The 114,538-nt window shown below is 65.8% G+C and carries 101 protein-coding genes and 1 riboswitch (1 of these 102 running past the window's edge); of the genes, 66 read left to right on the top strand and 35 right to left on the bottom strand.

Annotated features, from left to right (window positions below):
* Together LQK81_RS10340 and LQK81_RS10335 are read left to right on the top strand one after the other, a co-directional pair.
* On the top strand, positions 1–139 hold the final stretch of the coding sequence (locus LQK81_RS10340) for a tripartite tricarboxylate transporter permease (RefSeq protein ID WP_230806025.1). The gene continues 1,379 nt to the left of window position 1, outside the view; only the last 139 of its 1,518 coding nucleotides appear in the window; its start codon lies off the left edge, out of view; the stop codon is at positions 137–139.
* Positions 140–215: 76 nt separating this feature from the next.
* A complete protein-coding gene (locus tag LQK81_RS10335; protein WP_230806554.1) occupies positions 216–476 on the top strand; it encodes a hypothetical protein in 261 nt (86 codons plus the stop codon).
* A gap of 175 nt (positions 477–651) precedes the next feature.
* Here the strand turns inward: LQK81_RS10335 and LQK81_RS10330 are convergent, their stop codons facing one another.
* The gene (locus tag LQK81_RS10330) at positions 652–1,740 is read right to left on the bottom strand and encodes a DUF475 domain-containing protein (RefSeq protein WP_230806023.1); all 1,089 of its coding nucleotides are present in this window, start codon (positions 1,738–1,740) and stop codon (positions 652–654) included.
* 392 nt (positions 1,741–2,132) lie between these two features.
* On the opposite strand from LQK81_RS10330, the gene LQK81_RS10325 reads away from it, so the two are divergent.
* The 11 genes from LQK81_RS10325 to ppa all read left to right on the top strand — a co-directional run bounded on the left by LQK81_RS10325 (position 2,133) and on the right by ppa (position 14,402).
* Complete coding sequence (locus tag LQK81_RS10325) at positions 2,133–4,196, top strand: M3 family metallopeptidase (protein ID WP_230806021.1); 2,064 nt, start codon at positions 2,133–2,135, stop codon at positions 4,194–4,196.
* Positions 4,197–4,373: 177 nt separating this feature from the next.
* Positions 4,374–5,936, top strand: a complete 1,563-nt coding sequence (locus LQK81_RS10320; protein ID WP_230806019.1) for an alkaline phosphatase D family protein — start codon at positions 4,374–4,376, stop codon at positions 5,934–5,936.
* 121 nt (positions 5,937–6,057) lie between these two features.
* Complete coding sequence (gene typA, locus LQK81_RS10315) at positions 6,058–7,887, top strand: translational GTPase TypA (protein WP_230806017.1); 1,830 nt, start codon at positions 6,058–6,060, stop codon at positions 7,885–7,887.
* 218 nt (positions 7,888–8,105) lie between these two features.
* Positions 8,106–8,612: a GNAT family N-acetyltransferase gene (locus tag LQK81_RS10310; protein ID WP_230806015.1), complete on the top strand. Its 507-nt coding sequence runs from the start codon at positions 8,106–8,108 to the stop codon at positions 8,610–8,612.
* Positions 8,613–8,742: 130 nt separating this feature from the next.
* On the top strand, positions 8,743–9,126 hold the full coding sequence (locus tag LQK81_RS10305; protein ID WP_230806013.1) for a c-type cytochrome: 384 nt from the start codon (positions 8,743–8,745) through the stop codon (positions 9,124–9,126).
* A 133-nt stretch (positions 9,127–9,259) separates the two neighbouring features.
* A complete protein-coding gene (locus tag LQK81_RS10300; RefSeq protein WP_230806011.1) occupies positions 9,260–10,093 on the top strand; it encodes a cytochrome c oxidase subunit II in 834 nt (277 codons plus the stop codon).
* A gap of 40 nt (positions 10,094–10,133) precedes the next feature.
* Positions 10,134–11,906 (top strand): cytochrome c oxidase subunit I, encoded by a 1,773-nt coding sequence (gene ctaD, locus LQK81_RS10295; RefSeq protein WP_230806009.1) that lies wholly within the window; start codon positions 10,134–10,136, stop codon positions 11,904–11,906.
* A complete protein-coding gene (locus tag LQK81_RS10290; RefSeq protein ID WP_230806006.1) occupies positions 11,903–12,625 on the top strand; it encodes a cytochrome c oxidase subunit 3 in 723 nt (240 codons plus the stop codon). The genes ctaD and LQK81_RS10290 overlap by 4 nt, the downstream gene beginning before the upstream one ends.
* Before the next feature lie 12 nt (positions 12,626–12,637).
* On the top strand, positions 12,638–13,360 hold the full coding sequence (locus LQK81_RS10285; RefSeq protein ID WP_230806004.1) for a heme-copper oxidase subunit III family protein: 723 nt from the start codon (positions 12,638–12,640) through the stop codon (positions 13,358–13,360).
* Positions 13,361–13,369: 9 nt separating this feature from the next.
* A complete protein-coding gene (locus tag LQK81_RS10280; protein ID WP_230806002.1) occupies positions 13,370–13,747 on the top strand; it encodes a cytochrome C oxidase subunit IV family protein in 378 nt (125 codons plus the stop codon).
* Positions 13,748–13,865: 118 nt separating this feature from the next.
* Complete coding sequence (gene ppa, locus LQK81_RS10275; RefSeq protein ID WP_230806000.1) at positions 13,866–14,402, top strand: inorganic diphosphatase; 537 nt, start codon at positions 13,866–13,868, stop codon at positions 14,400–14,402.
* Positions 14,403–14,412: 10 nt separating this feature from the next.
* Here ppa and LQK81_RS10270 read toward each other — a convergent pair whose 3' ends face one another.
* Both LQK81_RS10270 and LQK81_RS10265 read right to left on the bottom strand, forming a co-directional pair.
* Positions 14,413–14,700, bottom strand: coding sequence for a DUF167 family protein (locus tag LQK81_RS10270; RefSeq protein ID WP_230805998.1), 288 nt, complete (start codon positions 14,698–14,700; stop codon positions 14,413–14,415).
* 4 nt (positions 14,701–14,704) lie between these two features.
* A complete protein-coding gene (locus LQK81_RS10265) occupies positions 14,705–15,001 on the bottom strand; it encodes a YggT family protein (protein WP_230805996.1) in 297 nt (98 codons plus the stop codon).
* 139 nt (positions 15,002–15,140) lie between these two features.
* Here LQK81_RS10265 and LQK81_RS10260 point away from each other — a divergent pair, with 139 nt between their 5' ends.
* A complete protein-coding gene (locus tag LQK81_RS10260) occupies positions 15,141–16,391 on the top strand; it encodes an MFS transporter (protein ID WP_230805995.1) in 1,251 nt (416 codons plus the stop codon).
* 25 nt (positions 16,392–16,416) lie between these two features.
* On the opposite strand, the gene LQK81_RS10255 is transcribed toward LQK81_RS10260, so the two are convergent.
* The 6 genes from LQK81_RS10255 to hemC form a co-directional block, all read right to left on the bottom strand.
* Positions 16,417–17,139, bottom strand: a complete 723-nt coding sequence (locus LQK81_RS10255; protein ID WP_230805994.1) for a glutamine amidotransferase — start codon at positions 17,137–17,139, stop codon at positions 16,417–16,419.
* Between the two features lie 131 nt (positions 17,140–17,270).
* Positions 17,271–17,744 carry a tellurite resistance TerB family protein gene (locus LQK81_RS10250; protein WP_230805993.1) on the bottom strand — a complete coding sequence of 158 codons (474 nt, stop codon included), beginning with the start codon at positions 17,742–17,744 and terminating at the stop codon, positions 17,271–17,273.
* A 54-nt stretch (positions 17,745–17,798) separates the two neighbouring features.
* Positions 17,799–19,412, bottom strand: coding sequence for a heme biosynthesis protein HemY (locus LQK81_RS10245; protein WP_230805992.1), 1,614 nt, complete (start codon positions 19,410–19,412; stop codon positions 17,799–17,801).
* A 14-nt stretch (positions 19,413–19,426) separates the two neighbouring features.
* A complete protein-coding gene (locus LQK81_RS10240; protein ID WP_230805991.1) occupies positions 19,427–20,836 on the bottom strand; it encodes a COG4223 family protein in 1,410 nt (469 codons plus the stop codon).
* A 98-nt stretch (positions 20,837–20,934) separates the two neighbouring features.
* Positions 20,935–21,663 carry a uroporphyrinogen-III synthase gene (locus LQK81_RS10235; protein WP_230805990.1) on the bottom strand — a complete coding sequence of 243 codons (729 nt, stop codon included), beginning with the start codon at positions 21,661–21,663 and terminating at the stop codon, positions 20,935–20,937.
* The gene (hemC, locus tag LQK81_RS10230; protein ID WP_230805989.1) at positions 21,663–22,592 is read right to left on the bottom strand and encodes a hydroxymethylbilane synthase; all 930 of its coding nucleotides are present in this window, start codon (positions 22,590–22,592) and stop codon (positions 21,663–21,665) included. The genes LQK81_RS10235 and hemC overlap by 1 nt, the downstream gene beginning before the upstream one ends.
* 73 nt (positions 22,593–22,665) lie before the next feature.
* Between hemC and tsaD the strand changes: the two genes are divergently transcribed.
* The 10 genes from tsaD (at position 22,666) to LQK81_RS10180 (ending at position 32,908) form a co-directional block, all read left to right on the top strand.
* Positions 22,666–23,760, top strand: coding sequence for a tRNA (adenosine(37)-N6)-threonylcarbamoyltransferase complex transferase subunit TsaD (tsaD, locus tag LQK81_RS10225; protein ID WP_230805988.1), 1,095 nt, complete (start codon positions 22,666–22,668; stop codon positions 23,758–23,760).
* Entirely contained in the window at positions 23,757–24,749 is a 993-nt protein-coding gene (locus LQK81_RS10220) for an NAD(P)H-dependent glycerol-3-phosphate dehydrogenase (protein ID WP_230805987.1), read from the top strand. Before tsaD ends, LQK81_RS10220 begins: the two co-directional genes overlap by 4 nt.
* A 15-nt stretch (positions 24,750–24,764) precedes the next feature.
* Positions 24,765–25,058: a YciI-like protein gene (locus tag LQK81_RS10215; protein WP_230805986.1), complete on the top strand. Its 294-nt coding sequence runs from the start codon at positions 24,765–24,767 to the stop codon at positions 25,056–25,058.
* Between the two features lie 5 nt (positions 25,059–25,063).
* Positions 25,064–25,495, top strand: coding sequence for an EVE domain-containing protein (locus tag LQK81_RS10210; RefSeq protein WP_230805985.1), 432 nt, complete (start codon positions 25,064–25,066; stop codon positions 25,493–25,495).
* 13 nt (positions 25,496–25,508) lie between these two features.
* Positions 25,509–26,156 carry a class I SAM-dependent methyltransferase gene (locus LQK81_RS10205; protein WP_230805984.1) on the top strand — a complete coding sequence of 216 codons (648 nt, stop codon included), beginning with the start codon at positions 25,509–25,511 and terminating at the stop codon, positions 26,154–26,156.
* 388 nt (positions 26,157–26,544) lie between these two features.
* The gene (locus LQK81_RS10200) at positions 26,545–29,751 is read left to right on the top strand and encodes a helicase-related protein (RefSeq protein ID WP_230806528.1); all 3,207 of its coding nucleotides are present in this window, start codon (positions 26,545–26,547) and stop codon (positions 29,749–29,751) included.
* Positions 29,752–29,755: 4 nt separating this feature from the next.
* Positions 29,756–30,190: an RNA-binding S4 domain-containing protein gene (locus LQK81_RS10195; RefSeq protein WP_230805983.1), complete on the top strand. Its 435-nt coding sequence runs from the start codon at positions 29,756–29,758 to the stop codon at positions 30,188–30,190.
* 193 nt (positions 30,191–30,383) lie between these two features.
* Positions 30,384–30,722, top strand: coding sequence for a ferredoxin FdxA (gene fdxA / locus LQK81_RS10190; RefSeq protein WP_230805982.1), 339 nt, complete (start codon positions 30,384–30,386; stop codon positions 30,720–30,722).
* A 374-nt stretch (positions 30,723–31,096) separates the two neighbouring features.
* Positions 31,097–31,666 carry a CarD family transcriptional regulator gene (locus LQK81_RS10185; protein WP_112595444.1) on the top strand — a complete coding sequence of 190 codons (570 nt, stop codon included), beginning with the start codon at positions 31,097–31,099 and terminating at the stop codon, positions 31,664–31,666.
* A 387-nt stretch (positions 31,667–32,053) separates the two neighbouring features.
* Positions 32,054–32,908 carry an RNA polymerase factor sigma-32 gene (locus tag LQK81_RS10180; protein ID WP_230805981.1) on the top strand — a complete coding sequence of 285 codons (855 nt, stop codon included), beginning with the start codon at positions 32,054–32,056 and terminating at the stop codon, positions 32,906–32,908.
* A gap of 94 nt (positions 32,909–33,002) precedes the next feature.
* Here the strand turns inward: LQK81_RS10180 and LQK81_RS10175 are convergent, their stop codons facing one another.
* The 5 genes from LQK81_RS10175 to thiB all read right to left on the bottom strand — a co-directional run bounded on the left by LQK81_RS10175 (position 33,003) and on the right by thiB (position 40,372).
* Positions 33,003–35,072: a mechanosensitive ion channel family protein gene (locus LQK81_RS10175; protein ID WP_230805979.1), complete on the bottom strand. Its 2,070-nt coding sequence runs from the start codon at positions 35,070–35,072 to the stop codon at positions 33,003–33,005.
* A 144-nt stretch (positions 35,073–35,216) separates the two neighbouring features.
* Positions 35,217–36,725: a M48 family metalloprotease gene (locus tag LQK81_RS10170; protein WP_230805977.1), complete on the bottom strand. Its 1,509-nt coding sequence runs from the start codon at positions 36,723–36,725 to the stop codon at positions 35,217–35,219.
* Between the two features lie 284 nt (positions 36,726–37,009).
* Positions 37,010–37,750: a thiamine ABC transporter ATP-binding protein gene (locus tag LQK81_RS10165; RefSeq protein WP_230805975.1), complete on the bottom strand. Its 741-nt coding sequence runs from the start codon at positions 37,748–37,750 to the stop codon at positions 37,010–37,012.
* A complete protein-coding gene (gene thiP, locus LQK81_RS10160) occupies positions 37,743–39,356 on the bottom strand; it encodes a thiamine/thiamine pyrophosphate ABC transporter permease (protein ID WP_230805973.1) in 1,614 nt (537 codons plus the stop codon). Before thiP ends, LQK81_RS10165 begins: the two co-directional genes overlap by 8 nt.
* Positions 39,357–39,409: 53 nt before the next feature.
* A complete protein-coding gene (gene thiB / locus LQK81_RS10155; RefSeq protein WP_442967115.1) occupies positions 39,410–40,372 on the bottom strand; it encodes a thiamine ABC transporter substrate binding subunit in 963 nt (320 codons plus the stop codon).
* Positions 40,373–40,470: 98 nt separating this feature from the next.
* Positions 40,471–40,584: riboswitch (TPP riboswitch) on the bottom strand.
* 94 nt (positions 40,585–40,678) lie between these two features.
* Between thiB and LQK81_RS10150 the strand changes: the two genes are divergently transcribed.
* Positions 40,679–41,350 carry a thiamine diphosphokinase gene (locus LQK81_RS10150; protein WP_230805969.1) on the top strand — a complete coding sequence of 224 codons (672 nt, stop codon included), beginning with the start codon at positions 40,679–40,681 and terminating at the stop codon, positions 41,348–41,350.
* Positions 41,351–41,353: 3 nt separating this feature from the next.
* Complete coding sequence (locus LQK81_RS10145; protein ID WP_230805967.1) at positions 41,354–43,180, top strand: ABC-F family ATP-binding cassette domain-containing protein; 1,827 nt, start codon at positions 41,354–41,356, stop codon at positions 43,178–43,180.
* A gap of 116 nt (positions 43,181–43,296) precedes the next feature.
* Here LQK81_RS10145 and LQK81_RS10140 read toward each other — a convergent pair whose 3' ends face one another.
* Positions 43,297–44,022, bottom strand: a complete 726-nt coding sequence (locus LQK81_RS10140; RefSeq protein ID WP_230805965.1) for a hypothetical protein — start codon at positions 44,020–44,022, stop codon at positions 43,297–43,299.
* A gap of 309 nt (positions 44,023–44,331) precedes the next feature.
* Between LQK81_RS10140 and sdhC the strand changes: the two genes are divergently transcribed.
* The 17 genes from sdhC (at position 44,332) to lpdA (ending at position 61,596) form a co-directional block, all read left to right on the top strand.
* Complete coding sequence (gene sdhC, locus LQK81_RS10135; protein WP_230805963.1) at positions 44,332–44,724, top strand: succinate dehydrogenase, cytochrome b556 subunit; 393 nt, start codon at positions 44,332–44,334, stop codon at positions 44,722–44,724.
* A 12-nt stretch (positions 44,725–44,736) separates the two neighbouring features.
* Positions 44,737–45,117 (top strand): succinate dehydrogenase, hydrophobic membrane anchor protein, encoded by a 381-nt coding sequence (gene sdhD / locus LQK81_RS10130; protein WP_230805961.1) that lies wholly within the window; start codon positions 44,737–44,739, stop codon positions 45,115–45,117.
* A 6-nt stretch (positions 45,118–45,123) separates the two neighbouring features.
* Positions 45,124–46,965, top strand: a complete 1,842-nt coding sequence (gene sdhA / locus LQK81_RS10125; protein ID WP_230805959.1) for a succinate dehydrogenase flavoprotein subunit — start codon at positions 45,124–45,126, stop codon at positions 46,963–46,965.
* An 18-nt stretch (positions 46,966–46,983) separates the two neighbouring features.
* Positions 46,984–47,763: a succinate dehydrogenase iron-sulfur subunit gene (locus tag LQK81_RS10120; protein ID WP_230805958.1), complete on the top strand. Its 780-nt coding sequence runs from the start codon at positions 46,984–46,986 to the stop codon at positions 47,761–47,763.
* A gap of 198 nt (positions 47,764–47,961) precedes the next feature.
* Complete coding sequence (locus tag LQK81_RS10115) at positions 47,962–48,507, top strand: protease inhibitor Inh/omp19 family protein (RefSeq protein ID WP_230805956.1); 546 nt, start codon at positions 47,962–47,964, stop codon at positions 48,505–48,507.
* Between the two features lie 42 nt (positions 48,508–48,549).
* Complete coding sequence (gene zapE / locus LQK81_RS10110; RefSeq protein ID WP_230805954.1) at positions 48,550–49,731, top strand: cell division protein ZapE; 1,182 nt, start codon at positions 48,550–48,552, stop codon at positions 49,729–49,731.
* A 181-nt stretch (positions 49,732–49,912) separates the two neighbouring features.
* Positions 49,913–50,875, top strand: coding sequence for a malate dehydrogenase (gene mdh, locus LQK81_RS10105; protein ID WP_230805952.1), 963 nt, complete (start codon positions 49,913–49,915; stop codon positions 50,873–50,875).
* A 30-nt stretch (positions 50,876–50,905) separates the two neighbouring features.
* Complete coding sequence (gene sucC, locus LQK81_RS10100) at positions 50,906–52,099, top strand: ADP-forming succinate--CoA ligase subunit beta (protein ID WP_230805951.1); 1,194 nt, start codon at positions 50,906–50,908, stop codon at positions 52,097–52,099.
* A gap of 16 nt (positions 52,100–52,115) precedes the next feature.
* Positions 52,116–53,018: a succinate--CoA ligase subunit alpha gene (gene sucD, locus LQK81_RS10095; RefSeq protein WP_230805949.1), complete on the top strand. Its 903-nt coding sequence runs from the start codon at positions 52,116–52,118 to the stop codon at positions 53,016–53,018.
* Positions 53,019–53,171: 153 nt separating this feature from the next.
* Positions 53,172–56,168 carry a 2-oxoglutarate dehydrogenase E1 component gene (locus tag LQK81_RS10090; RefSeq protein WP_230805947.1) on the top strand — a complete coding sequence of 999 codons (2,997 nt, stop codon included), beginning with the start codon at positions 53,172–53,174 and terminating at the stop codon, positions 56,166–56,168.
* Positions 56,169–56,183: 15 nt separating this feature from the next.
* Complete coding sequence (locus tag LQK81_RS10085; protein WP_230805946.1) at positions 56,184–56,483, top strand: YciI family protein; 300 nt, start codon at positions 56,184–56,186, stop codon at positions 56,481–56,483.
* A gap of 53 nt (positions 56,484–56,536) precedes the next feature.
* Positions 56,537–57,790 carry a 2-oxoglutarate dehydrogenase complex dihydrolipoyllysine-residue succinyltransferase gene (odhB, locus tag LQK81_RS10080; RefSeq protein ID WP_230805944.1) on the top strand — a complete coding sequence of 418 codons (1,254 nt, stop codon included), beginning with the start codon at positions 56,537–56,539 and terminating at the stop codon, positions 57,788–57,790.
* 12 nt (positions 57,791–57,802) lie between these two features.
* Positions 57,803–58,216, top strand: a complete 414-nt coding sequence (locus tag LQK81_RS10075) for an MAPEG family protein (protein ID WP_230805942.1) — start codon at positions 57,803–57,805, stop codon at positions 58,214–58,216.
* A gap of 42 nt (positions 58,217–58,258) precedes the next feature.
* Positions 58,259–58,900, top strand: coding sequence for a LysE family translocator (locus tag LQK81_RS10070; protein WP_230805939.1), 642 nt, complete (start codon positions 58,259–58,261; stop codon positions 58,898–58,900).
* 27 nt (positions 58,901–58,927) lie between these two features.
* The gene (locus tag LQK81_RS10065) at positions 58,928–59,413 is read left to right on the top strand and encodes a hypothetical protein (protein WP_230805937.1); all 486 of its coding nucleotides are present in this window, start codon (positions 58,928–58,930) and stop codon (positions 59,411–59,413) included.
* A complete protein-coding gene (locus LQK81_RS10060; RefSeq protein ID WP_230805936.1) occupies positions 59,410–60,162 on the top strand; it encodes an SDR family oxidoreductase in 753 nt (250 codons plus the stop codon). The genes LQK81_RS10065 and LQK81_RS10060 overlap by 4 nt, the downstream gene beginning before the upstream one ends.
* A gap of 27 nt (positions 60,163–60,189) precedes the next feature.
* Positions 60,190–61,596 carry a dihydrolipoyl dehydrogenase gene (gene lpdA / locus LQK81_RS10055; RefSeq protein WP_230805934.1) on the top strand — a complete coding sequence of 469 codons (1,407 nt, stop codon included), beginning with the start codon at positions 60,190–60,192 and terminating at the stop codon, positions 61,594–61,596.
* A gap of 101 nt (positions 61,597–61,697) precedes the next feature.
* Here the strand turns inward: lpdA and LQK81_RS10050 are convergent, their stop codons facing one another.
* Both LQK81_RS10050 and LQK81_RS10045 read right to left on the bottom strand, forming a co-directional pair.
* Positions 61,698–62,780, bottom strand: coding sequence for a TraB/GumN family protein (locus LQK81_RS10050; protein ID WP_230805932.1), 1,083 nt, complete (start codon positions 62,778–62,780; stop codon positions 61,698–61,700).
* A 144-nt stretch (positions 62,781–62,924) separates the two neighbouring features.
* Positions 62,925–63,860 carry a tyrosine recombinase XerC gene (locus tag LQK81_RS10045; RefSeq protein ID WP_230805930.1) on the bottom strand — a complete coding sequence of 312 codons (936 nt, stop codon included), beginning with the start codon at positions 63,858–63,860 and terminating at the stop codon, positions 62,925–62,927.
* A gap of 134 nt (positions 63,861–63,994) precedes the next feature.
* Here LQK81_RS10045 and LQK81_RS10040 point away from each other — a divergent pair, with 134 nt between their 5' ends.
* The 10 genes from LQK81_RS10040 to LQK81_RS09995 all read left to right on the top strand — a co-directional run bounded on the left by LQK81_RS10040 (position 63,995) and on the right by LQK81_RS09995 (position 75,868).
* A complete protein-coding gene (locus LQK81_RS10040) occupies positions 63,995–64,897 on the top strand; it encodes a GNAT family N-acetyltransferase (protein ID WP_230805928.1) in 903 nt (300 codons plus the stop codon).
* Positions 64,898–64,952: 55 nt separating this feature from the next.
* The gene (locus tag LQK81_RS10035; protein WP_230805925.1) at positions 64,953–66,086 is read left to right on the top strand and encodes an AAA family ATPase; all 1,134 of its coding nucleotides are present in this window, start codon (positions 64,953–64,955) and stop codon (positions 66,084–66,086) included.
* Positions 66,087–66,156: 70 nt separating this feature from the next.
* Entirely contained in the window at positions 66,157–68,361 is a 2,205-nt protein-coding gene (locus tag LQK81_RS10030; RefSeq protein WP_230805923.1) for a primosomal protein N', read from the top strand.
* 198 nt (positions 68,362–68,559) lie between these two features.
* Positions 68,560–68,943 carry an AGROH133_08824 family phage infection protein gene (locus tag LQK81_RS10025; RefSeq protein ID WP_230805921.1) on the top strand — a complete coding sequence of 128 codons (384 nt, stop codon included), beginning with the start codon at positions 68,560–68,562 and terminating at the stop codon, positions 68,941–68,943.
* Positions 68,944–69,205: 262 nt separating this feature from the next.
* Complete coding sequence (locus tag LQK81_RS10020) at positions 69,206–69,772, top strand: F0F1 ATP synthase subunit delta (RefSeq protein ID WP_230805920.1); 567 nt, start codon at positions 69,206–69,208, stop codon at positions 69,770–69,772.
* Entirely contained in the window at positions 69,772–71,301 is a 1,530-nt protein-coding gene (gene atpA, locus LQK81_RS10015) for a F0F1 ATP synthase subunit alpha (protein ID WP_230805918.1), read from the top strand. The genes LQK81_RS10020 and atpA overlap by 1 nt, the downstream gene beginning before the upstream one ends.
* Before the next feature lie 28 nt (positions 71,302–71,329).
* Positions 71,330–72,202, top strand: a complete 873-nt coding sequence (locus LQK81_RS10010; protein ID WP_230805915.1) for a F0F1 ATP synthase subunit gamma — start codon at positions 71,330–71,332, stop codon at positions 72,200–72,202.
* Positions 72,203–72,228: 26 nt separating this feature from the next.
* Positions 72,229–73,755, top strand: coding sequence for a F0F1 ATP synthase subunit beta (gene atpD, locus LQK81_RS10005; protein ID WP_230805913.1), 1,527 nt, complete (start codon positions 72,229–72,231; stop codon positions 73,753–73,755).
* A 74-nt stretch (positions 73,756–73,829) separates the two neighbouring features.
* On the top strand, positions 73,830–74,237 hold the full coding sequence (locus LQK81_RS10000) for a F0F1 ATP synthase subunit epsilon (RefSeq protein WP_230805911.1): 408 nt from the start codon (positions 73,830–73,832) through the stop codon (positions 74,235–74,237).
* Between the two features lie 203 nt (positions 74,238–74,440).
* Positions 74,441–75,868, top strand: a complete 1,428-nt coding sequence (locus tag LQK81_RS09995; protein WP_230805909.1) for a mannose-1-phosphate guanylyltransferase/mannose-6-phosphate isomerase — start codon at positions 74,441–74,443, stop codon at positions 75,866–75,868.
* Between the two features lie 20 nt (positions 75,869–75,888).
* Here the strand turns inward: LQK81_RS09995 and LQK81_RS09990 are convergent, their stop codons facing one another.
* From LQK81_RS09990 to LQK81_RS09980, 3 genes are all read right to left on the bottom strand, one after another.
* Complete coding sequence (locus LQK81_RS09990; protein WP_230805907.1) at positions 75,889–76,647, bottom strand: metallophosphoesterase family protein; 759 nt, start codon at positions 76,645–76,647, stop codon at positions 75,889–75,891.
* A 56-nt stretch (positions 76,648–76,703) separates the two neighbouring features.
* Complete coding sequence (locus LQK81_RS09985; protein WP_230805905.1) at positions 76,704–77,504, bottom strand: DUF6030 family protein; 801 nt, start codon at positions 77,502–77,504, stop codon at positions 76,704–76,706.
* Between the two features lie 175 nt (positions 77,505–77,679).
* A complete protein-coding gene (locus LQK81_RS09980) occupies positions 77,680–78,594 on the bottom strand; it encodes a LysR substrate-binding domain-containing protein (protein ID WP_230805903.1) in 915 nt (304 codons plus the stop codon).
* A 111-nt stretch (positions 78,595–78,705) separates the two neighbouring features.
* Between LQK81_RS09980 and LQK81_RS09975 the strand changes: the two genes are divergently transcribed.
* From LQK81_RS09975 to LQK81_RS09965, 3 genes are all read left to right on the top strand, one after another.
* A complete protein-coding gene (locus tag LQK81_RS09975) occupies positions 78,706–79,848 on the top strand; it encodes an iron-containing alcohol dehydrogenase (RefSeq protein ID WP_230805901.1) in 1,143 nt (380 codons plus the stop codon).
* Positions 79,849–79,863: 15 nt separating this feature from the next.
* Positions 79,864–81,363, top strand: coding sequence for an aldehyde dehydrogenase family protein (locus tag LQK81_RS09970; protein WP_230805899.1), 1,500 nt, complete (start codon positions 79,864–79,866; stop codon positions 81,361–81,363).
* 187 nt (positions 81,364–81,550) lie between these two features.
* The gene (locus LQK81_RS09965; RefSeq protein ID WP_230805897.1) at positions 81,551–82,672 is read left to right on the top strand and encodes a mandelate racemase/muconate lactonizing enzyme family protein; all 1,122 of its coding nucleotides are present in this window, start codon (positions 81,551–81,553) and stop codon (positions 82,670–82,672) included.
* Positions 82,673–82,896: 224 nt separating this feature from the next.
* Here LQK81_RS09965 and LQK81_RS09960 read toward each other — a convergent pair whose 3' ends face one another.
* From LQK81_RS09960 to LQK81_RS09925, 8 genes are all read right to left on the bottom strand, one after another.
* The gene (locus tag LQK81_RS09960; RefSeq protein WP_230805895.1) at positions 82,897–84,621 is read right to left on the bottom strand and encodes an ABC transporter substrate-binding protein; all 1,725 of its coding nucleotides are present in this window, start codon (positions 84,619–84,621) and stop codon (positions 82,897–82,899) included.
* A gap of 70 nt (positions 84,622–84,691) precedes the next feature.
* Complete coding sequence (locus LQK81_RS09955) at positions 84,692–85,111, bottom strand: DUF2160 domain-containing protein (RefSeq protein ID WP_230805893.1); 420 nt, start codon at positions 85,109–85,111, stop codon at positions 84,692–84,694.
* Positions 85,111–85,926, bottom strand: a complete 816-nt coding sequence (locus LQK81_RS09950; RefSeq protein ID WP_230806527.1) for a carbohydrate ABC transporter permease — start codon at positions 85,924–85,926, stop codon at positions 85,111–85,113. Before LQK81_RS09950 ends, LQK81_RS09955 begins: the two co-directional genes overlap by 1 nt.
* A 91-nt stretch (positions 85,927–86,017) precedes the next feature.
* Positions 86,018–86,884 (bottom strand): carbohydrate ABC transporter permease, encoded by an 867-nt coding sequence (locus LQK81_RS09945; protein WP_230805891.1) that lies wholly within the window; start codon positions 86,882–86,884, stop codon positions 86,018–86,020.
* A gap of 3 nt (positions 86,885–86,887) precedes the next feature.
* Positions 86,888–87,958, bottom strand: coding sequence for an ABC transporter ATP-binding protein (locus LQK81_RS09940; protein WP_230805889.1), 1,071 nt, complete (start codon positions 87,956–87,958; stop codon positions 86,888–86,890).
* 10 nt (positions 87,959–87,968) lie between these two features.
* Positions 87,969–89,045, bottom strand: a complete 1,077-nt coding sequence (locus LQK81_RS09935) for an ABC transporter ATP-binding protein (RefSeq protein WP_230805887.1) — start codon at positions 89,043–89,045, stop codon at positions 87,969–87,971.
* 39 nt (positions 89,046–89,084) lie between these two features.
* Positions 89,085–90,602 (bottom strand): glycerol-3-phosphate dehydrogenase, encoded by a 1,518-nt coding sequence (gene glpD, locus LQK81_RS09930; protein ID WP_230805885.1) that lies wholly within the window; start codon positions 90,600–90,602, stop codon positions 89,085–89,087.
* A 105-nt stretch (positions 90,603–90,707) separates the two neighbouring features.
* Positions 90,708–91,475: a DeoR/GlpR family DNA-binding transcription regulator gene (locus tag LQK81_RS09925; RefSeq protein ID WP_230805883.1), complete on the bottom strand. Its 768-nt coding sequence runs from the start codon at positions 91,473–91,475 to the stop codon at positions 90,708–90,710.
* A 140-nt stretch (positions 91,476–91,615) separates the two neighbouring features.
* Here LQK81_RS09925 and LQK81_RS09920 point away from each other — a divergent pair, with 140 nt between their 5' ends.
* Both LQK81_RS09920 and LQK81_RS09915 read left to right on the top strand, forming a co-directional pair.
* The gene (locus LQK81_RS09920) at positions 91,616–92,386 is read left to right on the top strand and encodes an SDR family NAD(P)-dependent oxidoreductase (RefSeq protein WP_230805881.1); all 771 of its coding nucleotides are present in this window, start codon (positions 91,616–91,618) and stop codon (positions 92,384–92,386) included.
* Between the two features lie 146 nt (positions 92,387–92,532).
* Positions 92,533–92,889, top strand: a complete 357-nt coding sequence (locus LQK81_RS09915; RefSeq protein ID WP_230805879.1) for an ArsR/SmtB family transcription factor — start codon at positions 92,533–92,535, stop codon at positions 92,887–92,889.
* Positions 92,890–92,944: 55 nt separating this feature from the next.
* Here the strand turns inward: LQK81_RS09915 and acuI are convergent, their stop codons facing one another.
* Positions 92,945–93,940 (bottom strand): acrylyl-CoA reductase (NADPH), encoded by a 996-nt coding sequence (gene acuI, locus LQK81_RS09910; protein ID WP_230805877.1) that lies wholly within the window; start codon positions 93,938–93,940, stop codon positions 92,945–92,947.
* 100 nt (positions 93,941–94,040) lie between these two features.
* Here acuI and LQK81_RS09905 point away from each other — a divergent pair, with 100 nt between their 5' ends.
* The 6 genes from LQK81_RS09905 to LQK81_RS09880 all read left to right on the top strand — a co-directional run bounded on the left by LQK81_RS09905 (position 94,041) and on the right by LQK81_RS09880 (position 101,457).
* On the top strand, positions 94,041–94,934 hold the full coding sequence (locus LQK81_RS09905; RefSeq protein ID WP_230805876.1) for a LysR family transcriptional regulator: 894 nt from the start codon (positions 94,041–94,043) through the stop codon (positions 94,932–94,934).
* 173 nt (positions 94,935–95,107) lie between these two features.
* Positions 95,108–95,584 carry a formate dehydrogenase subunit gamma gene (locus LQK81_RS09900; RefSeq protein WP_230805874.1) on the top strand — a complete coding sequence of 159 codons (477 nt, stop codon included), beginning with the start codon at positions 95,108–95,110 and terminating at the stop codon, positions 95,582–95,584.
* A complete protein-coding gene (locus LQK81_RS09895) occupies positions 95,581–97,347 on the top strand; it encodes an NADH-ubiquinone oxidoreductase-F iron-sulfur binding region domain-containing protein (RefSeq protein ID WP_230805872.1) in 1,767 nt (588 codons plus the stop codon). The genes LQK81_RS09900 and LQK81_RS09895 overlap by 4 nt, the downstream gene beginning before the upstream one ends.
* Positions 97,348–97,409: 62 nt before the next feature.
* Positions 97,410–100,289 carry a formate dehydrogenase subunit alpha gene (gene fdhF / locus LQK81_RS09890; protein ID WP_230805870.1) on the top strand — a complete coding sequence of 960 codons (2,880 nt, stop codon included), beginning with the start codon at positions 97,410–97,412 and terminating at the stop codon, positions 100,287–100,289.
* 59 nt (positions 100,290–100,348) lie between these two features.
* On the top strand, positions 100,349–101,191 hold the full coding sequence (fdhD, locus tag LQK81_RS09885; protein WP_230805868.1) for a formate dehydrogenase accessory sulfurtransferase FdhD: 843 nt from the start codon (positions 100,349–100,351) through the stop codon (positions 101,189–101,191).
* 11 nt (positions 101,192–101,202) lie between these two features.
* Positions 101,203–101,457 carry a formate dehydrogenase subunit delta gene (locus LQK81_RS09880; RefSeq protein ID WP_230805866.1) on the top strand — a complete coding sequence of 85 codons (255 nt, stop codon included), beginning with the start codon at positions 101,203–101,205 and terminating at the stop codon, positions 101,455–101,457.
* Between the two features lie 20 nt (positions 101,458–101,477).
* Here the strand turns inward: LQK81_RS09880 and LQK81_RS09875 are convergent, their stop codons facing one another.
* Positions 101,478–102,032: a methyltransferase family protein gene (locus LQK81_RS09875; protein WP_230805863.1), complete on the bottom strand. Its 555-nt coding sequence runs from the start codon at positions 102,030–102,032 to the stop codon at positions 101,478–101,480.
* A gap of 304 nt (positions 102,033–102,336) precedes the next feature.
* On the opposite strand from LQK81_RS09875, the gene LQK81_RS09870 reads away from it, so the two are divergent.
* Positions 102,337–103,212 (top strand): alpha/beta fold hydrolase, encoded by an 876-nt coding sequence (locus tag LQK81_RS09870; RefSeq protein WP_230805861.1) that lies wholly within the window; start codon positions 102,337–102,339, stop codon positions 103,210–103,212.
* Between the two features lie 93 nt (positions 103,213–103,305).
* Here LQK81_RS09870 and LQK81_RS09865 read toward each other — a convergent pair whose 3' ends face one another.
* From LQK81_RS09865 to rocF, 3 genes are all read right to left on the bottom strand, one after another.
* Entirely contained in the window at positions 103,306–103,782 is a 477-nt protein-coding gene (locus LQK81_RS09865; RefSeq protein WP_230805859.1) for a chemotaxis protein CheW, read from the bottom strand.
* 104 nt (positions 103,783–103,886) lie between these two features.
* Positions 103,887–105,092: an ornithine--oxo-acid transaminase gene (gene rocD, locus LQK81_RS09860; protein ID WP_230805857.1), complete on the bottom strand. Its 1,206-nt coding sequence runs from the start codon at positions 105,090–105,092 to the stop codon at positions 103,887–103,889.
* A gap of 56 nt (positions 105,093–105,148) precedes the next feature.
* Positions 105,149–106,084, bottom strand: a complete 936-nt coding sequence (gene rocF, locus LQK81_RS09855) for an arginase (protein WP_230805855.1) — start codon at positions 106,082–106,084, stop codon at positions 105,149–105,151.
* Positions 106,085–106,228: 144 nt separating this feature from the next.
* Here rocF and LQK81_RS09850 point away from each other — a divergent pair, with 144 nt between their 5' ends.
* On the top strand, positions 106,229–106,669 hold the full coding sequence (locus LQK81_RS09850) for an Lrp/AsnC family transcriptional regulator (protein WP_230805853.1): 441 nt from the start codon (positions 106,229–106,231) through the stop codon (positions 106,667–106,669).
* A 42-nt stretch (positions 106,670–106,711) separates the two neighbouring features.
* Here the strand turns inward: LQK81_RS09850 and LQK81_RS09845 are convergent, their stop codons facing one another.
* Together LQK81_RS09845 and LQK81_RS09840 are read right to left on the bottom strand one after the other, a co-directional pair.
* Positions 106,712–112,462, bottom strand: coding sequence for a translocation/assembly module TamB domain-containing protein (locus LQK81_RS09845; protein ID WP_230805851.1), 5,751 nt, complete (start codon positions 112,460–112,462; stop codon positions 106,712–106,714).
* A gap of 72 nt (positions 112,463–112,534) precedes the next feature.
* Positions 112,535–114,457: an autotransporter assembly complex protein TamA gene (locus LQK81_RS09840; protein ID WP_230805849.1), complete on the bottom strand. Its 1,923-nt coding sequence runs from the start codon at positions 114,455–114,457 to the stop codon at positions 112,535–112,537.
* Positions 114,458–114,538 lie beyond the last annotated feature (81 nt).

Genomic DNA, 114,538 nt, shown 5'->3' with positions numbered 1-114,538 from the left:
AGACCTGACGACGCTGGTCGCCTCCCCGGTGGCCGTCGTCCTGCTCCTGATCGCCGCTGCGGCCCTCGTCATCCCGCTGATCCTGCGGGCGCGGGGCCGCGGACAGGTGCTGTCGCAGCTGGCGGCGAACGAGGACTGAGCCGCTCGCCTGATCGGCAAAAACAGGAATCTGCACAAGAAGCAGGCCGCAATCGATTGCGGCCTGCTTTCGTTGCATGGCTGCCCTGCTGATCTATCCATTGAATGCAAGGCAGTTTGGTATCATCTATTGTGCATCGCAACAGGGCATAGGCCCTAGAGAAGAGAGCAAGACCATGAACCAGAATCGCAATGGTGTTCGCCACGGTTTCCTGGGCCGCGCATTCGCGGTTCTCGGCGCGGCAAGTGCAGCCGCAGCAGCGGTCGAAGGCAACCGTCGTCCGAAGGATCGCGACCTGCGGACCCTCGGCATCGACCCGGCCAGCTTCCCGAAGTAAGCATCGTCCGCAAAGGACGGGAGGGTCCGGCCGGTCTTAACGGCGGATCCTGTGCCCCGCGAGGCACATGGCAGTGACAGCAGTATTCAGCAAAAGGCCCGGCGATCCGAGATCGCCGGGCCTTTTCTTGTCTCGGTGAAGGAGCAGCGGCGCCGGGATGGCGCCGCCGTCCGGGTCAGACGTTTTCTACCGGCTGGGCGCCGTGTGCCTCGGCCAGTTCCCGCCGGTTATAGCGGATCGAGGACCAGAGCGAGATGCCGATGAGGCCGGCGCCGCCGAGGCCGGTGATGACCTCCGGAATATGCACCAGCGTCTGGCAGTACATGATCACCGACAGGATCAGGATCGCGTAGAAGGCGCCGTGCTCCAGGTAGCGGTATTCGGCGAGCGTGCCCTTGTCGACCAGCATGATCGTCATCGAACGCACATACATGGCGCCGATGCCGAGGCCGATGGCGATGATGAAGAGGTTCTGCGTCAGTGCAAACGCGCCGATCACGCCGTCGAACGAGAAGCTCGCATCGAGCACCTCGAGGTAGATGAAGGCGCCGAGGCCACCCTTTGCGGCCGCGCTCATCGTCTGCTGCGATGCATCCAGGAGGCCACCCACGACTTCGACGGCCAGGAAGGTCAGCAGACCGTAGATGGCCGAATAGACGAAGCTGTCCGCCGCCTCGCCTTCGAGGAAGGTCGAGAAGACGAGGATCAGGATCAGGACGAAGGCGATCTCCACGCCCTTGATCGTCGCATAGCGGGCCATGCGCTTCTCGATGAAGGCGATCCAGTGCACGTCCTTCTCATGGTCGAAGAAGTAGGTGAGGCCGACCATCATCAGGAAGGTGCCGCCGAAGGCTGCGATCGGCAGATGCGCCTCGTGCATGATCCGGGCGTATTCCTCCGGCTGTCTGGCCGCCAGCACGATCGCCTCGATCGGGCCGATCTGGGCCGCGATCACGACGATCAGAAGGGGGAAGACGATACGCATACCGAAGACGGCGATGAGGATGCCCCAGGTCAGGAACCGGTGTTGCCACTCCGGCGTCATGTCCTTGAGCTTGTTGGCGTTGACGATGGCGTTGTCGAAGGACAGCGAGATCTCCAGCACCGCAAGCACGGTGCAGATGAAGAAGACCGTCGCCATTCCGCCGATCGTACCGGTGGTCTGCCATCCGAGCCAGGCGCCGAGAAGGAGGCCGAGCGCGGTGACAATGAAGGCCCAGGTGAAATAGGACAGTGAACTTTTCGGCTGTACGCGCGTGGTCATGCCCGCACCTCGCTTTCGAGGACGGAATTTACACGGTTGCAGATGGGAAAAAGGCGCGTGCCAGAAAGGGCATGCGCATCAGGCATGTTCAGGATTTTCATGTTCTTGAATCCGCCGGCTTAATTGCTGGCGGTACCGACATCACGAGAGCGCCGTAAAAACTCTCGCCAGAGGGGCCCGGCACCAAAGTTTGGTGCTGCGGCGGGATGTCCGGGGCCGCAGCAATTCGTTTTCCCCGAAGCGGGCCGTTTCGTCAAGCTTTTTCGCGCAGCGGCCGGCCCAGAGGCACATCGGTCCGACGGTGAAAGAAATGGATGCCGGCGGCGTACACAAGCCGGCATTCTGTCCCTATATTCCGGGGATCAGACCTGCCACACGAGGAACACTTCACAATGAGCGCACCTTCCAAGATCAGCCCCGCCCTCACTCATTGGAGCGGGATCAACGGCCTGCCGCGCTTCGACCTCGTCTCCGACGACAGTTTTGCCGAAGCGTTCGATGCGGCCTTCGCCCTGCACGAGGCGGAGATCGATGCGATCGCGAGCAACGCCGAGGCGCCGACCTTCGACAACACCGTCACGGCGCTCGAGATCGCCGGCGATGAGCTATCGCGCGTCTCGGCGCTGTTCTGGAGCCGCGCCGGCGCCAATACCAACGAGATCATCCAGGCGCTGGAGCGCGAGATCGCGCCGAAGATGTCGCGGCACTATTCGAAGATCGGCAACAATGCCGAACTCTTCGCCCGAATCGATGCGCTGTGGGAGGGGCGCGACGGGCTCGGGCTTTCGCTCGAGCAGACGCGCGTGCTGGAGCGGCACTGGAAGGGTTTCGTCAAGTCCGGCGCCAAGCTCGCAAAGCCCGAGCAGGAACGGCTGTCGGCCATCAACGAACAGCTCGCCGGGCTCGGCGCGCAATTCGGCCAGAACGTGCTTGCCGACGAGAAGGACTGGTCGCTGCTGCTTTCCGCGGAAGCCGACCTCGAGGGGCTGCCGGACTTCCTCAAGGATGCGATGGCGGCGGCGGCCCGCGACCGGGGTGCGGAGGGCGGATACGCGGTAACGCTGTCGCGCTCGATCATCGAGCCGTTCCTGACGTTTTCCGCCCGGCGCGAACTGCGCGAGCAGGCGTTCCGCGCCTGGACGGCACGCGGCATCACCGGCGGAGCTACCGACAACCGCGCGATCGTGCGCGAGACGCTGGCCTTGCGGGCGGAGAAGGCGGCACTTCTGGGCTACGAGAACTATGCCGCGCTCAAGCTCGACAACACGATGGCGAAGACGCCCGATGCCGTGAACGGGCTTCTCACCCAGGTCTGGGAGAAGGCTGTGGCGCGCGCGACGGAGGAAGAGCAGGAACTTGCCCGCCTCGTCGCCGCCGAAGGGCGCAATCATCCCGTCATGCCGTGGGACTGGCGGTACTATGCGGAAAAGCTGCGTGCCGAAAAATTCGACTTCTCCGAGGCCGAGCTGAAGCCCTATCTGCAGCTGGAAAAGGTGATCGAGGCGTGCTTCGACGTCGCCGGGCGGCTGTTCGGCATCTATGCCGTTCCGCTTGCGGGTGTGCCGGCCTATCACCCGGACGTACGCGTCTTCGAGATCCGCGACCGCGACAACAGGCTCGTCGCCATGTTCCTCGGCGACTATTTCGCCCGGTCCTCCAAGCGCTCCGGCGCCTGGATGAGCTCCTACCAGAGCCAGCACAAGCTACCGCTGAAGAACGGCACTACCGGCGAGATCCCGATCATCTACAACGTCTGCAATTTCGCCAAGCCGGCCGAGGGCAAGCCGGCGCTGCTGTCGCTCGACGACGCGCGCACGCTGTTCCACGAATTCGGCCATGCCCTCCACGGCATGCTGTCGGACGTGACCTATCCGTCGGTCTCGGGCACCGGCGTCTCGCGCGACTTCGTCGAGCTGCCCTCGCAGCTCTACGAGCACTGGCTGACGGTGCCGGAGATTTTGAGAACCTACGCCGTGCACTACGAGACCGGCGAGCCGATGCCGCAGGCGCTCCTGGACAAGGTGCTGGCGGCGCGCACCTTCAACGCCGGCTTCGCCACCGTGGAGTTCACCTCTTCGGCCCTGGTCGACATGGCCTTCCATACGCAGGGTGCGATCGAGGATCCGATGGCGGTTCAGGGCGAGGTGCTGGGAGAGATCGGCATGCCGGCATCGATCGTCATGCGCCATGCGACGCCGCACTTCCAGCATGTCTTTTCCGGGGACGGCTATTCGGCCGGCTACTATTCCTACATGTGGTCGGAGGTCCTCGATGCCGACGCGTTTGCCGCCTTCACCGAGACCGGCGACGCCTTCGACCCCGGCATGGCGGCGAAGCTGAAGGCCAACATCTATTCCGTCGGCGGCGCCATCGACCCCGAGGACGCCTACAAGGCCTTCCGCGGCAAGCTGCCGTCGATCGACGCGATGCTGGAGAAGAAGGGCCTGGCGGCCTGACCCCGGCTGCGTGACGTGCCCACCCTTCCCTTGAGAGGGGTGGGCATCCCCACGTCATCCTCCCGTCACCGAACTGTATCGCCGACGTCATCGATCCGTAACGTCGATGACACGTGACCGCCCGATGGTCGGCCGCGCGGATCGGACAGCGATTCGCGCGGTATCGACGAGGGATTCATGGCGACGGCGGCCGACCTCCTGACACGGCGCTCCTTTCTGTTGACGGCGAGCGCCGCCGGCCTTGCGGCCTCCTCGGCGCTGGCCGTCCCGCACTATGCCCGGCGTCACGGCAGCCCGGTCTTCACCCATGGCGTCCAGTCGGGCGACGTCGACACCTCGTCGGGCATGATCTGGGCGCGAACCGATCGGCCGGCGGAGATCGCGGTCGAGTATTCCACCACCGAGAGTTTCACCAATGCCACGCGCGGCCCGGTCCTGAAGGCGGGACAGGAGACAGACTTCGCTGCAAAGCATCTGCTGACGGAGCTCCTGCCGGACCAGGACATCTTCTACCGGCTGACGGCGACGGATCCCTCTTCCGCGCATCTGGTCTCCGAACCGATCGTGGGCCGGTTCCGGACCGCGCCGCTGCGGCGGCGCTCGGTCCGGTTCGTCTGGTCCGGCGATACGGCCGGGCAGGGCTGGGGCATCGACGACATCGGCATGAAGACCTACTCGACCATGCTGCTGCACGAGCCGGATTTCTTCATCCATTCCGGCGACACGATCTATGCCGACAATCCCATCCCCGACGAGATCCGGCTTCGCGACGGCACGATCTGGAAGAACCGCATCGTCAGCGACGAGAAGCGCGAGGTGGCGCGCACACTTTCGGAATATCGCGGGCAGTGGAAATACAACATGCTCGACCGGCACCTGCTGGACTTCAACGCGCAATGCCCGACATTCTTCCAGTGGGACGATCACGAGGTGCTGAACAACTGGTCGGCCTCCAAGGATCTCCGGGACGATCCGCGCTATCCGGAAAAGGATATCGCCGTCTATGCCGGGCGCGCCAAGCGCGCCTTCCAGGAGATGACGCCGATCCGCTATTGCGCCGACGAGCCCGGGCGGATCTTCCGCAAGATCGCCTATGGTCCGCTGCTCGACGTGTTCTTCGTCGACCTGCGCTCCTATCGCGATGCCAACCGCGGCAGATCCGACCATCATCTGTTCGGCCGGCGACAGGCGGACTGGCTGAAGCGCGAACTTGCCGCGTCGAAGGCCACGTGGAAGGTGATCGCCTGCGACATGCCGCTCGGCGTGATGATCTGGGACGACTACGGCCTGAAGGTCGGCTACGAGGGGGTCGCCGACGGGCTGAACGGACCGCCTGCGGGACGCGAGCGCGACATCGCCGACCTGCTCTCGTTCATGCGCGACAACGCGATCCGCAACGTCGTCTGGCTCACCGCCGACATCCACTATACCGCCGCCCATCACTACGATCCGGCGCGCGCGGCGTTCAGGGAATTCGAGCCGTTCTGGGAGTTCGTCTCCGGACCGCTGCATTCGGGCACCTACGGGCCGCATCCGCTCGACATGACGTTCGGGCCGGAGGTGCGCTTCATGAAGGCGTCGGGCGGCGGGGTCGACAGCAATCTGCCGCCCTCGGCCGGCCTGCAGTTCTTCGGGCTCGTCGACATTGAGGGCTCCAGCCAGCAGATGACCGTGCGGCTGATGGACCGGGAGGATAGGGAACTGTGGAACGTCACACTCGATCCGGCGGTGACGGCCTGAACGCCGGCGTACAGAGTTTCGGCCTGCCTCTTTCGCAATTGCGTAAAACCATGTATGGAGCGCGCCAAATGCACGCGGTGCCTCCTTGTTCGTGCGCGCCCAGAACCTCAGAGATCAGAACATGTCCATTCGCAATATCGCGATCATCGCGCACGTCGACCATGGCAAGACCACGCTCGTCGACGAGCTCCTGAAGCAGTCCGGTTCCTTCCGTGAAAACCAGCGCGTCGCCGAGCGCGTGATGGACTCCAACGACATCGAAAAAGAACGCGGCATCACCATCCTCGCCAAGGCGACTTCGGTCGAGTGGAAGGGGACGCGCATCAACATCGTCGACACGCCCGGCCACGCCGACTTCGGCGGCGAGGTCGAGCGCATCCTGTCGATGGTGGACGGCGCGATCGTTCTCGTCGACAGTTCCGAAGGCCCGATGCCGCAGACGAAGTTCGTCGTCGGCAAGGCGCTCAAGGTCGGCCTGAAGCCGATCGTCGCGATCAACAAGATCGACCGTCCGGACGGCCGTCACGAGGAAGTGCTGAACGAGGTGTTCGACCTGTTCGCCAATCTCGACGCCACCGACGAGCAGCTCGACTTCCCGATCCTCTATGGTTCGGGCCGTAACGGCTGGATGAACGTCAACCCGGAAGGCCCGCAGGACGAAGGCATGGCGCCGCTGCTCGATCTCGTGCTCAAGCACGTGCCGGAGCCGACGGTTGCCGAAGGTCCGTTCCGCATGATAGGCACGATTCTGGAAGCCAACCCCTTCCTCGGCCGCATCATCACCGGCCGCATCCATTCGGGCTCGATCAAGCCGAACCAGACCGTCAAGGTCATCGGCCAGGACGGCCAGCTCATCGAGAACGGCCGTATCTCGAAAATCCTCGCCTTCCGCGGCATCGAGCGCACGGCGATCGAAGAGGCCCATGCGGGCGACATCGTCGCCATCGCCGGCCTGACCAAGGGCACGGTCGCCGACACGTTCTGCGATCCGTCGGTCACTGAAGCTCTCAAGGCCCAGCCGATCGATCCGCCGACCGTCACCATGTCCTTCATCGTCAACGACAGCCCGCTCGCCGGCACCGAAGGCGACAAGGTGACGAGCCGCGTCATCCGCGACCGTCTGTTCAAGGAAGCCGAAGGCAACGTCGCGCTGAAGATCGAGGAGTCGGGCGACAAGGATTCGTTCTTTGTCTCCGGCCGCGGCGAACTCCAGCTTGCCGTCCTCATTGAGACCATGCGCCGCGAGGGCTTCGAGCTTGCCGTTTCGCGTCCGCGCGTCGTCATGCACAAGGACGAGGCGACCGGCCAGATGCTCGAGCCGATCGAGGAAGTCGTCATCGACGTCGACGAGGAGCATTCCGGCGTCGTCGTGCAGAAGATGTCGGAGCGCAAGGCCGAGATGGTCGAACTGCGCCCGTCCGGCGGCAACCGCGTCCGCCTCGTCTTCTTCGCGCCGACCCGCGGCCTGATCGGCTACCAGTCGGAACTGCTGACCGATACGCGTGGCACGGCGATCATGAACCGCCTGTTCCACGACTACCAGCCCTACAAGGGCGAGATCGGCGGGCGCGTCAACGGTGTGCTGCTCTCCAACGAAGCCGGCGAAGCGGTCGCCTATGCGCTCTTCAACCTGGAAGACCGCGGCCCGATGGTCATCGACGCGGGCGAGAAGGTCTATATGGGTATGATCGTCGGCATCCACACGCGCGACAACGACCTCGAGGTGAACGTCCTGAAGGGCAAGAAGCTCACCAACATCCGCGCCGCCGGCAAGGATGAGGCCGTGCGCCTGACGCCGCCGATCAAGATGACGCTGGAGCGCGCGCTTTCCTGGATCCAGGACGACGAACTCGTCGAGGTGACGCCGAAGTCGATCCGCCTGCGCAAGCTCTATCTCGATCCGAACGATCGCAAGCGCTTCGAGAAGCAGCGTACGGCGGGTGCTGCCTGATTCGCGCCGAAGGCGTAAAAACATCCCCGAATTGATCATGGCCCCGGCAGAAATGCCGGGGCCTTTTTCATGTGTGTGCCGCCCTATTACGGCTTGTGGCGTTTCTTAAAAAAGCGTTAACTTTCCTCAAGGCCGCAGGCAAACTTGCCTGTGGGCAAGGGGATCTCGGGAAGGAGCCGGGATTCTCGCGGAGTCGGTGCGGGTTTAGAGTCATTTCGATGAAAACACTATCGATCGATGTGCGACGTGCCGAGCCGCAGGACGCGGCGGCCATCTCCGAGGCCCACAGGGCGTCGTGGCTGCATGCCTATGCGGGCATCATCCCCCACAAGCCGCTGGTGCAGATGGTTCAGCGGCGCGATGCGGCGTGGTGGCGCAAGGCGACCCGCGGCCCGGCAACGCTGCTCGTGCTCGACGTCGCCGGCGTGATCGCCGGCTATGCCACGCTCGGCCTGAACCGGGCGCGCGCCCTGCCGCAGGACGGCGAGATCTACGAGATCTATCTTCGGCCGGAGTATCAGGGTCTCGGTCTCGGCCGGATGCTGTTCGGCGAAAGCAAGCGGCTGCTGAAATCGCTCGGCTGCGAGGGCATGGTAGTCTGGTGCCTGGAGGAGAGCGATATGGCCGAACGGTTCTTCCGCGCCGCCGGCGGGACCGATATCGCCGAGGGCATGGAGGATTTCGGCGAGAAGGAACTGAAGAAGATCGGCTTCATCTTCCGCTAGGCCGTTTCTGCACCGCCGCGCCGCGCGGATTGACTTCCGCCATCCGGGCCATACCTGAACAGGCGATCGCATCGCCGTTCTCCCCAAGGGGGCGAGCGTGCGACGGTCCAGCCTGGAGGAGAGGCTTGCCATGCGAACCAAGGTGATTGCTCTCGCGTTCCTTTCCATCGCCTGTCACCCTGCCGCCCACGCCCAGGAGGGCGACGCCGCGGCCGGCGAAACGGTCTTCAAGAAATGTGCCGTCTGTCATGTCGTGGATACGGATACGAACAAGGTCGGTCCGTCGCTGCACGGGATCTTCGGACGCACGGCCGGTACCCATCCCGACTACAGGTACTCGAACGCGATGACGGAGGCCGGCAAAGGCGGCCTCGTCTGGGACGATGCCACGCTACGCGACTACCTGCACAATCCCAAGGCGAAGGTGAAGGGCACGAAGATGGTGTTTCCCGGCCTGAAGGACGACGCCGACATCACCAATCTGCTCGCCTATCTGAAGCAGCACGCGACGTAGCGGGCCGGGGGCGGCCCGGGCGGGGTGCCGAAGCCATCCGGTCCGGCAATTGCCTGCCATTTTCTTTCGTGAGATAGTTCTAACGCAGATTGCAGATTGATGCCCACGGCCGGGACCGGCAGGAGGGACGGATATGGCAGTCGTACTGGTGCTGGTGGCGATCGCGCTCGGGTCGGTGCTCTTTCATCTCCTGAGCCCTTGGTGGTGGACGCCGATCGCCTCCAACTGGAGCTACATCGACCACACCCTCGTCATCACGTTCTGGATCACCGGCGCGGTCTTCGTCGCCGTGGTGTTGTTCATTGCCTATTGCGTCTGGCGCTTCCGCTACCAACCGGGGCGGCGGGCGGCATACGAACCGGAGAACCGCAGGCTGGAGAGCGGGCTTGCCGTCGGCACCGCGGTCGGCGTCTTCGCCATGCTGGCGCCCGGCCTGTTCGTCTGGCACCAGTTCATCACCGTTCCGCCGGAGGCCTCGGAGATCGAAGTCGTGGGTCAGCAGTGGCTGTGGAGCTTCCGGCTGCCGGGGGCGGACGGCAGGCTCGGGCGGGCTGAGACGCGGGACGTGACACCCGACAATGCGCTCGGGATCGACAAGGCCGATGCCGACGCGCTGGACGATATCGTCATCGAGGGCGGCGAACTGCATCTGCCGATCGGCAAGCCGGTGAAGGTGCTGCTGCGCTCCGTCGACGTGCTGCACGATTTCTACGTCCCTGAGTTCCGCGCCAAGATGGACATGATCCCCGGCATGGTCACCTATTTCTGGCTGACGCCGACGCGCACCGGCACCTTCGACATCCTCTGTGCCGAACTGTGCGGCGTCGGCCATCCGATGATGCGGGGCACGGTCGTCGTGGACACCGAGGCCGACTACGAGACCTGGCTCGCCGGACAGGCGACATTCGAGAAATTGCAGGCCGCCACGCCGGCCGCGACAACGGTGGCGGAGGTGCCTGCGAAATAGAGCGCCGGATCCGGGAGGGATCGGGAGAAGGAGGAGAACGATGGTGGAGGCATCTGGGGCAGGCGAGGTCATTCCGCCCGCTGCGGTGGAGGACGTCGAGCTCTATCATCCGCACAGCTGGTGGACGCGCTACGTCTTCAGCCAGGATGCGAAGGTCATCGCCATCCAGTATTCCTGCACGGCGATCGCCATCGGGATGGTGGCGCTGGTGCTGTCCTGGCTCATGCGGATCCAGCTCGCCTTTCCGGGCGCGCTTACCTTCCTCGATGCCGAGCGCTACTACCAGTTCATCACCATGCACGGCATGATCATGGTGATCTACCTGCTCACCGCGCTCTTCCTCGGCGGTTTCGGCAACTACTTGATCCCGCTGATGGTCGGCGCGCGCGACATGGTGTTTCCCTACGCCAACATGCTGAGCTTCTGGCTGTATCTCGTGGCGGTGCTGGTGCTGGTGGCGAGCTTCTTCACCTCCGGCGGCCCAACGGGGGCGGGCTGGACGCTCTATCCGCCGCAGGCGATCCTGTCCAATACGCCGGGCGGGCAGGACTGGGGCATCGTCCTGATGCTGGTCTCGCTCGTCATCTTCATCATCGGGTTCACCATGGGCGGCCTCAACTATGCCGTCACCGTCCTGCAGGGGCGGACCCGCGGGATGACGCTGATGCGCATGCCGCTCACGGTTTGGGGCATCTTCACTGCGACCGTGATGGCGCTGCTTGCCTTTCCGGCGCTGTTCGTCGCCTGCGTCATGATGCTGTTCGACCGGCTGGCTGGCACCAGCTTCTTCATGCCGGCCATCGTCGAGATGGGCGAGCAACTCAAGCATGGCGGCGGCAGTCCGATCCTGTTCCAGCACCTGTTCTGGTTCTTCGGCCATCCGGAGGTCTACATCGTCGCCCTACCGGCCTTCGGCATCGTGTCCGATCTGATCAGCACGCATGCGCGCAAGAACATCTTCGGCTACCGCATGATGGTCTGGGCGATCGTCATCATCGGCGCGCTTTCGTTCGTCGTCTGGGCGCACCACATGTATGTCAGCGGCATGAACCCCTATTTCGGCTTCTTCTTCGCCACGACGACGCTGATCATCGCGGTGCCGACGGCGTTGAAGGTCTACAACTGGACGCTGACGCTCTGGCGCGGCAACATCCACCTGACCCTGCCGATGCTGTTTGCGCTCGCCTTCATCGTCACCTTCGTCAATGGCGGGCTGACCGGGCTGTTCCTCGGCAACGTCGTTGTCGACGTGCCCCTGTCCGACACGATGTTCGTCGTCGCCCATTTCCACATGGTGATGGGGGTGGCGCCGATCCTCGTGATCTTCGGCGCGATCTATCACTGGTATCCGAAGATCACCGGGCGGATGCTCAACGAAGGAATGGGCCAGGTGCATTTCTGGATCACCTTCCTCGGCGCCTACCTGATCTTCTTTCCGATGCACTATGTCGGGCTCGTCGGCGTTCCGCGACGCTACAACGAGATCGGCGAGACCAGTTTCGTGCCGGCATCGGTGCACGACCTGAACGTCTTCATCACCGTCATGGCGCTCGTGGTCGGCGCAGCGCAGATCCTGTTCCTGTTCAACCTCGCCTGGAGCCTGCGGCACGGTCGCGAGGCCGGCGGCAATCCCTGGCGGGCGACGACGCTCGAATGGCAGACGCCGCAGACCCCGCCGGCGCACGGCAACTGGGGCAAGGACCTGCCCGTCGTCTATCGCTGGGCCTATGACTACAGCGTGCCGGGCGCGCCGGAGGACTTCATCCCGCAGAACCAGCCGGGTCTCTTTCCGACGCGGGAGGCCGGCGCATGAGCGCGATGCTCCTGTTCCTCTGCGTGATCGCGGCGATCGCCATCTGGTGGTCGGCCGGGCAGGGGCTGATGTCGAAACCCTGGCTGGAGGTCGGGGTTGCCGCAGCCGGCAGGCCGCAAGACGGGGTCGATCCCGACCGGCCGAAACTGCCGGCCCAAAAGATCGGGCTCGGCGTGTTCCTCGTGGTCGTCGGCGCGCTGTTCACGCTTTTCATCAGCGCCTACCTGATGCGCGTGAACACGCAGGACTGGTGGGCAACGCCGGTTCCGCGGCTGCTTTACATCAATACGGGCATCCTCTTCGCCAGCAGCCTCTGCCTGCACTGGGCGAAGGTCGAGGCCTTCCGTGGCCGGCGCGACCCGTTGAGGACGGCGATGCTGGCCGGACTTGCGAGCGCGCTTGCGTTCGTCACGGGACAGGTCTTCGCCTGGCGGCAGCTGGCGGCGGCGGGCTACACGCTGACCGACGATGCCTCCACCAGCTTCTTCTATGTGATCACCGGCATGCACGGCCTGCACATTCTCGGCGGCATGGTCGCGCTCGTGCGGACGGCGCGTCTCGTGCGGGCCGAACCGGTCGTCTCGCCACGGCTGCGGCTCAGCGTCGAGCTCTGCGCCACCTACTGGCATTTCATGCTCGCCGTCTGGCTCGTGCTGCTGGCGCTGTTTGCGGGATGGGCCGGCAGCATCGTCGCCTTCTGCCGGCAACTGGTCACATAGGGAGACGGGGTCATGGCGCAGGTCGTTCAGACACATTCCGAAAAGCCGCACCTGCCGCCGGATGGCCGGCAGGGCTTCGTGTCGGACTGGGCCTCGGACCAGCAGGTGTTCAAGAACGTCTCCTGGGGGAAGGCCATGATGTGGATCTTCCTGCTCAGCGACACCTTCATCTTCGGCTGCTTCCTGATCGCCTACATGACGGCGCGGATGTCGACGGTGGTGCCCTGGCCCAATCCCAGCGAGGTCTTCGCGCTGACGATCGCAGGGCACGAGATCCCGCTGATCCTGATCGCCATCATGACCTTCGTGCTGATCACCTCGAGCGGCACGATGGCGATGGCCGTCAACTACGGCTACCGGCGCGATCGCCGCATGACGGCGCTGCTGATGCTGGTGACGGCGATCTTCGGCGCGACGTTCGTCGGCATGCAGGCCTTCGAATGGACCAAGCTGATCCACGAGGGCGTGCGGCCGTGGGAGAACCCGTGGGGTGCCGCGCAATTCGGCTCGACCTTCTTCATGATCACCGGCTTTCACGGTACCCACGTGACGATCGGGGTGATCTTCCTGCTCATCATCGCCCGGAAGGTCTGGCGCGGCGACTTCGACACCGAACGGCGCGGTTTCTTCACCAGCCGGAAGGGGCGCTACGAGATTGTCGAGATCACCGGTCTCTACTGGCACTTCGTCGACCTCGTCTGGGTCTTCATCTTCGCGTTCTTTTATCTGTGGTGAGGCAGCGTCATGGCACAGGCAACCGTCGAGACCTCAGGGCACGGAGCCGTCCCGGCATCGGGAGAGGCCGAGCACCAGCAGCATCCGATCAGGCTCTACCTCGTCGTGTGGGGGCTGCTCTTCGTGCTCAGCATCTGCTCGTACATGGTCGATTATTTCGGCGTGCAGGGGCTGTGGCGCTGGTCGCTCATCATCGTCTTCATGCTCCTGAAGGCGGGGCTCATCGTGGCGTTCTTCATGCACATGGCCTGGGAGCGACTGGCCCTGATCTATGCGATCCTGCTGCCGCCGCTCGCCGTCCTGGTCTTCGTCGCCCTGATGGTGCCCGAGGCGCATCATACGCTGCTGACGCGGCTTGCCTTCTTCGGTGCGACCCCCGGCAACTGAGCCCGCTTGAAGGGCGGAACCGGCGGTCGGCCCGTTCTCCGCTACCAATGGCTTGTTGCGTTGCAGCGCGTTTCGCTTTACGAAGCCGCGGAATTCCACTGCACTTAACGGAGCGATCATGCGCATCGATGCAATCTCCATCGGCAAGAACCCGCCGGAAGACGTCAACGTCATCGTCGAGGTTCCCGTCGGCGGTCACCCGATCAAGTACGAGATGGACAAGGAGGCCGGCGCGCTGGTCGTCGACCGCTTCCTTTATACGCCGATGACCTATCCGGGCAACTACGGCTTCGTGCCGCATACGCTGTCCGAAGATGGCGACCCGATCGACGTGCTGATCGCCAACACCCGTCCCCTCGTTCCGGGCTGCGTCATCAATGTCCGCCCGATCGGCGTCATGGTCATGGAAGACGACGGCGGCAAGGATGAGAAGATTCTCGCCGTGCCGGTGCCGAAGCTGACGCGCCGCTACGACAAGGTCGAGAACTACACGGACCTGCCCGAAATCACGCTGAAGCAGATCGAGCACTTCTTCGAGCACTACAAGGATCTGGAGCCCGGCAAGTGGGTGAAGATCGCGGGCTGGCAGGACGTGAACGTCGCCAAGAAGCTCATCGTAGAGGCGATCGAGCGCTACAAGGCGGACAAAAAGTAAACCGTCCCGCCTACAGGCCGAGCTTTCTCAGGATATCCTCCGGGTCGCCCTCGATCCGGAGGATTTTCTTTCTCTGCGTCTCGCCGCTTGCGAGGGTGACGGCCGATTTGGCGACGCCGGCGGCCTTCGCCACAACATCCACCAAGGCCTTGTTCGCCCGTCCCTTCTCCGGCACCGCGCGGACGCGGACCTTGAGATGGCGCTCTCCTTGCGCATCCGTGTCGATCCCGTCGCGGCCGCCGTTCGGGGTCAGGCGGACCGTCACCGTCACGTGACCGTCGTGCCGGCGAAAGGGCATGTCCTCAGAGGCCGAGGAGCGCCGGCGCCAGCACGCTGCGGATGATCTGCTCGAGGAAGAAGAGGATGATCAGGACCACGATCGGCGACAGGTCGACGCCGCCGAAATCCGGCAGGAAACGGCGGATCGGCCGATAGACCGGCTCGGTCAGGTTGTAGAGCGCGCGGCCGATCGAGGCGATGACCTGGTTGTTGGTGTTGATCACGTTGAACGCATAAAGCCAGGAAAAGATGGCCGATGCGATGATGATGAACCACGCGATGCTGATGATGAACAGCAGGGTGTTGATGATCGCGATCATGGTTGTCTCGTTGTCTCCGGTTGCTTGCGACCACATGTAGCCATTGGCCGTCCCGCCAGCAAGTGGCCCCTGTTCCTGCTACCGCAAACATGTTTAATGCGCGTCATGCGTCCTATCGTCGTATGAAAGTTCAAGCTGCATGTCCACGCCCACCGAGGGCCACCGGTTCGCCGCCTTCAGGCACCCCTCCTACGCCCGCTTTTTCGTCTCCCGTTTTCTGAACTCGTTCTCGACGCAGATCGTCAGCGTGGCAGTCGGCTGGCAGATGTATGACCTGACCGGCGACCCTTTCATGCTTGGCCTGATCGGGCTGATGCAGTTCATGCCCTCGCTCGCGCTCATCCTCGTCACCGGTTCGGTGGCCGACCGGTACAACCGGCGCATGGTCATGGCGATCTGCCTTGGGGTCTGCACGCTCTGTGCCGCAGTGCTGCTCGGGCTGACCGAGCTTGGTCGGTTCACGCCGCTTTCGGTCTTCGCCGTGCTCGTCGTCTTCGGCGTCGCGCGCGCCTTTCTCGGCCCGGCCATGCAGTCGCTGGCGCCCAACCTGGTGCCGGAAAAAGATCTCTCCAATGCGATCGCGTGGAACTCGACGGCGCAGCAGACGGCGACGATCGTCGGGCCGGTGACCGGAGGCCTGCTGTACGGGTTGGGCGTCGCCGTGCCCTATGCCGTCAGCATCGTCCTGTTCGTGGCCGCGTCCGTGGCCGTCATCTCGATCCCCAAGCCGCCGCAGCGCATCGCCAGTGCCGCAAAGAACTGGGAGAGCCTGGTCGCCGGATTCCGCTATATCCGGGCGGAGAAGGTGGTGCTGGGGGCGATCTCGCTCGATCTGTTCGCCGTCCTGCTCGGCGGGGCCATCGCGCTGATGCCGGTGTTTGCCCGCGATATCCTGGCACTCGGCCCCTGGGGGCTGGGCCTGCTGCGGTCGGCGCCCGGCGTCGGGTCCGTGGCCATGGCCTTCTGGCTCGCCGCGCATCCGATCCGCCATCGCGCGGGCGTCCTGATGCTGATCGGCGTCGGCCTCTTCGGGCTGGGCACCGTCATCTTCGGCCTGTCGCAATGGGCCTGGCTATCGATCGCCGCGCTGGTGATCATGGGGGCGTCGGACATGATCTCGGTCTATGTCCGCAACTCGCTCGTCATGCTCTGGACGCCGGACGAACTGCGTGGTCGCGTAACGGCGGTGAACATGGTCTTCGTCGGCGCCTCGAACGAGCTCGGCGAGTTCCGGGCAGGTACGATGGCTGCGATGATCGGCGCGGTGCCGGCCGTGGTGATCGGAGGTATCGGCACGATCGTCGTGTCCGCCCTCTGGGCCCTCTGGTTTCCGAAGTTGCGGAGAATCGATTCGCTCGCCGTCCCGGACAGACGTCGCCTGCCAGGGTAACCAGCACGAAAGGCGCCCGCCGCCCTCAGTTCTCGTGGAAGATACGGTCCAAAAAGCCCATCATCCACTGGCGCAGCGCGGCATCGTGCACCAGCCTGCCGTCGAGATGGGCGCTGCCGACCTGCGCGCCCGGCAGCTCGAAGCGCTGGGCCCCGTGCACGACCCAGCGGTGCATCATCGCCAGCGTCAGCTCGCCGTGGAACTGGATGCCCCAGGCATTGTCGCCGTAGCGGTAGGCCTGGTTTTCGTAATGCTCGCCGGTGGCCAGCAGCGTGGCGCCGGCGGGAATCGTGAAGCCCTCGCGGTGGAACTGGTAGACCATCGAGGGCCAGGTCATCAGGTCCCGCCCCGCATCCGTCGGCTGCAGCGGGTACCAGCCGATCTCGGTCATGCCGTCGACATGCGGGCCGACCTCCCCGCCGAGGTGGCGCACCAGCATCTGCGCGCCGAGGCAGATGCCGAGGAAGGGGCGATCTTCGGAGAGCGGCACCTGCAGCCAGTCGATCTCGCGCCTGATGTAGTCGAGATGGTCGTCATTCGCGCTCGTCGGGCCGCCGAAGACGATGGCGCCGGCATGCCCGTCGAGCGTTTCGGGCAGGGGTTCGTCGAGCACGGGGCGTCGAATGTCCAGCGCGTATCCCGCCTGCTGGAGGATCTGGCCGACGCGGCCGGCACTGGACGTTTCCTGATGGAGGACGATGAGGATCGGGCGGTCTTTCGGACCGGGCCTGCGTGGTATCTGAAGCATCTCGTCGGCTATCCTGGCACGCTTCCCTCCGGGTTCGACATCTTCCCGGCAAGGCGCGCAATGCAATCCAAAATGTCAGAGGTGGTCATGCCTGTCCACCCGATTGCGTGCCGGCGGAGGGGTCGATGCCTTCAGTCGGCCGCGTCTTCCGTGGCGCCGCGGCGGCCGGCAACCTCCTGCCGCTTCATGATCCGCTCCCGACCGGAAACGCCGAGGAGGTCGGCGATCCGCCAGATCGCGTGGTCCTCGAGCTCGCTGCGATCGCCGTCGGCATAGACGATCTCCCAGAGCAGGCCGACGAGATCGACCTTCTGTTCGTCCGAGAGCTGCCGCTTCAGTTCGGAGGTGAACTGGAAGAAGTCGATCGCCTCGCTGGCGGCAGCCGTGCCGGTGTCGACGAGCGCCTTGAATTGGGCTTCATCGAGGCCGTAGAGCTCCTGGAAGCGTTCCCTGAGCGCGGAGCGTTCCGCATCCAGGATGTGGCCGTCGGACTCCATGACCTGGATGCATAGCGCCATGACGGCCACGCGCGGATCCCCGGCCTCGTAGTTCTGTCTTCCCGTGCCTGAAAGACCGGAGAGGAAACGCTGCAATTTTTCGAACATATTGCCCCTGGAATGTCGCTGTGAGATGGACCGGCACCAAGACAGGTCCCGGTCCTAGAAGAAACGGAAGCCGCCGTTTGCGGTGCCGGCCTCCCTGTTTGCTTCGGCCTTGACGCCCGGATCGTCCGGCAGGCCGCCGAAGAAGGGTTTCGGCTCGTCTGCGGCAGGTGTGGCCCGGGCCGCGGTCGCGGGCGGCGGTCCCGCCTTCTCCACGGGCTGTGCCCCGACATCTGGCTTCAGCGCGATTTCTCCCGCAGGCTCCGGCTTTTTCGCAGGCGGACTTGCGACGGCCCGGTCGGCGATCGCCACGGGCGGCAGCGTGCGGATGGCCTCCTCGGCAGGGTTGACCGCGCCGTTTTCGATCGGCCCCTGCCATTCGCTGACCGGCGTCTTCCACTCGAAGGCGTCGAGCTTGCCGGTGACCGGCGAGACGGGAAGCCATTCCGGCGACGTCACGCCGTCGGCGGTCCAGGCGGGATCGCGCGGCGCCTTCAGCGCCTGGTTCATCCAGTGGCGGATCCGGCCCTGGTCGCCGGTATCGGCGTCCTCGATGTCGGCAAGCAGCAGGAAGGTACGCTCGCTCGGCGCCAGCCTTGCGGCAGCCTCGGCCTTGGGACGCGCCACGGCGAACTGGCGCGCGTCGAGCGCCGCCTGGGCGACGGCGAAGAGCGTCTCGGCATTGTTCGGATGCAGCGCTTCCAGCTTCTCTGCGCGCTTGAGCCGGTCGAGCGCGGAATCGCCGGTGCGGGAGTGGACGAAAAGGCGGGCGACATCGGGGTGCGGGCCGGCCTTCCACAATCGCTCGAGAATGTTGGACGCCTTGCGCAGATTGTCCTCGCGCAGATAGGCCTTTGCCGCGATCAGGCCCGCCGGAACGAAGGTCTCGTCGATCTTCAGGGCCGCGAGCGCATCGTCGCGGGCGGCCTTCGGGTCGGTCTGGCTTTCCAGCCTCGCGCGTGCACGGGCAGTCAGCAGGACGACCTTGCGCCGGTCGAGCTGCTTTCGCTCTTCGGGGGAGGCGGGCCTGTGGTGGTCGACGAGTTTCAGCGCCTCGTCCCATTCGCCGGTCCGCGAGTGTTGTTCCAGAACCGCATCGGCGGCCCAAGGCAGCTGCGGCGCGGTTTCGGCGGCGCGCTCGGCATACTGCCGCGCGGCCTCCGAGGCGCCGAGACGGCGTGCCTCGAGGTAGAGCCCGCGCAGGCCGAGTTCGCGTGTCTCCGGATCGTCGGCCATCAGCTCGAACTTGCGGCGGGCCTCGTCGTGGTTGCCTTCGATCAGTGCGGCCTGGGCTTCGAGAAGGTGCACCAGCGGCTCCTGGTCCGCCCTGATCAGGCCCTTGGCGCGCGACAGCATCTTGCGGGCGGAGGCGGCATCGCCGGCGCCGGCGGCAATCAGCCCGGTCGACAGGGCCTGGTAGCCGCGATCACGCTTGCGGGCACGGAAATGACGCTGGAGCGCATGGGGCGAGGTCAAGACGACGCGCAGAAGCCACCAGACGAAGATCACTGCCGCCATCAGCGAAACGGTGATCGTGGCGGCAACCATCAGGCTCATGGCGATGCGCTGGCCTTGCCAGATGATCGACAGTTCGCCGGGCCGGTCGGCCAGCCAGGCAAAGCCGAGACCGAGGGCGAGCACGAGGAGAACGAAGCAGAGCAGTCTTGTCATGATCGGTGCGCCCCTCAGCCCTGGTTGCCGTTCTTCGCCATGGCGCCGGAGACGATGGCGCCGACGCCGTCCTCCACCGCGATCCTGCGGTCGAGTTCCGCCCTGAAGGGCGCGCCTGCGTTGCGCGCGGTTTCCGGCAGCGCCTGCCATTCGATCTGGGCGCCCTTGAGGTCGCCGTTCTGCAGCTTGTTTTCGATGCGCGCCACGATCGCCTCGGGACTGTCGCCCTCGACGCTGCCGACCGGCCGCACGGTGATGACGGACGAGGCGCTGGCCAGCAGGCGGTCGACGATGCCTTGCTCGCCGGTCGGCCGGTGCACGGCTTCGATCATCTGGTCGGCGACCGGCTGGAACTGCCGCACCAGGTCGGCGCGCGAAGGTACGCCGGTCGGCGCCTGCTCGCGCAAGGGGGCGATGGAGGGATCGTCCGGCGAGACGCTGGCATAGGCCTCCAGTTCGGCGAGATAGGGGCCGCCGCGCTCGATCGCCGTCTTCAGTGCGGTTGCGGCCACGGCCCGCGCCATGGCGACGTCGTCGCGCGGCTCGGCAAGCTTCTGCTCGGCCGCGTCGATCCGCTCGGACAGTTGCGCGGACTGGTCGGATACGGCGCGTTCGGCAGCGGCAGCGCGGTCGCCCAGCGCTGCGAGGTCCGTCGAAAGCTTGCCGACCGTGGCCTGAAGGGTCGCGATCGACTGCTGGGCCGCCTCGTCCATGCCGCCGGCGACGGGGTTTGCGGCAGCCTGTTCAAGGGCTGCAAGGCGGCTTTCGACCGGCTGCAGATCGGCTGCGGGCGAAGATGCGGCTGCCCGGAGGGCGTTCACCTGCGACTTCAACGCTTCCAGTTCCGCGCTGAGCGGGGCAAGTTCGCCGCCGGCCCTTGCGCCCGGGCCGAGTGCGGGCAGGTAGCCGCCATATTGCAGGGCGCCGGCGCCCGCCAGGGCCACGAGGCCGCCGACGATGGCGGCCGCAAACGCGCCCGACTTGCTCGGCGGCTGTACGGCATGCGGCGGGGGTGCGGCTTCGAACTGCTGCTCATGGCGGGGTTCTGTCGGAGGCTCCTCGAAGGTGGGCGCTGCCGCATCGGGACCAGTGTCGGCGGCCGGTTCCGGAGCAGACTCGTCCGTGGCAGAGAAGGGTTCCCGGCCGGTCGTTTCCTGTTCGGCGGTCGTTTTCCCGGTGATGACGTCCCCGGCGGCCCCCTGTTCAGGGAGGGCTTGCTCGGGCGTTACCTTGTCCGGGGACTTCTGTTCGGGGATCCGGGCCTCGGTCCGGGTCGCGTCGGTTCCGGCCGACGCCATGGCCACGTCCGGTGCACCGGGGGCGGCAGGCGAGGTCTTCGCTTCCGCGGTCGCCGGCGCTGCCTCCAGGTCGATCGTCACGGGCGTCGCGCTTTTCTTTCGGCGTGGCGGCTTTTCCGGGTCCATGACGGCCTCCTTGCTTTCCAATGCGATACGGTAAACCTAGTAAGGGAAGCCCGGCAGGGAAAGCCCTTCCTTCGATTTAGGTGCCCGGAAGGCGACCTTCAGAGCAGGTCGAGAAGACCTTCCTCCGTCGGCGTGGTGGAGACGACGACGGATTTGGCGAAGCGCTCGGGCACCATGGACGCCACATTGCGGCTGATACAGAGAAAGATCGTGTTTTCGAAGCTGTCCAGATATTCGGTGACCAGCGGCAGCTCGAAGAAGTGACGGGCCGATTCGCGCGAGTAGAACAGAACGGCATCCGGTTTCTCGTCGACGACCAGCGGCTTCAGCACGGCGCGTTTCGGTGGCGTCGGCTCCATGCGGTAGCATTCCACTGTCTCGTATACCACCCCGGCCGCATCGAGGCGGGCTTCGAACTGCTGCGACCGGGGCGTGCCGGCCAGGTAGAGGAGCGGTTCGGCCGGCACGCCGAAGTCCTGCCTGTGGCGGACGATCAGGTCGGCGAGGCTGTTGCCGTCGCTTCCCTCGGCAGCCAGCACGGTGCGAAAGCCCGCATCCGCCGCCGCGCGCGCCGTGGCGCGGCCGACGGCGAAGACGGTGGTGAGCAGATGACGGTCAAGCTCGCCGCCGATCGCGCGGAGGACGTTCGCGGCCTCCGCGCTGGTGATTGCGATGGCCGAGTGCCGCCGCGCGAGGCCCGCCGTCGCCGCATCCGTGTCATGGACGGGGACGACGAGGGACAGGATCGCGGGCGTGTGATGGAGGGCCTTGAGCTTTGCTGCGGTTTTTTCCGCCGATGCCTGGGGGCGGACGACCAGAACCCTCATCAGGTCCACCCGTCGAAGAAGCTGGTGCCGGCAGCCGCGCGCACCGTGTGGCCGGCTTTGGCGCCCAGTTCGGCCGCGTCGGAGGCCGCCCCCTCGATCGTCGTTTCGTGACAGAGCGAGCCGTCGGGGGTGAGGATCATGCCGCGGAAGCGGATGCGGCCGCCGTCGGAGACGGCATAGCCGGCAATCGGCGTGCGACAGGAGCCGTCCAGCACGGCCAGGAAACTGCGTTCGCAGGTGACCGCCTCGCTGGTCGAGGGATCGTTGATCGGGGCAAGCAGATCGGCGATGCGGCGGTCGCCGACGCGGGCCTCGACGCAGATCGCGCCCTGCGCCGGGGCGGGGAGAAGGATCTCCGGATCGAGGATCTGCGTCGCCACATGTTCCTTGGCGATCCGCTTCAGGCCGGCATAGGCCAAAAGCGTCGCATCGGCTTCACCGTCGGCGAGCTTGCGCAGTCGCGTATCCACCTGCCCGCGGAAGATGATGACCTTGATATCCGGGCGAAGCCTTCGCAACTGCGCCTGCCGCCGCAGCGAGGCGGAGCCGATCGTTGCACCCGGCGGCAATTCGAGGAACGTCGGCGCCGTCCGCCCGATGAAGGCGTCGCGCGGGTCTTCGCGTGGAAGGAAAGCTTCGAGTTCAAGGCCGTCCGGCAGGCGGGTCGGCATGTCCTTCGACGAATGCACGGCGAAGTCGAGGTCGCCGGAATAGAGCTGCGCCTCGATTTCCTCGGTGAAGAGGCCCTTGCCGCCGATCTCCGACAGGGCGCGATCGGTGATGCGGTCGCCCTTGGTGGAGAGGACCACGATCTCGAACATGTCTTCGGGCAGGCCATGTGCCGCCATCAGGCGCGCACGGGTTTCGTGCGTCTGAGCCAGCGCCAGCGGGCTGCCACGGGTCCCGATCCTGAAAGGTTTTGTTTGCATCCACCGTGATCCGTTGTTACCGGAAGCTCTCGTAACCGGCTTTTGCCACCATCGCAATCAACCAGCGTGCTTCATGTCGTCCCACCTGACCATCCTCGGCATCGAAACGAGCTGCGACGAGACCGCAGCGGCCGTCGTCGCACGGGATGAGGCCGGTCGCGGCACGATCCTCGGCGACGTGGTGCTGAGCCAGCTGGAAGAGCATAGCGCCTATGGCGGCGTCGTGCCGGAAATTGCGGCCCGGGCCCATGTCGAAGCGCTGGACGAACTGATCGGCCAGGCGCTTTCGCGCGCCGGCAAGACGCTGGACGAGGTGGATGCCATCGCGGCGACGAGCGGGCCGGGCCTGATCGGCGGGCTGATCGTCGGCCTGATGACCGGCAAGGCGATCGCGCGCGCCAAAAGCAAGCCGCTCTATGCGGTCAACCATCTGGAGGGGCATGCGCTGACGGCGCGGCTGACCGACGGGCTTTCCTTTCCCTACCTGATGCTGCTCGTCTCCGGCGGGCACACGCAACTGGTGCTGATACGCGGCGTCGGCGACTACGAGCGCTGGGGCACGACGATCGACGATGCGCTGGGGGAGGCCTTCGACAAGACGGCAAAGCTGCTCGGCCTTCCCTATCCGGGCGGGCCCGCGGTGGAGAGGGCGGCTATGACGGGTGATCCGGACCGGTTCACCTTCCCGCGGCCGCTCGTCGGCGAGAAGCGGCTCGACTTTTCCTTCTCCGGGCTGAAGACCGCCGTGCGCCAGGCGGCCCAATCGATCGAGCCGGTGAGCGAGCAGGACATCGCCGATATCTGCGCCTCGTTCCAGAAGGCGGTGTCGCGCACGTTGAAGGACCGCATCGGACGTGGGCTCGAGCGCTTCCGGCAGGCGTTCCCCGACGTTGCCGAGCCGGCCCTGGTCGTCGCCGGCGGCGTTGCCGCCAACAGGGTGCTGCGGGCGACCTTGCAGGAACTATGCGACCACAATCGGTTCCGCTTCGTCGCCCCGCCGCTTGCGCTCTGCACCGACAATGCGGCGATGATCGCCTGGGCGGGGCTGGAGCGGATGGCGTGCGGCCTGTCGCCCGACGATCTTTCGGTCGCACCCCGCGCGCGGTGGCCGCTCGATGCGGAGGCCGCGGCCATGCTCGGCTCGGGCAAGCGGGGGGCAAAGGCATGACGACCGGTCCGCATGTCGTGGTGGCGGGAGCCGGCGCCTTCGGCACCGCACTCGCAACCGTCATGGCCGAGACCGGCGAGAGCCGGGTGACGTTGCTCGCGCGGCGGGCGGAGACGGTGGCGGAGATCACGTCGTCGCGCCGCAACGAGGCCGCCCTGCCGGGGATCGCCCTTTCGGCGGCGCTCGAGGCGACCGTGGATCCGCACGTCCTGAAGGACGCGCCGGTCGTGCTCTTTGCCATGCCCTCGCAGGCACAGCGGGCGGCTGCGCGCGATCTCGCATCCTATCTTGATGACAAGGCCGCCGTTATCGTCTGCGCCAAGGGCATGGAGAAGGCCAGCGGGCGACTGCTGACCGATGTGCTGGCGGAGGAACTGCCGCGCCAGCATGTCGCCGTGCTATCCGGTCCAGGCTTCGCCGCCGACATTGCACGCGGGCTGCCGACGGCGATGGTGATCGCGGCCGCCGGCCTGGAGACGGCTGCGTCGCTGGCGCAGGCCCTGTCGGGGCCGACCTTCCGCCTCTATCCCTCGGGCGACCGGATCGGCGTGCAGCTCGGTGGCGCGCTCAAGAACGTGCTGGCGATCGCCTGCGGCATCGTCGAGGGCGCCGGGCTCGGGGATTCCGCCCGCGCGGCGCTGATTTCGCGCGGACTGGCGGAGATGTCGCGCTTCGTCGCCGCCCATGGCGGCGACGCGGCGACTGTGACGGGGCTTTCGGGCCTCGGCGATCTCGTGCTCACCGGCACAAGCCACCAGTCGCGCAACCTGCGCTTCGGCATCGAGCTTGGCCGCCACGGTAATGCGGACGGATGGTCCGGCGATCTCGTGGAGGGGGCATTCGCCGCCGGCGTCGCCTCGCGGGTCGCGGCCGAACGAAACATAGACATGCCGATCACCGACGCGGTCGCGGCGATCATCGACGGCAAGCTGGACCTGGCGACTGCAATCGGCAGGCTGATGACGCGACCGATCACCCAGGAATTCTGAAGAAAGGACATTGTGATGTTTTTTGCTCTTCTCTGCACCGACAAGCCCGGCGCGCTGCAATTGCGTCTCGACACGCGGCCGGTGCACGTCGCCCACCTGACGAAGCTGAACGAAGAGGGCAAGCTTGCCTTCGCCGGTCCCTTCCTCGATGCGGACGGCAAGCCGAACGGCAGCCTCGTCGTCGTCAGGGCCGATAGTGCCGAGGCGGCGCGCGCGCTCGGAGAGGCCGATCCCTTCTTCAAGGCGGGCGTCTTCGAAAGCGTCGAGGTGAAGCCCTGGACCTGGACCTTCAACAATCCGGAGGCATAAGGCGGATGGCCTACTGGCTTTACAAGTCGGAGCCCTTCAAGTGGTCCTGGCAGATGCAGAAGGATGCGGGCGAGAAGGGCACCGAGTGGAACGGGGTGCGAAACTACCTGGCGCGCAACAACATGCGTGCCATGCAGATCGGCGACAAGGGCTTCTTCTATCATTCCAACGAGGGGCTGGAGATCGTCGGCATCACCGAAGTCTGCGCGCTCTCGCATCCTGATTCGACGGCGGGCGACGATCCGCGCTGGGACTGCGTCGACATCCGTGCCGTCTGCGACATGCCGAATCCGGTGTCGCTGAAGGACATCAAGGCGAACCCGAAGCTGGAGAAGATGTCGCTGGTCACCTCGATGCGGCTGTCCGTCCAGCCGGTGACGGACGACGAATGGATCGAGGTCTGCCGCATGGGCGGGCTCGACAAGCCGCCGCGCTGACCGGCCCGAACCCGTGCGGACCGATCCGGAGCGCTTCATCCTCGACAACACGGCCATCCTGTCGCCGCCGCACGTGCCGGAGATCAGGTTGCGGCTGGCGTCCGAAGCGCACGACCTCTGGCTGAAGACCGAGGAGGAACTGGAGGCGATCGGCCTGCCGCCGCCGTTCTGGGCGTTTGCCTGGGCCGGCGGGCAGGGGCTTGCCCGCTACCTTCTCGATCATCCCGGCGTCGTCGGCGGCCGCAACGTGCTCGATTTCGCCAGCGGTTCCGGCCTCGTGGCGATTGCGGCGCGCCGCGCGGGGGCCGCGCGCGTGCTGGCGGCCGACATCGATCCGTGGACGGAGACGGCCGTGCGGCTGAATGCGGGGCTGAACGCGGTCGAGCTGGACTTCGAGCGGCAGGACCTGATCGGGACGGATCGTGGCTGGGACGTGGTTCTGGCCGGTGACGTCTTCTATGACAGCGATTTCGCCCGGGCCCTGGTCCCGTGGTTTCGCGACCTGGCGGCGCGCGGCGCGGCCGTTCTGGTCGGGGACCCCGGGCGCTCCTATTGCCCGAAGGAGCGGATGGAGCCGCTTGCGACCTACGAGGTGCCGGTCACGCGGGCGCTGGAAGACAGCGAGGTCAAGCGGACGACGGTATGGCGCTTCCTGCCGTGAGCGGGACGCCGCATGGCTATGCGACAAGAATCTTAACCATATTTCACGGTGGGGCTTTACAGCATTCCGGCGTGCGGTTGTGCCCCGGCCGCAAGACTCGGCCAGCTTGCGGCCGAGATTCAGCATATGGTGGGGTAAGCTACTGGAAAACCAACATCTTGTAGGGAACAAACCCTGAATCCGAGCGAGTCTTCGTTTCGTCTCCGATTCGTTCGCAAGGTGTTCCAGCTCCTGCCGCATCGCCCGGAAATCCGGGCAATACGGCCGCCAATTCGTCGGTTGCACTTGCCATTGCGCGCGACGATGGGCATTTGTGTTGCCGGCGCGCGGGCGATGACCGGCGCCGGACGATCGATACTCTCCGAGGCATGCCTTGAACGCTGCACCGATGATATTGAGCGGCCGCGGTGTCACCGCGGTGCTCGGGCCGACCAATACCGGCAAGACCCATTACGCAATCGAACGCATGGTGGTGCATGAGACGGGCGTGATTGGCCTGCCGCTGCGGCTTCTGGCGCGCGAGGTCTATACGCGCCTGGTCGAGAGGGTCGGCCATCACAATGTCGCGCTGATCACCGGCGAGGAGAAGATCACGCCGCACATGGCGCGCTATTCCGTCTGCACGGTGGAGGCGATGCCGCGGGAGACGCGGGCCTCCTTCGTGGCGATCGACGAGGTCCAGCTTGCCGGCGATCTCGAGCGCGGCCACATCTTCACCGACCGCATCCTGCATCTGCGCGGTCGCGACGAGACGCTGCTCCTGGGGGCGGCGACGATGAAGCCGATCCTCGAGCATCTGCTGCCGGGCATAACGGTCGTGGAGCGGCCGCGCCTGTCGCAGCTCTTCTATGCCGGCTCGAAAAAGATCACGCGGCTGCCGCAGCGCACGGCGATCGTCGCGTTTTCGGCCGACGAGGTTTATGCCATCGCCGAGCTCATCCGCCGCCAGCGGGGCGGTGCTGCGGTGGTGCTCGGCGCGCTCTCGCCGCGCACGCGCAATGCCCAGGTGGGGCTCTACCAGGAAGGCGACGTCGAATATCTCGTGGCCACCGATGCGATCGGCATGGGGCTCAACCTCGACGTCGACCATGTCGCGTTCGCCCAGGATCGCAAGTTCGACGGCTACCAGTTCCGCAATCTCAATCCCGGCGAACTCGGCCAGATCGCCGGCCGCGCCGGGCGGCACATGCGCGACGGCACCTTCGGCGTGACGGGTCGGGTCGATCCGTTCGAGCCGGAACTGGTCGAGCGGATCGAGGCGCACGAATTCGATCCCGTCCGCGTGCTGCAGTGGCGCTCCAAGCGGCTGGACTTCACCTCCATCGCCACCCTGAAGGCGAGCCTCGATGCGCCGCCGGCGATTTCCGGGCTCGCGCGCGCCCTTCCGGCCGTCGACCAGCAGGCGCTGGAGCATCTGGCGCGCTATCCCGAAGTCAAGGACATGGCGACGGCGCCGGAGCGGGTGGAGAAGCTGTGGGAGGCCTGCGCCCTGCCGGACTATCGCCGGATCACGCCCGCCCAGCACGCCGATCTGATCTCCACCCTCTATGCCGACCTTGTCCGGCGGGGTACGGTGAATGAGGATTTCCTGGCCGAGCAGGTGCGGCGGGCCGATCGCACCGATGGCGAGATTGACACGCTTTCGGCAAGAATCGCCCAGATAAGGACATGGACCTATGTCTCGAATCGCCCGGACTGGTTGGCCGATCCGACACACTGGCAGGAAAAGACGCGGGAAATCGAAGACCGATTGTCCGACGCGTTACATGAAAGGTTGACGAAACGCTTTGTTGATCGCAGGACATCTGTGCTCATGAAGCGCCTGAGAGAGAATGCGATGCTGGAAGCCGAAATCAGTGTGAATGGGGATGTCTTCGTCGAAGGGCATCATGTGGGGCAGTTGGCCGGATTCCGGTTCACGCTTGCTTCGGGCACGGAAGGTCCCGATGCGAAGGCGGTGCAGGGTGCCGCCCAGAAGGCGCTTGCGCTGGAATTCGAGGCGCGTGCCGCCCGGCTTCATGCGGCCGGCAACAGCGATCTCGCCGTCGGGTCGGACGGGACCGTGCGCTGGCTCGGCGAGCCCGTCGCGCGCCTTGCCGCAAGCGAGCACATCATGCGCCCGCGCGTCATCCTGCTCGCCGACGAGCAACTGACCGGAAACGCGCGCGACCATGTCGCGGCGCGCATCGAGCGCTTCGTCAATCATCATATTGCCACCGTGCTCAAGCCGCTCGACGATCTGTCCCGCGCAGAAGACCTGCAGGGACTGGCCAAGGGGCTTGCGTTCCAACTGGTCGAGGCGCTCGGCGTGCTGTTCCGCCGGGACGTCGCCGACGACGTGAAGTCGCTAGACCAGGAGGCCCGCTCGTCGATCCGCAAGCACGGTATCCGCTTCGGCGCCTACCACATCTTCATGCCGGCGCTTCTGAAGCCGGCGCCGGCCGAACTGATCACGCTGCTCTGGGCGCTCAAGAACGACGGCCTGGACAAGCCCGGCTACGGCGAGCTGATCCCGGCGTTGGCGGCGGGGCGTACCTCGATCGTCACGGATCCGGCCTTCGAGCGCATGTTCTACAAGCTCGCGGGCTTCCGCTTCCTCGGCAAGCGCGCGGTGCGCATCGACATCCTGGAGCGCCTGGCGGACCTGATCCGTCCGCTGCTGCAGTGGAAGCCGGGCTCTGCGCCGCGTCCGGACGGCGCCTATGACGGCCGCCGCTTCACCGCCACGACGTCGATGCTTTCCATCCTGGGCGCCACGCCGGACGATATGGAAGAGATCCTCAAGGGTCTCGGTTATCGCGCCGACAGCGTGAAGGCCGAGGATGCCGCAGCCTTCCTGGCTGCCGAGGACGCCAAGCTGGCGCCGAAGGCCGAGAGCGATGCCCCGGCCGCTACCGATGCGCCCGGTGACGACGCTTCCCCGGCGACGGGCGAAGCCGAGGCGGAAGGTGAAGCCGAAACGACCGTGGCCGAAGCATCGGCCGCGCCTGAGGCCCCGGCCGAAACCGAAGCAACGGTTGCCGGTGAAGCTACCTCTGCCGGTGAAGAAGCACCTGCCGCCGAAGCCGAAAGTGCGGCGCCGGAGGCGGCTGCCGCCGAGCCGATCGCTACCGAGCCGGCCGCTGCCGAGGCGGACATTGCCGAGGCGAGCGCCGAACCGGCCGCCGATGCCGCCGCATCCGAAGGCGAGGCCCCGGCGGAAGTCCGCCCGGTCCTGCTCTGGCGTCCGGGCGGCCGCAACGACCGCAGCGACAATGCCCGTCAGGGCCAGCGCGGGCATGGCGAGCGCGGGCAGGGTGAACGCCGCGGTGACCGGGGGCAACGCGCGGGTGGACGCAATGAGGGCGACAGGCGCGACGGCGACCGTCGCGACGCCCAGCGGCAGGGCGGGCGTCCCGATTTCGGGAAGGGCCGCGACGGAAAGCCGCAGGGTGGCCGACCGGACCGGAATGAGCGCAATGACCGCCCGCAGCGCGACGATCGCGGCGGCAAGCCCGCCAAGTTCGAGGCGCGTCCGCCGCGCAAGGAGAAGCCGATCGATCCGGATTCGCCCTTTGCCAAGCTCGCTGCCCTGAAGGAGCAGATGAAGAAGTAGGGACATGACGGACGACGCAGACCAGCCATCGAGCGAGCGCGAGCCGGGTCAGGGACGCCAGCGCATCGACAAGTGGCTGTTCTTCGCCCGTCTTCGCAAGTCCCGCACGCTCGCGGCCAAGTCCGTCGAACACGGCGATGTCAGGGTCAACGGGCAGCCCGTCCGGCAACCGTCGTTCAACGTAAAGCCCGGGGACACGGTCGTCGTGTCTCTCGACCGACAGGATCGCGTCGTGAAGGTGCTCCTTCCGGGCACACGGCGCGGCCCTTACGAAGAAGCGCGCCTGCTCTACGAGGACCTGACGCCGGCTGCTCCGGCGCGCGATCGGGGCAGCCTGTTCGAGCAGGTGACGCGTGAGCGCGGCACCGGTCGCCCGACCAAGCGGGAGCGACGGGAAACGGATGCCCTGCGTGGCCGTTTCGATCCTCCGGACGAATAGAAAACTGTCCCGCTCAGCCTTGATTTCGCGCATGGTTTATCCTTGCAAACGGGGATCAAAGTCGCTACGTCGGACCCATGGGCGGGAGCGGGATCAGCGCCGTTTGCGCGGTGCATTCCTCCGCCTGCGCCGGTCTTCCCGGCGGAAGTGACGGCCGACCGTCCTTCGGACAGGAATTTCGCTGGAGTAACTCATGACGTACGTCGTGACCGACAATTGCATTCGCTGCAAATATACGGACTGTGTCGAGGTCTGCCCGGTTGACTGCTTCTACGAGGGCGAGAACTTCCTGGTGATCCATCCCGACGAATGCATCGATTGCGGTGTCTGCGAGCCGGAATGTCCTGCCGAGGCGATCAAACCGGATACGGAGCCGGGGCTCGACAAGTGGTTGAAGATCAACGCCGAATTTGCGCAGGTCTGGCCGAATATCACGGTGAAGAAAGACGCGATGCCGGAGGCGAAGGCCTATGACGGCGAGGAAGGAAAGTACGAGAAGTACTTCTCCGCCGAGCCCGGCCAGGGCGACTGACGCCGCCGTCGTCGGGTCGCTCGAATTGGGGAAAACCGGTCAGGTCTGTCCGAAAGGGGATAGGGCAGGCTTGATGACCCATGCGAAGCAAATTATTGATTTCGGCACTTTTTTGTGGTAGGGTCGCAACACTGATCCACGTTGAGGCACTTGGTGTGCCCGAACACCACCACGAAAGCAAACGATCCCAAAGGTGCCGCTCACCCCTATAGGCAACGTCATCGTTGTCGTTCCGTGATGTGCCATCGCATTCGTTTGTGCCTTGTTGGACGGACCAGGAATGGTGCCACCCAGACGGTGTCTCCGTCTTTCCCGGGCCTTCTTGACCCGGCCCCGGCTCGCGCCGGGAGCGTTACAGGGAGTATTTGAATAGAATGACGACCCAGCAGAAGAAGTCTTCCACGCGTCACGGTTTCAAGACCGGCGAATCGATCGTCTACCCGGCTCACGGTGTCGGCCAGATCGTCGCCATCGAGGAACAGGAAGTCGCCGGCATGAAGCTCGAGCTTTTTGTCATCGATTTCGAGAAGGACAAGATGCGCCTGAAGGTTCCGGTCGCAAAGGCTGTTTCCATCGGCATGCGCAAGCTTTCCGAAACCGATTTCGTCGATCGCGCGTTGAAGGTTGTTCAGGGCAAGGCCCGCGTCAAGCGCACCATGTGGTCGCGCCGCGCGCAGGAATATGATGCCAAGATCAATTCCGGCGACCTGATCTCGATCGCAGAGGTGGTTCGCGATCTCTATCGCGCCGAAAACCAGCCGGAGCAGTCCTATTCCGAGCGCCAGCTCTATGAAGCAGCGCTCGACCGCATGGCCCGCGAGATCGCCGCCGTCAACAAGATGTCCGAAACCGAAGCCGTCCGCCTTGTCGAGACCAACCTGAACAAGGGTCCCAAGCGCGGCAAGGCCATCGAAGAGGACGACGCCCAGGACGAGGCAGCCTGAGACGAGGCAGCCTGTAGAGGTATCCGCCTTTTCGGAACATTCAACCCGGCTGGTCTCCAGCCGGGTTTTTTGTTGGAACTTTTCCCGCGCGCGCACGTTCAGGCGAATGACAATCCATGCTGGCGCGTTTGCTCTGTGTTGTTTTGTCCGAAACACGCCATCCGCGCAGGCGGAACAGTCCGGGCCGCAAAGCCTAACGATATGAAGATTGCCACTCGCTCGTGGGTCTCGAGCAGTATAGCATGTCCTCGTGCGGCCGACCGAGGGTCCGTTTGACCCGGGTCAGGTCTGCCGCCGCGAAGATCTCGCAGACGCATGCATTGTCAGGTGAATACCCTGGTCACGTTGACCGGGGATCCTTTCAATCCCGGCTCAGGGGAGACGCCAATGGCTACCACCGCCGCAGACCGTCGCATGATCAAGATCGCAATGTCGGCTCCCTATCTCGAGCGTGAAGAGGAACAGGCGCTCGCCTTCGCGTGGCGCAAGGATCATGACCAGGAGGCCCGCAATCGCATCGCCATGGCCCATATGCGCCTGGTGATTTCGCTTGCCGCGCGCTTCCGCAATTTCGGCCTGCCGTTCAACGACCTGCTGCAGGAAGGGTATATCGGCCTTCTGGAGGCTGCTGCCCGCTTCGAACCGGAGCGCGAGGTTCGCTTCTCCACCTATGCGACCTGGTGGATCCGCGCCTCGATCCAGGACTACGTCCTGCGCAACTGGTCGATCGTGCGCGGTGGCACGAGTTCGGCGCAAAAGGCGTTGTTCTTCAACCTGCGCCGGCTGCGGGCCCGCATCGCGCGGGGCGATGCCCATCTCACCTCCGAATCCGTCTACCGCGAGATCGCGACCGCGTTGAAGGTCAGCCCGGCCGACGTGCGCAACATGGATGCGCGCCTTGCCTCGTCGGACGTCTCGCTGCAGGCTCCGGTCTCCGGGGGCGAGGAGAACGGTGCCAGCCATATCGATTTTCTCGCAAGCGACGCCCCCCTGCCGGACGAAGAGGTCACGGAGATGATCGACGGCGAGCGCCGCCGCCAATGGCTGCATCGGGCACTGGAACGGCTGAACGAGCGCGAGATGAAGATCATCCGGGCCAGGCGGCTCACCGACAGCAGTTCGACCTTGGAAGAGCTCGGCGCCGACCTCGGGATTTCCAAGGAGCGCGTCCGCCAGATCGAGAACCGGGCGATGGAGAAGCTGCGCATCGCGCTTTGCGAAGCATCGCCCGCATTCGCCTGACTGACGTCGAAAGCCGGGTTCGGCCCGCCCTATGGCGCGCCAGATCAGTAGGCGTGCATTGCCGTCCAACGCGGCGCGGGCGGAAAGCGGCGGTCTACTTCTTGCCACCCTCGGCGGCGGCAAGGGCCGCCGCATCAGCCTGCCGCTTGTACATCGCGGCGGCGGCCGCCTCCTTTCCCTCTCCACCTGCTCCCTCTCCGCCCACCTGGAACGTCGGCTGGGCAAACGAGATATCGTTCTCCGCAAAGGCCTGCGTAATCATGGTGTAGGCGCGCCGGCGGATGGCCGTCTGCTCGCCTGTGGGCCTGGCGGTGAAGCCGAAGCTGATCTCGATGCCGAATTCACCGATCTGCTCGACGCCCTTCATTCTCAGCGTCTTGATGATGTGCGGCCCGAGTTCCGGATCCTCCTGGAGCTGCTTGCCGATTTCCTTGGCCAGCTTGCCGACCTTGGCGATGTCGGTCTTGAACGGCACCCGGACGCGGAACTTGTCAATGGTCCAGTCGCGGCTGCCGTTGCGGATTGCGCCCAGTTCACCGAAGGGCACGGTGAAGACCGATCCGCGGTGATGCCTGAGCCGGATCGAGCGCAGGCTGAAGGATTCCACGACGCCGTTGTAGCTGCCGCTTTCGATCCATTCCCCTACTCGGAACGCATCGTCCATCAGGTAGAAGACGCCGCTGACGATGTCCTTGACGAGCGTTTGCGATCCGAAGCCGATGGCGACGCCGAAGATGCCGGCGCCGGCGATCAGGGGGCCGATCTGGACGCCCATCTCCGCAAGGATGGTCATAGCGGCGACGCAGATCAGCACCGCCGCCAGGGCGTTGCGGAAGATGGGGAGAAGCGTCCGCAGCCGGGCGTGCCGGGCCGCTTCGTCGGGCGAAACGGCAAGATCGTCGGATGCCGGCGTCAGCCTGCGGTCGATATACGCCTTTGCCAGGTGCCATGCGAGATCGACGATCAGGAGCACGACGATGCTCTTGAACAGTCCGTATACCAGCGTGCGAACGAACGGGCTGTCCGACGTGATGACGCTCGGGTTGTAGTACCAGCTCAGTCCAAGCCATCCCAGGGCCAGCAGGAGGATGATGGCGCGGACGCCCCTGAGCAGCAGCACCATCCGCGGGGTGTTCGTGTCCTCCTCGTTCCAGCGCGTCAACGCGAAGGCCCGGGTGAGGCGATCGGCACCAGACAGCAGACGGGGCAGGACGACAGCGTAGATGGCCAGCCAGAACAGCCCCATGAAATCGATGCTCCACAGCAGCCAGAGCAGCACCAGATAGAGCGACGCCAGGATGTTGGCGACCCGGGTGGGGGGATTGCCCCTTCGATCGACCGGGCGTCGCCAGACGGCTTCGAGCGCGATCAGGAAAAGCGCGACCGAGAACAGGTAGACGATATCGGTCCGTACATCATTGTCGACGCCCAGCGGCCGGCACATCGCCCACAGGGCAAGTCCGAGGGTGAACACCGCCGCGAGGATCCGGATGCGAGAATACTGGAACGCCGACATGCCGCCCGTATCCACGGAGAGACGGCAGAGCCCCATGATCAGGCGATAGCCGATGACCGCCAGCAGCGCGTAGAGAATGACGGCGCGGACGAGCGGCGGCCAGTCGACGGCCATGAAGATCAGCGTCGAGACGACGGTGAACACGATCAAGGGGCCGAATTCGACATAGGCGCGGGTGAGGACCGGGCTCTGGAACTTCGCCCTGGAAGCGGTCCTGCGGAACAGCCATTCGAGTGCCGCTCCGACGCCGACGATGCCGAGCAAGAGATAGAGTGCCGGGGCGAAGCCGCTCTCGCTGGCCTGCTGGCGGACCTTGCCTGCGGCCGACGCGATCTCGGACGGGATCCTCGGCAGGGCGGCACGCAGCGCCTGGAAGCGGGTGCGTGCCTGCGCCTCCATCTTCTCGACCTCCAGCGTGGCCTCCTGTTCGACCTTCGCGGCTGTCGAGGCGGGACGGTTCTGCAGCCAGTTCCTGATCTCCGGATCGTCCAGCAGCTTGATGAGCTCGGCGACCTTCTCCGGCGGCGGGGCGGCCGTCTGTGCGGCGCCATCGGCAGGCGCCGGCGTCTGGGCCGTCGCCATGGGAGCGAGCATCAGCAAAAACACGAAGACGAGGCGCGACAGAAGATATGCGGGAAATTTCGGCATAGGGTCCTGGCCAGTTTGCGGACACACGAAACGTCATCCGCCTGTCATCGAATGAAAACGGCCTCATCTCATTAGCATCTGTGAGGGCGTGCCGAAAGATGGCACAATCGTGGCGTTCACGCCAAGGCGACGATCCCGGGCAGGCTACTCGGTGATGATCTTGATCTTGTCGCCGGGCTTGATCGTGCTCGTGGCCGTCATCGCATTGATCAGCCGGAACAGGTCAAGCTTCCTGTCCGTCCCCATCATGCGGCCGGCGAGCGACGCGACGGTGTCGCCTGCGCGCGCGGTGACGACACGCACGCGCAGCGGTTTCAGCGAGGCCACTTCCTGGGGCGTCAGCTGGCGGAACGACGTCTTCAGGACGTCGGCCGTCGGCTCGAGCGCGGGCGAGCCTTGGGGGACGGCCGTCAGAAACCGGTAGATCTGGTTGCCGATTCGCACGACGGTGACATCGAATTCCCAGCGGTCGGCCGCCGCCCGCGCAGTGGCGGCCTCGAGCCCGTTGATCGTGGCGGGCCGGATCGTGTCGGTCTTCAGGCCCGTCACCCAGCCGCTGGAAATGTAGTTCACCAGGCTCTGGCGCTGGTTGTCGGCAACGCCGTCGAAACGGATGGCGATGTCGCCCGGACCCGTCGCCAGCACGGCGTCGGCCTTGTTGTCGATCTGGAAGCCGGCGGGCACGTCGAAGCGGATGCCGAGCTTGCCGTGCAGGAACGTCTGCCCGCGGACATAGCCCTCCTGCGGGCTGTCGCCATAGAGCAGGCCGTCGATGCCGGCGAGGTAGTAGTCGCGGCCGCGGTCTCCCACCGTGCCCTCCGCCCCGAAGGCGCGGGCATGGCGGCGCGCCAGTTCCACCCGCTGGGGCGCGTTCGGATGGCTCGACAGGAAGTCCAGGCTCTGGTCGGCCTCGGGATCGACCGCGTTGAACTGCCCGTAGGCGGCCATGCTGTCGAGGAAGCGCGCCGCAGCATAGGGATCGTAGCCGGCCTCGCCCAGCATGCGTACGCCGATGACATCCGCCTGGAGTTCCTGGTTCCGGGAAAACGCCGCCAGCCGCAGCTTGCCGCGGGCGAGCGCCTGCTTGCCGGCGATGTTGCTGGAGAGCACTTCGGCGACGACGCGGCTGGCGATGACCTCCGCCTCTTCCTTCTTCTGGCGCTCGATGCCGTGATTGGCCGTCACGTGGGCCATCTCGTGCGACAGGACGGCGGCGACTTCGGAGGCGTCGTTGGCAAGCGCCAGCAGGCCGCGGGTGACGTAGAGATAGCCGCCGGGCAGCGCGAAGGCGTTGATCGCCGGCGAGTTCAGGATGGTGATGCGGTAGGACTGGTTGGGGTTTTCCGACACCGCCGTCAGCGCGCCGGCGATGCGGGCGACGAGGCGTTCTGTCTTGGCGTCCTTGTATTCCCCGCCGTAACTGGCGACGATGCGCGGATGTTCGCGCGCGCCCATGGCCGCACGCGGATCGTTCTTCTGCACCTCCGCGACGATCTGGGGGCTCGACGACGGGGCGACGGTCGGCTGGTAGGTCTGCTCCAGGGCCGACTGGCACGAGGCGAGCAGGCCGGCAAGCGCAAGCACCAGCGCGGCGCGCGCGCCGACCGTTCCGCGTTCCTTGCTCAAACCTCCATGCTGAAGGTTCTCCAGCATCCGCCCCATGCCCTTTCACAGACCTTGTCGCCTGCCCGCAAGGCAAGCGCGTTCTCGACTTCCGGACCGTAGCCGAACCGAAGTCGGAGAACCTCGTTAGTTCGAATTGTTCGACGGCTGTCCGACATATCGTGCATATGCCCGATGGATCCTGTCCGGACCCGTGGTCGAGAGATAGTCGCACCGTCGTTGGGCGGCAACTCCCGATTCCAGAATCGGCTTCCGATGTGGCTGCGGTGACACAGTGGGGCGTCCAAAATATGGCAGGTGCAGTCCGAAAAGTATTATCTATCAATGCCAAGGAAGCGCGCCAAAGCGGGGATCTCGCGATTTGCGAGAAAGGATGCGATCGGTTCCATCAATGCGATTGTTCCGCCGTCGACGAAGATGGCATGGTCGGCAAGCCGCCGGACGTCCTCCAGCTGATGGGTGATGAACATCAGCGTGCTTCCGGTCTCGGCGGCAAGATCGTGCAGGAGCCCGGCCATGTCGGCGCGCATGGCGGGATCGAGTGCGGCGAAGGGTTCGTCGAGGAGCAGGATCGGCCGGCTGCGCACGAGAGCCCGGGCGAGCGCCACCCTTTGTCGCTCGCCGCCCGAGAGCAGGCCCGGCTTGCGCCGCCCGTAGCCCCCGAGACCGACCCGGGCCAGCGCATGTTCCACCCGCTGGCGCTCCGGTGCACCGAGGCGCAGCGAAGGATCGATGCCGAGGCCGACATTCTGCTCCACGCTCAGATGGGCGAAGAGATTGTTCTCCTGGAAGATGATCGATACCGGCCGTTCGGCAGGTTCGCGTCCCGCCATGTCCTTGCCGAAGATCTCGACGGTTCCCGAACGGATCGGTTGGAACCCCGCGATGACGTTGAAGAGGGTCGACTTGCCCGAGCCCGACGGCCCCGTGACGGCGACGCGGGCGCCGGTGGGGATGTCGCACGAAAAGACGAGGCGCTTCTGCTCGAACTGCACCGTTGCCGCCTCGAGGCGAATGGCGGGAGCGCCCGTTCTGGAGGTGGAATGGTCAGGCATCGTTCTTCGCAGTCCTGCCGGAGGCGGTGGAGGGAAGCGTCAGCAACAGGCAGATGACGCCGAGAAGCAGGGCGATGCCGGCCGCATCCGCGGTCCGGTAGCTGCCCATGCGGCTGAACAGGAGCCACGGCAGGGTGACGAGGCCGTCCGCGCCGAAGATGGCGACCGCGCCGAGATCGCCGAGGGAGAGCGCCATGGCGAAGGCGAAGGCCGTCAGCAGCGGCCGCTTCAGCGCCGGCAGGTCGATCCATCGCAGCCGGTGCAAGCCGGTGACGCCGAGGCTGACGGCGAGCCGGCCGGTGCGGGCGATATGGGTGCGATAGGCCGGTTGCAGCACCCGCATGACGAAGGGAAGGGCCATCTGCGCGTTGATGACGATGACGACATAGGGCGCGAAGCGGCCGACCTCGCCGAAGCTGCGCAGCATCAGGAACCATCCGGTCGCAACCACGACCGGGGGAACCAGCAGGATCAGCGAGCTCGTGGCCTGCAGGCTGCCTGCGAGATACTTCAGGGCCGCCGGCGCGCTGTCGGCGGCGGCGAGCGGGGCGATCGCGACAGCCGGCATTGCGACGGCGAGGCAGAGCGTAGCCGAGGCGAGCGCGATCGCAAGGCTCGTGACAAGCGCCCTGTGCAGCAGCGGATCGGAGGCAAGCCGCGGCAGGTCGGAGGCAAGGCCGGCCATGACGACGGCCAGGAGCGGCGCGGCGGTGAACAGGGTGAAGGCGGCGATCACGAGGCCGTCCGAAAGCCGCCCGCGCCTGCCGTCGAAACGGCGGACGGCGCGGCCTGCGGTCGGCGCCTCCTCGGCGGGCGTGCCCAGCAGCCGCAGGAGATAGAGCAGGGTGCCGGTCAGGAGGATCTGGAGGACGGAGAGGATCACGGCGCGCGGCGGGTCGAAATCGAAGCGCAGCGCCTGATAGATCGCGACCTCGATCGTGGTGGCCGCCGGGCCGCCGCCGAGCGTCAGCACGATCGTGAAGCTGGTCGCGCAGAGCATGAACACGAGCCCGGCGATCCCCGGCAGGAGGCCGCGCATGACCGGCCACTCGATCAGCCGGAACGTCGCTCCCGATCCCATGCCGAGATTGGCGGAGGTCAGCCAGTATTCGGCCGGAATTCGCTCCAGTCCCGCCATCAGCAGCCGGGCTGCGAGCGGCAGGTTGAAAAAGACATGGGCGATGAGAATGCCGGCCAGACCGTAGACGCTGACGGGATTGTCGAGGCCGAGCGCGGCCAGGGCTTGGTTGACGACCCCGCGGCGGCCCCAGACCTCGACGATGCCGAGCGTCGCTACCAGGGCCGGCAGGCCGAGCGGAAGCGCCGACAACCGGACGATCCAGTTGCGTGCGGGAAAGTTCCGGCGCCGCGCAAGCGCCCGGGCGACGGGGATGGCGAGCGCCACCGAAAGGATGGTGGAAAGGCCCGCCTGCAGCAGCGTGAAGCGGGCAACGCGAAACAGGTAGGCATCGAACAGCGCGCCGCCGGCGCCGCCTTCGGCATGAAAGAGCAGCGCCGCCGTCGAGAGCCCGGCAAACAGCAGGATCGAGGCCAGGACAACACCGCCGGTCCGGACAATCGCTGATGCTTCGCGCGTGGTATACATCCCGGTGCCTCTCGTCAGCAGGCTACGCCCATGCCATCCGTCGCCGCGCCGTCCTACTTTGCACTCATGGCTGAAAGCCATTCGTCGATCCAGGCCCTGCGGTTGGCCGCGACCTCGTCTGCCGGATAGAGGAAGGTATGCTGCGGCTTTACCAGCCTGTCGAAGGCGGCCGGAAGCGGCGCCTCGGTCGCCGCGACCGGCATCATCCAGTTCGTCTCGGGAATGATCGACTGAAAGCGCGGCCCGGTCATGAAGGTGAGGAACGCCTTCGCCAGTTCGGGATCGTCGGCGGACTTCATCATGCCGGCAACCTCGATCTGGACGTAGTGACCTTCGGAGAAGGCGGCCGCCTGGTAGCGCTCGCTGTTCTCGGCCACCATGTGATAGGCCGGGGAGGTGGTGTAGGACAGCACCATCGGCGCCTCGCCCTTGGTGAAGAGTCCGTAGGCTTCCGACCAACCGGGCGTGACGGTCAGAACGCGCTCCTTCAGCTTCGCCCAGGCCTCGCTGGCCTTGTCGCCATAGACGGACTTGACCCAGAGCAGCAGGCCAAGGCCCGGCGTCGAGGTGCGCGGATCCTCGATGACGATCTTTTCCTCGGGATCGCCCTCCACCAGTTCCCTCAGGCTCTTCGGCGGGCTTTTCAGCGCCTCGGTGTCGTAGACGACGGCGAAGTGGCCGTAGTCGTAGGGAAGGAAAGTGTCGTCCGAGAAGCCTCCCGGAACGGTCAGGCCCTGCGGGGCGAGATGGTGGGGGACGAACAGGCCGGTCGCCTTGGCCTCGGCGATGAGATTGGTGTCGAGGCCGAGCACGATGTCCGCCTTCGTTCCCTCGCCCTCCAGCTTCAGGCGCGTCAGCAACTCGACGCCGTCGGCGACACCGACCCATTCGACCTTGCAGTCGCAGGTCTCTTCAAATGCCGCCGCCACCTTGGCGCCCGGGCCCCACTCGGTGACGAAGCTTTCATAGGTATAGATGGTCAGCGTCTTTTCCGCCGCTCGTGCGGGCAGGGTCATGGATACTGTCAGCGACGCTGCGGAAAATAGTGCCAGGGCGGATAGTAGCGTCTTGCGCATCGGGGCCTCCTTCAAATCCAATAAACGGGAATAGGGCGCCGGATGTGCCGTCTAATCCCTCCGCCGGTACAAACCGGATCAGGTTCTTCGGGTTGGCCTTGGCCTCTCAGCCCGGTCCATCCTGCGATGGTCGGGCACCCCGTTAGAGCAAGGCAAGCAATAGTCCGCCGCGGCCCCGCTTGCAAGCGGGCGGCAGGGCGGAAAGGCGTTTCCATTCGCGGGCGACATGCGCTAGACGGTGTGCCCATGACGGTGCCCCTGACGAACGTTCCCGACCCGCTCTTTGTCGTCCTTCTCGGAGGAACGCTCGAACCGACCGCGCGGTTCAGGGCGTCGGTCGCCGGCGCCCGCTTCATCGCCGCCGACGGCGGCATGCGCCATGCCGCAGCCCTCGGGATCACGCCCGAGGTCTGGGTCGGCGATTTCGATTCCACCACGCCGGAAGACCTTGCGACGTGGGCGCATATCCCGCGCGAGCCCTATCCGGCGGCCAAGAATGCGACGGACGGGGAGATTGCCGTCTCGGTGGCGCTGGAGCGTGGCGCGCGCCGGCTCATCCTCGCCGGCGCGCTCGGCGGCGAGCGCAGCGACCATGCTCTGATGCACCTTCTCCATGCCGTAGCGCTCAGGGAGGACGGGCTCGACATCACGCTGACCTCCGGCCTCGAGGAGGCATGGCCGCTGCTTGCCGGCCGCACCACCGTCGCGCTGCCGGACAGGAGCCTGTTTTCGGTTCTTGGCCTGTCGGCGCTCTCGGGCCTGTCGATCGAGAACGTCCGCTATCCGTTGAGCGGGTTCGACCTGCCGTTCGGCTCGTCGCGCACGGTTTCCAACGTCGCGCTCGGCCCCGTCACCTTCACCCTTGCCGCCGGACGCGCCGTGCTGCTCGCCCGACCCTATGACCATTCAGGAGCCTGACGCTTGGCACCGCCCATTCTGAAACTCGACAACATATCCCTAAGCTTCGGCGGCACGCCGCTTCTGGCCGGCACGAACCTGCAGGTGGAACCGGGCGATCGCATCTGCCTTGTTGGCCGCAATGGCTCCGGCAAGTCGACGCTGTTGAAGATCGCGGCCGGAATGGTCGAGGCGCAGTCCGGCGAGGTGTTCCGCCACCCGTCGGCGACCGTCCGCTACCTGGAGCAGGCCCCCGATTTCGAAGGCTTTTCCACGGTCGCCGCCTATGCGGAGGCGGGGCTCGGCCCGGGCGACGATCCCTATCGCGTCACCTACCTGCTGTCGCATCTCGGGCTGACCGGGGCGGAGGATCCCGCGACCCTGTCGGGCGGCGAGGCGCGGCGGGCGGCCCTCGCCCGCGTGATGGCGCCGGAGCCGGATATCCTTCTGCTCGACGAGCCGACCAACCACCTCGACCTGCCGACTATCGAATGGCTGGAAGACGAACTGACACGCAGCCGCTCCGCGCTCGTTGTGATCTCGCACGACCGCCGGTTCCTGGAGAAGATCTCCAATGCCACGGTCTGGCTCGACCGCGGCACTTCGCGCCGGCTCGACCGCGGCTTTGCCCATTTCGAAGCCTGGCGGGATGAAGTGCTGGAAGCCGAGGAACTGGAGCAGCACAAGCTCGGCAAGGCGATCCAGCGGGAGGAGCACTGGCTGCGCTACGGGGTGACGGCGCGGCGCAAGCGCAACATGCGCCGTCTCGGCGAACTGCAGGACATGCGGTCGCGCCACCGCGGCCACAAGGGACCGCAGGGGACGGTGCAGGCCACCGCATCCGAGGCGCAGGAATCCGGCAAGCTGGTGATCGAGGCGGACAAGGTCACCAAGAGCTACGGCGAGCGCATGATCGTCGCCCCGTTCTCGATCCGGGTGCATCGCGGCGACTGCATCGGCCTCGTCGGCCCCAACGGCGCCGGTAAGACGACGCTGTTGAAGATCCTGACGGGCCAGCTCGCACCCGACAGCGGCACGGTCAAGCTCGGCACCAATCTCGAGATCGCCACGCTCGACCAGCGCCGCGAGGACCTGAACCCGGACGATACGCTGGCCCACTATCTCACGGACGGACGTGGCGAGAGCCTGATCGTCAACGGTGAGCAGCGGCACGTGACGGGCTACATGAAGGAGTTCCTGTTCCAGCCGGAGCAGGCGCGCACGCCGATCCGCAATCTTTCCGGCGGCGAGCGCGCGCGGCTGATGCTCGCCCGCATCCTGTCGCGGCCCACGAACCTGCTGATCCTCGACGAGCCGACCAACGACCTGGACATCGAGACGCTGGATCTGCTGCAGGAGATCGTCGCCGGCTTCTCCGGAACGGTCATCCTCGTCAGCCACGACCGCGACTTCCTCGACCGCACCGTCACCTCGACGATCGCGCCCGCCAATCCCGAGGCGCCGGACGGGCGATGGATCGAGTATGCCGGCGGATATTCCGACATGATGGCGCAGCGGCGCGGCGCGATCGAGGAGCGGCGCCGGGCCGACAAGGCGGAGAAGGTGAAGGCCGGCGACGCTGCCCCGGTTCAGAAGCCCGCCGACAAGGCCAGGGGCAAGCTCTCCTACAAGCAGAAGTTCGCGCTCGAAAGCCTGCCGAAAGAGATGGAGAAGACCCAGTCCGAAATCGCCAGGCGCGAGGAGAGGATGGCCGACCCGGCGCTGTTTTCGAAGGACCAGGCGGCCTTCCACCGCCTTGCCGGCGAGCTGGAAACGCTGCGGGCCGACCTGATACGCATGGAAGAGGAATGGCTCGAGCTGGAAATGCTGCGCGAGGAACTGGAAGGCTGAGGGCCTTGCTAGCCGGAGGCCTCGCACACCGCGTCACGGTCGGTCACGGATAAAGACCGCCGGGCGGCTTCAGCCTCGCGGAACGATCGCCCTGGCCAGTTGATGATGCCGGCTGCTTACGGGCGGATGACGCAGACGCCGGCTTCCCAGCTGCAGCTTGCGGCTTCCGTTTCGGGTGACACCACCACGACCTTGGCGCCGTATTGCGGCCGGGCGGGCGGAAAGCCGCCGGATGTATCGCCATATTCGCCATCGAAATAGAAGTAGTTGCCGTTGCCCGGATCCTCGTAGGCGGACATCGAGCCGCCGTAGAAATTGTTGCCGAGGCCGCCGCGATCTTCGTTCCCGCCATCGGCATAGTAGGGCCGGACCGCGCCCTGGTAATAGGGGCGAACGCGATCGCGCCACACCTCGCCATCGCGGCGCGCGCCATCGAAGCGCCCATCCCAGCCGGCCCGGCGGCTGCGGTCCCAGTTCCCACGGTTCCAGTTTCCGCGGTTCCAGCCTGCCCGCTCCCAGTCTCTGCCCCAGTCCCGGCGGTTCCAGTCGCGATGGTCCCAGCGGTCACGGCGCAACGTCCACGCCCGCGTGCGCATGCTCGTCGAGCCGCGGATGGCGTCGCGCGTGCGGTCGCGGTCGGCATGGTGCCTGCGCTTCCAGGCGTCGTCGCGCCCCCGGTCCGCGCGGGTAGAGAGCGAGCGGGTGGAACTGTGCGAGGAGAAACTGCGGTGGCTGCCGCCTTCGTTGCGGTCTCGCGCCTCCGCCACGGGGGCTGCGACGAGAGAAAACGAAAGGGTGGCGAGCGCGATTGCGGTCATGCAGGCTCGGGAAAACAGACTCATTCTGTTTCGCCTCCAGGTTACGCTTGACGGATCCTTGCAGCCACTCTGGTCCAATTTTGCTGGAAAGTCACTGGCTTGGTTAAGGAACCGGTAAGAAACGTTAACAATGGTTAACGATCCCGGAGGCCCCTCATTACCATACTTTTGTCTTAATCGATTAAATTGAATTTGCCCGTCGATGACACTTGTGGTTCCGTATTCCGGCGATTAAACGTCGCAGGCACTGCATTGCACACAAACGACGTGCAATTCCGGAGTGAAAATGTCCAGATATCGGGGCCATTCTCCGGGATTTCCGTGAGGGTTCTGATGACGAATGTCACAAAAGGCCGGCCGCTCTCGCCGCATCTCCAGATCTACAAGCCAATTCCCACCATGGTCATGTCGATCGTGCACCGCATTACCGGCGGCGCGCTCTATTTCGGCACGGTGCTCGTGGCCTGGTGGCTGATCGCGGCGGCGATGGGCGAGGAGTACTTCAACTGGGTCAGCTGGTTCTTCGGGACCTGGATCGGCACGTTGATCCTGGTCGGCTATACCTGGGCGCTGTTCCATCACATGGTCGGCGGCATTCGCCACTTCGCCTGGGATACGGGACACGGTTACGAGAAGCATTTCGCCACGAAGGTCGCCAAGGCGTCGCTGGTCGTGTCGCTTGGGTTGACGGTGCTGGTCTGGGCGATCGGTCTCCTGGTGCGCTGAGGAACAACAATCATGGACATGCGTACACCTCTCGGCCGCGTTCGCGGGCTCGGCTCGGCCAAGGAAGGCACGGAACACTTCTGGCGCCAGCGGATGACGGCGGTCGCCAACGTGCCGCTGATGCTCTTCTTTGTCGGTTTCCTCATCTGCTATGCCGGCGCACCCTATGCCGAAGTGCGGGCGGCGCTGTCGCGCCCGATCGTCGCGGTGCTGATGGGGCTGGTGGTGCTTTCGGCGCTCTACCACATGAAGCTCGGCATGCAGGTCATCATCGAGGACTACGTCCACGCGGAAGGCAGCAAGATCGTCCTCCTCATGCTCAATACCTTCTTTGCGGTCCTGGTCGGCGGGCTCTGTCTTTTCGCCGTCCTGAAGATCGCCTTCGCAGGATAATTCACCATGGCACCGAATTCCTCGCCGGCGACAAACGGCAAAGCCTACCAGTATGTGGACCATGCCTTCGATGTGGTCGTCGTGGGCGCGGGCGGCGCAGGGCTGCGCGCCACACTCGGCATGGCCGAGCAGGGCCTGAAGACGGCCTGTATCACCAAGGTCTTCCCGACGCGTTCGCACACCGTCGCGGCCCAAGGCGGCATCGCCGCCTCCCTGCAGAACATGACGCCCGACAGCTGGCAGTGGCACCTCTACGATACGGTGAAGGGCTCCGACTGGCTCGGCGACGTCGACGCCATGCAGTATCTCGCCATGGAGGCGCCGAAGGCGGTCTATGAGCTCGAGCACTACGGTGTCCCCTTCTCGCGCAACGAGGAAGGCAAGATCTACCAGCGGCCGTTCGGCGGCCACATGCAGAACTATGGCGAAGGCCCGCCGGTGCAGCGCACCTGCGCGGTCGCCGACCGTACCGGCCACGCCATCCTGCACACGCTCTATGGCCAGTCGCTGCGCAACAATGCCGAATTCTTCATCGAGTATTTCGCGCTCGACCTGATCATGTCGGCCGACGGCCGCTGCACCGGCGTCGTCGCCTGGAACCTCGACGATGGCACGATCCATCGCTTCTCGGCCAAGATGGTGGTGCTGGCGACGGGCGGCTACGGCCGCGCCTACTTCTCGGCGACCTCGGCGCATACCTGCACCGGCGACGGCGGCGGGATGATCGCACGCGCCGGCCTGCCTCTGCAGGACATGGAGTTCGTGCAGTTCCACCCGACCGGCATCTACGGCTCGGGCTGCCTGATCACGGAAGGTGCCCGCGGCGAGGGCGGCTATCTCGTCAATTCCGAGGGCGAGCGCTTCATGGAGCGCTATGCGCCGTCCGCCAAGGACCTTGCCTCGCGCGACGTCGTCTCGCGCTGCATGACGATGGAGATCCGCGAGGGCCGCGGCGTCGGCAAGAACAAGGACCATATCTTCCTGCACCTCGACCATCTCGATCCGGCCGTGCTGCACGAGCGCCTTCCCGGTATCTCGGAAAGCGCGAAGATCTTTGCCGGCGTCGACGTCACCCGCGAGCCGATCCCGGTTCTGCCGACCGTTCACTACAACATGGGCGGCGTGCCGACGAACTTCTGGGGCGAGGTTCTCAATGCCGACAGCGCCAATCCGGAGCGCATCGCGCCCGGCCTGATGGCGGTCGGCGAGGCCGGCTGTGCCTCGGTGCACGGCGCCAACCGCCTCGGCTCCAACTCGCTGATCGACCTCGTGGTCTTCGGCCGCGCCGCCGCCATCCGCGCCGGCGAGGTGATCGACCGCGCCGCCCCCATTCCGGCGCTCGACGTGGCTGCCTGCGACAGGATCATGGAACGCTTCGACCGGCTGCGCTTTGCCGATGGCGGCACGCCGACGGCGGTGCTGCGCGACAAGATGCAGCGCACCATGCAGGACGACGCGGCCGTGTTCCGCACGCAGGAATCGCTGGAGAGCGGCTGCCGTCGCATGAAGGAGATCTGGGGCGAGATGGCCGACATCAAGGTCACCGACCGGTCGCTGATCTGGAACTCCGACCTGGTGGAGACGCTGGAACTGGAAAACCTGATGGCGAACGCGATCGCCACGGTGGTCGGCGCCGAGGCGCGCAAGGAAAGCCGCGGTTCCCACGCCCGCGAGGACTATACCTCCGGCCCGTTCGCCGGCCGCGACGACGTCAACTGGCGCAAGCACACGCTCGCCTGGGTCGATGCGAACGGCAACGTCAAGCTCGACTACCGGCCGGTCCATACCGACCTCATCGCCGACGGGATCGATCCGAAGAAGATCGAGCCCAAGGCCCGCGTCTACTGATCCCGAGGAAAACTGGACATGGTCGAACTCGCCCTCCCGAAGAACTCGCAGATCACCGAAGGCAAGGTCTGGCCGAAGCCGGCCGGCGCCGCCAACACCCGCGAGTTCCGCGTCTATCGCTGGAGCCCTGACGACGGCAAGAACCCGTCGATCGACACGTTCTATGTCGATGTCGACGACTGCGGCCCGATGGTGCTGGACGCGCTGCTCTACATCAAGAACAAGATCGATCCGACGCTGACGCTGCGCCGCTCCTGCCGCGAGGGCATCTGCGGCTCCTGCGCGATGAACATCGACGGCACCAACACGCTCGCCTGCACCAAGGGCATGGACGAAGTGAAGGGCGCGGTGAAGATCTACCCGCTGCCGCACATGCCGGTGGTGAAGGACCTGGTGCCCGACCTGACGCACTTCTACGCCCAGCACCGCTCGATCGAGCCCTGGCTGAAGACGGAGTCGCCGACGCCGGCCAAGGAATGGAAGCAGAGCCACGAGGACCGCCAGAAGCTCGACGGCCTCTACGAGTGCATCCTGTGCGCCTGCTGCTCGACCTCCTGTCCGAGCTACTGGTGGAATGGCGACCGCTATCTCGGCCCGGCCGTGCTGCTGCAGGCCTATCGCTGGCTGATCGATAGCAGAGACGAGGCTACCGGCGAGCGGCTCGATAATCTCGAGGATCCGTTCCGGCTCTATCGCTGCCACACGATCATGAACTGCGCCCAGGCCTGCCCGAAGGGCCTGAACCCGGCCAAGGCGATCGGCGAGATCAAGAAGATGCTGGTCGAGCGGCGGCTCTGACGCGACGCGGACGAAACACTGCGAATGCCGGGCCTCGTGCCCGGCATTTTCGTAAGGGGTCGCCGCCGCCGATCGGGTGCCATAGCCATGGGCCGCAGCGAAACATGATGGCTAAGACTTGATTTAAACCGTCGGTTTACGTTAAGCCGCCATGATTGTCGCGTATCCACAGCATCGACGAAGGGCAGGAGTTTCGACATGCGGATTGTACAGGTGGCAGGCGGACTGATGATGGCGCTTGCGCTGGCCGGCTGCCAGCGGACTTCCATGGGCGGCATCGATACGCAGCCGACCGCGCCGCTGCAGCCTGCGCCGGTCGGAACGGTTTCCTCCAGCCAGCTTCCCGATCCCTCCACCAGCACCAGCGGTTCGTCCCAGTTCCCGGCCGCCCCGACCACGGACACTGCGATGGCGACGCCGGGCGGCGTTCCCGGCGCAGATGCCGGTGCGTCGGCCTCGGCGATGGACGTCAAGAAGGAAGCCATGGTTGGCAATTGGCGCGTCAGCAACGGGCCGACTTCGTGCGACATGTTCCTGACCTTGACCAATCTCGGCGCCGGTTCGCGCGGCGGCACCCGTGGCTGCGCGGGCGAACTGACGCAGATGGGCTCCTGGGAAGTGGCCGGCAAGCAGGTCGTTCTGAAGAACCGCGACGGCAACGAGATCGCGCGCCTCTACCGGACGGCGGACTCGCGCTTCGACGGCTCCACCAGCGGCGGCCAGCCGATCAGCCTGTCGCGCTGATCGCGGACATTCCAGTCCTCACGGAGATCTTCGGCAGTGCCCATGAAGCAGGATTGGGACAAGGTCTCCGCCTATCCGGAACACGGCGTCACCGACAAGCTGAAGGCAAAGGTGGCGGCAGGCGAGATACAGCCCGACCCGCTGCAGGCCGCGATGGCGCAGCGGTTCGACACGCTCCTTCAGGCCATCCAGACGCAACGGCCGGCGCGCAAGTCGAGCGCGCTCGGCTGGCTGTTCGCCTCGCGCAAGCCGGAGAGATCCGCTGTTCCGCGCGGGCTCTACATCCATGGCGGGGTCGGTCGCGGCAAGACCATGCTCATGGACCTGTTCTTCTCGCTCGTGCCGATCAAGCGCAAGCGCAGGGCCCATTTCCATGAATTCATGGCCGATGTGCACGACCGCATCCACCGGCACCGCCAGAAACTGAAGAACGGCGAGACCAAGCAGGCAGACCCGGTGCCGCCCGTGGCCGAGGCCCTGATCGCCGAGGCGCGGCTTCTGTGCTTCGACGAATTCTCGGTGACGGATATTGCCGATGCGATGATCCTGTCGCGGCTGTTTTCGGAACTGTTCGCGCGTGGCTGCATTCTCGTCGCCACCTCGAACGTCGAGCCGGACAATCTCTACAAGGACGGCCTCAACCGTGGCTTGTTCCTGCCCTTCGTCGACCTGCTCAAGAAGCACGTCGACATCGTCGCGCTGGATTCGGGGACGGACTACCGGCTTGAAAAGGACGAGGGCCTGCCGGTGTTTCGTTATCCGCTTGGGGCCGAAGCGGACCAGGCCATGGACAAGGCCTGGGCGCGGGAGACCGCGGGCAATGAGGTGAAGCCAGCGACGATCGCCTTCCGGGGTCGCGAGATTGCCGTTCCTGCGGCGGCCGGGCGGGCGGCCCGTTTCTCCTTCGCCGATCTCTGCGAAAAGCCGATGGGGGCTGCCGACTACCTAGCGGTCCTGAAGCGCTACGACACCATCTTCCTCGACCATATTCCCTTTCTGGGTCCCGACCGGCGCAACGAAACCAAGCGTTTCATCAACCTCGTCGATACGATCTACGACCATGGCGCCCGCCTGTTCGCCTCGGCTGCGGCGGCGCCGGAGAGCCTGCTGGTTGCGAAGAAGGGTACAGAAGGTTTTGAATTCGACCGGACGGTTTCGCGGCTGATCGAGATCCGCAGCGTCGAGTATGCGGAGAGCCATCGGCGGAACGTTGCCGAATTGTGACGATCTCGCGACGTAATTTCTTACGTTTACGTAAGAAATTCATGATCTAACCGATTGAAATATCTATGCCAAAAAGTATTAGTTGATATTTAAAGCTTTGAGCGCTAATCCGTTTGCCCGGATGGGCCGGGCGTTTGCGACGCCGACCGATCGGGAGATGGATCGCAAAGGAAGCACTTTCATGGCGCGCAAGAAGATCGCACTTATTGGTTCTGGAATGATCGGTGGCACGCTGGCGCATCTGGCCGGCCTGAAGGAACTGGGCGACATCGTTCTGTTCGACATCGCCGACGGCATTCCGCAGGGCAAGGGCCTCGACATCGCCCAGTCCTCGCCGGTCGAGGGCTTCAACGCCTCGCTCTCCGGTGCCAGCGACTACGCGGCGATCGAGGGCGCCGACGTCTGCATCGTCACCGCCGGCGTCGCCCGCAAGCCGGGCATGAGCCGCGACGACCTGCTCGGCATCAACCTCAAGGTCATGGAACAGGTCGGCGCCGGCATCAAGAAATATGCCCCGAACGCCTTCGTGATCTGCATCACCAATCCGCTGGACGCCATGGTCTGGGCGCTGCAGAAGTTCTCCGGCCTGCCGAAGAACATGGTGGTCGGCATGGCCGGCGTGCTGGATTCGGCTCGCTTCCGTTTGTTCCTCTCCGAGGAATTCAACGTCTCCGTCCAGGACGTCACCGCGTTCGTGCTCGGCGGCCATGGCGACACGATGGTGCCGCTCGCCCGCTATTCGACCGTTGCCGGCATTCCGCTGACCGACCTCGTCAAGATGGGCTGGTGCACGCAGGAGCGGCTGGAGCAGATCATCCAGCGCACTCGTGACGGCGGCGCGGAGATCGTCAGCCTGCTCAAGACCGGCTCGGCCTACTACGCGCCGGCCGCGTCCGCGATCGAGATGGCCGAGTCCTTCCTGAAGGACAAGAAGCGCGTGCTGCCGTGCGCCGCCTACCTGTCGGGTCAGTACGGCGTGAAGGACATGTATGTCGGCGTCCCGGTCGTCCTCGGTGCCGGCGGCGTCGAGCGCATCGTCGAGATCGACCTCAACAAGAACGAGCAGGAAGCCTTCGACAAGTCCGTCGGCGCTGTCGCCGGCCTGTGCGAAGCCTGCATCAACATCGCTCCGGCGCTGAAGTAACCGCTTCGGCCAAGAGAGAGGAAACCTTCCATGAATATCCATGAATATCAGGCCAAGGCCCTGCTGAAGAGCTACGGCGCACCGGTCGCCGAGGGCGTGGCCATCCTCAAGGTCGAAGAGGCCGAGGCTGCTGCGAAGAAGCTTCCGGGCCCGCTCTACGTCGTCAAGAGCCAGATCCATGCGGGTGGCCGCGGCAAGGGCAAGTTCAAGGAACTCGGCCCCGACGCCAAGGGCGGCGTTCGCCTGGCGAAGTCGATCGACGAAGTCGTCTCCCACGCCAAGGAAATGCTCGGCAACACGCTGGTGACCGCGCAGACGGGCGAGGCCGGCAAGCAGGTCAACCGCCTCTACATCGAAGACGGCGCCGACATCGCCCGCGAACTCTACTGCTCGCTGCTGGTCGACCGTTCGGTCGGCAAGGTCGCCTTCGTCGTCTCGACCGAGGGCGGCATGGACATCGAGGCGGTCGCCCACGACACGCCCGAGAAGATCCACACGATCGCCATCGATCCGGAAGCCGGCGTCACGGCCGACGACGTCGCGAAGATCTCCAAGGCTCTCGAGCTCTCAGGCGTTGCCGCGGAAGATGCAAAGTCGCTGTTTCCGATCCTCTACAAGGCGTTCAGCGAGAAGGACATGGCTCTTCTCGAGATCAACCCGCTGATCGTCATGGAGAACGGCCATCTGCGCGTTCTCGACGCCAAGGTTTCCTTCGACGGCAACGCGCTGTTCCGCCACGACGACGTCAAGGGCCTGCGCGACGAGACCGAAGAGGACGCCAAGGAAATCGAGGCCTCGAAGTGGGACCTCGCCTATGTCGCGCTCGACGGCAACATTGGCTGCATGGTCAACGGCGCGGGCCTTGCCATGGCGACGATGGACATCATCAAGCTCTACGGCAAGGAGCCGGCGAACTTCTGCGACGTCGGCGGCGGCGCCGGCAAGGACAAGGTCGCGGCAGCCTTCAAGATCATCACGGCTGACCCGAAGGTCGAGGGCATCCTCGTCAACATCTTCGGCGGCATCATGAAGTGCGACGTCATCGCCGAAGGCGTGGTCGCGGCCGTTCAGGAAGTCGGCCTGAAGGTTCCGCTCGTCGTGCGCCTCGAAGGCACCAATGTCGAGCTCGGCAAGAAGATCCTCAACGAGTCCGGTCTGGCGATCACCGCCGCCGACGATCTCGATGACGCGGCGAAGAAGATCGTCGCGGCGATCAACGCCTAATTTGAGGACCTGCTAGATGTCTATTCTCGTCAACAAGAATACCAAGGTTCTCGTTCAGGGCCTGACCGGCAAGACCGGCACCTTCCATACCGAGCAGGCGCTCGCCTACTACGGCACGCAGATGGTCGGCGGCATCCACCCGAAGAAGGGCGGCGAAACCTGGACCGGCTCGAAGGGCGAAAGCCTGCCGATCTTCGCAACCGTCGCCGAGGCCAAGGAAAAGACCGGTGCCGACGCGTCGGTGATCTACGTTCCGCCGGCTGGTGCTGCGGATGCGATCATCGAGGCGATCGACGCCGAGATCCCGTTCATCACCTGCATCACCGAGGGCATCCCGGTCATGGACATGGTGCGGGTGAAGGCCCGTCTCGACAAGTCGAAGTCGCGCCTGCTCGGTCCGAACTGCCCGGGCATCCTGACGCCGGAAGAATGCAAGATCGGCATCATGCCGGGTTCGATCTTCCGCAAGGGTTCGGTCGGCATCGTCTCGCGCTCCGGTACGCTGACCTATGAAGCCGTGTTCCAGACCTCCAACGAAGGCCTCGGCCAGACCACCGCTGTCGGCATCGGCGGCGACCCGGTCAAGGGCACCGAGTTCATCGACGTGCTGGAGATGTTCCTCGCCGACGAGGCCACGACCTCGATCATCATGATCGGCGAGATCGGCGGCTCGGCCGAGGAAGATGCGGCGCAGTTCCTCATCGACGAAGCCAAGAAGGGCCGCAAGAAGCCGATGGCCGGCTTCATCGCCGGTCGTACGGCGCCGAAGGGCCGCACCATGGGCCATGCCGGCGCCGTCGTCTCCGGCGGCAAGGGCGACGCGGAATCGAAGATCGCGGCCATGGAAGCGGCCGGCATCAAGGTGTCGCCGTCCCCGGCGCGCCTCGGCAAGACCCTCGTCGAAGTCCTGAAGGGCTGAGACTGACGACAGGTGCGGCCGGCGAAGCGCCGGCCGTCAGTTCCCATCGCCCGGCGCGTCGACGTGGACGCGCTTTGCGGGCGGGCGTTTCCCCCGGCGCACCTTCCGGGGTGGATTGAAGTCAGGAGGCGGGCGCGGCGCCCGCGAGCGACCATGGCAAGACAAGACGCCAACGAACAGTTTCAGGTGACGTCGTTCCTCGACGGCGCCAACGCAGCCTATATCGAACAGCTCTATGCCCGCTACGAGCAGGATCCGTCCTCCGTGGCGCCCGAATGGCAGGGCTTCTTCAAGGCTCTCGACGACCGGCCGGCCGATATCCTGAAGGCGGCACAGGGCGCGTCCTGGAAGAAGAAGAACTGGCCGATCGCCGCCAATGGCGAGCTCGTATCGGCGCTCGACGGCGACTGGGGCACGGTCGAAAAGGCCGTGGAGAAAAAGATCAAGGCCAAGGCCGAGGAGACGGCGGCCTCGACCGGCGTCCCGGTCAATGCCAGTGACGTCCAGCAGGCGAGCCGCGACAGCGTGCGCGCCATCATGATGATCCGCGCCTACCGCATGCGCGGCCACCTGCACGCCAAGCTCGACCCGCTCGGTCTCGCCGACCCGGTGGAGGACTATGACGAGCTGTCGCCGAAGTCCTACGGCTTCTCGGAAGCCGACTACAGCCGCCCGATCTTCCTCGACAACGTGCTCGGCCTCGAATACGGGACGATCCCGCAGATGCTGGAGATCCTCGAGCGGACCTATTGTTCGACGCTCGGCGTCGAGTTCATGCACATCTCCGATCCGGAGATCAAGGCGTGGATCCAGGCACGCATCGAGGGCCCCGACAAGGGCGTCGACTTCACGCCGGAAGGCAAGAAGGCGATCCTGCAGAAGCTGATCGAGTCGGAAGGCTTCGAGCAGTTCATCGACGTCAAGTACAAGGGCACCAAGCGTTTCGGCCTTGATGGCGGCGAAGCGCTGATCCCGGCACTGGAACAGATCATCAAGCGCGGCGGCCAGGAAGGCCTGAAGGAGATCGTCCTCGGCATGGCCCATCGCGGCCGCCTGAACGTGCTCTCCCAGGTGATGGCCAAGCCGCATCGGGCGATCTTCCACGAATTCAAGGGCGGCTCCTATGCGCCCGACGACGTGGAAGGCTCGGGCGACGTGAAGTACCACCTCGGCGCCTCGTCGGACCGCGAGTTCGACAACAACAAGGTCCACCTGTCGCTGACGGCGAACCCCTCGCACCTGGAGATCGTCAACCCGGTCGTCATGGGCAAGGCGCGCGCCAAGCAGGACCAGATGGCGACCGTCTTCGAAGGCGACATCATCCCCTTGCGCGAGCGCGTCAAGGTGATGCCGCTCCTGATCCACGGCGACGCGGCCTTTGCCGGCCAGGGCGTCATTTCCGAAATCCTCGGCCTGTCTGGCCTGCGCGGCTATCGCGTCGCCGGAACGATGCACGTCATCATCAACAACCAGATCGGCTTCACCACCAATCCGGCCTTCTCGCGCTCGTCGCCCTATCCGTCCGACGTCGCCAAGATGATCGAGGCGCCGATCTTCCACGTCAACGGCGACGATCCGGAAGCCGTCGTCTACGCTGCCAAGATCGCCACCGAATACCGGATGAAGTTCCACAAGCCGGTCGTGCTCGACATGTTCTGCTACCGTCGCTTCGGTCACAACGAAGGCGACGAGCCGGCGTTCACGCAGCCGAAGATGTACAAGGCGATCCGTGCCCACAAGACGGTCGTGCAGATCTACGGCCAGCGCCTGATCGACGAAGGTCTGATCACCGAAGGCGAACTGGAGAAGATGAAGGCCGACTGGCGCGCGAACCTGGAGCAGGAGTTCGACGCCGGCCAGTCCTACAAGCCGAACAAGGCCGACTGGCTGGATGGCGTCTGGTCGGGCCTGCGCACGGCCGACAATGCCGACGAGCAGCGTCGCGGCAAGACCTCGGTGCCGATGAAGCAGTTGAAGGAGATCGGCCGCAAGCTCTCCACCATTCCTGATGGTTTCAAGGCGCACCGCACGATCCAGCGCTTCATGGACAACCGCGCCCAGATGATCGAGACCGGCGAAGGTCTCGACTGGGCGATGGGCGAGGCGATGGCCTTCGGTTCGCTCGCCGTCGAGGGCACCAAGATCCGCCTGTCCGGCCAGGATTGCGAGCGCGGCACCTTCTCGCAGCGCCATTCGGTGCTCTACGACCAGGAAACCGAGGAGCGCTTCATTCCGCTGGCGAACCTGTCGCCCACCCAGGCGCGCTACGAGGTCATCAACTCGATGCTCTCGGAAGAGGCGGTGCTTGGCTACGAATACGGCTACTCGCTGGCGCGGCCGAATGCGCTGACGCTGTGGGAAGCCCAGTTCGGCGACTTCGCCAACGGCGCACAGGTGGTGTTCGACCAGTTCATCTCGTCGGGCGAGCGCAAGTGGCTGCGCATGTCGGGCCTCGTCTGCCTGCTGCCGCACGGCTACGAGGGCCAGGGGCCGGAGCATTCGTCCGCCCGCCTCGAACGCTTCCTGCAGCTCTGCGCGGAAGACAACATGCAGGTCGCCAACGTCACGACGCCGGCGAACTACTTCCATATCCTGCGCCGGCAGATCAAGCGCGACTTCCGCAAGCCGCTGATCCTGATGACGCCGAAGTCGCTGCTGCGCCACAAGCGGGCCGTTTCGAGCCTGTCGGAGCTTGCCGGCGAGAGCTCGTTCCACCGCCTGCTGTGGGACGACGCAGAGGTGATCAAGGACGGCCCGATCAAGCTGCAGAAGGACGCCAAGATCCGTCGCGTCGTCATGTGCTCGGGCAAGGTCTACTACGACCTGCTCGAGGAGCGCGAGAAGCGGGGTATCGACGACGTCTACCTGCTGCGCCTGGAGCAGCTCTATCCGTTCCCGGCCAAGGCGCTCATCAACGAGCTGTCGCGCTTCCGTCATGCGGAGATGGTCTGGTGCCAGGAAGAGCCGAAGAACATGGGTGCCTGGTCGTTCATCGACCCGTACCTGGAGTGGGTGCTCGCCCACATCGATGCCAAGCACCAGCGCGTCCGCTACACCGGCCGCCCGGCAGCGGCGTCGCCGGCGACGGGCCTGATGTCCAAGCATCTCGCGCAACTGGCGGCGTTCCTCGAGGACGCGCTCGGCGGCTAAGGGGAGGGCGGCGCGATGGCATATTTCCACTTGAGACTCGTGCCGCCGCGCCCCACCTTCCCGCATGACGCGACGGAGCCTGAGATGAAGGCCATGGACCGGCATGCAGACTATTGGCGCGAGAGGGCCACGGCCGGGACGGCGATCGCCGCCGGCCCGGTCTTCGAAGGTGAGGGGGCGTGGGGCATGGCTCTCGTCGAAGTGGAGAATGCCGATGCGGCGCTATTGCTCGCCGATGCCGATCCGGTGATCCTTGCCGATATCGGCTTCCGGTACGACATCGCGCCCGTGCCGACCCTGATCCTCCGGTCGTAACACGCCGGTTTCCGCAACGAAATTCAACCAATCAACATTTCAGGACTTGAACAATGGCTACTGAAATCCGCGTTCCGACCCTCGGCGAATCCGTCAGCGAAGCGACCGTCGGCACCTGGTTCAAGAAGGTCGGCGATGCCGTCAAGGCGGACGAGCCGCTCGTCGAACTGGAAACCGACAAGGTGACCGTCGAAGTGCCGGCGCCGGCCTCCGGCGTGCTGTCCGAGATCGTGGCGGCGAACGGCGAGACGGTCGGTCTCGGGGCCTTGCTCGGCCAGATCGCCGAGGGCGCTTCCGCCGGTGCCGCAGCTCCCGCCGCCAAGGCTGCCGAGCCGGCACCGGCCGCAGCAGCCGCACCTGCGCCTGCAGCAGCACCCGCCGCAGCAGCGCCGGCAGCAGCTTCCTCCTCGATGCCGCCGGCTCCGGCTGCGGCGAAGATGCTCGCTGAGAACAACCTTTCGGCAGACCAGGTCGACGGCTCCGGCAAGCGCGGCCAGGTGCTGAAGGGCGACGTGCTCGCTGCCGTCGCCAAGGGCATTTCCGCTCCGGCAGCTTCTGCCGCGCCGATCCAGATTCAAGCCCGCGCGCCGTCCTCCGAGGCCGATGCCCCGCGCGAGGAACGCGTGAAGATGACGCGCCTGCGCCAGACGATCGCCAAGCGCCTGAAGGACGCCCAGAACACCGCCGCCATGCTGACCACCTACAACGAGGTGGACATGAAGGCGGTCATGGACCTGCGCACCAGGTACAAGGAGATCTTCGAGAAGAAGCACGGCGTGAAGCTCGGCTTCATGGGCTTCTTCACCAAGGCGATCACGCACGCGCTGAAAGAGCTTCCGGCGGTCAACGCCGAGATCGACGGCACCGACATCATCTACAAGAACTTCTGCCACATCGGCATGGCCGTCGGCACCGACAAGGGCCTCGTCGTTCCGGTCATCCGCGACGCCGACCAGATGTCGATCGCCGAGATCGAGAAGGAACTGGCGCGTCTCGCCAAGGCTGCCCGTGACGGCTCGCTGTCGATGGCCGACATGCAGGGCGGCACCTTCACCATCACCAATGGCGGCGTCTACGGCTCACTGATGTCCTCGCCCATCCTGAATGCGCCGCAGTCGGGCATTCTCGGCATGCACAAGATCCAGGAGCGCCCGGTCGCGATCGGCGGTCAGGTCGTCATCCGTCCGATGATGTACCTGGCGCTCTCCTACGACCACCGCATCGTCGACGGCAAGGAAGCCGTGACGTTCCTGGTCCGGGTCAAGGAAAGCCTGGAAGATCCGGAACGCCTCGTCCTGGACCTGTAAGGACCAGCCGGGATGGACGCCGCAGCGCTCGCCGCTTCACCGTTTGTCACGCTCGTGGCGTGGAGCGCGGCGCTGCTCGTCTTCCAGGTGATGCTGCAGGGCGCGCTGGCGACCCACGACCGCGGGGCGGACTGGAACGCCGGCCCGCGCGACGGGGAGGCCAAACCGCTCGGCAAGCTCGCTGGGCGGGTGGAGCGGGCTTCCGCCAATCTGCGCGAAACCTATCCGGCCTTCGTCGGCCTCGCGCTGGCGTTGGCCCTTTCGGGCGATCCGTCCGGCTGGGGTCATAGCGGCGCGCTGCTGTGGTTCGCCTGCCGCATTCTTTACATACCGCTCTATCTGGCGGGCATCGCCTATGTCCGCTCGCTGGTCTGGCTCGGCTCGCTGGCCGGGCTTTTCGTGATGTTCGCTGCCCTCGTCTTGTGATCGACGCGCCGCGTCCGCCGTTCGGGCGCACCGGAGACTGGAATGCATAGCTACCTGATCGAACTTGCTTCGCTGATGGCGATCTTCGCCTTTGCCATCGTCTCCCCCGGCGCCGACCTCGCCATGGTCATGCGCCAGTCGATCGTGCACGGCAGGCGGTCGGCGATCATCACCTCGTTCGGCATCGGCGCCTCGCTGATGTTCCATGTCAGCTACACGATCCTGGGTCTTGGCCTGATCATCTCCCAGTCGATCTACCTGTTCAATATCGTCAAATGGTGCGGCGTCGCCTATCTCGTCTATATCGGCATCAAGGCGCTCAGGGCCGGCCGGACGGAGATCGAAGCGCCGGTGGCTGGAGGCGCTGCAGACGGCAAGCGACAGCCGGCGCTGCGGGCCTTCGGCCTCGGCTTTATGGCGAACGCGCTGAACCCCAAGGCGGTGTTCTTCTTCCTGTCGATCTTTTCCACCGTCGTCAGCGCGCATACGCCGATCATGGTGAAGTTCGGCTACGGACTCGTCATGGCGGGCTGCCTGATCGCCTGGTTCGTCGGCGTGTCCCTGTTCATGACGACGCCCAGGATGCGCGCGGCCTTCTCGCGCGCCAGCCAGTGGATCGATCGCACCAGCGGGGTCGTCTTCATCGCGCTCGGCATCAAGCTTGCGACGGAACGGGCCGGTTGATCCATGCGCGTCTGCCGCCCTCTCCTGATGGCATCAGTCCTTTCGATCTCGCTTACGAGCGCGTCGCTGGCGGCGCCGTGCCCGCAGGCGCAGGCGATCTATGCCGACAGGGACGGGGTCTACGAACTCGCCTTCGAGCCGGTCGGGTCGGAGGCGGCAGTGGTCAGCCACCTGTTCAAGATCCGGCAGGTGAAGGGCGCACTGCTCCTGAACGGCCATATCATGTCCGGCGACGAGGTGGCGCGGTCGAACGGCATGGTCATGCACAATTGCCCGACGGGTGACGTGACCGGCGAGGAGATCGCCGCCTGCACAGTCTGGGAAGGGGTGATCTATCCGGTCGGCGCAGGCGGGGATATCGGCGAGACCGTGCCCGAGGAGGGGGCGGAAGCCGCCGAGCGGCTGCTGTTTTCCGGTTTCGGTCCGGCGCTTCGCTATTCCAATGCCTGGGAAGAGAACAAGCTCACCAGCGTCCCCTGGGACGTCCTGGTCTACAAGGGGTGCGCGCAATGATCGACAGTCCCGTCCTGCTCGTGACCGGCGGAAGCCGCGGTATCGGCGCCAGCGTCTGCCGGCTGGCGGCTGCAGCCGGCTGGCAGGTAGCGGTCAACTATGCCTCGAACGCCGACGCTGCCAATGCAGTGGTCGACGACATCCGCAAGGGCGGCGGGTCGGCCGTGGCGGTGGAGGGCGACGTCGGCACCGAGGCGGGGCTCGCCTCGATCTTCTCCGCGGTGGATGCGACGTTCTCGCGGCTCGACGGGCTAGTCAACAATGCGGGCATCATCGGCCATCCCGCCCGGCTGGACGAGATCGGCGTCGAGCGGCTCGACCGCATGTTCGCCGTCAACGTGATCGGCTCGATCCGCTGCGCGCAGGAAGCGATCCGGCGCATGTCCACCCGCCATGGCGGCCGCGGCGGGTCGATCGTCAACATTTCCTCCATGGCGGCCCTGATCGGCGCGGCCGGTCAGTATGTCGACTACGCCGCGACCAAGGGCGCCATCGAGAGCTTCACCATCGGCCTTGCACGCGAGGTCGCCGCCGAAGGCATCCGCGTCAACCTGGTGCGCCCCGGCATCATCGACACCGACATCCACGCTTCCGGCGGCCTGCCGGACCGGGCGCGCGAGATGGCTTCGGCCATTCCGATGCAGCGGCCGGGTACGGCCGACGAAGTGGCGCAGTCCGTTCTCTATCTACTCTCCGACGCGGCATCCTATGTCACGGGTGCCGCCCTCAACGTCAGCGGCGGCCGGTAGGCCGTCCGCGCTCAGGAAGGACATTCAATGGCATATGATCTCGTTGTTATCGGTTCCGGTCCGGGCGGCTACGTCTGCGCCGTCAAGGCGGCCCAGCTCGGCCTGAAGGTCGCCGTCGTCGAGAAGCGCGCGACCTATGGCGGCACCTGCCTCAACATCGGCTGCATCCCCTCCAAGGCCTTGCTGCACGCTTCCGAAATGTACAGCCACGCCGCCCATGGCATGGACAGCCTCGGCATCGAGGGGCTGGCGCCGAAGCTGAACCTTGAAAAGATGCTGGGCCACAAGGACGCGACGGTGAAGTCCAACGTCGACGGCGTCGCCTTCCTGTTCAAGAAGAACAAGATCGACGGCATCCAGGGCACCGGCAAGGTGCTGGGCGCCGGCAAGGTTTCCGTCACCAACGACAAGGGCGAGGAGCAGGTGCTGGAGACGAAGGCGATCGTGATCGCCACGGGCTCCGACGTCGCCGGCATCCCGGGCGTCAAGGTCGACATCGACGAGACGGTGATCGTCTCCTCCACCGGCGCGATCGCCCTGGAGAAGGTGCCGGAGAACCTGATCGTCGTCGGCGGCGGCGTGATCGGGCTCGAGCTTGGCTCGGTGTGGATGCGCCTCGGTTCGAAGGTCACGGTCGTCGAATACCTCGACACGATCCTCGGCGGCATGGACGGCGAGGTTTCCAAGCAGTTCCAGCGCATGCTGGCCAAGCAGGGCATGGATATCCGCGTCGGCGCGAAGGTGACCGGCGTCGAGAAGACCAAGTCCGGCGCGAAGGTGACCTTCGAACCCGTCAAGGGCGGCGAGGCGACCACGATCGAAGCCGATGTCGTGCTGATCGCCACCGGACGCCGGCCCTATACGGATGGGCTGGGCCTGGCGGAAGCCGGCGTCGCGCTCGACAGCCGCGGCCGCGTCGAAATTGACGGCCACTTCCAGACCAATGTTGCCGGCATCTATGCCATCGGCGACGTCGTGCGCGGCCCGATGCTGGCCCACAAGGCCGAGGACGAGGGTGTGGCGCTGGCCGAGATCCTTGCCGGACAGGCCGGTCACGTGAACTACGACGTGATCCCGAGCGTGGTCTACACCCAGCCGGAAGTCGCCTCGGTCGGCAAGACCGAAGAAGAACTGAAGGCCGCGGGTGTCGCCTACAAGGTCGGCAAGTTCCCGTTCTCGGCCAATGGCCGCGCGCGCGCCATGCTCGCCACCGACGGCTTCGTGAAGATCCTCGCCGACAAGGAGACCGATCGCGTGCTCGGCGGACATATCGTCGGCTTCGGTGCCGGCGAGATGATCCACGAGATCACCGTACTGATGGAGTTCGGCGGCTCGGCCGAGGACCTCGGCCGTACCTGCCATGCGCACCCGACCATGTCGGAAGCGGTCAAGGAAGCAGCGCTCGGCGCCTTCTTCAAGCCGATCCACATGTAATCCGGCCCGGCCCGGAAAAGATCAGGCCCCGGTCTGCGAGTGCGGACCGGGGCCTTCCTTTTGTCGTGTGTGCGTTCAATGGCTGCCGGGTTCGACCGGCGCTATCGCACCGGCGTCAGCGTGAAACCTTCCGCGCGCAGCAGTTCCACCACGCCTTCCCTGCCCGGCAGGTGCAGGGCGCCGACGGCGATGAAGACGTTGCCGTCGGCGATAATGGGAGCGGCGCGCTCGGCCATGCGGTGGTTGCGGTCGATGATGATGCGCTGCTCGAAATCGGCGTAGCCGCTGTCGTCGCCTTCGATGCCCGGCGGCGGCATGCGCATCAACGGCATGATCATGCCGGTCTGCCCGGAGAGATAGAGCTGGCTCATCGTCTCGATGACGTCTTCTATGCCGTCGCCGAGCTGGACCACCTGGAGCAGGCCGGCCAGTTGCGGCTCGAGCGGCAGGCTGTCGAGTGCCGTGATCTGTTCGACCATCGTCTCCAGCCCCTTCAGCGTCTTGCCATCTTCGATCGCGTCCTGCGCGAGTTTCTGGTCGAGGAAGGCGATGCCTGCCTGCTTGCGGGCCATTTCGCAGGAGGGAATGGCCACGAAGCTCATAATCATCCACGGCTTCATGCGCGCCATCGCCGCAAGCGAGAGGCCGCGTGCCTTCAGGCCATCGGCGAGGACTGCGGCGTCCTTCTCGTCCAGCAATCCGGTAATCGTCCGGCCGTCGGTGAACATGGTGAGGTCCGGGCGGGCGAGGATCGTCGCACTCGCCTTCTTCGCATCGGCGATTTCGTCGGATTCGACGACGACCGTCCGTGCTTCGGCATAGGCTGCCTGCGCCGCCTCCGGCATCGCGATCACCCGCGGATCGGTCACGTGCATGGTGCCGAGCAGGTAGGAGGGCGGCGTCCCCGCTTTCTCGATCTTCCAGAAGATGCCTTCGCCGTTCGGCGACGCCTTCGCTTCCCCGACCAGCTTCGCATAGGCGGCCGGATCGCTCGCTTGCAGCTCGGGAAGCAGGTTCTTGCCGGCGCAGGCGACTGGCTCGGCGGCATTTGCGGGCGACAGCGACAGCAGGACGAAGAGGAGGGATGCAGCGACGAGGACATGCAGCGAGGCTGCGAGCCATAGCATCGTGTCGGCCAGGCGGTCCGGGAAGGCTGCCCGCGGCGGGAGAGGCGATCGGTTCATGGTGTTCGGTGTCCCTGCGACGTCCTTGTGATTTTCCTGCAACCCTAGCCGTCCGGCCCTCACAATCCCTTAACGGGCGCTGTGGCGCGCGGACGCAAAGCCCGGCCCATTGTGACGACGTGCCGTGGCGACCCTGCGGCAGGCTCAGGCGCGGGGATGGGCGCGGTCGTAGATCTCCAGCAGCCTGGCCGAATCGACGCTGGTATAGACCTGGGTCGTCGACAGGCTCGCGTGCCCCAGCAGCTCCTGGATCGTGCGCAGGTCGCCGCCGCCGGCGAGAAGATGGGTGGCGAAGGAGTGGCGAAGCGCATGCGGGGTGGCGCTGTCGGGCAGGCCGAGGGCGCCGCGCAGCTTCTGCATCTCGCGTTGGATGATCGCCGGTTGCAGCGGGCCGCCGCGGGCGCCGCGAAAGAGCGGCTTGTCGCGGGCGAGCGGGAAGGGGCAAAGGCGCCGGTAGTCCCCGACGCCGTCCCGCGCCGCCTGCAGGAGCGGGACGATACGGGTCTTGCCGCCCTTGCCGGTGATGCGCAGCGCCGTAGGCGCATCGGCGAAGTCCTCCGGCGTCAATGCCAAGGCTTCGGAGATGCGCAAGCCGCAGCCGTAGAGAAGCGTCAGCACCGCTGCGTTGCGCACGCTGATCCAGGGCTCCTCCGACAATTGCGCGCCGGCATCGACAACGGCGAGCGCCTGCACGTCGGTCAGGGGCTTGGGCAGGGATTTCGGCTGCTTCGGCGAGCGGATCGCGGCCGCGCCGGCTGCGTTGACAAGGCCCTTGCGCTCCAGGTGACGCAGGAAGGAGCGCAGGCCCGCAAGCCCACGGCCGAGCGTGCGCGCGCCGGCCCCATCCCTGCGGCGTGCGGCGAGAAAGCCGCGCAGGTCCGCCGGCCGCAGGTTGCCGATGTCCTTCAGGCGTGCGGGCGAGGCGAGGTGGCCGGTGAGGAAGGCCAGGAACTGGCGCGTGTCGCGTTCATAGGCCTCCAGCGTATTGTCCGAAAGCCGCCGTTCTTCGGCCAGCGCCGAAAGCCATGCGGCGCGCTCGGAAAGCAGGGCCGGGTCGGCGATGATGAGCAGTTGATCCATGTTCGCCACCTGTTGCTGCGGGCGGCCCATCTTGCGGTCTGTGCGGTTAGGGATTTGTTAACATTGACATCGTTCCTGTCACGCTTAGATCATATGGAACTGCGATAGGAAGCTGGACTCGAGCAGGCGGACCCATGGCAAGACGTGATTCGGGAACAGCGTTCGGGCATCTCGCCGAGACGGTGGCGCTCGTCTCGCACGGGCAGCCCGGCCACATCGTCGATACGCTGATCGCAGAGCGCGGCACCCGCATCGTCGAGCATCCGCTGTGGCCTGTGATGCGGCCGTTCCTCTATACGTTGCTCAACTATCGCCGGGCGATCGAGTTCGCCGATGCCGTCGCCAACATGCCCGGCTTCCAGGCCTTCGAGTTCCTGAGTTCGGCGCTGGAACTGGACGTGGCGGTGCGCAACGAGGAACGCATTCCGGAAAAGGACGGCTTCCTGCTCGTCAGCAACCATCCGACGGGGATCGCCGACGGCGTCGCCGTGTTCGACCTGATGAAGCGCCGGCGGCCCGACATGATGTTCTTCGCCAACCGCGATGCCGTCCGGGTCAATCCGCGGTTCGTCGAGATGATCATCCCGGTGGAATGGCGCGAGGAGCACAAGAGCAAGCTGAAGACGCGCGAGACGCTGCAGATCACCAACCGGGCGATCGCCGAGGGCAAGGCCGCCGTCCTCTTTCCTTCCGGCCGCATCGCCTATTGGGCGAACGGGCGGCTGAACGAACGGCCGTGGAAGATCTCGGCCGTCTCGCTGGCCCGCAAGTACGACCTGCCGATCCTGCCCGTCCATATGTCGGCGCGCAATTCCGGGCTGTTCTACTGGCTCGCCAAATGGTCGACGGAACTGCGGGACATGACCGTGTTCCACGAGCTTCTGAACAAGAAGAGCAACCGCTTCGAATTCACCGTCGGCAACATGATCCGGCCGGAGCAACTGGCCGGCGATCCGGTCGACGTCACCAGAACGCTGGAGCGCCATTGCGTGTCCTCGCTGGCCGCGGATCCGGACGCGCGGTTCCAGCCGCTCTGACCGCGGTTCCGCTTTTTCCCTTTTCTCCGCCGGCGGGAATCGCTTAGTTGAGGCGATGATGCTGCGCTCCATGCTTGCCGAAAACTACCGTTCGCTACGGTCGATCCGCATGGATCTCGGCCAGGTGAACCTGTTCGTCGGCGAGAACGGCACCGGAAAGTCCAATCTCTACCGATCGCTCCAGCTCGTCCAGGCGGCTGCGCGCGGGACGCTTGCAAACGAGATCGCGGCCGAAGGCGGCATGGCCTCGGTGCTGTGGACGGGGCGCCGCAAGCCGAACGAGCCCGTTCGCGTCCGGCTCGAGGCTGAGCTTCTCGACGAGGAACGGGCCATCACCTTCCGATACGGGATCGAGGCGGGGCTCCGGCCGCCGGCGGCCGCCGGGTTCGCCTTCGAGCCGCAGATCAAGACCGAGGAGCTTTCGATCGAGACCGGGCGGCGACCGGTCACCGTACTGAAGCGCGCCGGCCCGGGGATCATGGTACGTGGCGAGACGGGACGGATGGAAGAGCATCCGGAACAGGCGCTGACCTCGGAGACGGCGCTCTCCCTGATCGGCGATGCGGGGCACTATCCCGAGATCGGCGCCTTCCGCCGGGCCGTGCTGCAATGGCGCTTCTTCCACGGCTTCCGGACGGACCGCGATTCGCCGCTCCGTCAGCCGTGCCTTTCGGTTACCGCACCGATGCTGGACGAGGACGGCGGCAACCTTGCCGCCGTGTTCGCCACGCTCGCCCATATCCGGCAGGACACGGTCGACCTCGAAAGGGCGATCGCCGCTGCCTTCGAGGGCGCGTGGCTGTCGATACCGGAGCCCGGCGAGTTCGCATCCTTCGGGCTGGTGTTTCCGCAGTTTCCGAAGCGGCTGTTCCAGCCGCGCGAACTCTCCGACGGGCAGATCCGCTTCCTCGCGCTCGCCGCCGCGCTCCTTTCCTATCGCCGCCCGCCGCTGGTGGCGCTGAACGAGCCGGAGGCGAGCCTGCACCCCTCCATGCTGCCGCCGCTGGCAGCGATGATCGCAAGTGCGGCGCGCACCAGCCAGGTGTGGCTCGTCACCCATTCGGAGCTTCTGGCGCGCGAGGTGGAGAGCCGCTGCGGGGTGCGGGCGAGACGGGTGATCCGCAACGACGGCGCCACCTGGATCGAGGGGATGCGGATGAGCGGCGAGATCGCGGAGGACGACGCATGAGCGGGCGGCCTTCCTTCTGTATGTCCCGTCGTCGTCGGTCTCGCAGTGCCCATGCGGGTAGCGGTGCGCGATGAACCGGCTGACCGACGATCTCTTCGGCGGCGCGCCGAAGCCCAGGACTGTGCCCGTGCTGGTGCCGATGCCGGCGCCGCGGGCCTATTCCTATACAGTGCCCGCCGAGATGGCGGCCGAGCCCGGCTCGATCGTGCAGGTGCCGCTCGGCTCGCGCCTCGTCGCCGGTGTCGTCTGGGACCGGACCGGTGAGGACGACGTCGACCCGAAGAAGCTCAGGCCGATCGAGAAAGTGTTCGACTGCCCGCCGCTGACGCAGGAGATGCGCGCCTTCGTCGACTGGGTTTCCGCCTATACGCTGACGCCGCCCGGGCTCGTGGCGCGCATGGCGCTGCGCGCGCCGGCTGCCTTCGATCCCGAGCCGATGATCGAGGGGCTGCGCTTCACCGGTGTGCGCCCGGAGCGCATGACGGCGGCGCGCGAACGCGTGCTGGCGCTGGTCGACGAGGGCATCCCCTGGACCCGTTCCGGCCTTGCGCATGCTGCCGGAACCTCCTCCAGCGTCATCGACGGGCTGACCGCGCAGGGCAGTTTCGAGACCGTCTTCCTGCCGCCGCCGCCGGTGGTGGCGAGGCCCGATCCCGACTATGCCGTCCCGCGGCTGGAAGGGCCGCAGACCGATGCCGCCGCCGATCTCGTCGAACAGGTCCGGGACGGACACTTCGCCGTCGCGCTGATCGACGGCATTACCGGTTCCGGCAAGACGGAAGTCTATTTCGAGGCGATCGCCGAGGTGCTGCGGCAGGGTCGGCAGGTGCTGATCCTTCTGCCCGAGATCGCACTGACGGCGAGCTTTCTCGAGCGATTCCAGGACCGGTTCGGGGCAAAGCCGGCCGAGTGGCATTCGGATCTCGCCCCGCGGACGCGCGAGAAGGTGTGGCGGCAGGTGACGACCGGGGAGGTGCGCGTCGTCGCCGGCGCGCGCTCGGCCCTGTTTTTGCCCTTCGAGGATCTCGGGCTTGTGATCGTCGACGAGGAGCACGATCCGGCCTACAAGCAGGAGGATCGGGTTTTCTACAACGCCCGCGACATGGCGGTGGTGCGGGCCCGGATCGGCAATTTTCCGGCCGTTCTGGTTTCGGCGACGCCGTCCGTCGAAAGCCGCGTCAACGCCGACAACGGCCGCTATCAGGCGCTGCACCTGCCGACCCGTTTCGGCGCGGCGGCACTGCCCGACCTGCATCTCGTCGACCTGCGCCGGCACCCGCCGCAGCGCGGCGGCTTCCTGTCGCCGGTGATGATCCGGGCGATCGGCAAGACGGTCGAGCGCGGGGAACAGGCGCTGCTCTTCCTCAATCGCCGAGGCTATGCACCGCTGACACTCTGCCGCGTCTGCGGCCACCGGTTCCAGTGCCCGCAATGCGCAAGCTGGCTGGTCGAGCACCGGTTCCGCGGCCAGATCCAGTGCCATCACTGCGGCTACGCCGAGCGCACGCCGGAAGCCTGCCCCGAATGCGGCACCTTCGACCATCTGGCCGCCTGCGGTCCCGGCGTCGAGCGCATCGCCGAGGAGGTGGAGAAGCATTTCCCCGAGGCGCGCACCATCGTGCTCTCCTCCGACCTGATGGGGGTCAAGCGGCTGCGGCTGGAATTGGAAGCCATCGCCAAGGGGGAGGCCGACATCGTCATCGGCACCCAGTTGGTGGCCAAGGGGCACAATTTCCCGCTGATGACGCTGGTCGGGATCGTCGATGCCGATCTCGGCCTTTCCAACGGCGACCCGCGGGCGGCCGAGCGCACCTTCCAGCTCCTGTCGCAGGTGACCGGGCGGGCGGGGCGCACGGGGCTGAAGAGCCACGGTCTGATCCAGACCTATCAGCCGCTTCATCCCGTCATGCAGGCGATCGTTTCGGGCGACGCCCGCGATTTCTACGAGCGCGAGATCGGAGAACGGGAGAAGGCGCTGCTGCCGCCGTTCGGCCGGCTGGCCTCGGTGATCGTTTCCGCCGACAGCCGGGCGGAGGCGGAAGGCCATGCCCGCGGGTTGCGACAGTCCGCGCCGGGGGTCTCCGGCATTGCGATCCTCGGCCCGGCCGAGGCGCCGCTGGCGCTGATTCGCGGCCGCCACCGGTTCCGCCTTCTCGTCCACGGCCAGCGTTCCAGCGACATGCAGGCCTATCTCAGGACCATGCTGGCGAACGGACCGAAGGAACGGGGCTCGATCCTCGTGCAGGTGGACATCGATCCGCAGAGCTTTCTGTAGGCCGGTTACCGGGCCCTCCGCAGGGAACTTCCAGGTGCGCCGGTGTCACTTTGTCGCAGCTGCCGGAGCCTGACGCCTTCCCCACTTCGCCGCGCAGAGCCGTGTCCGGGATCGCGCAAAAACCGCAGCCGACGGATTCCGTGCGGCGAGCGAGTGTGCCATAAGGCAGTTGGATCAGGCAGTGCCGGGGGAGCCATCATGGAGTTCTACATTCCGACCGATACGGGCGAACTCCTGGCCTTCTGCGCGGCGCTCGCGGCCTGCCTGCTCGGGCTCGTCGGGCTGTTCGCGCCGCGGTTGTCGCTGAAGGTGAACGGCCTGCAGTCGCGCGACGGCAGCAACGAAGGCTACGCGGCCGCCCGGTCGCTTGGCGGCTTCCATGCGGGGCTGGCACTCTGTGCCGTGATGGTCGCGCAGGACTGGGCCTATCTCGCGGTCGGATCCGCCTTTGCGCTCGCTTCCTTCGGCCGCATCCTGTCGATGATGTCGGATGCCTCGTTCACGCTCAAGAGCCTGGGGCTGCTTGTGGTGCAGCTCGTCCTGTCGCTCTTGCCGCTCGCCTATGTTTTCGGTTTCGTCTGAGGCCATTTTCCGCTTCCGGACGCAGCTTTCGCCGGGGCGGATTCATTTTTGCCAGAATTAGGGCCAAGGGTGCCCCATTTATCAAGGATTCCTGTGCCTGCGCGTGTTGCGAGTCCGAAGTTCCTATGCTAGACGAACCGCGAATTTCAGAAAATGCGGGCGTTCAAGCTTGCGGGGACTGAAGATAATCGCAACGAATTCAGGGTGTTAAGTTTACGGGTAATCCGCAAGCTGCCGCTCTGGATGAAAATAAGAGAAGCTTGTGCCCGTGGCAGACACATCCCAGCTTATTTCCGGTGTTGCAGAAAGATACGCATCGTCGCTTTTCGAGCTAGCGCTCGAAGCCAACAGCGTCGATGCAGTGGGTTCCGACCTCGCCCGCTTCCAGGCGATGATCGACGACAGCGCCGACCTCAAGCGCCTGATCCAGAGCCCGGTCTTCTCCGCCGAAGAGCAGGCGAAGGCCATCGCCGCGATCGTCGCCAAGGCGGGCCTCTCGGGCCTCGTTGCAAACTTCCTCAAGGTCGTGGCATCCAACCGCCGGCTCTTCGCCGTGCCGGGGATGATCAAGGCCTATCGCGTGATCGCCGCCCGCCAGCGTGGCGAGATCACGGCCGAAATAACCTCCGCGCATGCGTTGACCGCAGCGCAGGAGACCGAATTGAAGGCGGCGCTCAAGGGCGTCACCGGCAAAGACGTGGCGATCGCCGTCACCGTCGACCCGTCCATTCTCGGTGGTCTGATCGTCAAGGTCGGGTCCCGCCAGATCGACACCTCCCTTCGCACCAAACTCTCTACCCTTAAGCTTGCACTGAAAGAGGTCGGCTGATGGATATCCGCGCCGCGGAAATCTCCGCAATTCTCAAAGATCAGATCAAAAACTTCGGCAAAGAGGCGGAAGTCTCGGAAGTCGGCCAGGTGCTCTCCGTCGGTGACGGTATCGCCCGCGTCTACGGACTCGACAACGTCCAGGCCGGCGAAATGGTCGAATTCCCGGGCGGAATTCGCGGCATGGCGCTGAACCTGGAAAGCGACAACGTCGGTGTCGTTATCTTCGGTTCGGACCGTGACATCAAGGAAGGCGACACCGTCAAGCGGACTGGCGCCATCGTGGACGTCCCGGTCGGTCCGGAACTGCTCGGCCGCGTCGTCGACGCGCTCGGCAACCCGATCGACGGCAAGGGCCCGATCAACGCCAAGAAGCGCGCCCGCGTCGACATCAAGGCTCCGGGCATCATTCCGCGCAAGTCGGTGCATGAGCCGATGTCGACCGGCCTCAAGGCCATCGACGCGCTGATCCCGGTCGGCCGCGGCCAGCGCGAGCTGGTCATCGGCGACCGCCAGACCGGCAAGACCGCGATCATCCTCGACACGTTCCTCAACCAGAAGCCGATCCACGACAACGGCCCGGACCAGGACAAGCTGTACTGCGTCTACGTCGCCATCGGCCAGAAGCGTTCGACGGTTGCCCAGTTCGTGAAGGTGCTCGAAGAGCGCGGCGCGCTGCAGTACTCGATCATCGTTGCTGCCACGGCCTCCGACCCGGCTCCGATGCAGTACCTCGCACCGTTCGCCGGCTGCGCAATGGGCGAATACTTCCGCGACAACGGCCAGCATGCCCTGATCGGCTATGACGACCTTTCCAAGCAGGCCGTCGCCTACCGCCAGATGTCGCTGCTGCTGCGCCGCCCGCCGGGCCGCGAAGCCTATCCGGGCGACGTCTTCTACCTGCACTCCCGCCTGCTCGAGCGCGCTGCAAAGCTCAATGACGAGATGGGCGCAGGCTCGCTGACGGCTCTGCCGGTCATCGAGACCCAGGGCAACGACGTTTCGGCCTTCATCCCGACCAACGTGATCTCGATCACCGACGGCCAGATCTTCCTTGAAACCGACCTGTTCTATCAGGGCATCCGCCCGGCCGTTAACGTCGGTCTGTCGGTTTCCCGCGTCGGCTCGTCCGCGCAGATCAAGGCGATGAAGCAGGTTGCCGGCTCGATCAAGGGCGAACTCGCCCAGTATCGCGAAATGGCCGCCTTCGCCCAGTTCGGTTCGGACCTCGACGCTGCAACGCAGCGCCTGCTGAACCGTGGTGCACGCCTGACCGAACTCCTGAAGCAGCCGCAGTTCTCGCCGCTGAAGACGGAAGAGCAGGTCGCCGTGATCTTCGCCGGCGTCAATGGCTATCTCGACAAGCTGCCGGTCAATCAGGTCGGCAAGTTCGAGCAGGGTCTGCTTTCCTACATGCGTACGGAAGGCAAGGGCATCCTCGACGCGATCCGCACGGAGAAGGCCATCAGCGACGACACCAAGGGCAAGCTCAAGGCTGCTCTCGACGCCTTCGCCAAATCCTTCGCCTGAGCGACTCCCAGTCTAGGACGGAAAACGGATGCCTTCACTTAAGGATCTGAAGAACCGGATCGCCTCCGTCAAGGCGACGCAGAAGATCACCAAGGCGATGAAAATGGTCGCCGCGGCGAAGCTTCGGCGTGCGCAGGAGGCGGCCGAGGCCGCCCGGCCCTATTCTCAGCGCATGAGCGCGGTTCTGGCCAACATCGCCCAGGCGGTCGGCCAGGACGACAGCGCGCCGCGGCTGATGACGGGGACCGGCAAGGACGACGTGCACCTGCTCGTCGTCTGCACGGCGGAACGCGGCCTCTGCGGCGGCTTCAACTCGCAGATCGCCCGCCTTGCCCGCGACCATACGCGCAAGCTTCTGGCGAACGGCAAGACGGTCAAGATCATCTGCGTCGGCAAGAAGGGCTTCGACATCCTTCGCCGCGAGTTCGCATCGCTGATCATCGATCGCGTCGACCTGCGCGAAGTCAAGAAGCTCGGCTTCGGCAATGCCGACGAGATCGGCCGCAAGGTCATCGCCCTGTTCGACAAGGGCGAGTTCGACGTCTGCACGCTGTTCTACTCCGAGTTCAAGTCGGTCATCGCGCAGATCCCGACGGCGCAGCAGCTGATCCCGGCCTCGGCCGGCGAGGCTGTCGAGCAGTCCGACGCGATCTACGACTACGAGCCCGATGCGGCAGCGATCCTCGGCGATCTCATCCCGCGCAACATCTCCGTCCAGATCTTCCGGGCCCTGCTCGAGAACGTCGCCGGCGAGATGGGTGCCAAGATGAGCGCCATGGACAACGCGACGCGCAATGCCGGTGAGATGATCAACAAGCTGACGCTCAGCTACAACCGCCAGCGTCAGGCTCAGATCACCAAGGAACTCATCGAAATCATCTCGGGCGCCGAAGCGCTCTAAGGACCAGGACAAAGAGGGTAAGAAATATGGCTAAGGCAGCTACCCCGAAAGAAACCGCAGCGGCGAAGAAGCCTGCTGCTCCGCGCAAGCCGGCAGCCGCCAAGGCCGCTGCTCCCGTTTCGGCGGTCTCTGCGAAGGGTGCGACCGGACGCGTGACGCAGGTCATCGGCGCCGTCGTCGACGTCGCATTCGACGGTGAGCTGCCGCTCATCCTGAACGCGCTGGAGACCGACAACAACGGCAACCGCCTCGTTCTCGAAGTCGCCCAGCACCTCGGCGAGAACACGGTCCGCACGATCGCCATGGACGCGACCGAAGGTCTCGTCCGCGGCCAGCCCGTCGTCGATACCGGCGCCCCGATCTCGGTTCCGGTCGGCGACGAGACGCTCGGCCGCATCATGAACGTCATCGGCGAGCCGGTCGACGAAGCCGGTCCGCTGAAGACCAAGGCCAGGCGCGCGATCCACCAGGACGCCCCTGCTTATGTCGAGCAGTCGACGGAAGCGCAGATCCTCGTCACCGGCATCAAGGTCGTCGACCTTCTCGCTCCCTACGCCAAGGGCGGCAAGATTGGCCTGTTCGGCGGCGCCGGCGTCGGCAAGACGGTTCTGATCATGGAACTGATCAACAACGTCGCGAAGGCCCACGGTGGTTATTCGGTGTTTGCAGGCGTGGGTGAACGTACCCGCGAAGGCAACGACCTCTACCACGAAATGATCGAATCGGGCGTGAACAAGCTCGGCGGCGGCGAAGGCTCCAAGGCAGCGCTCGTCTACGGCCAGATGAACGAGCCGCCGGGTGCCCGCGCCCGCGTCGCCCTGACCGGTCTGACGATCGCCGAAGATTTCCGCGACAAGGGCCAGGACGTTCTGTTCTTCGTCGACAACATCTTCCGCTTCACCCAGGCGGGCTCGGAAGTGTCGGCTCTGCTCGGCCGTATTCCTTCGGCCGTGGGTTACCAGCCGACGCTCGCCACCGACATGGGCCAGATGCAGGAACGCATCACCACGACGACCAAGGGCTCGATCACCTCGGTTCAGGCCATCTACGTTCCGGCCGACGACTTGACCGACCCGGCGCCGGCAACCTCGTTCGCCCACCTGGACGCAACGACGGTTCTGTCGCGTTCGATCGCCGAAAAGGGCATCTATCCGGCCGTTGACCCGCTCGACTCCACCTCGCGCATGCTGGACCCGATGATCGTCGGTGAAGAGCACTACGAAGTGTCGCGCAAGGTGCAGACGACCCTGCAGCGTTACAAGTCGCTCCAGGACATCATCGCCATCCTCGGCATGGACGAACTGTCGGAAGACGACAAGCTGGCCGTTGCCCGCGCCCGCAAGATCGAGCGCTTCCTGTCGCAGCCGTTCTTCGTGGCCGAAGTCTTCACCGGTTCGCCGGGCAAGCTGGTCGCTCTCGAAGACACGATCAAGGGCTTCAAGGGCCTGGTCAACGGCGAGTACGACCACCTGCCGGAAGCTGCCTTCTACATGGTCGGTTCCATCGAGGAAGCCATTGAGAAGGCGAAGAAGCTGGCTGCCGAAGCCGCTTGATCCCGGAAAGTTCCGGACGCCTGCAATGCGGGCGTCCGTTCCTGACCTGATGAAATCAGCAGAAGTGAATGGTCATGGCCGACAGTTTCAACTTTGAACTCGTTTCCCCCGAGCGCCTGCTGCTCTCCGGCAGCGTGACCGCGGTCGTCATTCCGGCCTCGGAAGGCGAGATGACCGTCATGGCCAACCACGCGCCGACGATGACGACGATCCAGCCGGGTGTCGTGACGGTGACGTTTGCCGATGGAAAGACGGATCGTTATGTGGTGTTCGGCGGTTTTGCCGACATCCTGCCGACCGGCTGCACGCTGCTTGCGGAATCGGCCGTCCATATCGACGAGATCAGCCGCGACGATATCGCCAAGCGCATAGAGGCTGCCCGCGGTGAGCTCGACGCGGCGCCGAACGACGAGCATCGCGCCGGTATCGAGCGCTATATCGCCCAGCTCGGCACCGTGCAGGGCACGATCCTGCCCGCCTGAAAGGGTGAATAGACCGAACAAGACCCCGCTCCGGCGGGGTTTTTTATTGGAATTGTGGAACCGTGCCGGCCGCGCCTGCTTTAACTACATGGCGAAGTTGCCCCGTGCGGCGGGACTATTTGCTATGAAGCGAGGCAGTTTACTGCTTCAATGGCGGCCGGTGCCGTTACGCCGGCCCATTATACGTTATGGAATGAGGATCGATGTCTCAGAAAATCATCCCCGTCGTCATGGCGGGCGGAAAGGGCACGCGGTTGTGGCCCCTCTCGCGTTCGACGGCTCCCAAGCAGTTCATGGACCTGATGGGCAAGAAGACGCTGTTCCAGCGCACGCTTGAGCGGGTCGGCGACGAAGAGCTGTATGAGGCTCCGATCATCCTGACCAATGCGGAGTTCCGCTTCCTCGTCGCCGAGCAGGCCCGGCTGATCGACCGGCCGCTCGCCAGGATCCTGCTCGAGCCCGTGGCGCGCAACACCGCGCCGGCGCTCGCGGTCGCGGCCCTGATCGTCGCGCGGGACTTCGGCGAGGACGCGATCATGCAGGTCCTGGCCTCCGACCACGAGATCGTCGAGAACAAGGTCTATTTCGACAGCGTGGCGCGGGCGCGCGACGCGGCAGAGAAGGGGCGGCTCGTGACCTTCGGGATCACGCCGACCGAGGCTGCGACGGGTTACGGCTACATCGAGAAGGGCGAGGAACTCGGCGGCGGCGCCTTCACGGTCAAGCGCTTCATCGAGAAGCCGGACCAGGAGAAGGCCGAACGGCTGATCGCCGAGGGCGGCTATCTTTGGAATTCCGGGATGTTCATGCTGCCGGTCGGGCTGTTCCTGCAGGAACTGCGGCAATTGGCGCCTGAGGTCATGGACGCGGCGACGCAGGCGGTGTCGGCCTCGAAGGACGACCTGGATTTCGTGCGGCTGGACGAGGAGGCTTTTTCGAAGGCGCCGGATATCTCGATCGACTACGCCATCTTCGAGAAGACGCCGATGGCGGCTGTCGTTCCCTCGCCGATCGAATGGTCGGATCTCGGCAGCTGGGATTCGGTCTGGAAGCTCGGCGCGCAGGACGATGACGGCAACGTCGCCGACGGCCGCACGACGCTGCTCGACACCCGCAATTCGCTGGTGCTGTCGAAGGACATCCATGTGGCCGTGCAGGGGCTTTCCGACATCGCCGTCATCGCCAGCGAGGACGCGGTCTATGTCGGGCGGATGGAGGACAGCCAGAACGTCGGCAAGCTGGTCAAGTTCCTCGCCTCGAAGAAGGCAACCGCGCCGCTGACAGAAACCCATCGCACCTCCTATCGCCCGTGGGGTGGCTATACGTCGGTGCTGAACGGCGATCGCTTCCAGGTGAAGCGGCTGTTCGTCAAGCCGGGGCGCCGGCTGTCGCTGCAGAAGCACCACCATCGCTCGGAGCACTGGATCGTCGTGCGCGGCACGGCCGACGTGACGATCGGCGACAGGACCATTCCGCTGCGCGAGAACGAGTCGGTCTATATCCCGCAGGGCGAGGTGCACCGGCTGGCCAATCCCGGCAAGATCCTGCTGGAACTGATCGAGGTCCAGACCGGATCCTATCTCGGCGAGGATGACATCATCCGCATCGAGGACGAATTCGGGCGGGAATAGCCCGATCCGGCGGGGGTGCCTCAGACGAACCGCGCCCCCGTCGCGTCGACCCTGAGCACGGTCAGGCGGCCGGTGGCGAAGCAGCCGGTGTCGATGCCGATGCGGCCGGGCGCGAGGTCAGGCTCCGCGCTCGGCGTGTGGCCGTGCACCACGATCAGCGGCAGCCCCGGGCCCTCGGTCAGAAACGGCTCCCGGATCCAGATGAGGTCCTCGTCCTTCTGGCTCTCGAGGGCTACGGCGGGCCTTATGCCGGCATGGACGAAGAGATAATTCCCGACATGCAAGAAGACCGGTAGGCCGGCCAGGAACGACAGGTGCGCCTGCGGAACTGCGCGCATCAGCCCGGCGCCGTCGCGCCACAGGGCCTCGTCCGGATCGATGCCATAGGATTCAAGCGTCACCGCGCCGCCGAAGTTGGGCCCGAGCCAGTACATCCAGCCGGACGGATCGCGCAGGAAATTCAGGAACGTGTCGTCATGGTTGCCGCAAAGGGCGATCCGGGCGAGGCCGTCGTCGTGCCGGCCGGTCAGGTGATCGAGCACGGCAGCCGAATGCGGACCGCGATCGACATAGTCGCCGAGATAGACGACCAGCGCCGTCCCGCCCGAGCGCCGGGCCGCATCCTTGCGGATGCGCTCCTCCGCCTCGATCATCTGGTCATAGCAGCCGTGGATGTCGCCCACGGCATAGAGGGGCGGTGGCGGCCCCTCCAGGCGTAGACGGCGCCTGGCGCGATGGCGGACCGGGATATCGACGAGGCGGTATGACGAAGGATGCATCTTCATAGCTTAGAACATGACATGGCTGCGGAGAACGCGTTTTCGATCCGGCATGCCTATCGCGCGGCCATCGGGCGCTCCGGCATCGGCAGCCATTGGTCGCGGTTGAAGTAGTCCGGCAGGTAGGTATTCTTCGGGCGGGTCCGGTCCGGCGTGACGGTGAAGTTGTAGCGCGGCGTCTCGCTGAATTCCTTCTTGAGCTGGAAGCGGTTGCCGAACACGACGATGTTGAATTCCTTCAGTGCCCGGATGCCCTCGAAAACCTCGGGGACGTCGCTCCAGCGCAGCTTTTCGAGGAAGATGTCGATCGCGGCGATCGCGGCATCGGTCATGGCGGTGCGGCTCTGGTCGTTTTCAAGGTTCAGCTTGATGCGGAATGAACTGAAGCGTTCCTCGTCGTTGCCGCGGATGGAGAGGTAGGCGGAGGTCTTCGGGCCGTCGCCGTCGCCCTCGGTCGGAAATTCGCGAAAAGAGGTGCACTCCCATCCGCCGCCGGCCAGTCCTTCCTGCCAGCCGGCGCTGGCGAAGCCGACGGTCTCCATCGCCTCGCACAGTTGTTGGGGCTCGCGCCGGACGGGACGGGTGAATTTTGTCTCCATGGGGACGATGCGCGAGACCAGCCTTTCGGGGATCTCGACGTGCGGCCGCGGGATTCTGTTGCCGCGGATCTCGTGGGAGCGCGGTTCCCGCGCCGCCTGCAGCGACTGGACAGGGGGATAGCCGAAGCGGTGAAGAACCCTGTTCAGGTTGCGATAGTCGTTGGCGAGCAGCACGGTGGCTACAATGGCGGAGAGGATGCCCAGCGTCAGCAGCGCAAACAGGATCTTGCCGGATCTGCCCTTCTTCTGGTCCGCCATGCGGTCAACGACGTTGCCCGATCGCTGCAATATGCACCGGACCGGTTCGGGCCGGTCGGCCGGTGGCGCCGGGACTGCCGGACGTCCGGTGATAGGGCACATTGCAACGTCCGGCAAGCCGAGCCGTCTGTGCAGCCTCCGGGCAGCGGTTCAAACGATGTGCAAGTCTGCGTGATCAGTCGCCCGTCCCGTCCGGGGTCGCCAGTGCGGCATGCAGGTCGAGCACATCCTGCGGCGAGTTCCTGAAGCGCGGCAGGCCGAGATAGTAGCCGTAGCCGGTCTTCAGGCTCCGGGTGCCGAGCGTGACCAGCCGGCCGTCGTCCAGCGCTTCCCGCAGGAGCCCCAGGCTGCCGAGCGCAACGCCGTCGCCGCGGATCGCGGCGTCGACCGCCATCAGGTAGGTCGAAAAGGTAAAGCGCGGCTGCGCCCCCCTTGCCGCGCCGTGCACGCCGATCCTGTCGAACCATTGGCGAAAGGAGACCCAGTTGGCGTTGAAGCGGTCATAGTCGATCAGGTCGAGCCGGGCGAGGTCTGCGGGCGTCAGCGCCGCGGGATCGTCGATCTGGCGGCTGCGCAGGTAGTCGGGGGCGGCGACCGGCGCCAGTTCCTCGGCGATAAGGGGCGTCAGTGACCAGCGGGGATGTTCGCCCAGGCAATAGAGGATGACGAGGTCGTTGTTTTCCGAAGCGAGATCGGAGGGGCTGTCGGAGGTGAGCAGGCGGATCGACAAGCCGGCATTCGCCTTGCCGAAGTCGCGCAGCCGCCGGCCGAGCCAGAGATGGGAGACCGAGCCGCTGGCGGCGATCGAGATCGTCTGCCCGGCACCGGCGCGGAACGGCTCGAGGCTTTCCTCCAGATAGTCGAGCGTGGCGCGGATGCGCTGGAACAGGCGCTCGCCGGGCGGCGTCAATTCCAGGTTCTTGCCGCGGCGGGTGAAAAGGTCGGTGCCTAGATGTCCCTCCAGCCCCTTGATACGGCGGCTGACGGCGGCCTGGGTGATGTTGAGCTCGCGGCCGGCGCGCGAGAAGTTCATGTGGCGGCAGGCGGCGTCGAAAACGCGGAAGGCTTCGAGGGGGATCTTGTCGAGCATGGGCCCATCATGATTTCAAGTCATCAAAATTCCTGAAATTTCGATGGATTTGAAAATATCAGATCGTGATGCAGGGTAAAGGCTCCCAATTCCGGGCATCAGGAGCCGCGCGTGCAGTTCACCACCTCATTCGTTCCGGAAATCCGCTTCGGGAACCATCTCCATGCGACGATCGGCAAAGCCGCCAAGGAGCTCGGCGCCGGGCGCGTGGCGATCGTGATCGACGGTTTCCTGGCCCAGGCGGGGCTTGCCGATGCCATTGCCGCGCAGCTTTCCGGAGAGGGCATCGAAAGCCGGACGTTTTCGGCTTTCTCGGGCGAGCCGAAGCTGAAGCATGTCCGCGAGGCTGCGGCGGTCGTCACCGGATGCGACCTCGTGATCGGCATCGGCGGCGGATCGGCGCTGGATATCGCCAAGATCGCGGCCTGCTGTGCCGCGTCCGGCGAAGACGCCATGCACTATGCGCTCGCCGCCAACCCGCTGCCGGCAAACCCGCTGAAGAAAATCCTGGTGGCGACCACCGCGGGGACCGGTTCGGAGACCTCGGCCACGAACATCTTCGCAAATGCGGAGGGCAGGAAGCTCTGGATCTGGGGCCGCGAGACGAAGGCGGACCTGGTGCTGCTCGACCCGGTGCTGACGGCGACGCTGCCGGCAACGCTGACTGCCTGGTGCGGCCTCGACGCCTTCATTCATGCCTTCGAGGCGGCCACGAACCGGAACACGCATGCGGGCGGCCAGTTTTATGCGCACGAGGCACTGCGGCTCCTGTCCGGGGCGCTGGAGATCGCTGTCAGGGAGCCGGGCAACCTCGACGCGCGCGGCAAGGTGCTGCTCGGCTCGTGCCATGCCGGCATCGCCATCGACAATTGCGGCACGGCGGTCGCGCACAATATCAGCCATGCGCTGGCGGGGCTTGCGCCGGTCCATCACGGGCTTGCGACCGCGCTCGGCTTCGAGGCCACCATCGGCTGGCTGGTCGAGGCGGACACGCCGGACCTGCACGCGGCAGCCCAGGCCTGCGGGATCGGATCGGCAACCGAACTGCCCGCCTTCGTATCTGGCCTGATGGACCGCGTGGGGCTCGAACGCGCGCTGCCTGCGGCCTTTGCCGGCTACGATGCGGCAGCGCTGGCAGGCGAGATGCGCGCGCCGGAGAACCAGCCGATGCGGCGCTCGACGATCCGGGAGATTTCCGATGCCGATATCGATGTTTTCGCCCGGCGCATCATGGCGCTGCCGAAGACGCTCTGACTTTCGAGGTGAGACATGACCACGCAATTGAGCCGTGACCACTGGGAGAAGGTGCTGGCCGAAGTGCGGCTTGAGGGCCGCCATTTCATCGACGGCGCCTTCCGGCCGTCGCTTTCCGGCGAGACCTTTACGCGTATCCGTCCGATGGACGGCCAGCCGGGCGGCACGCTCGCCCGCGGCAATGCGGCGGATATCGACGCCGCCGTCTCGGCCGCGCGCGCAGCCTTCGAGGCCGGAACCTGGCGCCACAGGGAGCCGGGCGAGAAGAAGCGGATCATGCTGCGGTGGGCGGATCTCATCCGCGCACATGGCGAGGAACTCGCCATGCTTGAGACGATCGACGTCGGCAAGCCGGTGATGGCCTCGCTCAATGTCGACGTGCGCCTCTGCGCCGACGGCATCCAGTATTATGGCGAGATGATCGACAAGATGTACGACGAGATCGCGCCGACCGGACCGAAGGCGCGGGCGCTGGTCCGCAAGGTGCCGCTCGGCGTCATCGGCGCGATCACGCCATGGAACTATCCGATGATCATCGACGCCTGGAAGCTGGGGCCAGCGATCGCGGCCGGCAATTCGGTGGTGCTGAAGCCGGCGGAGCAGTCGTCGCTCTCGGCGCTGCGGCTGGCGGCACTGGCGGCCGAGGCCGGGCTGCCGGCCGGCGTTCTCAACGTCGTCACCGGCTATGGCGAGGAAACGGGCAGGCCGCTGGCGCTGCACATGGATGTCGACATGATCGCGTTCACCGGTTCCACCGAAGTCGGCAGGCTGATCATGGGCTATGCGGCGCAATCGAACGTCAAGCGGGTGGCGCTGGAACTCGGCGGCAAGTCGCCGCTGGTGGTGTTCGACGATGCCGACCTCGACGCCGCCGCCTCGGCCGCGGCCTGGGGTTGCTTCTACAATTCCGGCGAGACCTGTCACGCCTCGACACGGCTTGTCGTCCAGCGTTCGGTGCAGGACAGGCTGATCGACAAGATCAGGGAGGTCGCCGACAGGGAGATCACGCTGAGGCATCCGCTCGACCCCACGGCACAGATCGGCGCGCTGATCGAGGAGGCGCATATGCACAAGGTGCTGTCGTTGATCGCGGACGGGGAGCAGCAGGGCGCACGCCGGGCCTTCGGAGCCGAACGGGTACTTTCGGAAACCGGCGGCTACTATGTCTCGCCGGGGGTCTTCGTCGATGTCTCCAACGACATGCGGATCGCGCGGCAGGAAATCTTCGGCCCGGTGCTGGCGGCCATTCCGTTCGATAAGGAAGAGGAGGCCCTCGCCATCGCCAACGACACGATCTACGGCCTGGCTGGTGCCGTCTTCACGAAGGACATGGACCGCGCGCACCGCTTCTCCGAGGCGCTGCATGCCGGTACGGTGTGGATCAACACCTATGACATGTCGAGCTTCGCCACGCCCTTCGGCGGCTTCAAGCAATCCGGCTTCGGGCGCGACCGGTCGGTGCATGCGATCGACAAATATTGCGACTACAAGACGATATGGCAGCAGTTCGGGTGAACTTATGGCGGTTTGCCCCTCACCCTAACCCTCTCCCCGCAAGCAGGGAGAGGGGACATGCCCCGCCTGAGGTTAGCGAGGGACAGGAGCGAAGCGGCACGCTTCCTTCTCCCCGTTCACGGGGAGAAGGTGCCGGCAGGCGGATGAGGGGCGAGCACGCCCGCTGAAGAACGAGGGAATAGACAAGATGAGCCGCATCACATCCATCGAGATCTCCCACCACCGGCTGTCGCTCGATCCGCCGTTCAAGGCAAGCTGGGATGGCAGGCCGCGGCATCATTTCGATGCGACGATCGTCCGGGTGCGCGACGACGAGGGCCGGGAAGGGATCGGATCCGGCGATCTGATGAAGGGCTTCGAGGGCCACGAAGACCTGTTCGTCGGCCAGGACCCGCGCCATCTCGAACGGCACCATGAGGTGCTGTCGCACATCAATTTCCACTATGGCCGCTGCTGGCCGCTGGATCTCGCGCTCTGGGACCTCTCGGGCAAGATCACCGGCGAGCCGGTCTGGCGCATGCTGGGCGGTCGCGCCGATCGGGTGCGGCTCTACGCCTCCTCCGGCGTTCTGCGGGAGCCGTCCGCCATGGCCGACCAGGCCGAGCGCTACATCGCGGAGGGCTTTCTGGCGATGAAGGTGCGCTTCTCGTCGTCTGCCGGCGGCCGCAACGGGTGGCGCGACGATGTGAAGGCGCTGGAGGCGATCCGCGCCCGCGTCGGCGACCGGCTGGAGCTGATGGTCGACTGCAATCAAGGCTGGCGAATGCCCTGGGACACGACGCTTCCCTGGACGTTCAAGGACGCGCTGGCGGTGGCGAGGGAGCTCGAGCGGCTCGGCGTCTACTGGATGGAGGAGCCGCTGCACCGGTCCGACCTCAACGGGATGAAGGCGCTGAAGGAGGCGACGTCGGTGCGGATCGCCGGCGGCGAGATGACCCGCGAGCTCTACGAATTCCGCGACATCATCGAGGAGCGGGCCTTCGACGTGATCCAGCCGGACGTGGCGCTCGTTGGCGGCATCACCGGCTGCCGCAGGCTGGCCTACCAAGCCCGCGAGGCGGGCGTGACGTTTACGCCGCACAGCTGGACGAACGGCATCGGCGTGCTTGCCAACGCGCACCTGACCGCCGGCTGCGGTGACGCGCCGTTCCTGGAATATCCCTACGACAATCCCGAATGGAGCGAGGCGCGGCGCGACTATCCGATGGCCCAGCCGCTGCAACATAAGGACGGCTGGCTGGAGCTCGGCGACACACCGGGCCTCGGCGCCAGCCTCGACGAGGATCGGCTCAGGGCCACGCGGATCTGAGCACGCCGTGCTTCCACGGACGCCAGAGGCGTCGCCGGTCCTGCATTCGACAGTTCCCGCCGGCGGAAGAGGCGTCTCGGGTGAAGGGCCGGCGCGTTTCCGGCTCTCTGGGCCGGGTGTCGCGGGCAATGGTGCTCGCGCAAAAGAAAAACCGCCCGGAAGCTTCCCTCCGGGCGGCGTGTTGGTCAGGGCTCAGGTCCGCCTTGAGCCCTGATGCCTACCGATCAATTCGTCTGCCAGCTCTTGACGAGTTCGTCGTAGTTGACGGTGATCGGCTTTTCCTTCTCGTTTTCGATCTTGAGTTGCGGAGCGAGGTTGCCCTTGGAGACGGCGTCCTTGTTCCAGTATTCGAGATCATGCTCCTCGGCGAGCTTCGGACCCATGTCGCCCATGACGCCGGCGCGCTCGAGACGCTCCAGCACCTTCTCCTGCTCGGCGCAGAGCGAGTCCATGGCTTCCTGGGCCGACTTGGCGCCCGAGGACGCGTCGCCGATCGCCTGCCACCAGAGCTGCGCGAGCTTCGGGTAGTCCGGGATGTTCGTGCCGGTCGGCGACCACTGGACGCGGGCCGGCGAACGGTAGAACTCGATCAGGCCGCCGAGCTTCGGCGCACGGTCCGTGAAGCTCTTGTGCTGGATCGTCGATTCGCGGATCAGCGTCAGGCCGACATGGCTCTTCTTGACGTCGACGGTCTTGGAGGTGACGAACTGCGCATAGAGCCAGGCGGCCTTGGCGCGATCGTCCGGCGTGGACTTGAGCAGGGTCCAGGAGCCCACGTCCTGGTAGCCGAGCTTCATCCCGTCCTTCCAGTAGACGCCGTGCGGGCTGGGGGCGAAACGCCACTTCGGCGTGCCGTCTTCGTTCACGACCGGAAGACCCGGCTTCACGAAGTCCGCAGTGAACGCCGTGTAGGTGAACATCTGCTGGGCGACCTCGCCCTGGCTCGGGACCGGGCCGGATTCGGAGAAGGTCATGCCCTGGGCTGCGGCCGGCGCGTAGGCCTTCAGCCACTCCAGGTACTTCTCGATCGAATAGACCGATGCCGGGCCGTTGGTGTCGCCGCCGCGGGCAACGCAGGAGCCGACCGGACGCGAGTTCTCGTCGACCTTGATGCCCCATTCGTCGACCGGCTTGCCGTTCGGGATGCCGCGGTCGCCGTTGCCGGCCATCGACAGCCAGGCGTCGGTGAAGCGCCAGCCGAGCGACGGGTCCTTCTTGCCGTAGTCCATGTGCCCATAGACCTTCTTGCCGTCGATTTCGCGACCGGTGAAGAATTCGGCGATGTCCTCATAGGCCGACCAGTTGACCGGCACGCCGAGGTCGTAGCCGTACTTCGCCTTGAAGTCGGCCTTGTTCTTCTCGTCGTTGAACCAGTCGTAGCGGAACCAGTAGAGGTTCGCGAACTGCTGGTCGGGGAGCTGGTAGAGCTTGCCGTCCGGAGCTGTCGTGAACGAGGTGCCGATGAAGTCGGCGAGGTCGAGGCCCGGGTTGGTGACGTCCTTGCCCTCGTTGGCCATGAAATCGGTCAGCGAACGCGCCTGCTGGTAGCGCCAGTGCGTGCCGATCAAGTCACTATCGTTGACGTAGGCGTCGTAGATGTTCTCGCCCGACTGCATCTGCGTCTGCAATTTCTCGATCACGTCGCCTTCGCCGATGAGGTCGTGCGTCAGCTTGATGCCGGTGATCTCCGAGAAGGCCTTGGCGAGCACCTTGGATTCGTATTCATGCGTGGTGATCGTCTCCGACACGACCTTGATGTCCATGCCGGCGAAGGGCTTGGCGGCGTCGATGAACCATTGCATCTCCGCTTCCTGTGCGGCGCGGTCGAGGCTCGACATGTCGCCGATCTCGGCGTCGAGGAATTTCTTCGCGGCCTCCATATCCGCGAAGGCCGTGCCGGTAAAGGCCAGCAGCATGACTGCAGTCGTTGTCATCAGTTGCTTTCGCATAGTTTCCTCCCTCAGGGTTTGCGAATGCGGGTTGAAGAACCGGGGTTCCGGTCCTTCGAGCTTGGATACGTCAGACGTAGCGGAACACGCCGATGGCGTAGACCACGCACAAGGCGAGTGCCCACCACAGGTTAGGGCCGACGAGCCCCAGCCATGCGAGATTGATAAATGCCGAGCCGAGCAGCGAGATGAACAGGCGGTCGCCGCGGGTCGTCTCGAAGCGCAGGATGCCGATGCGCGGATGCCCTCCCGGCCGCGCGTATTCCCACACCGCCATCAGTGCCAGCAGCGCGAAGATGGTGAGGAAGAACATGGCGGTCGGGAACGACCAGGCCATCCAGCCGCCGGGTATGAGCGGCGCGAACCAGTCGCGTCCGCCGTCCTTGACCGGCAGCGACATGACCAGAACCCCGGCTGCGAGCGCATAGATGAGCAGTACGGCGAGCAGCGCCAGCGGCCAGCGGCTGTTGTTGTTCGTGGTTGCGGCCATCATACCCTCCCGAGCGCGAAGCCCTTGGCGATGTAGTTGCGGACGAAATAGATGACGAGCGCGCCGGGGATGATGGTCAGGACGCCGGCTGCGGCCAGCACACCCCAGTCCATGCCGGAGGCCGAGACCGTGCGCGTCATCGTCGCGGCGATCGGCTTGGCGTCCGTCGTCGTGAGCGTACGGGCGATCAGGAGCTCGACCCAGGAAAACATGAAGCAGAAGAAGGCGGCGACGCCGATGCCGGACGCGATCAGCGGCACGAAGATCTTGCCGAAGAACCTCGGAAACGAATAGCCGTCGATATAGGCGGTCTCGTCGATCTCCTTGGGCACACCCGACATGAAGCCCTCGAGGATCCAGACGGCCAGCGGCACGTTGAACAGGCAGTGCGCAAGGGCGACGGCGATATGCGTGTCGATCAGGCCGAAGGCGGAATAGAGCTGGAAGAAGGGCAGGGCGAAGACCGCCGGCGGCGCCATGCGGTTGGTCAAAAGCCAGAAGAACAGGTGCTTGTCGCCGAGGAAGCGGTAGCGCGAGAAGGCGTAGGCCGCCGGCAGGGCGACGGCGACCGAGATCGCCGTGTTCATCACCACGTAGATGATCGAGTTGATGTAGCCGGAATACCAGGCGGGATCGGTGAAGATCACCGCATAGTTCCTGAGCGTCGGGTTCTGCGGCCACAGCGAGAAGGTGCCGGTGATCTCGGTGTTCGTCTTGAAGCTCATGTTGACGAGCCAGTAGATCGGCAGCATCAGGAAGACGATGTAGAGGGTCGGCACGATCCAGCCGAAGTTGCGGCGCGGCGCCCCTTCCATGGCGATCGTTTGCGTCCGTGCCGGTGAAGGCGCTGTTGCCGTCGCGGCGGCTGACGTTTCTGTTTGAACGCGGGCGGTCATCTCGTCCTCCTCAGGCCTGTTCGTCGCTGCTGGTCATGACCGTGTAGAAGATCCACGACAGCAGCAGGATGATGAGGAAGTAGATGAGCGACATGGCGGCCGCCGGCCCGAGGTCGAACTGGCCGATCGCCATCTTGACGAGGTCGATCGACAGGAAGGTGGTCGAGTTGCCGGGACCGCCGCCGGTGACGACGAAGGGTTCGGTATAGATCATGAAACTGTCCATGAAGCGCAGGAGGAAGGCGATCAGCAGCACGCGCTTCATCTTCGGCAGCTGGATGTAGCGGAAGACGGCCCAGCGCGAGGCGCCGTCGATCTTGGCGGCCTGGTAGTAGGCCTCGGGAATCGAGACGAGGCCGGCATAGCAGAGCAGCACGACGAGGCTCGTCCAGTGCCAGACGTCCATGACGATCAGCGTCACCCAGGCGTCGAAGACGTCGTTGACGTAGTTGTAGTCGAAGCCGAGCGCCTTCAGCGTGAAGCCGAGCAGGCCGATGTCGACGCGGCCGAAGACCTGCCAGATCGTGCCGACCACGTTCCACGGGATCAGGAGCGGCAGCGCCATCAGCACGAGGCAGACCGGCACGCCGATGCCCTTCTTCGGCATGTTCAGCGCGATCAGGATGCCGAGCGGGATCTCGATCGACAGGATGATGGCCGAGAACAGCAGGTTGCGGCCGAGCGCCTGCCAGAAGCGGTCGGAATGCAGGATTTCGGTGAACCAGTCGGTGCCGGCCCAGAAGAACTGGTTGTTGCCGAAGGTATCCTGGACGGAATAGTTCACCACCGTCATCAGCGGGATGACGGCCGAGAAGGCCACCAGCAGCAGCACCGGCAGCACCATGAACCAGGCCTTGTTGTTCCAGGTCTTTTCCATGGATCAGGCCTCCCTGCCGACGCGCCAGCTGTCGGCGTAGATGTTGATGGCGGACGGATCGAAGGTGACGCGCGCGTCGGCGGGAACCTCCCCGTCCTCGGGCAGGACGATGGCGATCGGCTTGCCGGCGAATTCGGCGCGGACGATCTTCTGCCGGCCGATGTCTTCGACCTTGTTGATGCGGACGTGCATGCCCTCGCGGCCGAGGCGGACGAATTCCGGCCGGATGCCGAGTTCGGTCTTCGCGCCTGCGGCGACTTTCGGGCTGAAGTCCAGCGCGATCGTGTCGGTGCCGAGCGCCACGGTGCTGCCGGTTATCTGCGCCGGCAGCAGGTTCATGCCGGGCGAGCCGATGAAGTAGCCGACGAAGGTGTGGCTCGGGCGTTCGAACAGTTCCGCCGGCGTGCCGATCTGGACGATCTGGCCGTCATACATGACGACGACCTTGTCGGCGAAGGTCAGCGCCTCGGTCTGGTCGTGGGTGACATAGACCATGGTGAAGCCGAACTGCCGGTGCAGCTTCTTCAACTGCGAACGCAGCACCCACTTCATGTGCGGATCGATGACCGTCAGCGGCTCGTCGAACAGGATGGCGTTGACGTCGTTGCGCACGAGGCCGCGGCCGAGCGAGATCTTCTGCTTCTGGTCGGCGGTCAGGCCGCGCGCGGTCTTCTTCGCCCAGCCGCCAAGGCCGATCATGTCGATGATCTCGTTGACGCGCCGGTCGACCTCGGTTTCCGGGACGCGCCGGTTGCGCAAGGGGAAGGCGAGGTTGTCGTAGACCGTCATCGTGTCGTAGATGACCGGAAACTGGAACACCTGGGCGATGTTGCGCTGCTGGGTCGAAAGCCGGGTCACGTCGTGGCCGTCGAACAGGATTTTTCCTTCCGAGGGCTGCAACAGGCCGGAGATGATGTTGAGCAGCGTGGTCTTGCCGCAGCCGGAGGGACCGAGCAGCGCATAGGCGCCGCCGTCGTTCCACTCGTGATGCACTTCCTTCAGCGCATAGTCGGCTTCCGACTTCGGCCGCTCCCCGTAGGCGTGGCGGATATGTTCGAGATTGATGCGTGCCATGGGGTCCTCCTCAGGCCGCCGCTGGGCGGGCGATCGCCCTGCCGTCCGGTGCGAACGCCATCAGGTGGCGCGTGTCGACATAGACGGTGATCGCGGCGTCCGGCTCGATGTCGTGGATGCCGGGTGCGAGCATGACCCAGCGCGTGTCGGCGAATTCGACGTGGACGAAGCTTTCCGAGCCGGCGATCTCCGAGATCGCCGTGCGGACCGTCACCGGGGCAGCCGACGCCGACTGGGGGCTGAGCGCCAGGTGATGCGGCTGGAACGCGACGGTGCAGGGGCCGTCGGGGATGCCGGCGAGATGGGCGGGGACGGACAGGACGCGCTCGCCTTCCAGCACGAAATGGCCGTTCGTCTTGGTGAGTGCGAAGGTATTGAGCGGGGGATCGGCGAAGGTCTCGGCGGTGATCAGGTCGACCGGCCGGCGGTAGACGTCGATGGTGGGCGCGAACTGGGTGATGCGGCCCTCAGCCATGGTGGCGGTGTGGCCGCCGAGCAGGAGCGCCTCGGACGGCTCGGTCGTCGCATAGACGAAGATCGCGCCGGAGGCGGCGAAGATCTTCGGCAGTTCCTCGCGCAGTTCCTCGCGCAGCTTGTAGTCGAGGTTGGCCAGCGGCTCGTCGAGGAGGACGAGGCTCGCATTCTTGACGATGGCGCGGGCAAGGGCGGTGCGCTGCTGTTGGCCGCCGGAAAGGTTCAGCGGCGTGCGGTCGAGGTAGGGCGTGAGCTTGAGCAGGTCGGCGGCCTTGCGCACCTCGCGGTCGATCGTCGCCCGGTCGGCACCCTTGATGCGCATCGGCGAGGCGATGTTCTCGTAGACCGTCATCGCCGGGTAGTTGATGAACTGCTGGTAGACCATGGCGACGCTGCGGTCCTGCACGCGCACGCCGGTAACGTCCTTGCCGTCGAACCAGACCGAGCCGAAGGTCGGTTTGTCGAGGCCGGCCATCAGCCGCATCAGCGAGGTCTTGCCGGACAGCGTCGGGCCCAGCAGCACGTTCAGCGACCCGCGCTCGAGCACGAGGTTGGTCGGGTGGATATGCGTCTCCCCGCCCACGACCTTCGCAGTGTCTTTCAGTTCAAGCATTCATGTCTCCAATGTTCCTCCCAGCCATCGGAAGCCCCGTCAGCTCGGGGGATGCAACGCCTTCGTCATGTAGTCCTCGAGAGCGTCCGCCTCGGCGGCCGTCAGGTGCAGGCCGCGCTTGGTGCGGCGCCACAGCACGTCCTCGGCGTGATGCGCCCATTCCTCCGTCATCAGCCAGCGTATCTCGATCTCGTAGAGATCGCTGCCGAAATGGCGACCCAGGTCTTCGACCGTTCCTGCCTCGCCCAGAAGCTTCGATGCGCGCGTGCCGTAGAGGCGGACGAGGCGGCGCGCATGGGCGGGTGCAAGAAAGGGATAGCGCTGCGCCAGCCGGGCGACCTCCGTCTCGAACGCGCCGACGCCGAAATCGCCGCCCGGCAGGCGTGATCCCGCAGTCCATTTGCGCCCCTTCTCGCCGATCGCATCGCCGATCTTCTCCAGCGCCGATTCCGCCAGCCGGCGATAGGTGGTGAGCTTGCCGCCGAAGACGTTGAGCAGCGGCGCCTGATGGCTGTTGCCGTCCGTCTTCAGGACGTAGTCGCGGGTTGCCTCCTGCGCCTTGCTGGCGCCGTCGTCGAACAGCGGGCGGACGCCGGAATAGGTCCACACGATGTCCTCGCGGCTCACGGGCTCGACGAAATACTCGCTCGCCGAACGGCACAGGTAGTCGATCTCCTCGTCGCTGATCCTAGCATCGCGCGGATCGCCCTCATAGTCGCGGTCCGTGGTGCCGATCAGGGTGAAATCGTCCTGATAGGGAATGGCGAAGATGATCCGGCCGTCGGGATTCTGGAAGAAATAGGCGCGCGGGTCGGCGAACTTCCTGCGCACGACGATGTGGCTGCCCTGCACGAGGCGGACATTGTGCACGTCGTTCTGGCCGAAGGCACCGGCGAGCACCTTGTCGACCCAGGGGCCGGTGGCATTGACGAGCATGCGCGCCCTGATGACGTCGCGCTCGCCGGAGGCCACGTTTTCGGTCTCCACGTCCCAGTGGGCGTTTTCCCGGCGGGCCGAGACGACGCGGGTGCCGACGCGGATGTCGGCGCCGCGGTCGGCCGCGTCGCGGGCGTTCAGCACGACGAGGCGGGCATCGTCCACCCAGCCGTCGGAATACTCGAAGGCCTTCTGGAACAGTTTCTTCAGCGGCTTGCCGGACGGATCGCTGCGCATGTCGAGGGTGCGCGTCGCCGGCAGGAGCTTGCGGCCGCCGATGTGGTCGTAGAGGAAGAGGCCGAGCCGGATCAGCCAGGCCGGGCGGATGCCGCCCCTGTGGAACGGCAGCACGAAGCGCATCGGCCAGATCACGTGCGGGGCCATTGCCCACAGGATCTCGCGCTCCATCAGCGCCTCGCGCACCAGCCGGAATTCGTAGTGCTCCAGGTAGCGCAGGCCGCCATGTATGAGCTTGGTGGAGGCAGACGAGGTGCCCGAGGCGAAATCCTTCATCTCGGCCAGGACGACGGAATAGCCGCGGCCGGCCGCATCACGGGCGATCCCGCATCCGTTGATGCCGCCTCCGATGACGAAAATGTCCCTGACTGCGTCGTCCGCCACGTTTTCCCCTTCGATTTCGCAGCGCACAATTTTGCGCAATTGCGAAATCCAGGGAAGTTAAAACGAAAATTTTCCGAATGTCAAACGAATGTGGGCGAAGGGCGATCAGCTGCTGGAGGTCTCCAGCAGACGCACGTCCTGGTCGAGGCAGATGGCGCGAATATTGTCCAGGGGACAATGGTCGGTGATGAAGGTGTGGACCTGGGAAAGGTGGCCGATGCGGACGGGCGCTGTCCGCTCGAACTTGGTCGAATCGGAGACGAGGATCACGTGGCGGGCGTTGGCGATGATCGCCTGGGCGACCTTCACTTCGCGGTAGTCGAAGTCGAGCAGCGCTCCGTCGTGGTCGATCGCCGAGACGCCGATCACGGCATAGTCGACCTTGAACTGGCGGATGAAATCGACGGCCGCCTCGCCGACGATGCCGCCGTCGGCGCCGCGCACCACGCCGCCGGTGATCACCACCTCGATCGAGGGGAAGCCGCGCAACCTGTTGGCAACGTTGATGTTGTTGGTGATGACCATCAGTTCCTTGTGGTCGAGCAATGCCTCTCCCACCGCTTCGGTCGTCGTGCCGATATTGATGAAGAGCGAGGAGTTGTCCGGGATCATGGCGGCGGCGGCGTGCCCGATCGCCTGCTTCTCCGCCGCTGCGATCGACCGGCGGGCCTCATATTTGACATTCTCGTTGCCGCTCGGAAAAAGCGCCCCGCCATGGATGCGGGTCAGCACCTTGTTGTCGCAGAGATCGTTGAGGTCCTTGCGGATCGTCTGCGGGGTGACCGAGAATCGCGTCGCCAGATCCTCCACGAGCACGCGGCCCTCCGCCTTGGCAAGCTCCAGGATTTCCGCTTGCCGGCCTGTCAGAAACATCGATTCCTCCCCGCGCTTTCGTTTTGGTTCATCATATGCAAAAACGAAAGCATCGCAATTCGCCTCGCGCAGACAGTTGGTGGGCACGGGCTTTTTTGTGATACTTCGTCCTGGGTGCGCACCGATTGGGGGAGATCGCCATGTTCCATCCGGCCTTGTTCAAGGGCGCCAATGTCGTCGTCACCGGCGCCGGCCGAGGGATCGGCCTGGAGGTCGCGCGGCAGTTTCTGGATTGCGGCGCGCACGTGCTCCTGCACGGCGGCCGTGCGCCGCCGGATTCGATGCCGGATTTCCTGACCGAGGCGATCGAGGAGGCGCGGGCGCACGTCGTCTATGCCGATTTCCTCGGCCCGCAGGGCGTTGCAGAGGTCGTCCGCCGCGCCGACGACCTGTTCGAAGCGGTGCATGTGCTGGTCAACAATGCCGGCACCATGGTCGGCCGGTTCCCGGCCGGAACGCTGACGGACGAACAATACGAGACCGTCGTGCGCCTCAACCAGACCTCGGTGATGGAAGTGACGCGCGGCCTGCTGCCGGCGCTGCGCCGGGCGGACACGGCCGCCATCGTCAACACGGTCTCCATCTCGGCGCTGACGGGCGGCAGCCCGGGCTCGGCGATCTATTCGGCGACGAAGGCGTTCGTATCGACCTATTCCAAGGCCCTGGCGCGCGAGCTTGCCCCCGACGGCATCCGCGTCAACTGCGTCTCGCCCGGAACGATCACCACCGATTTCCACGAGCGCTATTCCACGCCGGAGAAGCTGGAGGCGACGCGCAAGTCGATTCCCCTGCAGCGGCTCGGCACCGCGCAGGATTGCGCGCCGGCCTATCTCTTCCTCGCGTCGAACGCCCTGTCGGGATACGTGACGGGCCAGGTCCTGGAAGTGAACGGCGGCCAGCTCATATGCTGAGCGCGCTGATGCGGATCGGCAACGCTGCGGCGGAAATGCGGCGATGCGTTTGCGCCTCCACCGTTGTGCCTTGTTTTTGACGCACGAGATCAGTCCAGCGATTCGGTTCGTGCCGATCGGGGCTGCATCTGGTGTCGGGAGTTCAAATGAGGCAGTTCAGTGAGCCGGGTGCTGATCCGGGCGCAAGTTTCGACCTGTTCGTCAATCAGGCGCGGAAGGCGAGCCGCTTTCTCAAGGCGCTGTCGCACGAGACGCGGCTTCTGATCCTGTGCCTCCTCACGGAGGGCGAGAAGACGGTGGGCGAGATCGAGACCATCCTCGACCTGCCGCAGGCGGTCGTCTCGCAGCAACTGGCACGCCTGCGCCAGGACCAGCTCGTCGTCACCCGTCGCGAGGGACGGCAGGTCCACTACCGGCTTGCCAACGAGCAGGTCACCGCTGTCATGGGCACGCTCTACGACGTCTTCTGCCGGCCGCTGATGGCGCGCGAGCAGGGCGTCTGAGGCCTGCCTTCGCGTCTTTTCGGCGGCACGGCAGGCATGCCGCCTGCAACCGCGCCTATCGCCGGACGTCGATGACGGCCCGTCCCCTGACCTTGCCCTGAAGGACGGCCGACGCCAGCGCCGGCAGATCGGCCAGCCCGTGTTCGCTGACCATGTCGTCCAGCTTGTCCAGCGGCAGGTCGGTGGCGATGCGGCTCCAGGCGTCGAGGCGCTCGTCGCGCGGGCGCATGACCGAATCGATGCCGAGCAGGCTCACCCCGCGCAGGATGAAGGGGATCACGGTGAAGGAGGGAATGGCGGCGCTGCCGGCAAGCCCGATCGCGGCGACGGCGCCGTCATATTTCACCTGCTTGAGGACGCGCATCAGCATGTCGCCGCCGACCGAATCGATGGCGCCCGCCCAGCGCTCGGATTCCAGCGGCTTGTCCGAGGCTTCGGCAAGCTCGGCGCGGTCGATGATCGTGTCGGCGCCGAGCCCGCGCAGATAGGTTTCCGCTTCCGGCCGGCCGGTCACCGCTGCGACGCGATAGCCGAGACGGGAGAGGATGGCGACGGCGACGGACCCGACACCGCCGGCCGCTCCCGTCACCAGCACCTCGCCGCGGGGCGGCGAGAGCCCCGCCTTTTCCAGCGCGATGACCGCGAGCATCGCCGTCAGGCCGGCGGTGCCGATGGCCATGGCCTCGTGCGTCGTCAGCGCCTTGGGCAGGGGCACGAGCCAGTCGCCCTTGACGCGCGCCCGGGTGGCATAGCCGCCCCACCAGGTCTCGCCGACGCGCCAGCCGGTCAGCACCACCTTGTCGCCGGGCCGGAAGCGCGGATCGGACGAGGCTTCGACCGTGCCGGCGAAATCGATGCCGGGGACATGTGGAAAGCTGCGCACCAGGCCGCCCTTGCCGGTGATGCAGAGCCCGTCCTTGTAGTTCAGGGTGGAATATTCGACGGCGACCGTCACCTCGCCGTCCGGCAGCCTGTCGTCGGCGAGTTCCTGCACCGAGGCCGATACCGTGCCGTCTTCGCCCTTTTCCACCAGGAGCGCCCTGAATGTCATCGCGTCGATCCTCTTCCCGCTTTCCTCGCCCCATCTATAGAGCCTGCCCCGTTTGTCGCGCCACCGTTCTTTTGTATGAAGGGGCGGGGAGTTGCTGCAGATGATCGACAAGCTGGAATATTTCATCGCGCTTGCGCGCGAGCGGCATTTCGCCAGGGCCGCCGACGAACTCGGCATCTCGCAGCCGACGCTGTCGGCGGCGATCCGCCAACTCGAGGATCAGCTCGGCGTCGTGCTGGTCAATCGCGGCTCGCGCTTCCAGGGGCTCACGCCGGAAGGGCAGCGCGTGCTGGAATGGGCAAGGCGCATCGTCGGCGATGCGCGCACCATGCGCGAGGAGATGCGGGCGGCGCGAAAGGGGCTTTCCGGCCATATCCGCCTTGCCGCCATTCCGACGACGCTCGCCATGGTGCCGCGGATCACCGCCCCCTTCCAGCAGAAGCACCCGGACGTGACCTTCTCGGTGATTTCGGCCAATTCGCTGCAGATCCTCAGCCTCCTGGAAAACCTGGAGATCGATGCCGGGCTGACCTATCTGGAGAACGAGCCGCTCGGCCGCGTCACCAGCGTTCCCCTCCATCTCGAGCACTATCACCTGATCACGGCGAAGCACGGTCCCCTTGCCGATCGTGAAAATGTGACCTGGCGGGAAGTGGCCGATCTTAGCCTTTGTCTATTGACGGCCGATATGCAGAACCGGCGGATCATCAACAGCCACTTCGCCGAGGCGGGCGTCGGCGTGAATCCGAAGCTGGAATCGAACTCGATGATCGTGCTGTTCTCCCATGTCCGGACGGGGCGCTGGTGCAGCATCATGCCGCGAAACGTGGCGCTTTCCTTCGGATTTCACGACGAGATCAATATCATCCCGATTGTCGATCCTGCGCCGCATCACATCGTCGGGCTGGTGGCGACGCATCGCGAGCCGTTCACGCCGCTGGTGTCGGCCCTGCTGCACGAGGCGCGCCTGCTGGCAGAGCAGGAACTGAGATGATAGGATTTTTCTATCAATCGACGGTATGACGTTATTGACCCCTCACGGCTTCCCTGAGAAGCTTGCAATGCCGGGCACTTAAAGGCGGAAGACCGGGCTTGTCGGGCTGGAAGGCAACGGGCAGGCAGCCAGTCGCAAGCTGGATGTGCCGGCATCGTTCGGGAGGATTGCGCATGAACCTGCATGTTTCCGGTGACGTGGCGGCGAGGACCCTTGCCATCGTCACGGCGATGAAGGGGGCCGAAGGGCCGCTGCTGCCGATCCTGCACGAAATCCAGGCCGAGTTCGGCTATGTGCCGCAGGACAGCCTGCCGGTGATCGCGCGGGAACTGAACCTGTCGCGCGCCGAGGTGCATGGCGTTGTCACCTTCTACCATGATTTCCGCGATCACCCGACCGGGCGGCATGTGCTGAAGCTCTGTCGCGCCGAGGCCTGCCAGTCGATGGGGGCCGATGCCGTCGCCGCGCGCGTCAAGGCTCTGCTCGGCATCGATTTCCACCAGACGACGCTCGACGGGGCGGTCACGCTCGAGCCGGTCTACTGTCTGGGGCTCTGTTCGTGCGCGCCGAGCGCGATGCTGGACGGCGAGGTCCATGCCGGCCTCGATGCCGCCGCGGCCACCGAGCTTGTCCGGGAGGCACGCCGATGACGGTGAAGGTTTACGTTCCTAAGGACGCAGCCGCCCTGGCGCTCGGCGCCGACCGGGTCGTGGCCGCGATCGAGCGGGAGGCGGGCGAGCGGGGCGTGGCCGTCGCGATCGTGCGCAACGGCTCGCGCGGCATGCACTGGCTCGAACCGCTGGTCGAGGTGGTCGTGGATCACGAGCGCATCGCCTATGGCCCGGTCAGGGCGGGCGACGTGGCCTCGCTGTTTGCGGCCGGCTTCCTGGAGGGCGGCGACCATCCGCTCCGTCAGGGGGCGACGAAGGACATTCCGTTCCTGAAACAGCAGACGCGGCTGACCTTTGCCCGTTGCGGCATCGTCGATCCGCTTTCGCTCGACGACTATCGGCGCTTCCGCGGGCTGACCGGCCTGGAGAAGGCGATCGCGATGGCGCCTGTCGACATCGTTACCGAGGTCACCGACAGCGGCCTGCGCGGCCGCGGCGGCGCCGGATTTCCGACCGGCATCAAGTGGAAGACCGTGCTCGACGCCGCCGGGCCGCAGAAATACATCGTCTGCAATGCTGACGAGGGCGATAGTGGCACCTTTGCCGACCGGATGATCATGGAGGGCGATCCCTTCGTGCTGATCGAGGGCATGGCGATCGCCGGGCTTGCAACCGGCGCCACGAAGGGCTTCATCTACACCCGCTCCGAATATCCGCACGCGATCGCCGCCATGAGCGCAGCGATCGAGATCGCGCGGCGCGAAGGCGTGCTCGGTCCATCGGTCATGGGCTCGGGGCGCGCGTTCGACATGGAGGTGCGCGTCGGCGCCGGCGCCTATGTCTGCGGCGAGGAGACGGCGCTGCTCAACAGCCTCGAGGGCAAGCGCGGCATCGTCCGCGCCAAGCCGCCGCTGCCGGCGCACAAGGGCCTGTTCGACTGTCCCACGGTAATCAACAACGTCATCTCGCTCGCCTCCGTGCCGATCATCCTCGACCGGGGCGCGACCTTCTACCGCGACTTCGGCATGGGCCGCTCGCGCGGCACGATCCCGATCCAGATCGCCGGTAATGTCAAGCATGGCGGGCTCTACGAAACAGCCTTCGGGCTGTCGCTCGGCGAGATCGTCGACCACATTGCGGGCGGCACGGCCTCGGAGCGGCCGGTGAAGGCCGTGCAGGTCGGCGGCCCGCTCGGCGCCTATTTCCCGCGCGCCCTGTTCGACACGCCGTTCGACTATGAGAGCTTCGCCGCCAAGGACGGGCTGATCGGCCATGCCGGCATCGTCGTCTTCGACGATACGGTCGACATGCTGCACCAGGCGCGTTTCGCCATGGAGTTCTGCGCCATCGAAAGCTGTGGCAAATGCACGCCCTGCCGGATCGGCTCGACCCGCGGGGTCGAGGTGGCGGACAACATCGCCCATGGCGTCGAACCCGAGAAGAACCGCGAACTTCTGGCGGACCTCTGCAACACGATGAAGTTCGGCTCGCTCTGCGCGCTCGGCGGCTTCACGCCCTATCCGGTGATGAGCGCGATGACGCATTTCCCGGAAGATTTTACGCCGGCACCGAGGGTGGAAGGCGGCGGAATGAGCGAGACGGAAAAACTGAAAGGCCCTGCCTCCTACTTCCCCTCGATCGAGAAGAAGTACGGCCAGCCGATCGAGCATTGGAAGGCAATCGTCCGCGCGCAGGAAGGTAAGGCGCACATGCAGATCGTAGCGTTCCTGAAGGAGACGCACGGTCTCGGCCATGGCCATGCCAATGCGCTTGTGGCGGCCACGCTGGCCGAGAACGCGTAGAATTTGAACCAAGTCGTCCGGGCCTGACCCCGTGGCGCATCTGACTTGATCCGGAGGTTTCCATGTCCCTCATTCGTGAAATCGACTACGGCACGCCGGCCTCCAGGTCTGAAAAGATGGTGACGCTGACGATCGACGGCAACGAGGTCACGGTGCCGGAGGGCACGTCGATCATGCGCGCATCGATGGAAGCGGGCATCGAGATTCCCAAGCTCTGCGCCACCGACATGGTAGATGCTTTCGGCTCCTGCCGGCTCTGTCTCGTGGAGATCCAGGGCCGGGCCGGCATGCCGGCCTCCTGCACGACGCCGGTGGCGGCCGGGCTCGTGGTGTCGACCCAGACGCCGCGGCTGAAGGACGTGCGCCGCGGCGTGATGGAGCTCTATATCTCCGACCATCCGCTCGATTGCCTCACCTGTGCCGCAAACGGCGACTGCGAACTGCAGGAGATGGCGGGCGCGGTGGGCCTGCGCGACGTGCGCTACGGCTATGAAGGCGAGAACCACGTGCGCGCCCGCAACGACGGCGCCGTCAACATCAAGTGGCAGCCGAAGGACGAATCCAACCCCTATTTCACCTTCGACAGCTCCAAGTGCATCGTCTGCTCGCGCTGCGTTCGCGCTTGCGAGGAAGTGCAGGGCACGTTTGCGCTGACGATCGAGGGCCGCGGCTTCGACAGCCGCGTCTCCGCCGGCATGCACGAGGACTTCGTCTCCTCCGAATGCGTCTCCTGCGGCGCCTGCGTACAGGCCTGCCCGACGGCGACACTGACGGAGAAGTCGGTGATCGCCATCGGCCAGCCGGAGCATTCCGTCGTCACAACCTGCGCCTATTGCGGCGTCGGCTGCTCGTTCAAGGCGGAGATGCGCGGCGAGGAGCTCGTGCGCATGGTGCCGTGGAAGGACGGGCAGGCCAATCGCGGCCACTCCTGCGTCAAGGGCCGCTTCGCCTATGGCTACTCCACCCACCGCGACCGCATCCTCAATCCGATGATCCGCGAGAAGGTCTCCGATCCGTGGCGCGAGGTCAGCTGGGAGGAGGCGTTCGCGCATGTGGCGAGCGAGTTCCGCCGCATCCAGTACCAGTATGGCCGCGATTCCGTCGGCGGCATCACCTCGTCGCGCTGCACCAACGAGGAGACCTATCTCGTCCAGAAGCTGGTGCGCGCCGGCTTCGGCAACAACAACGTCGACACCTGCGCCCGCGTCTGCCATTCGCCGACCGGCTACGGCCTCGGCCAGACCTTCGGCACCTCGGCGGGCACGCAGAACTTCGATTCGGTCGAGGAAACCGACGTGGTCATCGTCATCGGCGCCAATCCGACCGATGGCCATCCCGTCTTCGCCTCGCGGCTGAAGAAGCGGCTGCGGCAGGGCGCCAAGCTGATCGTGATCGACCCGCGCCGCATCGACCTCGTCAAGGGGGCGCATGTCGAGGCGAGCTTCCACCTGCCGCTCAGGCCCGGCACGAACGTGGCCGTGGTCACGGCGCTGGCCCATGTGATCGTCACCGAAGGGCTCTTCGACGAGAAATTCATCCGCGAGCGCTGCGACTGGTCGGAGTTCGAGGACTGGGCGGGCTTCGTTTCCGAGGACCGGAACAGCCCGGAATCCGTCGAGGCGCTCACCGGCGTTCCGGCCGAACTCGTCCGCGGCGCGGCACGGCTGTTCGCCACCGGCGGCAACGGCTCGATCTACTACGGGCTCGGCGTCACCGAGCACAGCCAGGGCTCGACCACCGTCATGGCCATCGCCAACCTCGCCATGGCGACCGGCAATATCGGCCGCCCGGGCGTCGGCGTGAACCCGCTGCGCGGGCAGAACAATGTGCAGGGCTCCTGCGACATGGGCTCCTTCCCGCACGAACTGCCGGGCTACCGCCACATCTCCGACGATGCGACCCGCGCGATCTTCGAGAAGCTCTGGGGCGTGGAACTGAACGACGAGCCGGGCCTGCGCATCCCCAACATGCTGGACGCGGCCGTGGAGGGCTCGTTCAAGGGCCTCTACATCCAGGGCGAGGATATCCTTCAGTCCGACCCGGACACCAAGCACGTTTCGGCAGGCCTTGCCGCCATGGAATGCGTCGTCGTGCAGGACCTGTTCCTCAACGAGACGGCGAACTACGCCCACGTCTTCCTGCCGGGCTCCACCTTCCTGGAAAAGGACGGCACCTTCACCAATGCCGAGCGCCGCATCAACCGCGTTCGCCGGGTGATGACGCCGCGCAACGGCTATGCCGACTGGGAGGTGACGCAGAAGATGGCGCAGGCCATGGGGCTCGCCTGGAACTATCGCCATCCCTCCGAGATCATGGACGAGATCGCGGCGACCACGCCGAGCTTCGCGCTCGTCTCCTACGACTACTTGGACAAGATCGGTTCGGTGCAGTGGCCCTGCAACGAGAAGCATCCGCAAGGCTCGCCGATCATGCATATCGACGGCTTCGTGCGCGGCAAGGGCAAGTTCATCCGTACCGAATATGTCGCGACCGACGAGAAGACCGGCCCGCGCTTCCCGCTGCTTCTGACGACCGGCCGCATCCTCAGCCAGTACAATGTCGGCGCGCAGACGCGGCGGACCGACAATGTCGTCTGGCACGGGGAGGACCGGCTGGAGATCCATCCGCACGATGCCGAGAACCGTGGTATCCGCGAGGGCGACTGGGTGCGGCTTGCCAGCCGGGCGGGCGAGACGACGCTGCGCGCGCTGATCACCGACCGCGTGTCGCCGGGCGTGGTCTATACGACCTTCCATCACCCGGATACGCAGGCGAACGTGATCACGACCGACTTCTCCGACTGGGCGACCAACTGCCCGGAATACAAGGTCACGGCCGTTCAGGTCTCGCCCTCGAACGGACCTTCGGATTGGCAGATCGAGTATGACGAACAGGCCCGCCGCTCTCGCCGGATCACCGGCAAGCTGGAGGCGGCGGAGTAGGAGTTGGCGACGATGGCCGGTGTGGCGGTAGGGAGCGTTTCGTCGGACGCCGAAGTCCGATGAGCAGCTTCCGTGCGACGAAGACGGTCCCCGAACTTGCGCGCCGTTCCGGCCGGCTGGCGGCGGGCGAGCGGATCGTGCCCGAGGAGGTGCCGGTCGCCTTTACCTATCACGGCTCGACGCATGCCGTGATGATGGCCACGCCTGCGGACCTTCAGGATTTCGCCGTCGGGTTCAGCCTGACCGAGGGAATCGTCCGCGATGCCAGCGAGATCGAGGCGATCGAGGTCGTGGAGGAAGACAAGGGCATCGACCTGCAGATCCGTCTCGCGGACGCGCAGAGCGAGGCGCTGACGTCGCGCCGCCGCCACATGGCGGGGCCGGTCGGATGCGGGCTGTGCGGGATCGAATCGATCGAGCAGGCCGTGCGCATCACGCCATCGGTCGGCGGATCGGGTCTGGTGCTGACCGAGGACCAGGTTGTCGAGGCGGTGCGGCTGCTGAACGGCCTGCAGCCGCTGCACATCGAGACGCGGGCCGTGCACGGCGCGGGCTTCTTCGTCCCCGGCAAGGGGATGATCGCCGTGCGCGAGGACGTGGGCCGACACAATGCGCTGGACAAGCTCGTGGGCGCTGCCGCAAGGGCAGGGTATCGCGGCGAGGCGGGTGTGGTAGTGGTCACGAGCCGTGTCTCCGTCGAGATGGTGCAGAAGACGGCGGTTACCGGCAGCCCCTTCATCATCGCCATTTCGGCACCGACCGCGCTTGCCATCCGCACGGCGGAGGAGGCCGGCATGACGCTGATCGCACTGGTGCGCGGCGACGAGTTCGAGATTTTCACGGGCGCGGGGCACGTCCTGCCGGTGTCGGACGACGCCGTGCGCCGCGCCGGAAACGGGTAGGAAAGATATTGATGTCGCACGATGCAAAGCTGGTCCGGATGGCCAACCAGATCGCCACCTTCTTTCATTCGCAGCCACGGGAGGAGGGGCCGATGGGGGTTGCGACCCACATCAACAAGTTCTGGGAACCGCGCATGCGCCGGCAGTTCTTCGACATCGTCGACAATCATGGCGGCGCCGGGCTCGATCCGCTGGTGCTGGAGGCCGCTCCCCTGGTCAGGCGCCCGCCGGCCGAAGACCCGGCAACGCAGCCGCAGGGCGCGTAGCGGCGGCTCCTGTCCCAGTCTCAGGCGGAGACGAGCTTCGGAACGAGGAAGCCGGTGCGGCGGCGATAGGCGTCATACTCCGCCGCGAGCGGCGTGGAGGCGAACTTCTTTTCCTCCCCCTTGGCCGCGACCACGTAGATCACGATGAAGGCGATCACGGGTACGGCTGACCACGCCGTCCAGGTGGCGATCGCCCAGCCTGCCCAGAAGACGATGTAGGACGTGTAGAACGGGTGGCGCACATAGCGATAGGGGCCCGTGGTGACGAGGCTGTCGGGATTGTCGGGGTCGAAGGCGAAGCGCAGCCGCGCCCGGCGCGATGCGGCGATCGCCCACCAGAACATGACGGCCGCGACGATTTCCAGGCCGAGGCCGACGATCTGTGCGCCCACGGGCTGCGTGACGCTCCAGACCAGATAGAGGAAATAGAGCGTCGTTACGGCGACGACGGCGGAAATGACCTTGAAGCCGGAGGGCACCTGCGGTGACGAGAAATGCGCGCGCAGCGACCAGCTGTAGAAGGCGACGACGACGACGCTCATGCAGGTGACGGCAATATCCAGTGCTGTTTCCATTCCCCTGCCGGCTTTGCGCCGGCTCCCCAAAATGCAGGTCCCCGAGACCGCTGCACGGTGTCGGAACAGACGCAAGCCCAACTCACCCCATGCACGCTGCCGGCTCGCCGGACGGAGGTGCTCTGGTACGGAGCCAAACCATAGCGAGAGCCGCGAAATCCCGCAATGCGGCCTGGAACGTTTCCGCACCTTGCGATTGCGAGCCGGTCGCCTGCCGATCTTCAAGGCTTGTTAACCATCGGGGCGTAGTCTGCCGAAGGCGATTGCTGCGATGCGGATCAATGCCCTGCGGAAACGGAAGACGATGTTCGACAGCCAGACGATCGCGACCCGTCACGGCGCCGTACGCTATAGCGATACGGGCGGATCCGGCTTTCCCGTCCTGCTGATCCACGGTTCCAGCTTCTCGCGGCGCGTGTTCGAACGCCAGTTCGACAGCGAACTGGCAAGGCACTGGCGCCTGATCGCGCTCGATCTGCCGGGACATGGCGAATCGGACAACGCGCCGCAGCCGAACGTCACCTATACGGTATCGGGCTTTGCCGATTGCCTGGAAGAGTTCGCCGAACGGCTCGACCTGAAGCGGCTCGCCGTCTACGGCTGGTCGCTGGGCGGTCACGCGGCGATCGAATGGATGAGCCGCAGTACCCGCATTCGCGGGCTCATGCTGAGCGGCGCGCCGCCGATCTCGCGTGGCATCATCGGCATGTTGCGTGCATTCCATCCGTCGTTCGATCTGCTGTTGACGACGAAGCACAGCTTCACGGCGCGCGACGCGGCCCGGTTTTCATCCCTCTGCTTCGGCGCGCAGGAGCCCGCGCCTTTCCAGGATCTCGTGCTGCGCACGGACGGTCTGGTGCGGTCGAATTTCGGCCAGAGCCTCGCGCGCGGCGACGGCGCCGACCAGCGCAGGGCGGTCGAGGGGGCCACCGTCCCCATCGCCCTCCTGAACGGAGCCGACGATCCCTTCGTGCGCCTCGGCTATCTTTCGGGAATCCATATTCCGCACCAGTACGGCGACGAGCCGACGATCGTCATCGGCGCCGGCCACGCGCCGTTCTGGGAGCGGCCCGACCTGTTCAACCCGGCGCTCGATCACTTCGTCGAGGCGGTCGCCGCGGAAACCGCCTCGGCATGGCAGGCGCACGTGCACCGCGTGACGGCCCGCGCCCGGGCCTAAAGCCTTCGGGCGGACATCCCGCATGGCGAAAACGACGACGGCCGGTCTTTCGACCGGCCGCCAATGATCTTCAAATTTCGCGGTGCGGTGCGGTCAGGCCGCAATGTCCTCGATCTCGCGTTCCTTGAACATGCGCGAGAGGTTGAGGAAGCAGATCATGCCGTTCTCGTGGGCGATGATGCCTTCCGCATAGACCTTGTCGAACGAGGTCGTGACTTCCGGAACCGGCTGGATCTGGTCTCCGCGGATGGTCAGGATATCGGAGACACGGTCGACGACGAGGCCGACGACCATGTTGTGGACCTCGGCGACCACGATGGCGCTTCGCTCGTTGGCCTCGGTCGAGCGCATGCCGAGCTTGTGGGCGAGATCTATGATCGGGATCACCGTTCCGCGCAGGTTCATCACGCCGATCACGTCGGCCGGCGAATGCGGGATCGGCGTGGACGGCGCCCAGCCGCGGATTTCGCGGATCGTCGTCGTCTTTACGCAGAATTCCTGCTCGTGCAGCCGGAAGGCAATGATCTCCAGCGTTTCGCCGTCAAAGCCGGCGGTCTTAAAAGTCGTCATCTGTTGTCGCCCCAGTTTTCGTCGCGGTCCAAATAGCCGGAGGCGAGGATAGCCGGGGCGAGGTTAAGGATTGTTCAACCCGTCGCAGATGGGGCCGACGTTCCTCAGTCGCGCAGCACGGTCTCGAACTGCTCGAGCGCCCAGTCCACCTGATCGGCGGTGATCACGAGCGGCGGGGCGATGCGGATCGTGTCGCCATGGGTGTCCTTGGCGAGGATGCCGCGCGCCTTGAGCGCCTCGCAATACTTGCGCGCACCACCGGCGGCCGGATCGAGCTCGACTGCCAGCATCAGGCCGCGCCCGCGGACTTCGCGGACGATGTTGGAGCGGATCTCGCTGAGCCCCTTCTGGAAGCGCTCGCCCATGCGGGCGGAATTGCCGATCATGTCCTCCTCGGTCAGTACGCGCAGGGCTGCACGGGCGATCGCACAGGCCAGTGGATTGCCGCCGAAGGTCGAGCCGTGCTGGCCGGGCTTCAGCACGCCGAGAACCTCGGTGTTGGAGAGCACGGCCGAGACCGGGTAGAAGCCGCCGGACAGCGCCTTGCCGACCAGCGTGACGTCCGCCTCGATGCCCTCGTGCCCTTCCGCCAGAAGCCTGCCCGTGCGGCCGAGGCCGGTCTGGATCTCGTCGAGGATGAGCGTGATGCCATGGCTCGTGCAGAGCTCGCGAACGGCGGCGAAATAGCCGGCCGGCGGAATGAGGACGCCGGCCTCGCCCTGGATCGGCTCGATCAGGAAGGCCACGGTGTTTTCGTTGATGGCCGCACGGAAGGCGTCGATGTCGCCGAAGGGCACGTGCCGGAAGCCCGGGGCGAACGGCCCGAAGCCCTCACGGGCGTCCGGGTCGGTCGAAAAACCGACGATGCCCATGGTGCGGCCGTGGAAGTTATCGTTGCACACGATGATCTCGGCCTTGTCGCGCGCGACGCCCTTGACCTCGTAGCCCCATTTGCGCACGGCCTTGATGGCCGTCTCGACGGCCTCGGCGCCGGAGTTCATCGGCAGCACCTTGTGCGAGCCGGTCAGGGCGGCGATCTCTTCGTAGAAGTGCGCCAGCTGGTCGTTGCGGAAGGCGCGTGAGGTCAGCGTCAGCTTCTGTGCCTGCTCGACCATGGCGGCAAGGATCTTCGGATGGCAATGGCCCTGGTTGACGGCGGAATAGGCGGAGAGACAGTCGAGATAGCGGTTGCCGTCCACGTCCCAGACATGGACGCCTTCGCCGCGGGAGAGCACGACGTCGAGCGGCTTGTAGTTATGGGCGCCGAGACGGTGTTCGGTCTCGATCAGGCGTGCGGTGGTCGAGGTCATGGTCTTCTCCGGAGGTCGGGCGCAGCTTGCGGGCGCCAGGTATCAGGTATCGGCGATCAGGCGCTGCGGGTCGGGCGGTCCAGGATGCGGCGGCCGAACAGGCTGGCGGTCAGTTCGACGAGGATGCGCGCGCTCTTGCCGCGATCGTCGAGGAACGGGTTCAGTTCCACGAGGTCGAGCGAGGCGACGAGGCCGCTATCGCAGAGCATTTCCATGATCAGGTGCGCCTCGCGGAACGTCCCGCCGCCGGGGACCGTCGTGCCGACGCCCGGTGCGATCTCGGGATCGAGGAAATCCACGTCGAAACTGACGTGCAGCAGGCCATCGGCATGGCGCACCGTGTCGATGATCTCGTGCATGATGCGCGCCATGCCGGTCTCGTCGACGGCGCGCATGTCGTAGACGTTGACGCCGTGCTCGGCGATCTCGACGCGCTCGCGCTCGTCGACCGAGCGGATGCCGACCTGGAAGACGTTCTTCGGATCGACCATCGGCCGGTCTGCCGGCAGGATCGGCGCGAACTCGGCTTGCCCACAGAAGAAGGCGACCGGCATGCCGTGCATGTTGCCGGAGGGCGAAGTCTCCGGCGAGTTGAAATCCGCATGCGCGTCCAGCCAGAGGACGAACAGCGGCTTGCCGATCTCGGCGGCGTGGCGGGCCATGCCGGAGACGCTGCCCATGGACAGCGCATGGTCGCCGCCGAGAATGATCGGCACCCGGCCGGCGCGCGCGGCCTCGTGGACGGAAGCGTCGAGCGCGCGGGCGAAGGCTGCGACCATCTGGAGGTTGTTCGCGCGGGAGTGGTTGGCAAGGTCGCGGGCCGGCAGCGGTCGCAGGTCGCCCTCGTCGACCACCGTGTAGCCGAGTTCGGCGAGCGTCGTGTCGATGCCGGCGATCCGCAGCGCCGCCGGGCCCATGGCGGCGCCGCGGCGCCCCGAGCCTTCCTCGATCGGCGCGCCGATCAGCGCGATGGTCTTTTTTGCTGTCGCCATCAGTCTTCCCCGCAGAGCGTGTTTGCTTGCATTCCGGTATGCCGGATCCTGCGCGATTATTGTCTTTCAGCGCGTTGGCAAATAGATGAAAAACTGACAGATAGAAGGGCAATATGAGTATTTTGAGAAGGTGAGTTAGGCAAGATGATAACGCTGGACGATCTCGACCACAGCCTCATCAGCGCGCTTCGTCATAACGCGCGCACGCCTGTCTCCTCGCTCGCGGCCCTGACGGGCGCGTCGCGGGCGACGGTGTCCGCCCGCATCGACCGGTTGGTGAAGTCGGGAACGATCGCCGCCTTCACCATTCGCACCGGCACCGAACTCAGCGGCAGCGGCGTGCGCGCCATCGTGCTCATCGAGGTGCTGGGAAAGATGGCCGATCGGGTGGCGGCGCAACTACGCGGGCTGCCGCAGGTGCGCGCGCTGCACTCCACCAACGGACGGTGGGATCTCATCGCCGAGCTGGAAGACCGGGACCTCGGCACCTTCGACGAGACCCTGCACAAGATCCGGCTGATCGACGGGATCAACTCGACGGAAACGAACATCCTGCTGAAGACGACGAAGAGCGGGCTGACCTGACCGGCTCGCGCGGCCGGTATCCGACCTTCTCCGCCGCCCGGCTCAGTATTCCTTCTCGTAGAAGATGCCTGCGGCGCCGGCGCCGTTGCTGCCGGCCTCGCCGCGCAATTTCACGCCCCGGCCGATGTCGAGATTGATCGCCGCCTTGCCGCCGCCGCTCTCGGGGTCCTGCTTCAGCTCCAGATAGGTCCGGTCGTTGAGGTACTTGCCGGCCGAGACCTGCGCGCGCCCCTGCGAATCGGTAGTGATGTCGAGGTCGTCGATCCCGAGCTTGCTGCGCAGGCTGTTGAGGAGCGATCCACCGCCGCCGCCGGCGAGATCGGCGACGGCGGCGGCGAGCTGGGCGATCTGGAAGGCGGACAGGTTATTCATCGAGCGGCCGAAGATCAGCCGCGCCAGGATCTCGTCCTGCGGCAGGGCCGGCGAGGAGGTGAACGTCACGGCGGGATTGTTGGCCGGCCCGACGATGTTGATGTTGATCGTCGTCGAATTGGCGCTCGAGGTGGCGACGAAATTGATGGTCGGAATGAGCCCGCCGGTGAAGCCGATATGGCCGCTGGTGAAATCGATCCGTTTGGCGAGGATCTCGATCCGCCCGCGCCGGAGGTCGAAGCCGCCGGAGACGGCTGGTGCAAGCGAGGTGCCACGCAGCGTCAGGCTGCCGCCGAGTTCCGCATTGATGCCGCGGCCGCGCACGAAGATGCGGTTTGGTGCATTGATCGCAAGGTCGAGGCCGATGCCGCGGACGTTGGTGCCGTCGCCACCGCCACCCTGGTCGGCGCGCAACGCCGCCGCCATGGCTTTGACGTCGGCCGGCGCGTTGCGGTGCTCGATGTCGATCTCGGCGAGCGAGGCCGGCAGCTTCTGCGGAATGGTGATGTTGGCGCTGCTGATGTCGATCCGGCCGCCGATGACGGGGCCTGCCAGGAGCGGGCCCCGGATCGTGACGTTGCCGTTGAGGTTCGCCGTGACCAGCCGGCCATCGACATAGGTGACGTCGTCGAGGCGGATCGTGATGTCGGCAGGGAAGTTCGAGCCGGGGACGGTGCCGATCGATCCCGTCGCGGTGATCCGGCCGCCCGTCGCCACATTGCCACTGAACTGCTGGATGACGGCCTGGCGGCCGTCCAGCGCGACGCGTGCTGTCAGGTTCTCGACGGACACGTTGCGGCGGACGTCGACGAGGCGGCTGCCGGAGGTGGCGACTGTGCCGGTGATGACGGGGCTTCTGGCCGCGCCGGTCACCTTGAGGTCGACATTGGCATTTCCGGTGAGCGTGAAGCCCTGCTGTGCCAGTTGGCTTTGCAAAAGGGCAAAGGGAAGCGTGCCGTTGAAGCTCAGGTCGAGCTGCATGTTGCCGGCGACGCCAGCGGTGCCACCGCCGCGGAAGGCGAGGCCGCTTGGGCCGGAAAGGCGCGTCTGCACGCGCACCGTGTTGTTGGCGAACTGGCCGTCGGCTGCGATCGTCAGGGCGCCGACGCCGGCGGCGCGGGTGTGGCTCGTGGCGGCGTTGTTCCAGGTGAGGTCGTAGGCCACTTGCGGTGCTGCGGCCGTGCCCCGGACGTTGACGGTGCCGCCGATCGCGCCCTCGGCGCCGAGGCCCGCGGAGAAGACGTTGGCAAGGCTCGCCGGCACCGCCTTGATGCGGACGGCGAGGCCGAGGTTTTCTCCTGCCGTGCCGCTGACGGCGATGTTGCCGCTTCCGGTCTGGATGGTGAAGTCGTTCATAGTGACCGCGCCGTCGCGCAGCGTCAGCCGGGCCGGGCGGGACAGGTGGAGCGCGATGCCGCGCGGGGTGCCCTGCAGCGTATCGAGCGCGATCGCCATGCCGCCCTGCTGCTGCTCCACCGAGCCCTTGACGGCGAGCGGCGCACCGTCGAAGCGGGCGCCGAGGTCGAAGAGCGTCCGTGGTCCCTGCTGGTTGAAGTTCAGCGCCAGCGCGTCGATGCGGTTGGCGCCGGAGGCGAAGGCATCCGCCCGGACGCTGCCGGTGATCGCAAGCGACCGCAGGTCGGCGGTCCGCAGATCGATGTTCGGCCGGACGATCCGCAACTGGTCGCGGGTGATGCCGGACCCTATGGCCTGCAGGCTGATCGCGGTCCTGCCGTTCTCCGTGTCGATGGTCGCCGAGCCCTTCAGGTCGCCTTCTGCCTGCTGGCCCGCCATGGCCGCGAGCAGGCCGATATCGGGAAGATCGAACTCGACGTTGCCGTCGGGAAGAAAGCCGTCGTCCAGCGTCAGTGCGCCGGTCAGCACGTTCTCGCCGATGCGGGCGTCGATGGAGGGGATCGAGATCCGGCCGTCCTGCGAGGCGACATTGGTCTTGACGTTGATCGCCTGTCCGCCGATAGCGCCTGTCGCCGTCAGGTTTCCGGTGGGCGAATTGCGATCGGCGGTACCGTCGACGGTGACGACGAGATCGCTGAGTGTGCGGCCGGCGAGCTCGGCACCGCTGGACTGGAGCTCGGCCTTGACGCCGAGCGCGCTGACGGGACCGGTGGCGGAGGCGGTGAAGGTCGCCCGCCCGCGGGCATCGGCGAGAAGCTTTCCGAGGTCCGGCAGCGTGCCGGAAAGGTTGGCCTCGAGGGTCTCGCCGGAAAGGCGGGCGGTGCCCTCCGCGTTGATGGTTCCCGACGCCACGTCGAAGGACTGGACGTTAAGGACGCCATCGCCGCCACGGACGACGTCGGCGGTCAGGCGGAGGGGCGTGTCGAAGCGGCCAGCCGCGGCGGAGGGAAGCGTGCCCGGTGCCACCGTGGCTTCCACTTTCACTGCGGCGGATGCGTCCGCGGTGACGAAATGCCCGTCGGCGCGCGCGTCGAGGCCGGTGCCGGCGAGCGTGACATTGCTGAAGCTGACGCGCTCCGGCGTGACGGCAAGGTCCGCCGCGACGTTCAGCGGCGCCTGCAGCAGGCGGTTGACGTCGGCATTTCCAAGATCCATGGCGGCGGCCGAAATTCCCGCCTTGAGGTTGCCGCGGCGGCCGATGAGATCGAAGGCCGCGCTGTTGACGGTGATGTCGGCATTCGTCACCGATCCCTGCGGCGTCTCGAGGGAGGCGACGGTTGTCGTCAGCGCCAGTGCGGCAGCGCTCAGTTCGCCGGAGAGCGTCAGTTGCGCTGCCTGGATGCGGGCCGTGGCCGCGCCGCCATCCTTCAGCGGAATGCGGTATTCTGCCGGGCCGTTCGTCGTCGCAAGCGTCAGGGCGAGGCTGCTGTGGCCGGCCGGATTGGCGGCGCCGGAAATCGTGATCACGCCCTCGCCGGCGCCGATCGAGAGGTTTTCGAAGGCGATGTTGCCGTCGAGGATGGAGATCGAGGCCGCCTCCTGCAGTCGCAGCGGGAAGCCGGCAACGACGGCGTCCAGCGCCTTGAGCGCGACCACGGTGGTGGCATCGTGCCGGGCGACGCTGCCTTCCACGACAAGCGGCGCGTTCTCGTAGCGACCGGAAACGTCGAAGCCGGTGAGGCTGCCGGAATGGCTGAAATTGACGACCGGCGTCTCCAGGTCGTTCTCGCCGACACGGGCGACATTGGCGCGCAGCGTGCCGGTGACGGCGATGGCCGAGAGGTCCTCGATCGTTGCTTCCAGCGCAGGGCCGAGAATGGCCGCGGTGTCGCGGCGGATCTCGCTGCCCTGGGCTGCGACGACAAGCGAGCCCTTGCCGTCGGTGTTGGTGAAGGTCAGTGTGCCGGCGAGGTCGCCGGTGGCGCTCTGGCCGGCAAGGGCCGCAAGCGTGGCGAGCTCGGGGAACTCGAAGCGGATCGTGCCGTCCGGCATGAAATTCTCGCCGAGCGTCAGCGCACCCTGCAGCCTGTTGTCGCCCACGGTCGCCTCGATCGTCGGCACCGCGATTGCGCCGCCCGAGGAGGTGACGCTGGAGCGCAGCTCGATCGGCTGGCCGTTCATCGAGGCGGCAAGCGTGAAGTCGCCGGCAGGGGCGGCAGCGGAGGCGCGGCCGGTCAGGTCGACCGAAAGATTGTCGAGCGTGCGTCCGGAAAGGGCGAGCTGCGGCGCGGTGACCTTTGCTTGGATATTGGCCGCGTCGAGCGGGCCTGTGGCGGTCGCGTCGAAGGCGATCTCGCCGCTGCCGCCGGCGATGAAGGCGCCGGCATCGATCAGGCGCCCCGCAAGCTTCGCCTGCACTTCGCCGTCCGACAGGTCGATATTGCCCGAGGCTTCAGCGATGTTCGAGCGCAGCCGGAGCTGCGACAGCGACACCGCGCCGCCGGGACCGATCGCGGCCTGGCCGTCAAGCCCGATGGTGCCCTCCAGCTTCGCCGCCATCGCCTCGGGCAGAACCGAGGGCAGCGCGAACAGCTTGAAGGCGGCATTGCCGGCGCCTGCGGTAAACCCGTAGCTGCCGGTGATCTCGCCGCCGATGCTGGTGCTTTCGATGGTCGCCGGCTCGAAGGTCAACTGGTCGGGGGCCACCGCCAGCGCCGCGGTGACCTTCATCGGCGTGCCGACGAGACGGTCGAGATTGGGATCGCGCATCTCCGAGCGCTCGGCGGTGAGCGTCACGGTGGCGTGCCCGGTCCGCGTCGAGACATTGAAATCGGCGCTGCTTGCCGTCATCAGCACGTTTTCGAGCTGCCCCTGCGGCATATCGATGGCGGCGGCGTTGATATTGACGTTGACGCGCGTTCCCTCGGCCGGGCCGGAGGCTGCGAGTTGCAGGCCGTGCAGGTCGAGCGCGAGTTCGCCCGATGCCAGCGGCCACCGGATCGGGATCGGCGGCCTACCGTCCGCTGCTTCCAGGAGGATCGACAGGTCGTTCTCGCCGGTCGTCTGCAAGGCGCCGGACGCCGTCATCGTCATCGCGCCGGTCGAGACCTGCCCGCGCTCGATCCGGAGCAGGCTGGAGCCGTTGGTGGCTGCCGTCACGTCGATGGCCGTGGTGCCGGAAAAGAGCGGGCGCAGATGCTGCGGCAGCAGGTCCTCGAACATGCCGCCGCCTTTCAGCGCGACGGTGTGCAATCCCTGGGTCGACAGATCGTGGCGGGCGTCCAGGGCCAGCACCTCGTTGCCGTCGAGGGCGCCGGTCAGCCGGCCGGCCCATTGCGACAGCGGCCCGTCGCCGGTGAGGTTCAAGGCGACGGCGGGCTCGCCGGGAATGCCGAGCGCGCGGGCGAGCATGCCGCCCGGCGGCTCGGCGACGTCGGCCTTCAGCCGCAGTTCGTTCGCGGTCGGGTTGAACACGAGGTCGGCCACCGCGGAGGCGCCGCGCCTGTCCTTCTCGGTCACCGCCAGGTTCAGCGCCACGCCCTGTCGGTCGAAGCCGCCGCTGCCGGCAAGGCGCAGCCGCTGCTCCTGCCCGGCGACCGCTTCGGCAAGCAGGATATCCGGAATGTCGAGCTTCTCGACCCAGACCGTGACCGGCAGCGAGAAGGAGCTCTCGGAGGCGGGTTGCTCGCCGGCGCCCGGAACCGGGCGTCGCTGGACGGTGACTGCCTCGGCTGCGACGCGGTCGGCGTTGAACTGCAGGGCGAAGAGGTCGAGCGGCGACCAGTCGACGGCGAGGTTGCGGATCTGCGCATAGACGCCCTCGCGGTCGCTGAGCGTGATCGTGCCGGCGCGCAGGCTGCCGGTGAGGAGGCCGGACGGATCGGAGATCGAAACGCGGGTGTCCGACTGCGCCGTCGCATCCTCGACGAAGGAGGCCACGAGCCGGGCGCCCGGATCGGTGAAGCCGACGAAACCGATCGCTGCGAGGATCACGACGAGGAACAGGGCGACGACGTAGCCCAGATAGCGAAGCCCCTGCAGCAGGATATTGACGAACCGGCTCATGATTCACGTCCTAAAGCAAAACGGTGGCCAGGGGAATCCGTCGCGCTCCCATGCGCGCCGGGGCCCGGCTGCTCAGAAGGCCTGGCCGATGCCGGCATAGATGCCGAACGAATCGCCGCCCTCGTAGGGGTTCAGCGGCACGGCGACGTCCAGGCGGATCGGCCCGAAGGGCGTGCCGTAGCGCAGTCCGACGCCGGCGCCGGCGCGGATGTCGCTGAAATCCGGCAGTTCGTCGCGCGAGACCGTACCCACGTCGATGAAGGGGACGATGCCGATCGTCTCCGTCACGTTGACGCGGACCTCGGCCGAGGCGACGACATAGGAGCGGCCGCCGAGCAACTCGTCGTCGTCGTTGCGCGGGGAGATGTCCTGGTAACCGTAGCCGCGCACCGTGCCGCCGCCGCCGAGATAGAAGCGGCGCGGCGCCGGGATATCGGACAGCTTCGGCGCGCCGATGATCGTGCCTGCGCCAAGCCTGCCGGCGAGGACCACGCGATCGTCCGCCCCCAGCGCCTGGTAGACCGAGCCGGACGTCTCGAAGCTCGAGAAGAAGGTGCTGCGCTCGAACTCGTAGGTCGGCTTGGCATTGATCATTGCCCGGTAGCCGGTCGTCGGATTGAGCTTGTTGTCGCGCGTGTCGCGGACATATTCGAGCGGAATGGCGGTCGTCAGGTAGAAGTTGTCGCCGAAGGGGTCGTCCACCTGCATGGCCGCGACCTCGGCGCTGCCCGACACGGTGTCGTAGTCGCTCAGCTCGAACGTCGCCCCGACGGCGAGCGTCCCGGTGGTGGCATAATAGGCGTCGGTGTCGTCGATCGCCGCCTTGATGCTGGCCGTGAAGGTGGAGGCGGGGCCGAAGGCGCCGGGCTTGGCGAACAGCAGGCCGAGCGTATAGCCGATGTCGTCGACGCCGTTGCCTTCGCCGATGCCGTTGACCGAGCCCTCGATCCGTAGCGATTCGGCCCTGCCGAAAAGGTTTCGGTGGCCCCAGTAGCCCTGGAGGCCGAAACCGTCGAGCGTGGAGAACTGGGCGCCCGCGCCGAAATAGCGCATCTTGCCTTCGGAGACCTCGATCGTCATCGGCAACGATCCGTCGGGGGCCAGCTTGTCGGCCTGCTTGATCGTCACGCTGGAGAAGACGCCGAGCTGTCGCAGCCGGTCGGCCGCCTTGGAGAGACGCTCGGGCGAGTAGGGCTGGCCGGCATTGATCCGCGAATAGTATTTGACGAAGCCGGCATCCACGTCCTTCGTCCCGGTGACGCCGACCTCGCCGACATCGGCGACCGGTCCGCCTTCGGCCGCAATGATGACGTCGACCGTGTTCGTCTTGTGGTCGGCGATCGCCTGCCGGTCCGTCAGCTTTGCCAGGGGACGGCTCTCGGCCTTCAGGTTCGCCACCACCCGCTCGCCGGCGGCGATGATGATCGTCGAATCGGCCCGTGCGCCGCGAACGAGGCCATAGTCGGCCGGGGTACGGCCGGCGGCGTCGCCCTTCAGCGTCACGGTGTCGAAGGTGAAGGCGGGGCCGGGGTGCACGGTGACGCTGACGGGCACGGCGCCGGACGGGAAGGAGGGGTCGGGCGGAAGGGAATCGATCGGCGTCCCGGCGATGCGGACATCCACCACGCCGCCGTAGCGCGCCTTCTCATAGAGTGCTGCGAGAATGCGGTCGCGATCGTCGCGCGCCTTGATCAGGAGGCCGAGGTCGCCGGAGACGGGCTCGCCTTCGTTCTGCTTGAGCAGTGCTGCCGCCTCGATCACGCCCTTCAACTCGTCATCGTCGGTGCCGGCGTCGAAGGTCAGCGTATAGTTGACCGGGTCGATGACTTCGGGCTCTTCCTCGTCGCTCTCGAAGAAGCGCATGCCGAAGATCTTGAAGGCGAAGGCGGGCTCGGCGGCGAGCGGCAGAATCGCAAGCGTCGAGGCAAGCGCAAGACTTGTCCCAGCCCGCAAGAACGCAATACCCAATTTCGGCCGGTCGATACGCTGCCGCATCCGCTGTTGCTGCCTCTTCCCTTTCCGGGGGTCGTCCGCCTGACGCGGTCACTCCCCGGATTGTGCGGCACGTGCAGTCCG

Origin of the sequence: Rhizobium sp. GN54, assembly GCF_021026345.1 — a bacterium.
Classification (GTDB): Bacteria; Pseudomonadota; Alphaproteobacteria; order Rhizobiales; family Rhizobiaceae; genus Mycoplana.
The sequence above is the reverse complement of the archived record's forward strand: the minus strand, read 5'-3'. Positions and strand labels throughout refer to the sequence as shown.

Coding starts and splice junctions, on each gene's coding strand:
- LQK81_RS10040 (WP_230805928.1), top strand. CDS start 63,995: ATGGCAAGACGTGATTCGGGAACAGCGTTCGGGCATCTCGCCGAGACG.
- LQK81_RS09985 (WP_230805905.1), bottom strand. CDS start 77,504: ATGGCGGACCAGAAGAAGGGCAGATCCGGCAAGATCCTGTTTGCGCTG.
- LQK81_RS10270 (WP_230805998.1), bottom strand. CDS start 14,700: ATGCCCTTTCGCCGGCACGACGGTCACGTGACGGTGACGGTCCGCCTG.
- LQK81_RS10255 (WP_230805994.1), bottom strand. CDS start 17,139: ATGCTTCAGATACCACGCAGGCCCGGTCCGAAAGACCGCCCGATCCTC.
- atpA (WP_230805918.1), top strand. CDS start 69,772: ATGGATATCCGCGCCGCGGAAATCTCCGCAATTCTCAAAGATCAGATC.
- LQK81_RS10220 (WP_230805987.1), top strand. CDS start 23,757: ATGACGACCGGTCCGCATGTCGTGGTGGCGGGAGCCGGCGCCTTCGGC.
- LQK81_RS09945 (WP_230805891.1), bottom strand. CDS start 86,884: ATGGAAAAGACCTGGAACAACAAGGCCTGGTTCATGGTGCTGCCGGTG.
- mdh (WP_230805952.1), top strand. CDS start 49,913: ATGGCGCGCAAGAAGATCGCACTTATTGGTTCTGGAATGATCGGTGGC.
- thiB (WP_442967115.1), bottom strand. CDS start 40,372: ATGACCCTGCCCGCACGAGCGGCGGAAAAGACGCTGACCATCTATACC.
- LQK81_RS09925 (WP_230805883.1), bottom strand. CDS start 91,475: ATGTTTCTGACAGGCCGGCAAGCGGAAATCCTGGAGCTTGCCAAGGCG.
- rocF (WP_230805855.1), bottom strand. CDS start 106,084: ATGGCGACAGCAAAAAAGACCATCGCGCTGATCGGCGCGCCGATCGAG.
- ctaD (WP_230806009.1), top strand. CDS start 10,134: ATGGTGGAGGCATCTGGGGCAGGCGAGGTCATTCCGCCCGCTGCGGTG.
- LQK81_RS10140 (WP_230805965.1), bottom strand. CDS start 44,022: ATGAGTCTGTTTTCCCGAGCCTGCATGACCGCAATCGCGCTCGCCACC.
- LQK81_RS10175 (WP_230805979.1), bottom strand. CDS start 35,072: ATGCCGAAATTTCCCGCATATCTTCTGTCGCGCCTCGTCTTCGTGTTT.
- LQK81_RS10195 (WP_230805983.1), top strand. CDS start 29,756: ATGACGGACGACGCAGACCAGCCATCGAGCGAGCGCGAGCCGGGTCAG.
- LQK81_RS10010 (WP_230805915.1), top strand. CDS start 71,330: ATGCCTTCACTTAAGGATCTGAAGAACCGGATCGCCTCCGTCAAGGCG.
- LQK81_RS09865 (WP_230805859.1), bottom strand. CDS start 103,782: ATGACGACTTTTAAGACCGCCGGCTTTGACGGCGAAACGCTGGAGATC.
- thiP (WP_230805973.1), bottom strand. CDS start 39,356: ATGTATACCACGCGCGAAGCATCAGCGATTGTCCGGACCGGCGGTGTT.
- LQK81_RS09870 (WP_230805861.1), top strand. CDS start 102,337: ATGTTCGACAGCCAGACGATCGCGACCCGTCACGGCGCCGTACGCTAT.
- LQK81_RS09875 (WP_230805863.1), bottom strand. CDS start 102,032: ATGGAAACAGCACTGGATATTGCCGTCACCTGCATGAGCGTCGTCGTC.
- LQK81_RS09840 (WP_230805849.1), bottom strand. CDS start 114,457: ATGCGGCAGCGTATCGACCGGCCGAAATTGGGTATTGCGTTCTTGCGG.
- fdhD (WP_230805868.1), top strand. CDS start 100,349: ATGAGCAGCTTCCGTGCGACGAAGACGGTCCCCGAACTTGCGCGCCGT.
- LQK81_RS10215 (WP_230805986.1), top strand. CDS start 24,765: ATGTTTTTTGCTCTTCTCTGCACCGACAAGCCCGGCGCGCTGCAATTG.
- LQK81_RS10150 (WP_230805969.1), top strand. CDS start 40,679: ATGACGGTGCCCCTGACGAACGTTCCCGACCCGCTCTTTGTCGTCCTT.
- LQK81_RS10300 (WP_230806011.1), top strand. CDS start 9,260: ATGGCAGTCGTACTGGTGCTGGTGGCGATCGCGCTCGGGTCGGTGCTC.
- LQK81_RS10335 (WP_230806554.1), top strand. CDS start 216: ATGGCTGCCCTGCTGATCTATCCATTGAATGCAAGGCAGTTTGGTATC.
- LQK81_RS09880 (WP_230805866.1), top strand. CDS start 101,203: ATGTCGCACGATGCAAAGCTGGTCCGGATGGCCAACCAGATCGCCACC.
- sdhC (WP_230805963.1), top strand. CDS start 44,332: ATGACGAATGTCACAAAAGGCCGGCCGCTCTCGCCGCATCTCCAGATC.
- lpdA (WP_230805934.1), top strand. CDS start 60,190: ATGGCATATGATCTCGTTGTTATCGGTTCCGGTCCGGGCGGCTACGTC.
- LQK81_RS09845 (WP_230805851.1), bottom strand. CDS start 112,462: ATGAGCCGGTTCGTCAATATCCTGCTGCAGGGGCTTCGCTATCTGGGC.
- LQK81_RS10330 (WP_230806023.1), bottom strand. CDS start 1,740: ATGACCACGCGCGTACAGCCGAAAAGTTCACTGTCCTATTTCACCTGG.
- LQK81_RS10185 (WP_112595444.1), top strand. CDS start 31,097: ATGACGACCCAGCAGAAGAAGTCTTCCACGCGTCACGGTTTCAAGACC.
- LQK81_RS09920 (WP_230805881.1), top strand. CDS start 91,616: ATGTTCCATCCGGCCTTGTTCAAGGGCGCCAATGTCGTCGTCACCGGC.
- LQK81_RS10165 (WP_230805975.1), bottom strand. CDS start 37,750: ATGCCTGACCATTCCACCTCCAGAACGGGCGCTCCCGCCATTCGCCTC.
- LQK81_RS09895 (WP_230805872.1), top strand. CDS start 95,581: ATGACGGTGAAGGTTTACGTTCCTAAGGACGCAGCCGCCCTGGCGCTC.
- LQK81_RS10050 (WP_230805932.1), bottom strand. CDS start 62,780: ATGAACCGATCGCCTCTCCCGCCGCGGGCAGCCTTCCCGGACCGCCTG.
- LQK81_RS10000 (WP_230805911.1), top strand. CDS start 73,830: ATGGCCGACAGTTTCAACTTTGAACTCGTTTCCCCCGAGCGCCTGCTG.
- LQK81_RS10200 (WP_230806528.1), top strand. CDS start 26,545: ATGATATTGAGCGGCCGCGGTGTCACCGCGGTGCTCGGGCCGACCAAT.
- LQK81_RS10280 (WP_230806002.1), top strand. CDS start 13,370: ATGGCACAGGCAACCGTCGAGACCTCAGGGCACGGAGCCGTCCCGGCA.
- LQK81_RS09995 (WP_230805909.1), top strand. CDS start 74,441: ATGTCTCAGAAAATCATCCCCGTCGTCATGGCGGGCGGAAAGGGCACG.
- typA (WP_230806017.1), top strand. CDS start 6,058: ATGTCCATTCGCAATATCGCGATCATCGCGCACGTCGACCATGGCAAG.
- LQK81_RS09850 (WP_230805853.1), top strand. CDS start 106,229: ATGATAACGCTGGACGATCTCGACCACAGCCTCATCAGCGCGCTTCGT.
- LQK81_RS09950 (WP_230806527.1), bottom strand. CDS start 85,926: ATGGAAGGGGCGCCGCGCCGCAACTTCGGCTGGATCGTGCCGACCCTC.
- LQK81_RS10090 (WP_230805947.1), top strand. CDS start 53,172: ATGGCAAGACAAGACGCCAACGAACAGTTTCAGGTGACGTCGTTCCTC.
- LQK81_RS10115 (WP_230805956.1), top strand. CDS start 47,962: ATGCGGATTGTACAGGTGGCAGGCGGACTGATGATGGCGCTTGCGCTG.
- LQK81_RS09955 (WP_230805893.1), bottom strand. CDS start 85,111: ATGGCCGCAACCACGAACAACAACAGCCGCTGGCCGCTGGCGCTGCTC.
- LQK81_RS10120 (WP_230805958.1), top strand. CDS start 46,984: ATGGTCGAACTCGCCCTCCCGAAGAACTCGCAGATCACCGAAGGCAAG.
- atpD (WP_230805913.1), top strand. CDS start 72,229: ATGGCTAAGGCAGCTACCCCGAAAGAAACCGCAGCGGCGAAGAAGCCT.
- hemC (WP_230805989.1), bottom strand. CDS start 22,592: ATGCAAACAAAACCTTTCAGGATCGGGACCCGTGGCAGCCCGCTGGCG.
- LQK81_RS10285 (WP_230806004.1), top strand. CDS start 12,638: ATGGCGCAGGTCGTTCAGACACATTCCGAAAAGCCGCACCTGCCGCCG.
- LQK81_RS09900 (WP_230805874.1), top strand. CDS start 95,108: ATGAACCTGCATGTTTCCGGTGACGTGGCGGCGAGGACCCTTGCCATC.
- LQK81_RS09940 (WP_230805889.1), bottom strand. CDS start 87,958: ATGGCACGCATCAATCTCGAACATATCCGCCACGCCTACGGGGAGCGG.
- LQK81_RS09965 (WP_230805897.1), top strand. CDS start 81,551: ATGAGCCGCATCACATCCATCGAGATCTCCCACCACCGGCTGTCGCTC.
- sucC (WP_230805951.1), top strand. CDS start 50,906: ATGAATATCCATGAATATCAGGCCAAGGCCCTGCTGAAGAGCTACGGC.
- LQK81_RS10310 (WP_230806015.1), top strand. CDS start 8,106: ATGAAAACACTATCGATCGATGTGCGACGTGCCGAGCCGCAGGACGCG.
- LQK81_RS09970 (WP_230805899.1), top strand. CDS start 79,864: ATGACCACGCAATTGAGCCGTGACCACTGGGAGAAGGTGCTGGCCGAA.
- LQK81_RS10085 (WP_230805946.1), top strand. CDS start 56,184: ATGGCATATTTCCACTTGAGACTCGTGCCGCCGCGCCCCACCTTCCCG.
- sucD (WP_230805949.1), top strand. CDS start 52,116: ATGTCTATTCTCGTCAACAAGAATACCAAGGTTCTCGTTCAGGGCCTG.
- rocD (WP_230805857.1), bottom strand. CDS start 105,092: ATGACCTCGACCACCGCACGCCTGATCGAGACCGAACACCGTCTCGGC.
- LQK81_RS09980 (WP_230805903.1), bottom strand. CDS start 78,594: ATGCTCGACAAGATCCCCCTCGAAGCCTTCCGCGTTTTCGACGCCGCC.
- LQK81_RS09905 (WP_230805876.1), top strand. CDS start 94,041: ATGATCGACAAGCTGGAATATTTCATCGCGCTTGCGCGCGAGCGGCAT.
- LQK81_RS10265 (WP_230805996.1), bottom strand. CDS start 15,001: ATGATCGCGATCATCAACACCCTGCTGTTCATCATCAGCATCGCGTGG.
- LQK81_RS10030 (WP_230805923.1), top strand. CDS start 66,157: ATGAACCGGCTGACCGACGATCTCTTCGGCGGCGCGCCGAAGCCCAGG.
- LQK81_RS10250 (WP_230805993.1), bottom strand. CDS start 17,744: ATGTTCGAAAAATTGCAGCGTTTCCTCTCCGGTCTTTCAGGCACGGGA.
- LQK81_RS10260 (WP_230805995.1), top strand. CDS start 15,141: ATGTCCACGCCCACCGAGGGCCACCGGTTCGCCGCCTTCAGGCACCCC.
- LQK81_RS10180 (WP_230805981.1), top strand. CDS start 32,054: ATGGCTACCACCGCCGCAGACCGTCGCATGATCAAGATCGCAATGTCG.
- LQK81_RS10035 (WP_230805925.1), top strand. CDS start 64,953: ATGATGCTGCGCTCCATGCTTGCCGAAAACTACCGTTCGCTACGGTCG.
- LQK81_RS10170 (WP_230805977.1), bottom strand. CDS start 36,725: ATGCTGGAGAACCTTCAGCATGGAGGTTTGAGCAAGGAACGCGGAACG.
- ppa (WP_230806000.1), top strand. CDS start 13,866: ATGCGCATCGATGCAATCTCCATCGGCAAGAACCCGCCGGAAGACGTC.
- LQK81_RS10070 (WP_230805939.1), top strand. CDS start 58,259: ATGCATAGCTACCTGATCGAACTTGCTTCGCTGATGGCGATCTTCGCC.
- LQK81_RS10025 (WP_230805921.1), top strand. CDS start 68,560: ATGGAGTTCTACATTCCGACCGATACGGGCGAACTCCTGGCCTTCTGC.
- LQK81_RS10210 (WP_230805985.1), top strand. CDS start 25,064: ATGGCCTACTGGCTTTACAAGTCGGAGCCCTTCAAGTGGTCCTGGCAG.
- fdxA (WP_230805982.1), top strand. CDS start 30,384: ATGACGTACGTCGTGACCGACAATTGCATTCGCTGCAAATATACGGAC.
- zapE (WP_230805954.1), top strand. CDS start 48,550: ATGAAGCAGGATTGGGACAAGGTCTCCGCCTATCCGGAACACGGCGTC.
- LQK81_RS10240 (WP_230805991.1), bottom strand. CDS start 20,836: ATGGACCCGGAAAAGCCGCCACGCCGAAAGAAAAGCGCGACGCCCGTG.
- LQK81_RS09960 (WP_230805895.1), bottom strand. CDS start 84,621: ATGCGAAAGCAACTGATGACAACGACTGCAGTCATGCTGCTGGCCTTT.
- LQK81_RS10305 (WP_230806013.1), top strand. CDS start 8,743: ATGCGAACCAAGGTGATTGCTCTCGCGTTCCTTTCCATCGCCTGTCAC.
- sdhD (WP_230805961.1), top strand. CDS start 44,737: ATGGACATGCGTACACCTCTCGGCCGCGTTCGCGGGCTCGGCTCGGCC.
- LQK81_RS10075 (WP_230805942.1), top strand. CDS start 57,803: ATGGACGCCGCAGCGCTCGCCGCTTCACCGTTTGTCACGCTCGTGGCG.
- LQK81_RS10060 (WP_230805936.1), top strand. CDS start 59,410: ATGATCGACAGTCCCGTCCTGCTCGTGACCGGCGGAAGCCGCGGTATC.
- LQK81_RS10065 (WP_230805937.1), top strand. CDS start 58,928: ATGGCATCAGTCCTTTCGATCTCGCTTACGAGCGCGTCGCTGGCGGCG.
- LQK81_RS10320 (WP_230806019.1), top strand. CDS start 4,374: ATGGCGACGGCGGCCGACCTCCTGACACGGCGCTCCTTTCTGTTGACG.
- LQK81_RS10325 (WP_230806021.1), top strand. CDS start 2,133: ATGAGCGCACCTTCCAAGATCAGCCCCGCCCTCACTCATTGGAGCGGG.
- tsaD (WP_230805988.1), top strand. CDS start 22,666: ATGTCGTCCCACCTGACCATCCTCGGCATCGAAACGAGCTGCGACGAG.
- LQK81_RS09990 (WP_230805907.1), bottom strand. CDS start 76,647: ATGCATCCTTCGTCATACCGCCTCGTCGATATCCCGGTCCGCCATCGC.
- sdhA (WP_230805959.1), top strand. CDS start 45,124: ATGGCACCGAATTCCTCGCCGGCGACAAACGGCAAAGCCTACCAGTAT.
- LQK81_RS10290 (WP_230806006.1), top strand. CDS start 11,903: ATGAGCGCGATGCTCCTGTTCCTCTGCGTGATCGCGGCGATCGCCATC.
- odhB (WP_230805944.1), top strand. CDS start 56,537: ATGGCTACTGAAATCCGCGTTCCGACCCTCGGCGAATCCGTCAGCGAA.
- acuI (WP_230805877.1), bottom strand. CDS start 93,940: ATGACATTCAGGGCGCTCCTGGTGGAAAAGGGCGAAGACGGCACGGTA.
- LQK81_RS09915 (WP_230805879.1), top strand. CDS start 92,533: ATGAGGCAGTTCAGTGAGCCGGGTGCTGATCCGGGCGCAAGTTTCGAC.
- fdhF (WP_230805870.1), top strand. CDS start 97,410: ATGTCCCTCATTCGTGAAATCGACTACGGCACGCCGGCCTCCAGGTCT.
- LQK81_RS10245 (WP_230805992.1), bottom strand. CDS start 19,412: ATGACAAGACTGCTCTGCTTCGTTCTCCTCGTGCTCGCCCTCGGTCTC.
- LQK81_RS09935 (WP_230805887.1), bottom strand. CDS start 89,045: ATGCTTGAACTGAAAGACACTGCGAAGGTCGTGGGCGGGGAGACGCAT.
- LQK81_RS10045 (WP_230805930.1), bottom strand. CDS start 63,860: ATGGATCAACTGCTCATCATCGCCGACCCGGCCCTGCTTTCCGAGCGC.
- LQK81_RS10235 (WP_230805990.1), bottom strand. CDS start 21,663: ATGAGGGTTCTGGTCGTCCGCCCCCAGGCATCGGCGGAAAAAACCGCA.